Here is a 108,842-nt window from a genome sequence, read left to right as displayed (position 1 = left end):
CCTTGCGCAGGGCCTTGCGCCAGCGCGGCTCCATGCCGGCCTGGATGGCGTCGAGATCCTGGGTCAGGTCGAGTTCGAGGGTGTGGTCGGGCGCGCCGATCACCGGGGCGAAGCCGTGCATCAGCAGCGCCAGCGTCGCGTCGCGGGTCTCGAACTGCTCGTAGTCGACGGCGAGGACGTCGAGCCGGCCGAGCGCGAGGTGGTCGATGAACGCGGCGAACACCGCCTCCGCGCGGTGCGCGCCCGCGGCGGTCAGCAGCGGGCCGCCCTGGACGTGGATGAACCGCGCCGGCCCCTTCCGGCGCGTCTGCCACTGGACGAAGGCGAGGTCCGCGCCGTCGCCGGACACGACCGCCCGCCGCACCTCCAGGCCGCGCCGCGCCTTGTAGGTGCCCCAGGGGCTGCCGCAATAGATGTTGGCGCCCGGGCAGGCCCAGACCCGCCGGTCCCAGTCCAGGGCATCCGCGGTCTCCTGAACCGCGAGCTTGGCCGCCATGTCGCTCCTCGTCCTCGCGCCCCGTCCCGGCCGGGCAGGGGTTCCCGCGCCGCACGCCTCATCGGTCAGGCGCCACCGCATTGCATCCTCGCGCGGCCGATCGTCCACAGGGTGACGGTGGCCGCGCGGGTCGGTTTCCGCTGCGTCGCGAGCGGGGCTCCGGTGCCCGGGCGGCCGGGGCCGGTGAGGGGACGCGCCCGGGCCGGTCGTTGCGCGGCGCCGGCAGCAGGCCCGGCCGCGGCGCTTGGCCACGGACCGCGGGCGTGCAGGAGGTCGTCCCGGTAACGCCGAGGGCGCCCGCGCTCAGGGCGGACGCCCGTTCCGGACCGACGCCGGTCCTGCGGGAACGCGCGGGGATCCTAGGCGGCCGGTCGCGCCGGCGCGTCCGCGGCGCGGGACGGATCCGTCGCCGTCGGGCGGCGCAGCGTCGTCCGGACCATGGCCTCGATGCCCTCCGCCGCCGAGGCCTCCGAGAACAGGCTCAGGTAGCGCGACCGGGCCGCCCGGCCGAAGTCGCGCCAGCGCGCCGGGTCGGCGACCAGATCCGCCAGCACGGCAGCGATCGGCTCCGGGCCGCCCGGCGGGACGATCCAGCCGGTCTTCCCGTCCTCCACCACCTCGGGCAGGCCGCCGATCGCCGTGACGAGCGGCGGCACGCCGTAGGACATCGCCTCGATCGCCACGCGGCCGAGGGATTCGGGCCGCTGCGACGGCATCGTGACCACGTCGGCCCAGCGGTAGAGGGCGGCGGGATCGGCCACGAACGGCTCGAGCGTGACCTGCGCGGCGAGCCCCGCCTCGGCGATCCGCCCGACCAGGGCCCGCTCGCGGGCCTCGTCCTCGAAGGCGCTGCCGACGATGCGCAGCGCGATCCGCCGACGCACGGGCTCCGGCAGGGAGGCAAGGGCCTCCACGAGGACGTCCTGGCCCTTGATCCGGCTGATCCGGCCGAGCATCAGCACGCGGAGCGGGCGGGAGCCGTCGTAGGCGCAGCGATTCGGCTCGGCGGGACCCGCGATCCCGTTGTAGACGACCCGGGCGGTCGCCCCGCGGGGCAGGGCGTAGGCCCGCTCGGTGGCGCGCGAGTTGAACACCACGTTGGCGCCGCTCCAGCGGATCAGCCCGCGCAGGACCTTCAGCACGGCGCCTTCGGGGATCTCGTGGACGTGGACGATGCTCCGGCCGGGGACCAGCCGGGCGGCCAGCAGGTAGTCGGCCACCACGGTGGTGTTGATGTAGACGAGGTCGCTCGCGCGGATGCGGCGCCACGCACGGATCATCGCGATGGGCAGAGCCATCAGACCCAGGGTTACGAGGCGCGCCAGGTTCTTGCGCCGCAGGATCCAGAGCGGGGCGATCACGATCTCGCTGGCGAAGGGCTCCAGCGCGGCCACGATCGGCCCGCGTCGCGGCAGCACCACGTCGATCCGCGCACCCGGATGGGCGGCCCGGATCGTGCGGACGGTCTCGATGAAGCAGCGATCCGAGCCGTACAGCTCAAATCCCTGGTGGACGCACGTGATCCGAAGCTCCGCCGCGGCGTTGGCGACGGCCCGCAGCGCGGGGGCGGCAGCACGATCGCTGTCGCGCGCCGCTCTCAGTCCGAAATTGTCTACCATAAGATGATTTCTGTATTAAATAAACAACTAGCAGTTGTAGAGACCGGTCGTCGGGATTGTATCCTTCGGATCTACAATAGGGCCGACACATTGGAAAGGAAGTTTCATGCCTGACCGCGCACCGAAACTACTTATTCTCGGCACGCGCGGTATCCCGGCCGCCCACGGTGGTTTCGAGACTTTCGCGGAACGTCTCGCGCTCTACTTGGTCCAACGCGGCTGGCAGGTCGGCGTGTACTGCCAGAGGGATGTCGAGGCGGTGCGGGACCGCATCGTGCGGAGCACCTGGAACGGCGTCGAACTGATCACCGTGGAGATCGGCCTGCGCGGTCCGGTCGCGACGCTCGCCTTCGACGCCATCTGCGCCCACGACGCCGCGACCCGCGGCGGCGTCTGCCTCGTGCTCGGCTACAACGGCGCCGCGTTCCTGCCCTACTTGCGGGCGCGGGGCGGGCGTATCCTGACCAACATGGACGGGATCGAGTGGCGCCGTCCGAAATGGTCGCTGCCCGTGCGCGCCTTCTTCTACGTCAGCGAGTGGATCGCCGCGTGGTCCTCGCAGCGGCTGGTGGCGGACCATCCCGTCATCGCCGACCACCTCGCCCGTCGCAGGCCGCGCGGCGCCATCGCGACCATCCCGTACGGCGGCGATCCCCCGGCGGCCGATGTCGGACCGCCGCCCCTCGGCCTCGAGCCCGACCACTACCTCGTCTCGATCGCCCGCATCGAACCGGACAACAACATCCTGACGCTCGTCGAGGCCTTCTCGCGCCGTGCCCGCGGCGTGCGGCTGGTGGTGCTCGGCACGCTGAGGGTCGGCAATCCGTACCATCGCGCCGTGGAGGCAGCCGCTTCGCCGGAGGTGCTGTTTCCCGGCGCCATCTACGAGCCCGAGCAGGTCCAGGCCCTGCGGGTCCACGCGCGGGCCTATCTCCACGGCCACACCGTCGGCGGCACCAACCCGTCGCTGGTCGAGGCGCTCTGGGCGGGCAACGCCGTGGTCGCCCACGACAATCCGTTCAACCGGGGCACGGCTGGCGACGGTCAGTTCTACTTCTCGGATCCGGACAGCTGTGCCGCGGCGATCGAGCGTGTGCTCTCCGACGGGGCCGCGGTCGCGGCGGCCCGCGCGGCGGCGCGGGCGCGCGCCGAGCAGTTCCGCTGGGATGCCGTGCTGGCCTCGTACGAAGATGCGCTGCGCCGTGTCGGCGGCTACCCGCCGGCCCCGGACCGCGCGGCGCGCGCCACCGCGGCCGAGCCCGTCGCCGCTCCGGCCGGTCCGAGATGGTAGGCCCCAGCCGGCGGTCGGTGCTCGCCGGCGCCCTCGCGGCGGGTGCGGGTGTCCGGCCCGTCCAGGGTAGTCCCGCGCCGGTCGCCCTGCGCCGGGGCATCGCCCTCTGGCCCTGGTTCTCGCTGACCACCGAGTACCCGCCCCCGCGGACCGACTACGCGTGGCCGCCCTTCCAGGCCGGCCGGCCGGTGCCGACCCGCGACGACCTCGCCCGGATCGCCGGGTTCGGCTTCGACTTCGTGCGCCTGCCCCTCGATCCCGGGCCGTTCGTGGCCTTCACGGGGCCGCGGCGCGCCGAACTCCTCGGCATTTTGTCGGAGGCCGTCGACGCGGCGCTGGCGGCCGGGCTGCGCGTCCTGGTCAATGTCCAGGCGAACGCCGCGACCCACCACTACACGCCCGACGCGTTCTACGGCTCGGACCGGGCGCCGCTCTTCGCGGCCTATCGCGACCTCGTCGGAGACCTCGCGCGCCTGTGCGCACGGAAGGGCACGGACCGCGTGGCCCTGGAGCCGGTGAACGAGCCGCCGCAAGCCTGCGGCGCCGGTGCCTGGAACCGGGTGCAGGACGGGCTCCTGGCCGCGGCCCGCGCGGCCGCGCCGGCGCTCACCCTGGTGGCGACCGGCTCCTGCGGCAGCCTCGTCGCCGGCCTGACGGCTCTGGATCCGGCCGCGCTCGCGCGGTTCGCGCCGCTCCTCTACACCTTCCACTTCTACGAGCCGTACCTGTTCTCCCACCAGGGGGCGACCTGGCTCACCGAGGAGCCGTTCTACCGCTGGCTCACCGCCGTGCCCTGGCCCGGGAGCCGCGGCACGCTGCGCGAGACCCTCGAGGCGGTGCGGGCGCGCATGGAGACGGACCGCACGGTGCCGCAGGCCGAGAAGGCGCGCGACCGCGCGGTGATCGAGGCGAAACTGCACGCGTATTTCGAGGCCGCGCCCGGCCCGGCCTACATCGCCGACGCGATGGCGCCGGTCGCGACCTGGGCGGACCTCTACGGGATCCCGCGCGGGCAGGTGCTGATGGGCGAGTTCGGCGCCCTGCGCACCGACGCCCGTTTCACGGCGTCCCGGGCGCCGGACCGGGCCGCCTACATCCGGGACGTGCGGCTGGCGGCGGAGGCGAACGGGTTCGCGTGGTCGTTCTGGAACCTGTTGGACGGCCTCGGCCTCATGGACGACGCGCACGTCGCCGATCCCGCCCTGATCGCGGCGCTCGGGCTGCGGGCCCGGCCCTGAGGCGGCCCTCGACCGATCCGCGGCACTGCGCCCACTCAGCCGCGGCGCGGAAGGGGCGGGAACAGGACGATGAGCATCAGGGCGAACTTGGCGAGCAGGGTCGTCTTGCCGGCGAGTCCCTCGAACGTGTTGACGAGGATCACGAAGGCCAGGATCGGGAGCCAGACGCCGCGCCGGCAATCCCGCGCGATCTCCGCGAGGTAGAGCCCCACCGCGATCACCAGCACCCCCGTGACCAGGATGCCGTGGTAGAGCACGGCCGAGATGATCGAGTTCTCGATGCCCCATTCCAGGCCGTAGATCCGGCGCAGCGTGTTTACCTGCAGGAAGTCGGGGGCGAGCAGGAGCTGCCGGAACGGGATCGCGTCGAACACCGTGAGCATGTCGACCCGGGCCTGCGCGCTGCCGCCGTCCGAGACGAACCGGTCCAGCAGGGTGTCGAAGAACCCGGCCGAGGCGAGGACCGCGACCAGCACGGGCAGCAGCGTCAGGGCGAAGCACGCGCAGGCCGCCGCCGCCAGCGGGACGCGGCCGGTGCGCAGGGTGCGGTTCAGGGACACGAGCCCGACAGCGCCGCCGAGGATCAGCGTCGTGACGGTGGCCGAGCGGCCCCCGAACGTGACCAGGGCGACGAGCTGGAGGACGATCATGGCGGCGCGCGGCATCGGCGCCAGGCGGCCGCCGCCCTTGGCCAGCGCCAGGATGTAGCACGCCGTCATGGTCGCGTTGGCCAGCGGGTGGCCCTGGAGGGCCGCCGAGCGGGTGTCGGACTCGAACGCCACGCCGTCGAACCGGTAGGGGAAGAAGCGCTGGCCGCTCGCGAGCTCGAACAGGCCGAGCAGGGCGTTGGCGAGCATCACGAGGTGGAAGATCGTCTCCAGCCGCCCGAGCGTTTCGGCGTCCCGATCCATCAGGAGGATCGGGACGAGGCCGGCGAGCACGAAGGTGTCGATGGAGCCGGCGAGGCCCGCGCCGCCCCGGGCCGCGATCAGCGCGAGCAGCAGCACGCCGCAGGCGGCCAGGAGCACGCTGGCCGGCCGCCGGTTCAGCGCCCCGGCCACCGGGATCACCGGATTGCCCGCGCGCATCAGGGTCCAGCCGATCAGGACGACCGCCAGGTAGGTGGCGGGGTGGATCTTCGAGGCGGCCGAGCCGGTGATCCCCTCGTAATTGAGGCCGAGCACCCACAGGAGGCCGCCCGAGACCCCGACGAGGAGCAGGGCCCAGACCGACAGGGCCACCGATTCCGCCCGCAGGAGAGCGCGCAAAACCGGGCCCGTGCGCGCCGCCGGATCGTGGCGGCGCGCGAAGCCGGTCTGCCGGAGGGTCCTCATGCCTTGCGCCGGGTCAGGAGCAGGGAGCCGGAGATCGGCCGGCCCAGCGCCTCCGACGTGTCGACGAGGTCGATCAGGTCGCGCTGGCGCGTCGCGCCGTTGCAGGCGACGAGCAGCAGCCGGTCGGCGGCGGCCGCCAGGGGACCGAGCCGCAGGTTCTCGGTCAGCACGCCGCCGTCGACGAGCACGAGGTCGAAGCGTCCCTTCACGCCCGCGATGAAGCGCTCGACATTGGTGGGGGTCAGGGCATCGCGCAGGGGCTTCTCGGTGTCGCCGAGCCCGACCCGGCGGGCGCCGGAGGCCGGGTCCGTCCGGGTCACGGCGTTGAGGCTCTGCTCGCCGCGGAGCACGTCGAGGAGGCCGCCGGTGCCGGAGCCGTCCGCCCGCAGGTCGGCGTCGACGCGCAGGACGCGGTCGCCGCGCGCGACGGCGACCGCGGCGAGCAGCCCGATCACCGCCTGGCGCTCGGCCTCGTCGGATTCGCCCGAGGTGACGAGCAGCGCCAGCGCGTGGCCGCTCGCGCCGGAGGTCGCGGCCAGGTGGTCGAGGGTGAGGCTCGCGGCGCTCGCGCTCGCGCCCCGCGGCCGCAGGCCGGGCAGCACGGCCACCACCGGGGCGTTCGACAGCCGCTCCAGCTGCCGCGGTGAGAGCACGGTCGGCGCCAGGTATTCCCGCGTCAGCGCGAGGCCGGCGCCGAGGCCGAGGCCGCCCGCGAGGGCGGCGGCGACCAGGATCAGCCGCGGCGGCCAGCTCGGATCCTGCGGCGGCCGCGCCGCGGTGATGATCCGGGCATTCGAGCTGTCGATGCTGGTCTGCTCCTTGATCTCCCGGGCGCGCACCAGGAAGGCGTTGTAGACCGAGCGCGCCGCGTCGACCTCGCGCTCGAGCTCGCGCTGCTGCACCGACGACTGGGCGTTCACCGCCGACTGCCGCTGCAGGCGCTCCAGCTCCGCCGCGAGGGTCCGCTCGTTGGCCTGGGCGCGCTGGGCCTCGGTCTCCGCCGCGCCCGCGATGCGGTTCAGCTCGGCGTCGATCAGCCGGCGGACGTCCTGCATCTGGGCGCGCACCGCGGCGATGAACGGGTGGCGCTCGCCGAGATTGGTGCGCAGGTCCGCCTCCTTGGCGGCGAGCTCCGCGTACTGCCCGCGCAGGCGCTCGATCACCGAGGACTGGACCGCCTCCGGCATCGCCCCGGACCCGATCGCCTGCCCGCGCGCCTCCCGGATCCCCTGGAGCCGCGCTTTGGCGTCGGCGGTCCGCGCGCGCGCGGCGACCAGCCGCGCGTTCAGGTCGGTGAGCTGCTGCTCGTTGACGAGCCGGCCGCTCGACGCGATCAGGCCGTTGCGCGCCTTGTAATCCTCGAGCTTCTTGTCGGCGACGTTGACCGCGTTGCGCAGCTCGTCGAGGCGGCCGCGCAGCTCGCCCGCGGCGCGCTTGGCGGCGTCCGAGCGGGCGTCGGTCTGGTCCGTCAGGTAGGCGCTCGCGATGGCGTTGACGATCCGCGCCGAGAGGTCGGGGTCCGTCGTGGTGACCACGAGATCGATGACGAAGACCTTGTCGGCGCGCTTGACCGCGAGCCGCCGCCGCAGCTGGTCCAGCGCCCGGCCGCGGGCGTCGACCGGCCGCTCCGCCCTCGGCCCGGCCACCAGCGCGCGGAGTTCGCCGAGGACCCGCGTGACGACGCCGTCCTGCGGCGCGCCGAAACCCGGCGCGGTCGCGAGCCCGACCTGATCGACCGCCCGGCCCAGCACGGCGTCCGACTCGATCACCTTCACCTGGCTCTCGACCTGGGCGATGCCGCCGTCCGGCGACAGTCCGGCGGGGTTGACGTCGTTCGAGACGACCTGGCGGTCGCGGGGATCGATCAGGATCTGCGCGGTGGCGGTGTAGAGGGAGGGCGTGATCAGCGCGTAGGCGAGGGCGAGCAGCCCGAGCAGCAGCGCCGTCCCGAAGACCAGCCGCTTGCGCCGCCACAGGATCCGCCACAGGTCGCCCAGCTCGGCGGTGGTGTCGGGGCGGTTCGGGCCCGGACGCTCGGGATGGGCCGGCTGCACGGGGGTGAGCCACGTCGCGACAGCGATGTTATGGTCGATCTGTGCCACGATCGGTCACCGTCGTCTCAAACCTGGTCGGTCCCTCGCGGGTGCCTTCCCCACTGCAAGAGTCGCGCAGCCTCCTGACAATGGATCGGGACCGCGATCCGCGCCGGAGCGGCCCGGATGACTGGGAGCGTGGTAAATCAAATCCGCGCGGCGCGCTCCCGCGCCCGCCTCGTTCATCGCGGTCCCGGTGTTGCTGCAGCGTGTCGGCCGCGGCGTCGCATCGCGGCGGGCCGCCGAGGGACCGTCCGGATGTCCCGCACGCCGCGCTGCCGCAGCGCCCGCCGACCCAGACCCATGCGTTCAGACATCGGCGTGGATAACGCCTTCGGGCTGCTCTATTCCCCGATCGGATAAATTGTATTGGCTCTTCCGAGACGCAACAATCGCTTCAAGCTGCGATCTGTACTCTAATTCAGGTGCTCTTCCATGGAAGCGATCGGCGTCGAGGACCGGGGCGGCGGCCGGCGCGACGCCAGCGCCCGCCTGCGTCGGATCGCGGCCGCGACCGGCGTCCCGCTCGCCGCGTTCTTCGGGGCGCCGGCGCCGCGCCCGCTGGCCGAGCTCAGCGAGCTGATCGGCCTGTGGCAGTCGATCGCCGACCAGGAGGGCCGCAACGCGATCCTGGCGGTGGCCCGGGCGCGGGCCGCCGGGACGAAGGACGGGCCGGGCGGGCCGGCCTGACGGACCGGCCCGCGGATTTTGCGGCGCCCGGCCCTGGCGGGAACGCGCCGGGACCGCTACATGATGGGAGCGGGGCTGCAGAGTTCGTCAGGAGCACTATCCCCGGGGCCTTATCGACTCCCTCGGGAGCTGTCCCTGGCCTCGTCCCTGGACTTGGCCAACACGGCGCCCACCTACGCTGTAGGTTTCCCGGGATCGATCCTCCAACGGCTCACGTGGCTCCGCACCCGACCTCTCCCAGAACCGGCACCGAGGCTCCGGACGCCGCCCGCAAGGCGGAACTGCGCGCCGCGGCCCTCGCCGCCCGCGACGCCCTCGATCCCGCGACCCGGCAGGCGGCCTCGGCGGCGATCGGGAACGCGCTCCTCGCGCTGCCCGAGCTCGCCCAGGCCCGTCTCGTGGGCGCCTTCTGGCCGATCCGCAGCGAGGTCGATCCCCGGCCCGCCGCCGAGGGCCTGCGCGCCCGCGGGCAGGCCGTGGCCCTGCCGCACGTCACGCCGGACGGCCTGGTGTTCCGGGAATGGCGCGCCGGCGACGCCCTCGTCGCCGGCCGGTTCGGCCTCAGCGAGCCAGACCCGTCGCTGCCGCCGGTGGAGCCCGACGCGCTGATCGTGCCGCTCGCGGCCTTCGACCGGATCGGGCAGCGCATCGGGTACGGCCGCGGCTACTACGACGGCGCGATCGCGCGCCTGTCCCGGACGAACCCCGTCCTGACCGTCGGCATCGGCTTCGCCGCCCAGGAGGTGGCGCGGGTGCCGGCCGAGCCGCACGACCGCCCCCTCCAGTACGTGATCACCGAAGTCGGCGTGATCCGCTGCGACAGGACCGCCTGACCCATGCGCCTGCTCTTCCTCGGCGACGTCGTCGGGCGTTCGGGCCGCACCGTGGTGTGCGAGCACCTGCCGCGGCTCCGGGAGCGCTGGCGCCTCGACTGCGTGGTGGTCAACGGCGAGAACGCGGCCGGCGGCTTCGGCATCTCCGAGACGATCTGCGACGAGCTGATCCAGGCCGGCGCCGACGCGGTCACCCTCGGCAACCACAGTTTCGACCAGCGCGAGGCGATGGTGTTCATCGCCCGCCAGCCGCGCCTGGTGCGGCCGGCGAACTATCCGCCCGGCACGCCGGGACGCGGCGCCACGGTCGTGGAGACCCAGGGCGGCGCCCGCGTCCTCGTGGTCAACGTGATGGGCCGGGTCTTCCTCGACGCGATGGACGACCCCTTCGCGGCGGTGGAGCGCGAGCTCACCGCCTGCCCCCTCGGCGCGGCGGCGGACGCGGTGATCGTCGACGTCCACGCCGAGGCGACGAGCGAGAAGCAGGCCTTCGGCCACTACCTCGACGGCCGGGCGAGCCTCGTCGTCGGGACGCACACGCACACGCCCACGGCGGATCACCGGATCCTGCCCGGCGGCACGGCCTACATGTCGGATGCGGGCATGTGCGGCGATTACGATTCGGTGATCGGCATGCAGAAGGACGAGCCGATCCGCCGCATGATCCAGAAGACGCCCGGTTCCCGCTGGGAGGTCGCCGTCGGCGAGGGCACCCTGTGCGGCATCGCGGTAGAGACGGACGCGCGCGGCCTCGCCACGCGGGTCGCGGCCCTCCGCCTTGGGCCGAATCTCGAGGAGACCGCGCCGCATTTCTGGGATTAGCGCCCTGTCCGGCCCGGTGGATGCCGGTTTGGCGTAAGGCGGTCGCGGGCCGCTAAGCCTTTTGTGCGGGACTGGTCTCGATCGGCCTGGGCATAGCTCCGCGATGACCTTCCCGAGACTTGATCGCGTGCGGGCCTACCCCCACAGTGCCCCCCGAGGGGCGCCGATGGCCGGCTGCCGCGTGGTGAGATCAGGCTAGAGCGATCGATGGCCGCCCGAGAAACCGGCGACGACAAGAATGGGCCGCTGGCACAGCCCGGGATCTATCTCGGGCGGATGGTCATCTTCCTGATCCTTGTAGGCTTCCTGGCCTTCATTCTGTTCCGGCAGATCACACCGGCCTTCCTGGCCAATCCCGGGCTCAACGGGCTCATCCTCGGTGTGCTGCTGATCGCCGTCCTGATCGCCTTCGGGCAGGTCGTCCGGCTGTTCCGCGAGACCGCCTACGTCAACGCCGTCGCGGGCGGCGCGCAGGTCAAGAAGCCGCCCGCCCTGCTGGCGCCGATGGCGCCGATGATCGCCGCGCGGGCCGACGGAGCCACCCTGCCGGGGACGACCGGCTACCTCGACACGATCGCGGTGCGCCTCGACGAGGGCCGCGAGATCCTGCGCTACATCTCCGGCATCCTGATCCTGCTCGGCCTGCTCGGCACCTTCTGGGGCCTCATCGACACGCTGTCGGCGGTCGGCGGCGTCATCAAGGGCATGCGCGGCGGCGGCGATGCCGGCGTGATGTTCGACGAGCTGAAATCGGGCCTCGCGGTGCCGCTCTCCGGCATCGGTCTGGCCTTCTCGGCCTCGCTGTTCGGCCTCGCCTCGTCGCTGATCACCGGCTTCCTGGAGCTGCAGGCGGGCCAGGCCCATGCCCGGTTCCACAACGAGCTGCAGGACTGGCTGATGTCCGGCGCGGCAGCTCCGGAGTCGGCGCCGGTCGCGGCGGCAGCGACCGCGGCGCGGCCGGCCGTCGGCACGCAGGAGCTGAAGGAGGCGGTCGACCGCCTGAGCGCCCTGGTGGCCGAGGGCGGCGGCAGCCGCGCGGCGACCCAGGCGATGACCAACCTCGCCGAGGGCATCCAGGGCCTCGTCCAGCACATGCGCGCGGAGCAGCAGATGATCCGCGACTGGGTCGAGGCGCAGGCGAGCCGCGAGCGCGAGCTGAAGCAGGTGCTGGACCGGCTGGGCCGGGAGCGCGTCTAGTGGCCTCCACGGCGACCCGGACCCGGCGGACGCTCAACGTCTGGCCCGGCTACGTCGACGCGCTGGCCACGCTGCTGCTGTCGGTGGTCTTCCTGCTCACGGTCTTCGTGGTCGGGCAGTTCTTCCTGTCGCAGGAGCTGACCGGACGGGACGAGACCCTGGCCAGGCTCAACCGCCAGATCGCCGACCTCACCGACCTCCTCGCCCTGGAGCGGACGAACCGCCGCAACCAGGAAGAGGAGGCCCGCAATCTCCGCACGACGCTCGCCGGCGTCGAGGCCGAGCGCGACCGGGCCAAGGTGCAGGCCGAGGCCGCGACGGTCAGCCAGGGCGCGGCGGGCACCCTCGACAAGCAGCTGGAGACCGAGCGCGGCGCGACCCGGCGGGCGCAGTCCCAGATCGACCTGCTCAACGAGCAGATCAGCGCCATGCGCCGCCAGCTCGCCGCCCTGGAGGACGCCCTCGCGGCCTCCGAGAGCCGCGACAAGGAATCCCAGGCCCGGATCGCCGAGCTGGGCAGCCGGCTGAACGTCGCCCTCGCGCAGAAGGTCCAGGAGTTGGCCCGCTACCGGTCCGACTTCTTCGGCCGCCTGCGGCAGATCCTCGGCAACCGGCCCGACATCCGCGTGGTCGGCGACCGCTTCGTGCTGCAATCCGAGGTGCTGTTCCCGGCCGGCTCCGCGACCCTCAAGCCCGAGGCCGGGCCGGAGCTCGACCGCATCGCCGGCGCGGTCTCGGAACTCGCCAAGCAGATCCCGGCGGACCTGCCCTGGGTGCTCCGCGTCGACGGGCACACCGACGCGCGCCCGATCAGCACGTCGCAGTTCCCGTCGAACTGGTCGCTCTCGGCGGCGCGCGCCATCGCGGTGGTGCAGTTCCTCGCCGGCAAGGGGATACCGCCGCAGCACCTCCTGGCGGGCGCCTTCGGCGAGTTCCAGCCCCTCGAAGCCGGGGCGACCGAGGAAGCCTACGCCCGCAACCGCCGGATCGAGATGAAGCTCACCGAGCGCTAGCGCTGTCGGACCGCCGCGGCGCCGCAGGGGGTGTCGGCGCGCGGCCCGCGTCCGGTGACCAGTTTCGCGGCGATCTCGCTCCGCATTCCCAGGTGCATGTGCCGATCAAGCCAGCATCCGATCGTCTTACGAGAGCTTCGAACACCAGAAGCCGGAAGAGATAGGCGGTAATTGTTCCGGCGGGCGTTGATTTCTCCTGTGCGCGCCGCAGCTCTGCTGGATTAACGCATCGTTATCCTTGACGTCCCATGGTGCGGACGATCCAGGGAGACCGTATCGATGTCGAAGCTCAGCCTGTCCCTGAACGCGGTTCGGCCCGGAGCCGACGATCACCCCCGGCCGCACGTCGCCCTGCGGGACGAGGCCAGCGCGATCGCCGCGGCCGTGCGGGTCTTCGAGGACGGGCTGACGGACCTGCGCGCGGGCGTGCGGGCCGCGGACGACGCCGCGTCCGCCGCGGCGGCGGCCGACGCGGCGACCGGCCTCCTGGCCGGCATCGCCGGTCAGACCAGCCTGATGGCGCTCCGGGCCGCGATCGAGGCGGCCCGCGACGGCGGAGAGGGCCGGGGATTCGCGGCCGCGGCCGCGGAGGTCAGGGACCTGGCCGGGCAGATGGTGCGGGCGACCGACACGATCGTGGCCCAGGTCGGCCAGATCCAGGCCGCGGCGGAGCGGGCGCAGGATACCGCGACCCGGGGGCAGCGCCAGGCCGCGTCCGCGCACTGAGGCCGCACACCCCGCACCGGCGATCCGTCGCGCGGACGGGCGCCGGCCCGGGCGGCTCCGGGCGCGGCCCGGCTACTCGGCGACCGGCAGGCGCTCGCCCCGGCTGCGGGGCTCCTTGCCCCGCGCCGTCTCGTCCAGCGCGTCGGTGAACTGCAGGTTCGCGAGCTGGGCGTAGAGCGCGCCCTGAGCCAGCAGGCTCTCGTGGGTTCCGGTCTCGACGATGCGGCCGTCGTCGAGGACCAGGATGCGGTCCGCGGCGCGGATCGTGGCGAGCCGGTGGGCGATCACCAGCGTGGTCCGGCCCTGCATCAGCGTGGCGAGGGCGGCCTGGACGGCGCGCTCGGACTCGGCGTCCAGGGCCGAGGTGGCTTCGTCGAGGAGCAGGATCGGCGCGTCCTTGAGGATCGCCCGGGCGATGGCGATGCGCTGCCGCTGGCCGCCCGAGAGGGTCACGCCGCGCTCGCCCACCTGGGTCGCGTAGCCCTGCGGCAGGGCCGAGACGAAGCCGTGCGCGTTGGCGAGTTCGGCCGCGCGCCGGACCTCCGCCTCGCCGGCCTCCGGGCGGCCGTAGCGGATGTTCTCGGTGACGGTGCCGGAGAACACGACGGGGTCCTGGGGCACCAGGGCGATGCGGGCGCGCAGGCGCTCGGGATCGACCTGGGCGATGTCGGCACCGTCGACGAGGATCCGGCCGCCCTGCGGGTCGTAGAAGCGCAGCAGCAGCTGGAACACCGTCGATTTGCCTGCGCCGGAGGGGCCCACGATGGCGATGCGCTCGCCGGGCGCGGCCGCGAAGCTCAGCCCGCCGAGGGCGGCGTGTTCCGGGCGGGTGGGGTAGGCGAAGCGCACGTCCTCGAAGGCCACCGCGCCCCGGGCCGGCTCGGGCAGCGGCAGGGCCGGGGACGGCGCGCGGATCGCGGGCTCGGCGGCGAGGATCTCGGTGAGCCGCTCGGCCGCGCCGGCCGACATGGCGAGGTCGCCGTAGACCTCGGAGAGCTGCCCGAGGGCGCCGGCGCCGAACACGGCGTAGAGCACGAACTGCGAGAGCTCGCCGCCCGTCATCGTGTGGTTCAGGACGCCCTGGGCGCCGTACCACATCACCCCGACCACCGAGGCCGAGATCAGGAAGATCGCGACGCCGGTGAGCAGCGCGCGGGCCCGGATCGAGGCCTGGGCGGCGCCGTAGGCCTCCTCGGAGGCCGCCGCGAACCGGGCCGCCGTCGAGTCGGAGCGGCCGAAGGCCTGCATCGTCCGCACCGCCCCGACCGCCTCGGCGGCGTAGGCCGAGGCCTCGGCGAGCCGGTCCTGGGCCGCCCGGGAGCGCCGGCGCACGCCGCGGCCCGACACGATCAGCGGGAAGACGATGATCGGGATCGCGGCCAGCACCATCACCGACAGGCGCGGGCTCGTCACCACCATCATGGCGGTGGCGCCCACGAACAGGAACAGGTTGCGCAGCAGGATCGAGACCGAGACGCCGAAGGCCGACTTGATCTGCGTCGCGTCCGCGGTGAGCCGCGAGACGATCTCGCCGGACTGCGCCCGGTCGAAGAACGCCGGATCGAGCTGGGTCAGCCGGGCGAAGACGGCGCTGCGGAGGTCGGCGACGACCCGCTCGCCCAGCGTCACCACCGTGTAGACGCGGGCCGCGCTCGACAGCGCGAAGGCCGCGACGACGCCGAGCAAGGCGAGGAAATAGGCGTCGATCACGTTCGAGCCGTCGGCGGTGAAGCCGTGGTCGATGACCCGGCGCATGGCGATCGGGACGACCAGCGTCGAGGCCGACGCGCAGATGAGGGCGACGAGCCCCGCGGCGATCCGCGCGCGGTAGCGCAGGGCGAAGGGGAGGAGCGGCCGGAGGGCACTCAGCGGGGCTCTGGGTCGGCCGGCCGCGGCCGCCTTGGTCTTACGGGCCATCACGCCTCACGTGTTGTCGTTCTCCCGGTCCGCGGCGCTTGTGACCGGGGAGCGGCTGCGGTATAGGCCGCCGCTCATCCGATTGCGTGTGTTCAATGGCCGCGGGCCGCCACCACGGTCGGCTTGGACGTGCCGTTGCCACGAACCCATGGTTCGGTGCAACCGGTGACATCTTCCGCATTCCGGGCCGGGCGGCGCCTCCTGCGCTTCCCGCCGGCGTGCCAGACAGGGACCAAGGTCATGGCGAAGGACGCGGCCGCGAAGGCCAAGGGGACCGAGCACCCCGATTACCACTTCATCAAGGTCGTGATGACGGACGGTACCGAGTACCAGACCCGTTCGACCTACGGGAAGGAGGGCGACACCCTCAATCTCGACATCGATCCGCTGACCCATCCGGCCTGGACCGGCGGTGAGCAGAAGATGCTCGACCGCGGCGGCCGCGTGTCGCGCTTCAACTCGCGGTTCGGCAACCTCGGCAAGCGCTGAGCGCCGCAGCCGTCACGGCGACGCTGTTCGAGACGGGCGGTCCCTGCCGGGGCCGCCCGTTTTCGTGCGCGGCGTCGCGCGGCCGCGCGCGTTATCCACAGGACGGGTTTGCGAAGATCGCCCGGACCTTGGCGCGAACCGCGCGTCCGGATGCGTGGACGGGAACGCTTCTTCTCGGTCGGGGCGCACCCGCGGCCTCCGCGGCCGGACCCGGCCGCCGCCGGCGCATTCAAAGCGCGGCCGGGCCGTCGTATCCTTCCCCGGTCACCCGCGGTTCGCCGGAACTCCGCCGCGCGGGCGGCCCGCCTGTCCGGGGGCCGAGGCTCTCCGGACGCACTGCTAGGATCGAGATCCGATGAGACGTCTGCTGCTGCTGTTCCTCGCCCTGGTCGGTCTGGCCGCCGCGCCGGCCCTGGCCGCGGACAAGATCAAGGTCGGCATCATGGGCGGGGATGCCGAAGTCCTCTGGGCGAAGGCCAAGGAGATCGCGGCCCGCGACGGGCTCGACATCAACCTGGTGGTGTTCTCCGACTACCTGCTGCCGAACGAGGCGCTCCAGTCCGGCGACCTCGACGCCAACGCCTTCCAGCACAAGCCGTTTCTCGCCAACCAGATCAAGGCGCGGGGCTACAAGATCGTCCCCGTCGGCGAGACGATCGTGACGCCGATCGGCCTGTATTCGAAGCGAATCAAGGCTGTCGGCGACCTGAAGGACGGGGCGCAGATCGGCATCCCCAACGACCCGTCGAACGGCGGTCGGGCGCTCCTGCTGCTGCAGGCCGAGAAGCTGATCCGCCTGAAGGACGGGGTCGGCCTGCTGCCGACGGTCTTCGACGTCGTCGACAATCCCAAGCGCCTGAAGTTCCACGAGGTCGACGCCGCGCAGCTGCCCCGCAGCCTCGAGGATCTCGACGCCGCGGTAATCAACACCAACTACGCCGTCGATGCGGGCCTGATCCCCGGCAAGGACTCCATCGCGATCGAGTCCAAGGTCGACAACCCCTACAACAACGTCATCGTGGTCCGCGAGGCGGACACGGGGAAGCCCTGGGTGCCGAAGCTGGTCCGCGCCTTCCAGAACGACGCGATCCGCCAGATCCTGAAGGAGCAGTTCCCGGGCCAGTTCCCGGCGTTCTGAGCGTCGGGGCCGGAAGGCCGGCCACGCGCGGCGGCGGCGCTCCCCGGAGCGTCGCCCGGCCCCCGCTCAGCCCTCGCTCATGCGGAAGGCCATCCGCAGCAGGCCCTGCTGCGCGGCGACGGGGCTCTCCACCGGCTGGGGCGTCGGCCGGTCCTCGGCGATCAGCGCGTCGAGGTGCAGGATGCGGCTGTGCAGGCGCCGGGCCCGGAGGATCAGCTGCTGCAGGCGCATCGGCAGCAGGTTGAAATCCTGCTGCTTCGGCGGCTCGGCGGTGCCGAGCTTGACCCGGTGCTTCTCCAGGAGGGCCTCGGCCGGGGTCATCTCGCCCTCGGCGACGGCGCGCTGCACCAGGAGCCACGAGGCGATCTGCATCAGCAGCGTGGTCAGGCGCATGCTCTCGGCCGCGTAGCTGAGCGTCGCGTCCCGGGACACGAGGCGCGACTCGTCGCGGCCCTCGCCGTCGAGATAGGCGGCCGTCTCCTCGACCAGGGTCATCCCGTCGCGGAACAGCGCCTTGAAGGCTTCCGAGTTGACGTAGGACCTGCCGAAATCGACCCAGTCCTGATCGTCCCGGAACGTGACATCGAAGCCGTTCATCTGCCTCTCCTGTGCCGTCCGACGGCCCGGCTCGTTCCGATCCGGGACGCTCCGTCCGTGGCTTTCGGACGACGCCGCAATCCTAGCGCCGATTGGCCCGGACAGCAGGGTTCATGTTTTTTTAACCTTAACCCGCCGCCCGGGATCTGGAGAAGTGCCGCGGATGGCGGCACCCGCGCTCAGAACGAGGCGCGGATACCGCCGAAGACGCTGCGGCCGCTCCCGGGATAGAAGGCGGCCAGCGCGGCCGGGCCGCCCGCCGTCGCGGCGGCGTTCGCCACCACGGCGATGTCCGAGACGTAGCGGGCGTTCGTGAGGTTGCGGGCATCCACGAACAGGGCGACGCCGTCGGCGAGATCGAGGCCGGCCTCGACGCCGAGCAGGGCGTAGCCGGGCACCCGCAGGGTGTTGGCGTGATCGGCGAAGGCCCCCTGCGGCACCCAGTCGAGCGACGGCGCGACGTGGAAGCCGCGCGGGTGCCGGTAGCTCAGGACGGTGCGCAGCACGTCGGCCGGGATCCCGGCGATGCGGTTGTTGCCGAAGACCGGGTCGCCGACGAACCGGAAGTCGTTGTGGGTCCAGATCTGGGTCACGCTGAGCCCGTCGCCCGCCGCCGCGAGGTCGCGGGCGAGGTCCAGGGTGAGCGCCGCCTCGACGCCCTGGTGGACGGAGCGGGGGGTGTTGAAGGTGGCGGCCGGGATGTTGAGGCCGGGATTGGTCGCGAAGTTGATCAGCTCGTCGCGCAGGTCCGACCGGTAGAGCGTCACGTCGAAGGCGAGGCGGTCGAAGCGCCCGCGGGCGCCGGCCTCGTAGGTCCAGGCGCGCTGCGCCCGCAGGGGCACGAAGGTCGTGCTCAGCAGGTTCTGCTGCACGAGGTCGGAGAAGTCCGGCACGTCCCGGGACCGGACGACGTCGCCGAAGATCTGGATGTCGGGCCGCGGCTGCCACAGCAGGCCGACCTTCGGGTTGACGCCCGCGTAGGTCACGTCGGCGAAGCGCGGGTTCGGGTTGCCCGGCAGGCCGCCCTTGTCGCTGAAGGTCCGGTTCGACGAGAACGCCTTCGCGCCGGTCATCAGCGCCATGTCCGGCAGGAACCAGAAGCGGTTCTCGCCGTAGGCCTCGAGGCTCGAGGCGCTCTGGAGGGCGTTGAGCGTCTGCGCGCCCCGCTGCCCGCGGACGTTGACGAATTGCAGCGCGGAGTTCTGGCCCGCGAAGGCGCGCAGGCCCAGCACCACGTCGTCGCGGAAGCCGCCGAGATCGAAGGTCCCGGCCCAGTGCGGGCTGATCCCGTAGGTCCAGCCGTCCTGGTCGATCGCCTGGAAGATCGGGTGGTACAGGCTCTTGTGGATCGCCCAGGTGTCGACGTCGAGCTTGCCCACGTCGAGCAGGAACGAGGTGCGGTTCGCGATCCGCTCCGTTCCGACCTTGCGGGACTGGTTGCCGGTGATCGCCGTGGGGTTGGCCAGCGTCGGGGTCGAGAGGCTCTGGCCGAGGGTCAGGGTGCCCGGCAGCTTCTGATCGGTGAGGTAGGTGCCGAGATAGAAGCGGGTCTCGATGTCGGGCGCGATCCGGTAGCCGATATTGGCGTTGAAGTTCTTCGTGGCCTGGGCCTCGTGGGCGCGGAACCCGTCGGCATTGGTCAGCGTCGCGTTGACCAGCCCGTCGAGCGGCCCGTCGATGCGGGACATCTGCGCCTGCTCGCGGATCGTGCCGAAGCTGCCGCCGTCGACCCGCAGGATGTTGGGCGCCAGCGCGGTGTAGGCCGTGGGCGTGACGGCGTTGACGGCGCCGCCGAGCGTCGTCGCCCCGAAGGTGAGGGCGTTGCCGCCCTTGTAGACCTCCACCGAGCGCAGAGCGAGCGGGTCGACCTGATAGAAGTCGCCGCTCCCGTCCGCGAGGTTGAGCGGAATCCCGTCCTGCAGCAGCTCCAGCCCGCGCAGGTGGAAGGCGCGGGCGATGCCCGAGCCGCGGACCGACAGGCGCAGCTCTTGCCCGTAGCGCTCCTGCACGTAGACGCCGGGCACGTCCTTGAGCACGTCGCGGAGCGTGTTGGTGTAGCGGTCCTGGAGCGCCGCGGCGTCGACGAAGGCCACGGAGCCGACGGTCCCCGCGAGGGCGGCCCTCTGGCGGTCGACGCTCGGCACCGAGAGCGAGCCGCGGGTCTCGTCCGACGGCGCGTCCGTCGCGGCGGCGCCGACGACGCTGAGTTCGGACAGGGTGGCCGAGGCGGCGGACGGTGCCTGGGCCGCGGCCGGCGTCGCGCAGGTGAACAGCAGGAGCGCGGCACGTCGGCCGGCCCGGAACTGGCGGGGCATGGTGTGGGATCCGTGTCTGGCGATCGGGAAGGCGGGGCGATCGGTCAGACGACGGGCGGGGCGCGGGCTCCGAGGCCGGGACGCGGGGGCGCCCGCGGGAGGGCGACGCGCCGCGGCCGGGGGGCGGCGGCCGCGACGGGTCGGGCGACCGGGACGGCGGCGACGGCCGACGGCCCGGGCAGGGTGGCGGGGCCGGCCGCGTGGCAGGCGACGCAGCAATCCCCGCGATGAGGGGCCGGCAGCTGTTTGCCGGCCGGTGCCGGATCGGTCGGGCCGCCGTCGGCGAGGCAGAGGACGTGGTCCGGCCCCGCGGCGGCGGAGGCCAGGCCGCCGAGGACGCCCTGGAGCGCCAGGGCGTAGAGGGCGAGGAGCGCCACGATCCGGGCGAGCGCGCGCGCCGGCCGCGCGGGGGCGACCCGAAGGTCCGCGCCGCCGCGACGGCCGGGCGCCGCGGCGGCCCGGCCTCGTGGATCTGCTCGCGTCACGACTGTCGCCCGGCGGCCGAAGCTCCGTCCCGGGCGGCTAGTGCTGGTGCTGGTGCTGGCCGCCCGGTGCGCCCGCGCCGATCGGCGCCACCGTAAAGGTCACCGGCACGGCGCCGGCCCGCTGGAAGGTGAGCGTCCCCGCGACGGTCTCGCCCGCCTTCGGCGCGCCGGTCAGGTCCTCGAACATGAGGTGATAGCCGCCGGGCTTCAGCTCCACGGTCTCGCCGGGCTTGATGGTCAGGCCGTTCGTGACCGGCGCCATCTTCATGACGCCGCCCTCCATCGACATGGAGTGGATGTCGCTGCTCTTGGCGAACGGCACCGTGGCGCCCGTGAGCGTGTCCGGGGCGCTCCCCGTGTTGGTGATGCGCACGTACCCGCCGGCGACCTTGGCGCCGTTCGGCGTGGCGCGCAGCCACGGCGTCTCGATCGTCAGGTCACCGGCCTTCACGGTCGTCGCGGCCGCGGCCGTCCCCGCGGCCGGCGCGCCGCCCGCCTGGGCGACCTGGACGATCCGGAAGGACGGCGCGGCCGCCTTCAGGTCGTGGGCGTCCTGACCGGCCTTGGGGATCTCCGACCAGGAATAGCTGCCCTCCGCGCAATCCTGCTGGACCGGGACGTAGACGGTCGCGCCGGGCTCGAAGGTGCCGGCGACCTGCGCCAGGAAGGTGAACTCGTCGACCTGATCGTCCGGAAGGGAGCCGCCGCTCCACGTGATCGATGTCACGCCCTCCGCGGCCGTGCCGTGATGGGTCGCGTAGGTCTTGGCGTAGGGTCCGCGCGTCGTCGCGAGGGTCCAGCCGGGTTTCGGCATCGGCTTGGCGCCGATCAGGCCCTCCGGGATGGTGACGCTCACGCGGGTCGTCGGCTTGCCGTTGCAGCCGTGCATGATCTGGACGACGCCGCGATACGAGGCGCCGGGGGCTGCCTGCTTGCGTTCCAGCACCGCGTGGGCCTGCGCCGCGGAGGCGAGCAGTGCGAGGCCGAGGGCGGCCGAGACAAGGGTCTTCATGGGAATACATCCGTCCTGAGGGATCCGAGAGGTGGTGATCGCTCAGGCGGTCGGCGGCCCCCTCGGGGACGCGATGGTGCCGGGCGGCGCGCGGGCGCCGACGCTCCGGTTGAGGGGCCAGGCCGGCCGCAGGTCCGCGGTCGCGACCCATCGGAAGCCGACGGACGGGGGGCGCGGCGGGAGCGCCGGGCCGGTGGCCTGGGCCGCCGTGCAGCAATCGCCGTGGTCGTGGGGGACGGGCGCGCCCGATGGAGCGGACGCGTCGGCATGCTGCGCGCAGAGGCCGTCGGTCGCCGCCGGCATCGGCATCAGGCCGCCGAGAAAAGCCTGGAGCAGCAGGGCGTAGAGCGCCAGCAGGGCGACGACGGCCCGCAGGGCCGGCCCGACACGTCGATCCGAAAGGGCCTCGCCCGAATCCATGCTGCTCCCGCGCGCCGTCCGAACCGGACCGCTATGGCATCCCTGCCACACCGGCGCGATGATGGCTGTTGCCAGGGTGCCGCAGACGGACGCCGCGTGCGCTGCCGCACGGCGATGCCACATTCCGGCCCCTTCGATAGGGAGTCTTAACGCCATCCCGACACCGTGGCGCCCGAGACAATCCGCTCCCGTCACGACCTGACGAACCCCGGACCAGAGCCAGCGACCGATGCGCAAGAAGGCACAAAACCGGTTCCCCGCGATCCTCGGCGTCGCCGCCCTCGGCGCGCTCGGCATCGGCGGCGCCCAAGCCCGCGATCAGGGCAACTATGCCCAGGCCGAGTGGGCGCAGGACTACGCCTCACCCGCCGGCATGCAGGTGCAGCGCGAGACGGTGCCGATCCTCTCGCCCCAGACCGTGACGTCCACCGAGCAGATGGTGGAGCGCTACAAGGACATCGTCGCCCGCGGTGGCTGGCGGCAGGTGTCCGGCGCCGACCACCTGCGGATCGGCTCGCGCGGCCCGGCCGTGGCGGCCATCCGCCAGCGCCTGATCGTCACCGGCGACCTCGATCCGGCCGCGGGCGGCTCGGGCGTGTACGATTCATACGTCGCCGCGGGCGTGAAGCGGTTCCAGGCCCGGCACGGCCTCAGCCAGACCGGCGCGATGACGATGGCGACCCAGCAGGCCATGAACGTGCCCGCCGACGTGCGCCTGCGCCAGCTCGAGATCAACGTCGTGCGCCTGCGCTCCTACTCGGGCGATCTCGGCCGGCGCTTCGTGATCACCAACATCCCGGCCGCGCTCGTCGAGACGGTCGAGAACGGTCAGGTCGTCACACTCCACGCCGCCGGCGTGGGCAAGATCGACCGCCAGTCGCCGATCATGAACACCAAGGCGACGCAGATCAATTTCAACCCGACCTGGACGGTCCCGGCTTCCATCGTGAAGAAGGACCTGATCCCGAAGATGCAGAAGGATCCGAACTACCTCACGGACAACAAGATCCGGATCCTGTCGAACGGGTCCGAGGTCTCGCCGAAGTCGGTGAACTGGTTCTCGGACGAGGGCACCCGCTACACCTACCGGCAGGATTCGGGCGCCGACTTCAACTCGATGGGCATCGTCCGCATCAACATCCCGAATCCCTACGGCGTGTTCATGCACGACACGAACACCAAGGGCGTGTTCGGCGACGATTTCCGCTTCATCTCCTCGGGCTGCGTGCGCGTGCAGAACGTGCGCGAGTACATCACGTGGCTGCTGAAGGACACGCCCGGATGGGACCGTCAGAAGGTCGAGGAGGCGATCGAGAGCGGCAAGCGCATCGACGCCAACATCTCCCAGCCGGTGCCGGTCTACTGGACCTACATCACCGCCTGGTCGACCCCGGACGGCATCGTCCAGTTCCGCGACGACATCTACAAGCGTGACGGCGTGAACGTGCCCTCGACCATCGGCGCGCCGACCCCGGTCGCCAGCGCCGAGCCGATGCCGCAGACCTTCGAGCCCGGCGACGAGGAGTAGTCGGACCCGCGGGCGCCGGCCGCTCCCGGCGACGCCCGCCCGTCGAACCCGATCCGAGGCCCGCACCTCTGCCGAGGCGCGGGCCTCGCGCGTTCGGGGCCGCGCCTGTCATCTGGAGGTCAAACGCGTCTGATTGGCCGCGCAGGCAGCGTCCCGGATGCCGGTTGCCGGCCTCCCGCGGGACGCCGCGCCGCGAAGCCGTGCAGGAGCCATCGATGTCGCGCGACACCCAGCCCGGAGGCCTGACCCGCCGGAGCACCATGGCGGGCGCCGCCGCCCTCGGCCTCGTCGCGGGCCGGGCCGGCGCGCAGGAAGCCGCCGAGGCCACCGAGGCCGCCGAGGCCACCGGGATCGTCTCCGCGCGCGACGCGGCCGGCGGGGAGCCGGTCCCGCTGCCGGGCGTGCTGGTGTCCAACGGTCGCGAGATCGCGCGGACCGACGAGCGGGGTCGATACCGCCTGCCGATGCCGGGCGACGGCGCGGTCTTCGTCATCAAGCCGCCGGGCTACGCCCTGCCGCGCGACGCCGACAACGTGCCGCGCCACTCCTACATCCACCAGCCCGGGGGCACGCCCGCCGAGCTGGGCCTGCGCTATCGCGGCCTCGCGCCCACCGGGCCGCTCCCGGCCTCGATCGACTTCACCCTGACCCGGGCGGACGAGCCGGACGACTTCGACGTCGTGCTGTTCACCGATCCCCAGCCCGAGAGCCGGTTCGAACTCGACCACGTGCGCGACACCGCGGTCACCCGCGCCATGGCGATCCCGGCCGCCTTCGGCCTGACCACAGGCGACGTGCTGTTCGACGATCTCTCGCTCTACGGCCGGTCCAACCGGATCGTCGGGCGGATCGGCCTGCCCTGGTACAGCCTGCCGGGCAACCACGACCTCAACATGCAGGCGCCGGACGCGCGCTACAGCCGCGAGACCTGGAAGCGGGTGTTCGGCGCGCCGACCTACGCGTTCCGGCACGGCCGGGCGTGGTTCGTGATGCTCGACAACGTCGAGTGGCTCGGGCCGCCGGTGCCGGTGGGCGCCAACACCTACCGGGGCCGAATCGGCGACCGCGGCCTGGCCTTCCTGCGCAACCTCCTGGCCGAGATCCCGCGGGACGACCTGATCGTGCTGGCCATGCACATCCCCCTGCACACCGAGACCGGCCCCGAAGAGCCCCGCACCCACACCACGGACCGCGCCGCGCTCCTCGACCTGCTCGCCGGCCGCAAGGTGCTGAGCCTCGCCGGCCACACACACACGACCGAGCACCACTACCTCGCCGACGGCCACCACCATCACGTGCTCACCGCCGTCTCGGGCTCGTGGTGGAGCGGTCCCGACACCCGCACGGGCATCCCCTCGGCCGACAGCCGCGACGGCACGCCGAACGGGTTCCACGTCCTGTCGATCCGCGGCGCCGACTACACGACGCGCTACGTCGCCGCGCAGGGGCAGCCGGACGAGACCATGCGGATCCTGTTCGAGAGCGAGCTGCGGGCCGGCGCGCCCGAGGTGGTGCGCTGGACCCGGCCGGTTCAGGGGCTGCGGCCGCCGGTGCCGCAGGACGCGCTTGCCGACACGACCCTGGTGGTGAACGTGTTCGACGGCGGCCCGCGCACGCGCCTCGCGTTCCGGGTCGGGGACGCACCGCCCCGGCCGATGGCGCGCACCCGCCGCCCCGACCCGTTCGTCACCGAGCTCTACGAGCGCTACCCGGAGACGAAGAAGAGCTGGGTGAAGGCGGTGCCCTCGACCCATATCTGGACGGCGCGGCTCCCGGACGACCTCGCCCCCGGCGCCCACCGGGTGACCGTGGAGGGCGCGGACGAGTACGGCCGCCCGATCCGCGGCTGCACGGTGCTGGAAGTCACCGGCGAGCGCGGCCGCGGCTGAGCGGGGGCGCCGGTCGTCCGGCGCCCGCGCAGGTCACGCCGCCAGCTGGCGGGCGCCGTGGCCGCCCTCTTGGATCTCCTCGACGATCTTCGCGCAGAAGGCGTCGAGGTCGCCCGGGTTGCGGCTCGTGACGATGCCGTGGTCGGTCACGACGTCCTTGTCGTGCCAGCGGCCGCCGGCATTGATCACGTCGGTCCGGATCGAGCTGAACGAGGTCAGGTCGCGGCCCTTGGCCGCGCCGGTCTCGATCAGCAGCCACGGGGCGTGGCAGATCGCGGCCACGACCTTGCCGGAGGTCAGGAAGCTCCTGATCAGGGCGAGGGCCTGGGGCTCGAGCCGGAGCTTGTCCGGGTTGATCTGGCCGCCCGGGAGGACGAGGGCGTCGTAGGATGCCGGGTCGACCTGCTCCAGGTCGGTGTCGACCGCGACCTCCCGGCCCCAGTCGGTCTTGTCCCAGCCGCGGATCGTGCCCTTGCTCTGGCGCGATTGCGGGGCGGTGACGGTCACCGCGGCGCCGGCCTCGGCCAGCTTGGCCTGCGGGACGGTCAGCTCGCTCTCCTCGAAACCGTCGGTGGCGAGGATCAGGATCTTGGCGTGGCGGATGTCGGGCATGGCGGTCTCCGGTCGGGGGATCTGCCCGGCTAACGGAGGCTCGTGCCGCCCGTTCCCGCGGCCCTCCGCCGCCCGGCCGCGTCCGGGAGCGGACCCCGGACCGGTGATCGGAACCCCCGGGGAAGGCGGCCCGTTGGTCCCCATCCCAACCATCAGGAGTCGCGTCATGGCCAATCCCGGCCTTCCCGAGCCCACGCCCGGCGACCTGCCGCCGCCCCCGCCGACGCCCGAAGAGGAGCCCGATATCGGCCCGACCGGCCCGCGCACGCCCTATCCGGTGAACGATCCGGGGATCGGCGAACCCGGCGGTCCGGGCTCCGAGCCGGACATCTTCCCCGGCACGCCGACAGATCCCGGGACGCGCATGTGACGGCGCCCGCGACGGCGGTGCGCCCGGCCGTCAGTGACCGCCGTGCGAGGTCCGCACGTCGCGCGGGGCATTGAGGATCTCGGAGAGGCTCGTCACGACGTGGCGGGCCTCTTCGTCCGTCAGGCGGAGCTGGAACGGCGGCAGGGCGCCGGCCTGCAGGGCGACCACCGCCTGGCCCTCGTCGTCGGTACCGACCTCGATGGCCGACGACGTCACGTCGAGCATGGCGACCTCCTCGTCGCCCATCTCGTCGGCCATGTCGGGCTCGTCCGTATCGTCGATCGCCGTGAGGAGTTGCCCGACGGCGCGCACCAGCGCCCGGGCGGCGCGGGCATCCATCACCACCGCCGTCGCCTGATCGTCCTTCTGGAAGGAGAGCTGGATGTTCGCACCGTCCAGCGAGACCGAGATGCCTGCCATGTATCGTCCAGAGCCACGCGCCTTAACTGCTTGAGCGCATTCCGTATATGCATCGTGAATGCCCGGAATCACAGGGGGCGGTGCCGCTCGGCCCCCTCCCGATCCCGGCCTGCGACGCAGATGATACGCCGCCCATGCCTTGTTGCGGCCGCAGCCTACGCCTAAATACGTCCTCGGGGGGCTTATCCACCGAGGCTGACGCTGTTCAAGGTTCAGCGACTCGCGCCCCGCCGCACTGGCCAAATCCAGAAAGACCGTGGTGCATCACGCGGCCCTCGTGCCGCGCGGATGGCCTATGGACGAACGAGGTACACTACGTGAATACCGGCACTGTGAAGTGGTTCAATGAGACCAAGGGCTACGGTTTCATCCAGCCCGACGACGGCGGCAAGGACGTGTTCGTCCACATCTCGGCCGTCGAGCGCGCCGGGATGCGCAACCTGATCGAAGGCCAGCGGATCGCTTACGAGATCCTCACGGACAAGCGTAGCGGCAAGGACGCCGCCGGCAACCTGCAGGCGGCCTGACCGTCGCGGGTTCCGAGGCGCTTCCCGCGCCCTCAGTGCGCCGAAGTGTGCAACTGAGGATTGCGGGTGGCGCATGAAGCGGCCGCCAGACGCGGTTCCCCCTTCCGACGCTGCCTGCCCGGGCGAGACTGCCCGGGTTCCGGTCGCGTCGGAGGCAATATCCCAGAAACGACGCCGGGCGCAGCCAACGTCCGGTCCAGAAAAGAAAAGACAGTGATGTTATTCGAGTATACACGGCGCCGCGGCGTCCGTTCCCCCGTCACCGATGCCCCGACCTTCCGGGTCGGCAAGCTGGCGCGGGCCAAGACCGCGGACCAGACCGGGGCCGATCTCAGCGACCTGATCGACCGGTCCTACAACTACCACTCTCCGCGTGAACTGCACTGGCATCTCGCCGAGCGTCTCGGGCTCGCGCCCGCCGCGGTGAAGATCCGCGAGACCGCGACGGCCTGAGGCCGCTCGCCGCGGACACGCGGGGCCTCGGCCTCAGCGGTCCCAGGCGGCGAGCACCGGGTCGCGCAGACCCACCGGCGCGGCGAGCAACTCGCCGTGCACCGGGTCAGCGCGATTGTACGGCGTCGCAGCCCCGGAGAAATCGCAGACCACGCCGCCCGCCTCGCGCAGAACGAGGTCGGCGGCGGCCAGGTCCCAGTCGCGGGCATTCCCGGAAATCATCCCGATATCGACCGTCCCGTCCGCCACGCGGGCGAGCCTCAGGGCGAGGGACGGGATCCGCGCGATCACCTCGAAATCCGGGTCCGCTCCGGCGCCCCGGGCCAGGCGGTCGAGCATCGGCTTCGGGCCGGTGACGCGGGCGCCGGGCAGGCTCTGCCTGGTATCGACGCGGATCGCTTCACCGTTCCGCGTCGCGCCGCGCCCGCGCACGGCCTCGTAATCCGCGTCGCCCACCGGCGCGTGGACGAAGCCGATCAGCGGCTCGCCGCCCGACAGGAGCGCCACCGCGATCGACCAGTCCGGATGGCCTGACAGGAACGCCCGCGTCCCGTCGATCGGATCGACGATCCACACGAGGTCGTGGCCGAGGCGCGCCGGGTCGTCGGCGGTCTCCTCCGACAGCCATGCCGCCCGCGGCACGAGGGCGCTCAGACGCACCTTCAGGAAGGCATCGACCGCGACGTCCGCCTCGGTCACAGGCGAGCCGCCGGCCTTCGACCAGATGCGGGCCGAAGTCTGCCCGCCGAGCCTGAAGAACGGCCGCGCGATGTCGGCGGCCTCGCGCATCACGGCGCGCAACTCTGGCATCAGGGCGGATACGGCATCGTCGGTGAGAGGCTCTGGCATCGCGCTCCGCGTGGAATCCGTGCGGCCCGCGAGGGCCCCGCCGGCCCGCCCGTCCGACGGGCGGACGTCCGGGCCCGCTTGGGCTCACCCGGTCGGGCTGAGAAGACCCGGCGCGGAGGATCGCGCGCCCGGTCGCCCCGTTGTACGGCGGCGCCCGCAGCGCCACAAGGATGCTGGTTGATCGATCGATAACGACCGATCTGCGCAAGGAAATGTTGAGCATTCAAGGAAGCATTGAGCATTCCGCAAATGACAGCGCTGTCCAGATTCGCTTAACGACGGCTCTTAAGCGGTGCGGAGGAGTTCGGGTGCGATTTTGCTTGGCATAACGGACGGCCCGACAGGGGTCGCCACTTGCTCCAGGGACTCGGACCGATGAACACTTCCCCGGCCACGGACAAAAGCCACGCAGGACACCCGATGCACGGTGCCGACACCGCGCCCCGCTTCGTCGCTTCGCCGCTGCCGGTGATCGGCCGCACCCCCGGCGCGCGCCGGGCCGTCGGGATCGCGCTCGCCTACGCCACCGAGGACGCCGAGATCGTGGGCGCCGACCGGTTCAGCCTGATCCTCGTCGACGAAGAAGGCGACGTGCTGCAGCGCCTCGGCAGCTTCGAGGAGGACGATGTGGTCGCGTTGTGGCGCGACATCGCGGCGCGGGCGGGCCTCGTGCGGATGATCGTCCGGGAGGACGGCCTCCTCGTCCCGGTCTCCCAGCAGATCGGCCGGCTGATTCTCGGTCAGGTCCGCATCCGTCGCCGCCACGCTGGTCTCGGCCGCCGTCGCCCGCGCTTCCTGGCCCGCCGCAAGACCGGCCGGCTCCCCGCGCGCCCGCAGATCTTCCGCGGCGAGAACGAGATCATCGCCCGCACCTGAGGGCGCCGACGGCCCTTAGAACAAGTTGCGCAGCAGCGCGTCGGCGGTGAGGCCGACGAACAGGATCAGGCCCGCATCCCGGTTCGACCGGAACAGCGTGAGAGCCCCGCGCCCGTCGCGCTCGCGCAGCGACAGGACCTGCCAGGCGAGGTGCCCGGCGAAGGCGGCGACCCCCAGATACCCGACGAGCCCCGCTCCGGCCCCGCGCGCGGCCAGCACCACGAACAGAGCGGCCAGCGCGTAGCAGAGCCCGACGGCGAGCCGCACGTGCCGGCCGAACAGGCGGGCCGAGGAGCGGATCCCCGCGATCTCGTCGTCCTCGATATCCTGCACCGCGTAGATCGTGTCGTAGCCGATCACCCAGCACAGGGCGCCCGCGTAGAGCAGGAGCGCCGGCGGATCGAGGCGGGCGAACACCGCGGCCCAGCCCATCAGAGCCCCCCAGGCGAAGGCCAGTCCCAGGATCGCCTGCGGCAGAGGCATGACCCGTTTCATGAACGGGTAGATCGCCACCGGCAGCAGCGAGCAGAGACCGATGATCACCGCCTCCGCGTTGAACTGCAGCAGGACGGCCAGCCCGATCAGGGCCTGGATCACCAGGAACAGGGCGGCGTGGCGCGGCCGCACCTGGCCCGAGGGCAGGGGGCGCAGGCGCGTGCGCTCGACCTGCGCGTCGAGGTCGCGGTCGGCGATGTCGTTGTAGGTCGAGCCCGCCCCGCGCATCGCCACGGCGCCGATCAGGAAGAGCAGGCAGTGCCAGGGGTCGGGAAAGGCCTGGTCCGCGGCGATCGCCGCCAGGGCGGCCGACCACCAGCAGGGCAGGAGGAGGAGCCACCAGCCGATCGGCCGGTCGATCCGGGCCAGGCGCAGGTACGGGCGCCAGGGCCGGGGCGCCCGCCGGTCGACCCAGTGCCCGGAGACCGCGTCGGCCGGCCGCCCGTCGTCAAACACCGTGCCGTTCATCGGTCGGATCTCCGGTCGTCCCGCACGTGAGTCCCCCGCCGCTGCCGAGGGGGGACCCGCGCCGGATCCGCGATCCTCTCAGACGATCTCAGAGAGCGCCCTGCGGCAGCTTGAAGCTTCCGGTCAAGCCCGGGCCGCCGAGCAGCCCGCCGCCGCCGCCACCCGCCTGGGCCTGCGCCTGGGCGCGGGCCTGCGCCTCCATCTTGGTCGCCTGGGCGGCGACGCTGCAGATCTTGGTGCGGATGCCGCTGACCTTCACGTGGTCGGCCTTGAAGCCCTCGGCGAAGGAATCGGGGATCGAGCACCATTCCTTGTTGGCGGCGATCCACTTGATGCCCTCCGCGCCGTTGGACTGGAGCTTCCCGAACAGGGCGCAGGCCTCCTGCGGGGTCATCTTCTTCTTGGACTGCGATGCCGCATTGGCGCGGCCGACCAGAGCCTTGCGCTCGGCCAGGGTCTTCTGGATGGCACCGCATTCCGGTGCCGCGCTCTGCGCGAACGCCGCCGTCCCGAACAGGACGGTGCCGACCAGCACCGCCGCCCCCAGCTTCAGACTCCCCTTCGCCATTCCGCGACTCCCTCGACGCCCCTGCCGAATCCGCGAGCGGCCGGCTCTCTTCCGTTCCGTTGGGTTCGCCATAGGATTGTGGCGTCATTCGAGCGGCAAACCGGCTGCGCCATGCACCAGTGGACTGGCTGCCGAAAACCGGGGCTCGTAACCATTCGGCAACACTTTCGGTCGCGGTCCCCGCGTTGACAGGCCCGCCGGCCCGCGCGACCACGCCGCCATGCCGGCCTATGACTTCACCGCTCCGCGCCTCCACGTCGCGGCCGATCTCGCGGCGGGGGTGATTCTGCCCCTCGACCGGGCTCAGGCGAACTACCTGCTCAACGTGCTGCGCCGGGGACCGGACGATCCGGTCCTGGTCTTCAACGGCCGCCACGGCGAGTGGCGCGCCCATCTGGTCCAGACCGGGCGCAAGGGCGCCGACCTGCACGTCGCCGCGCAGACGCGTCCGCAGCCCGCGGGCGCCGACCTTCACTACCTGTTCGCCCCGCTGAAGAGCGCGCGCCTCGACTATCTCGCGCAGAAGGCGGTGGAGATGGGGGCCGGGACGATCCGACCGGTCATCACCCGGTTCACGCAGGGCGATCGCGTCAACATGGACCGGCTGCGGGCCAACGCGGTCGAGGCCGCCGAGCAGTGCGGGATCCTGGCGATTCCCGATTGTCCGGAGCCCGAGCGCCTGCCGGCCGCTCTCGCGGGCCTCGCGCCCGGGCGGCTCCTCGTGTTCTGCGACGAGGACGCGCCCGTGCGCGACCCGGTGGCGGCCCTGCGGGCGGCCGGCGACCCGCTGGCGCCCCCTCCGCTCGCCGTGCTGGTCGGTCCCGAAGGCGGCTTCTCCGAGGAGGAGCGGGCGCTGATCCGGGCGCGGCCGAACACCGTGGCGCTCTCCCTGGGGCCGCGCATCCTGCGGGCCGACACCGCCGCCGTCGCCGTGCTGACGCTGGTGCAGGCGGTGCTCGGCGACGCGCGCTGACGCGCGCTGCCCCGATCCATGTGTGCCCGCGCACATGGAAGGACCGCGCCGGTCGATTGTTTCCCCGGATCAGACGTGAAGCGGCGCGCCGGTCGAGACCGCCGCGTTGTGGGTTCACGGCGGCTCGATTATGTCCCGGATCGGACGCCGCCTGCGCCGCGTGCTCATCGGGGTCGGGGGCGGGTGTCCGCCCGGATCCCGCTCGCGAGAGCGGGTTTGTACCGGGTGGATCCGTCGGAGCAGTCCGGCGCGCCCGTTCCCAGGCACAAGTCAGACGCACGGGCAGGCAGCGCATGGCGCGCGACAGCAACGACACCACGCCGCTCACCACGCGCGCCGAACTGATCGAATGGTTCGCGGCGGGCGAGAAGCCGCGCGCGCGCTTCGCGATCGGCACCGAGCACGAGAAGATCCCGTTCTATCGGGAGACCCGGGCGCCGGTCCCCTACGAGGGGGACCGCGGCATCCGGGCGCTCCTGGATGGACTCGCCCGTGAGACCGGCTGGGAGCCGATCCTCGATCTCGGCAACATCATCGGCCTGTCGGCGGAGGCGGGCGGCGCGATCTCGATCGAGCCCGGCGGCCAGTTCGAGCTGTCCGGCGCGGCGCTCCCCGACGTGCACGCCACGGCGGCGGAACTCGCCACGCACCTCGCCGCCACGAAGCGGGTGGCCGATCCCCTGGGCATCGGCTTCCTGACGCTGGGCATGAGCCCGAAATGGCGCCGGGACGAGACCCCGGTCATGCCCAAGAGCCGCTACCGGATCATGGCCGGCTACATGCCGAAGGTCGGGTCCCTCGGTCTCGACATGATGCTGCGCACCGCCACCGTGCAGGTGAATCTCGACTTCGCCTCCGAGGCCGACATGGTGCGCAAGATGCGCGCGTCCCTGGCGCTGCAGCCGGTCGCGACCGCGCTCTTCGCCAACTCGCCCTTCACCGACGGCCGGCCGAACGGCTTCCTGTCGCGCCGGTCCGAGATCTGGCGCGACACGGACGCCCACCGGACCGGGATGCTGCCCTTCGCTTTCGACGCGGGGTTCGGCTACGAGGCCTACGTCGACTGGCTGCTCGACATGCCGATGTACTTCGTCAAGCGGGGCGACACCTACCACGACGTGTCGGGCGCCTCGTTCCGCGACCTGATGGCCGGCAAGCTCCCGCAGCTGCCGGGCGAGTTCGCCACGGTCTCGGACTGGGCCAACCACGCCTCCACGGCCTTCCCCGAGGTGCGGCTCAAGCGCTTCCTGGAGATGCGCGGCGCCGATGTCGGCGGCCCCGGCATGATCGCCGCCCAGGCCGCCTTCTGGACCGGTCTCCTCTACGACGACTCGGCCCTCGACGCGGCCCTCGACCTCGTGAAGGGGTGGAGCCTCGCCAACCGCGAGGCCGCGCGCGCCACGGCGCCGCGCCTGGGGCTCGCGACGCCGGTGGCCAATACCACGCTCGGGGCCGTCGCCGCCGAGGCCCTGGCGATCGCCCGCGCGGGCCTCCGGGCGCGGGGCCGCCGCGACGCCGAGGGCCGGGACGAGGTGATCTACCTGCAGCCGCTCGAGGCCGTCGTCGCGGCCGGGCGGACGCGGGCCGAGGATCTCCTCGCCGACTACGAGGGTCGCTGGGGCGCCTGCGTGCGTCCGGCCTTCACGGAATGCGTCTTCTAGCACCCGGCTGAACGGCTCACGCCGGCCGCGCGAATCGCCGTTGGAACGTGCTAATGGAACGTTTCGACAGGGCGCGACGCCCGGGGAGAGGCCGCATCATGATCCGCATCATCGCCGTCATCCTCGCCGGTATGGCTTCCGTTCCGGTGGCCTCGAGCACGGCGCGAGCGGCCGACCTGGCGCGGTCGGAAGGCGCTGGGCCGGCCCCGGGGCGCTGGCATCACGGGGCCGGCGGCCGGATCGCCGGCACCGTGGCGGCGCGGGGGCGGCCGCAGTACAGCTACTACGGCGAGTACGGCTATCCCGCGCCGTTCGGCTACGGTTACGCCTACGCGCCGGTCCCGAGCCGCGGCTTCGAGTACGGCTACAACGGTCCCCGCTATGTCTGGACGGCGCCGGACAGCTATTCCGGACCCGCCTTCGGCTATCACGTGTGGTGAGGACGCCGCTGGCGCCGGGCCGCCGCGGTGCCTAAGACCGCCGGGGCCGGCATCCGCGCCGGTTCGGGAGCTTCCGGCGTGCGGGATGAGGATCCGGACTGCGTCGACCTCGACCTGAGCGGCCTGAAATGCCCGCTCCCGGTCCTGCGCACCCGGAAGGCGCTGCGCGGCCTCGCCGCCGGCCGGACGCTGGTGGTGACCTGCACCGACCCCTTGGCCGCCCTCGACATCCCCAACCTCGTGCGCGAGGAGGGCGCCCGCCTCGACGCCGCCGAGCGTCTGGACGGGCCGCCCGCGGGGCGCCTGCGCTTCCGCATCACCGTGTCCGCAAGGCCGCCGCATTCCTGAACGATCCGTCGGGCTCCAGGAGCAGGGCGAGATCGGAATGGCACCACGGATCGGGGGCGTGCGCCTCGTACATGACGGTTGGGCGCGCTACCTCGTCGCCGAGGTGATGCAGGAGGACGGGAGCCGCATCACCCGGGAGATGGAGGATCACGGGCGGGCGGTCGCGGTGCTCCCCTACGATCCCGACCGGCGGGTCGCCACGCTCGTCTCGCAGTTCCGGGCGCCGGTCCTCTACTCGGGCGGGCCGCCGAGCCACATCGAGGTGCCGGCCGGCCTCCTCGACGAGGGCGCCTCCGAGGACGAGGCGCGGCGCGAGGCGATGGAGGAGACGGGCCTGCGCCTCAGCGCCCTCGACTTCGTCGCCAGTGCCTGGTCGATGCCGGGGATCTCCACGGAGCGGATGGACCTGTTCCTCGCCGCCTACGGCGAGGCCGACCGGACCGGCACCGGCGGCGGTCTCGCCGCCGAGGGCGAGGCCGTGGCGGTCCACGAGATCCCGCTGCCGGAACTGGCCGCCATGGGCCGCCGCGGCGCGATCACCGACATGAAGTCGCTGACGCTGCTCTTCGCGCTCCAATTGCGGCGGCCGGACCTGTTCGCGGAGCGGCGCTGAGTCAGCCGGCGCGCCGCCGGAACCGGTCGCGCGCGGCGAGGCCGATGAAGCGCCACGACTTGATGAAGTAGCGCCGGAACAGCCGGCGCGGCGCCTGCAGGAACCGGTAGATCCACTCGAGGCCGAGGCGCTGCATCAGCCGCGGGGCGCGCGGCAGGAACCCGGCGGCGACGTTGAGGGCGTCGCCGACGCAGAAGACCACCGGCTCGCCGAGCGTCTGGCCGTGGCGATCCACCCAGATCTCGGATTTGGGCGCGCCGACGCCCATCACCAGCAGCGTCGTCCCGTGGGCGCGGATCCGCTCCGCCAGGGCGCGGCTGTAGGCCGCGTCGTGCTCGAAGCCGAAGGGTGGCACGGCGCTCGCCACGGCGCCGGGCGGAAGGCCCGCCGCCTGCAGCCGGGTCGCCAGCGCGTCCGCCGCGTCCTGTCGGGCGGAGACGAAGAAGACCCGCCGCGCGAAGGCCGGCGGGTCGGCCAGGACGCAGCCCAGGAGGTCGTGGCCGGTGATCCGGTGAACGGGCTGGGCGCACGCCTTCCGGGCCAGCCAGACCAGCGGCATCCCGTCGAGGGTCCGGGCCGCGGCGCGCGCGTAGGCCTCGCGGAACGGCGCGTTCTCGCTGAGCTGGACGATGTGATCGACGTTCGCCGTCACGATCATGCGCGGGCGGCCGTCACGCCGGGCCGCGACGTCGGCTACGAGGGTCGCGGCGGGACCGGTGTGAAACCGGTAGCCGAAGAGTTCGACGGTCGCGCCCGTCTGCGGCGATCCGGACGCCGCGGGGGCCGGGGCGCTCACCGTGTGTGCCTCCCCGAGGACCGGATCCATAGCGCCCAGGTAGAGGCTGATCTCGCCGATGTCACGCATCGGCGGCCCGGAAGCTCGCGGCCGGCCGGGTGGCGGCGCGCAGGCTGCGGCGACGGTCGCTGTCGGCGCCGAGCAGCAGGGCGATGCCGCCGCCGAGCAGCAGGCCGAGGACCAGCGCCACCGGCAGGACGATCTTGGGGGAGGGCGGGAAGGTCCGCTGGCGCGCCGGGACCGCCGCCGAGATGATCCGGACGTTGGTGGTGTTGAGCCGCTCCTGCTCGCTCGCCTCGCGGGCGCGCTTCAGATAGGCCTCGTAGATGCCGCGGCGGGCGTCGAGGGTCCGCTCCAGCTCGCGCAGGCCGACATAGGCCCGGTCGCTGGACGCGGTCTCGTTCTTCACCCGGTCGAGATTGGCCCGGATCGCGGCCTCGCTCGCGGCGGCGCGGTCGTAATCCTTCTGGGTCGTCTCGATGATCCGCTCCTTCTCGCGCTGGATCAGGCGCTGCAGGTCACGCTGCTGGGCGTACTGCTCGGCCATGGCCGGGTGGCGCTCGCCGAGGCGGGTGGCGAGCTCCGCGGTGTTGCGGGACAGCGTGGCGTATTGCTGCCGCAGGGCCTGCATCTCCAGGCTCTGCAGCATTTCGGGCAGAGCGGTGCTGGGATCCGACGACCGCATCCGGCGTGCCTGATCGAGGCGCGACTTGGCCTCCGCGGTCTTGATGGAGGCGGTGACGAGCTGCTGGTTCAGGTCGCCGAGCTGCTGGTCGGTGAGCAGGCGGCCGCTGGCAGCCACGAGCTTGTGATCCTCGCGGTAGCGCACCACGGCGCTCTCGGCCTGCTCGACGTCGCGCTTGAGGCTGTTGAGCCGCCCCGCCAGGGCGTCGGAGGCGCGCCGCGCGGTCTCGGTCCGGGCCGCGGCCTCCTCGGCGAAGTAGGCGTCGCCGACGGCGTTGGCGATGCGGGCGGCCTTCTCGGGATCGCGCGACTGAACGGAGACGTCGATCACGAAGGTCCGCTCGGCCCGCCGGACAGTGAGCCGGTTCTGCAGCGTGTCGAGGGCCGTGAAGACCGGGTCGCGGCTCGCCGGCGGGGGCAGCATGCCCAGCGCGCCCTTGATCCAGGTGAGGGTCGGATTGTTGCCGTCCGGCAGCACGAACTCGTCGTCCTGGTCGAGGTGGAGCTTGGCGATCACCCGGCGCAGGACGCTGTCGGACTGGATCACCCGCACCTGGCTCTCGGCGATCGACACGCCGCTGTCGGCCTGGGGCTGGCGCGCGTTCACGTCGTTCTCGACGACGCGCAGGTCGCTCGGATCCACCAGGATCTGGATGCTCGACGTGTAGCGGGGCGGGATCAGGCCGAGGAGCGCCACCGCGACGGCGACCATGAACAGGCCGCCCAGCACGATGAAGCCGCTGCCGCGCCACAGCCGCCGCAGGATCACGCGGCCGTCCGTCGGCGGTGCGACCTGCGGCAGCACCATCCGCACGGGCCGTTCGCCGCTCATCCGCGTCGAGAAGTCGAACATACGCCTCGCTCCCTGACCTGCCTCGGCGGAGACCGCCGCCCGTCACCCGCCCCGTCGCCCGTTCCCTTTGTGACCAGCTCCGTGCCGATCTGGAACAGGTGCCCGCCCGAGGCGCTGCCTTCTTCGGGAGCCCAGCAATCAACATACCGGACCAGTAGTGTCGCCCCGATGCGGCACTTGCTTCAGGAAGCTGGCAGATATCGCTTACAGATGCAGTCCTGACTGTCACGACAATCGAGCATGAAAAGTTCCCGATTTGTTGGGGACTACGCAGGCCGCCTCAGGCGGTGCCCGCGTGTGCGACAATTGACTCCAGCGCATCGTAAGCCGCGGGATCGCCGGCCAGGAAGCGCCGGAAGCGCGCGCCGTCCTCGGCCGCGATCGCGTTCCAGCGCGCGACGTTGGCCCGACTCATTCCGGCGGCGCGGGGCAGGGCGCCGTCGCGGATCCAGCTGGCGAGGGCGCCCGCGGCCGCGTCGGGCTCCTCCGGCCGGATCAGCAGGGCCGACGCCCCCAGGACCTCCCGGAACACCGGGTCGTCCGGCGCCACCACCGGAAGGCCGCCGTGCTGGACCTCCAGCAGCGGCAGGCCGAGGCCCTCCGCCTTGGAGGTGGAGACCAGCAGGTGGCACGACCCCGCGAGGGCGCGCAGCTCGGCGTCGGCGAGGTACCCGTGGCGGTGCAGGAACGGCGGCGGTGCGTCCAGGAAGGCGTGCTGTCCCCAGCCGACCCGGCCGACGAGGTGGAGCTCCGCCGGGATACCGGCACGGATGAGCGCCGCCGTCAGCGCGAGGGTCGCCGGATAGTTCTTGCGCGGCTCGATGGTGCCGATGGCGAGGATGCGCAGCGGCCGGCCCGGCGCGTAGGCAGCCGGTCCCGGCAGGTGCGCGAGCCCGAAGGCGTCGCGGACGGGGGGGCGCAGCAGGGCGACGCGGGCGCGTCGGGCGCAGAGCACGCGCACGTCCGCCCCGGTGGTGCGGCTGTTAACGAACAGGTTCGGGCACCAGCGCAGGGCCAGGGCGAAGCTGGGGCTCATGTAGAGCCGGCTGCGCAGGCTCAGATCCTCCGTCCGCGTGAGCAGGAAGGTGTCGTGGACGTAGAGCAGGCAGCGCGACGCCGCGACGGCGCAGAGCGGCCCGGGCGGGAAGCCCGGGAACAGGAACAGGGCGTCCCGATCCATCAGCGCCCGCGCCGGCAGGCCGAGCTGCTGCGCGGCGACCATGCCGGGCAGGGAGCCCGCGGTCACCGGCCGCACCGCGTGCGGGGCGAGCCGGTCCGGGGCGAACAGGTCGAGGGTGACTCGCTCGATCCCCGTCACGTGGGCGCGCAGATGGGTCTGATCGAGGTAGATCCGTCGCCGAGTCGGCGCCGCCCGCGCGCCGCCCGCATTGTCGCCGGCCACGTCGCCGGCCACGTCGCCGGCCGCGTCGCCGGCCCTGTCGTCGCGGGCCGTCACGTCTGGCTCCGGCGCAGCGCGCCGGCGAGGTAGAGGCACCGGCGCACGAGGAGCGGCATCCGACGCCCGAAGACCATCTGCTTGGCCCGCCGCAGCCGGCGCACGAGCGGGCGCGAGACCGCCGGGACGGTGCCGGCCGCGCCCGCCCGCAGGTCCGCCGCGAAGGGGAAGTGCCCGAGCATCCCGGGGGCGAAGCGCGGGCCCGTCGGCGCGCTCGGCAGACCGTGACGCCGGAAGACCGCGTCCAGCGACAGCGCGGAGGCGGCCGGGCTGTAGCGGCTCTCCAGGGCGATGCGCGCGAAGGCGCCGAGCCGCGCGCGCGCCTCGCTGTCGCCGACCAGCGCCGCCAGCGCCTCGGCGAGGGCGCCTGGCCGCACCGGTACGAGGCGGCCCGACACGCCGTCGATCACGGCCGAGGTCAGGCCGGAGGTGCGGTAGGCGAGCGTCGGCACCCCGCACAGGCCGGCCTCGATCGGCGTCTGCCCGAGGGTCTCGTGACGGCTGGCGGTGACGTGGAGGTCGCAGGCCCCGTACCACGCGGCCAGGAGCGCCTCGTCGGCGATGAGGCCGGGCGCGTACAGGTTCGCGACGCCGAGCCGGGCCGGGTCGTCGAGCCGGCCGACCGCCACCACGCCAACGCCCGGGCCCGCTACGGCCTGGAGCGCGGCCCTGAGGTCGGCGAAGCCCTTGTCGGGCCCGTCGACGATGACCGAGGAGACGAGGATCAGGACGTCGTCGGCCGGCAGGCCGAGCGTGCCGCGCAGCGCCGCGCGATCGCCGGGCCGGAACACGGCGGTCGGGAAGGCCAGCCGCACGGGCTCGATCACGCTGCCGGGCGGGGCGAGTTCGCGCGCCCGCGCCAGCGTCCAGTCGGAATTGGCCAGCAGCCAGGGCGCGGAGGGTCGCGTCGGGGATCCGGGCGCGGCGCCGGCGAGCACCGCGCGCTTGCGCTCGTGCATCCCGGCGATCCGGCCGGGCGCCAGCTCCGGGTACTCGTCCGGGCCGGGGCAGGCGGCATCGCAGCCGGAGGCGGCGCGCCCGCAGTCGCGGGGGTGGGCGCACCGGCCCGTCAGGGGGAAGAGGTCGTGCAGCACGAGGCCGACCGGACCGCGCCGCGCCAGGCGGCCGACGACGTCGAGGCTGCGGGTGGCGCCGTGCAGGTTGCCGGCGAGGACGAGATCGGGGGCGGCCGCCGCGACCGCGGCCTCCGCCTGCGGGAAGTCGTCGCGCCACTCGGCGGCCTCCGGGCGTCCGCTCAGCGTCACCTCCGCGACCCGGTGGCCCGCGAGGGTCAGCGCCTCGGCGAGGCGGCGCTGGGCCACGCCCGCGCCCCCGCGGGTTCCGGTCCCGGTCAGCGACACGATCGACAGGCCGGCGGCGGGCGGGGGCGGCGGCGCGTCGAGCCTGTGGAGCATGATCGGGCGGCCGATCAGGCTCCGCCGATCGGCGGGGATCGCCGACCAGGCGGAGGCGGCGTCGAGCGTCCCGTCGGCGTCGATGATCGCGTGCGCGAGGGCGTCCCGCCGCCAGAGGATCCCGCCGTCCGCGGCCCCGGGGCCGTCGAGGCCGCGGACGGCGTCGTCGAACAGGACGCGCAGCCCCGCCACCGCGTCGGCGCCGGTGAGCGCGGCCTCCAGCGCCAGGGCGGTCAGCGCACCGGGCGCGAGCAGGTCGCCGGCGCGGAGCCAGAACAGGTGCTCCGGATCGGAAGCCGACAGGATGCGCGCCGCCGCGGCGCGGCCGGCCGCCGGGTCGAGCAGGTCGTGCCGCAGTTCCGGGTAGCCCTGGCGCAGGACCGACGCGACGGTCTCGGCGAGCGCGGCACCCGCGCCGGCCACCGTGACGACGCGGATCCGCGGCCACGGACGCCCGTCGGGGAGCGACGCGGGACGGGCCGGCGCGCCGGCGCTGCGCCCGAACGGCCAGCCGGCGACGCCGTGGGCGGGCGGTGACATGTCTGCGGCGTCGGTCACGGCGGCTCTGGCGGCGGCTCGGGTCTCGTGCGGGGCGGCAGAGTGGACGGGAAGGTTGAAGATTGCCTCTCGGGGCGGGCGGCCCGTCAGGCCGCCACGCGGATCCGCGCCGGGCCGGCCTCGATCCGGCCGATCCGGGCCGCCGCCGGGTAGCCGGCCGCCCGGATGCGCGCCAGGATCGCGTCGGCCCGGTCGGCCGAGCAGGTCACCAGCAGCCCGCCCGAGGTCTGCGGATCGGTCAGGAGATGGCGGCGCCACTCGGGGAAGTCGGCCGGCAGGTCCACGGCCTCGCCGAACGCCGCCCAGTTGCGGTGCGAGGCGCCGGTGACCGCGCCCGCGCGCGCCAGCGCCTCCGCCTGCGGCAGCAGGGGAAGGGCGTCGGCCTCGAGGGTGAGCGTGAGGCCGGCGCCGCGGGCGATCTCCAGGCCGTGCCCCAGGATGCCGAATCCGGTCACGTCGGTCAGGGCGTGCACGGCGGGCTCGGCGGCGAGATCGGTCCCGATCCGGTTAAGCAGCGTCGTGGTCGCGATGAAGTCGCGGTAGCCGGCCTCGTCGAGGGTCGCCCGCTTGATCGCCGCCGAGTAGACCCCGACCCCGAGGGCCTTGGTGAGCAGGACGGCGTCCCCGGCCACCGCGTCGGCGTTGCGCCGCACCGCCTCGCGGCGGCAGGTCCCGATCACCGCCAGACCGTAGATCGGCTCCGGCGCGTCGATCGAGTGGCCGCCCGCCACCGGGATGCCGGCCGCGGCGCATTGCTCCGCGCCCCCGCGCAGGATCCGCGCGACCACCTCGGGGTCGATCTTGCCGAGCGGCATCCCGAGGATCGCCAGCGCGAACAGCGGCCGGCCGCCCATGGCGTAGACGTCCGAGATGGCGTTCGTCGCGGCGATCCGGCCGAAATCGACGGGGTCGTCGACCATCGGGGTGAAGAAGTCCGTGGTGGCGATGAGGCAGGTGCCGTCCTCCAGCTCCCACACCGCCGCGTCGTCCGCGGTCTCGTTGCCGACGAGGAGCCGCTCGAACGGGCCCGCCGCCGGCTGCTGGGCGAGGAGCTGGCGCAGGGTGGCCGGGTCGAGCTTGCAGCCGCAGCCGCCTCCGTGGGCGAGACTGGTCAGGCGGGGGGCATCGCTCATGGCCGAACTCCGTTCCGGATAACCTGGGGGCCTCGCGCGGTCAGTAGCGCGTCGTCAGCGCGTTGAGCCAGTCCGGCGAGGCCGCGACGGCCGCGGCCTCGACCCGCTTGTCGAGCCCCGTTAGCACCAGCAGGCCGAGCACGACCATCACGGCGCCGAGCGCGGCCTTCGTGGCCCGGCCGGCCGCGGCGAGGCCGCCGCGCCAGCGCAGCAGCGCCTCGCGGGAGACGAGGCCCAGGAGCATCAGCGGGGCCGCGGCGCCGATCCCGAAGGCCAGCATGGTCAGGGCGACGCCCCCGAGATGCTCGCCCCGCGCCGCCATGAGCGAGGCCGCCCCCAGGGTCGGTCCCACGCAGGGGCTCCAGGCCGCGCCGAGCAGCAGGCCCACGGCGAACTGGCCGGGCAATCCCCCGGTGCCGACGCCGCCGAAGCGATCCTCCACCCAGGCGCCGACCGGGCCGGCCGCCGTCGCGACCCGGGCCTGGAGCCGCGGCAGCATCAGCACGACGCCCAGGAGCACCAGGAGCACCGCGCCGGTGCGCCGGAACACGTCGCCGTCGAGCCCGACGGTGAAGCCGATCGTCGCGACGAACAGCCCGATGGCCGTGAAGGCGATGGCGAGGCCGGCCGCCAGAGCCACCGGACCCAGGCGATGCTCGGCCGCCGCCGTGCCGAGCACGATGGGGATCAGCGGCAGCACGCAGGGCGAGAGCACCGAGAGCAGGCCGGCCAGGAAGGCGAACCCCACCGTTCCCAGCATGCCCTGTGCCCCTCCGCTCGCGCCTCGCCCGACGAGGCTTCGACCCTGGCGCGCGGGCCGTCAACGCGCCAGGCGGACGCGGGCCGGCGGGAACAACGCGGCCGCGTGCCGCTTTCGGCGGCAGTCCGGCGGCGTTGCCGGGCGAGGCGCCGAGGAAGGCGTCGAGGAAGGCGTCCAGGAAGGCGCTGAGGCGAGGCGGAGCGGACCGGTGACCATCTTCTTCACGGGCGACACGCATTTCGGCGATCCGCGGGCGCTGCGCTTCGACCACCGGCCCTACCCGGACCTCGAGGCCCACGATGCCGGCCTGATCGCGGCCTGGAACGCGACGGTCGCGCCCGGCGACACGGTCTGGCACCTCGGCGATTTCGCCCTCGGCCCGAGCGGTGACCGGATCCGCGCGATCCTCGCCGGACTGAACGGCGAGAAGCACCTGATCGCCGGCAACAACGACGGGCCGGACACGCTCACGGCGCCCGGCTGGGCGTCGGTCCGGCACTACGCGGAACTCGCCGTCGAGGGGCGGATGGTGGTGCTCTGCCACTACGCGTTCCGTACCTGGAACGGCATGAGCCGGGGCGCGCTGAACCTCCACGGCCACAGCCACGGGAAGCTCAAGCCGATGCCGAAGCAGTACGATGTCGGCGTCGATCCGATGGGTGCGGCCCCCGTGCCACTCTCCGCAATCCTGACCTCCCGACTGCGCCGGAAGCGGTGATTCGGGGCGGAACTTTCACGTCAGCTTCACTGTTTCAGCGGACAGAGAAGGAGTGGACCTGAGCCGCTCCGAGAAGCCCGGCAGGACCGCCCGCGGATCTGCCATCACAAACCGTGTGTGAGTGTTCCCGTGAGTGCCAAGTCGGTCACTCTGACCCGCTGCCTCGCCAGCCTCCTGGCAGGCCTCGCCCTGACTTCCGCCGCGTCGGCCCTGCCGTCCTGCATCGAAGCCCAGCGCAAGGTCGACGAGGCGAACGCCCTGCGCTTCCAGGCGCGTCAGGAAGCCCGCCTGGGCAACCATGACCGCGTCTGCGACACGCTCGACGAGGTGGGCGACCGCTACGACGATGCCCGCGACGCGTTCGAGCGATGCGGAGAGGGCGTCGTGGCCATCGACCTCCGCAGCGAGCTGCGGGGTCTGCGGATCGCCAAGAAAATCAACCGCTGCGACTGACCGGGTGCGCGATCGCACCTCGGCCGTCCCGTTCCTGAAGCATCACCCCGATACGCGCGACGCTGGTCGCCGAGAAGGTTCTGCGCCGATGACCCCCGCCACGCTCTCGAACGACATCGAGCCCACCGTCACCCGCACCGGTCCGTCCTTCGCGGCCGCCCTGTGCGGTTTCGTCAGCACCACCGTCGCCACGACGATGCTGCTCATGCTGATCGGCACGTTCTGATTATGGTGCGACCGACCAGAATCTCTGGCGGTTGAACAGCATCTCCTGGGAGCCGATCTTCGGGGTCGGCTCCGTCCTCCGGCCGCAATCGGGTTCGGCCGGTTTCGTGACCGCCGCCAGGGTCGCCGGCGCTACCGGCACAAGGCCCAGTCGGGACTGCACTTCGGGTTGCCGTGCCGCCGCGATGGTCAGCACGCAGGCGATCAGGCCGCCGGCAACAGTTCCGAGAACGAAATTCAACATCGGGGTTGGGGTCCGGGGGCCGGTTCCTTTCGGCCGCACAGCGTCGTCGATAACCAACCCGGCGGCATCATGGCGGATGCGGCGCTCACGCGCTTTTAACTCCTGATCTGCGACAGCTACGCGCTAGCTTGCCTCAGTGGCAGGCCCGACGACGGGGCTGGACCGCCGATGAACTACGCCGCCAACGCCTACGCCAAGACCTCCCACAGCGCGCTGTCGCCCCGCGAAGCCGAATCCGCCGTGCTGCTCAAGGCAGCGCAGAAGCTGATCGGCGCCAGCCAGGGGCTCACCAGCGGCGACGCCGGGCGCATCAACGAGGCCCTGTCGTTCAACCAGCGGGTCTGGACGCTGCTGACCTCCGAGGCGACGTCCGCGGAGAACCCGCTCCCCGCCGACGTGAAGCAGGGCGTCGGACGCCTGGGCGTGTTCGTGCTCCAGAGCTGCATCGACACGATGATCGCTCCCACGCCAGAGAAGATCGCCACGCTGGTGTCGATCAACAATCACATCGCCGCCGGCCTGCAGGGCAATCCCGGCTGAGGCCGCGTGCCGGTCAGCGAGCCGCCGCGGCGTCCGGCACCTCGGCCGGCGATTCGGCGCCGGCCGCCTCCCACTCGACGAGCTTGCGGCTCAGCTTGAGCGACCGGTAATACTCGCCGGCCTCGACGGCCTGGGCGATCGCGGCGATCTGCCCGGCGGCGGCCGGCGCGAGTCCCAGCAAGTCCGTGGCCTGCCGGAAGAACAGGTCGATGCCCTGCGTCGGGTCGTCGGCGAGGTAGATGACCGTCAGCGTCAGGTGGAGACGCTTACAGGCCGTGTCGGCCTCGCTCTCCGTGATGATCTCGCTCTCGCGCAGGAACTTGCACTGCGTCTCGATCAGGAAGGTCGAGCGACGGTCGCCGTTGCGGAGCAGCGCGCCGTTGATGATCAGCCGCTCGAACGGCTTGAGTTCCAGGCGCAGGGGCATCGGGTGTTCCTTTCTAGAAGACCCGGCGATCTCATTCGCGAACCGTTAACGTTTCGCGAATGTCGGACGGCCGCGCCGCCGTTGCCGCGGGTGGCCATCGTGATAAACTCGGACAAATTCCGGCCGGGCGAGCCACGTCGAGGAGGATCGATGACGGCGACGGGCGATCAGCGCGCGCGGTATCCCAGCCTCGCCGGCAAGCGCGTCCTCGTGACCGGCGGTGCCTCGGGCATCGGCGAGGGGCTGGTGGAGGCCTTCGTCGGGCAGGGCGCCCGCGTCCTGTTCTGCGATATCGCGGACGACGCGGCCCGCGCCGTGGTGGCGCGCCTCGCGCCCGGCGCCGCGCACGCCCCGCTCTACCGGCGCTGCGACCTGACCGATATCGAGGCGGTCCGCGCGCTGGTGGCCGAGGCCGACACGACCCTCGGCGGGCTCGACATCCTGATCAACAATGCCGGCAACGACGACCGCCACGCTCTCGCGGACGTGACGCCCGCCTACTGGGACGACCGGATGGCGGTGAACCTGCGCCACCTGTTCTTCGCGGCCCAGGCGGCGGTCCCACCCATGCGCCGCGCCGGCGGTGGCGTGATCCTCAATTTCGGATCGATCAGCTGGCATCTCGGGCTGACGGAGATGCCGCTCTACCAGACCGCCAAGGCGGCGATCGAGGGCATGACCCGGGCGCTCGCCCGCGACCTCGGCCGCGACAACATCCGGGTGGCGGCGATCGTGCCGGGCAACGTTCAGACGCCCCGCCAGGAGCGATGGTACTCGCCGGAGGGCGAGGCGGAGATCGTCGCCGCGCAGTGCCTGGACGGTCGGATCCAGCCGGCCGACGTCGCCGCGCTGGTCCTGTTCCTGGCCTCGGACGATGCCCGGATGTGTACGGCCCACGCGTACTTCATCGACGCGGGCTGGCGCTAGGACCGGCGCCGGGCAACCAAGCGGCCGGGCAAAGGATCGGCCGGGCGGAGGCGTCGACGGCGCTCCGGCCCGGCCCGCTTCCCTGCCTCAGTCGCAGGTCTCCTTCTTGACGGTCTTCGAGTCGCCCATGTCGTTCTCCTTGCGCACCGTCTTGGTGACGCAGCCGTCGCCGTGGTCGTGAACGGTCACGGACTTCGACTCGGAGGCCGGGCGGTCGACGACGACGGCCGGGCGGTCGCGCTCGATCACCGTGGTCTGGGCCTGCGCGGCGGCGCCGAGGCTCAACAGGGCGGCGGTCGCGAGCAAGGTCATGCGCATGCTGAAACTCCAATACCGATCTCGGTAGCGGATAACGGCAATGCCAGCTTGGGCGTTCCGCGGCGTGTCGCGTCCTGAGGCGGGCCGAACCCGTAGAGAACTTGGCTCGGCCCGCGCGCCGTTCGGCATGAGGTGCAGCCGGAGCGACGGCGCCAATGACCGCGGAAGCCGACCCGAAGCAACCCCGGCGAACTACGTGCGCGGCGCGGCCGGGTCTCAGCCGCCGGTCATCGGCGGGAAGAAGGCGATCTCGCGGGCCCCCGCGATCGGCGCGTCCGACTTGGCGTGGGCCCGGTCGATCGCGGCACGGACGACGCCGGGATCCTCGAAGGCGTAGGCGTATTCCTCGCCCCGGCCCCGGAGCCAACCGACGAGATCGGCGACGGTGGCGACCTCCGGCGGCGGCGCCAGCTCCTCCTCGGAGCGGCCGATCCGCTCGCGGACCCAGGCGAAATAGACGAGCTTCATCGCATCACCGTACCGGAGACAGGGCAGGGACCGCGCGTCCCGGAGACGGATCCCTCAGCGCGGATCGTCGATGACGTGCTTGATCCCGGCCCGCATGTAGTCCCACCCGGTCCAGAGCGTGAGCGCGGCGGCGAGCCACAGGAGCGTCAGGCCGATCGGCTCGGTTCCCGGGAGCACCGTCTCGCCCGCCGGACCGGCCACCAGGAAGCCGAGGGCCAGGAGCTGCACGGTGGTCTTCCACTTCGCGATCCGGCTGACCGGCACGCCGACCTTCAGCTCCGCCAGATACTCGCGCAGGCCGGAGACCAGCACCTCGCGGCACAGGATCACGATGGCCGCCCAGATATTCGAGCCGACGATGGTGTGGTCCGCCGCCAGCATCAGCAGGCACGCCGAGACCAGGAGCTTGTCGGCGATCGGATCGAGCATCCGGCCGAGCGCCGAGCTCTGGTGGTAGGTGCGGGCGACGTACCCGTCGAGGTAGTCGGTGATCGCGGCCGCGACGAACACCCCCAGCGCCGTCCACCGCGCCGTGTGGGATTCGGGCCAGAACAGCAGCGCGACCATCACCGGCACGGCAACGAGGCGCCCGTAGGTCAGGCAATTCGCGAGCGTCCAGGCCGGCGACCGTCGTCGGGGAAGGACGGCGTTCATCGGAGGGGTGAAATCAGAGCGGGGCCCGGGCGTCAACGCCTCAGACTCCGCCGCGGCCATCGCGGCCGGGTTCTCAGGCGCCGGCATGAAAGAAGTCGTAGACCGCCCGCGCGGTGGCGGCGTTCACGCCCGGGGTCTTGGCCAGATCCTCGAAGGCGGCGCGCTCGATCGCCTTCACGGTCCCGAAGTGGTGCAGCAGCGCGCGCTTGCGGCTCGGACCGATCCCGGCGATCTCGTCCAACGGATTCTTCACCATCTCACGCTTCCGCTTGGCCCGATGGCTGCCGATGGCGAAGCGGTGCGCCTCGTCGCGGAGCCGCTGCACGAAGTAGAGCGTCGGGTCGCGCGGCGGAAGCTTGAAGGGTGGCCGGCCGGGCACGAAAAACGTCTCCCGGCCCGCATCCCGGTCGCGGCCCTTGGCGACGCCGACGAGCGGCACGCCCGCCACGCCGACCTCCTCCAGCGCCGCCCGCGCGGCGTCGAGCTGGCCCTTGCCGCCGTCGATCAGCACGAGGTCCGGCCAGGCCGGGAACGCCTCGCTCTCCTCCGCCGGGGCTGGCACCGGCTCCGGCACGCCGCCCTCGGCGGCGGCCACGGCCGCCTCGCGCTCCGTGCGCGGCGCCTCCTTCACGAGCCGCTTGAAGCGCCGCTGCAGCACCTCGCGCATCATGCCGTAATCGTCCCCGGGGGTCAGGTCCTCGGACTTGATGTTGAACGTGCGGTAATGCGCCTTCATGAAGCCCGTCGGGCCGGCGACGATCATGCCGCCGACCGCGTTCGTGCCCATGATGTGCGAGTTGTCGTAGACCTCGATCCGCCGGGGCGCCCCGTCGAGGCCGAAGGCCTGGCCGAGGGCGGCGAGCAGCTTGCCCTGGGAGGCCGTGTCGGCGAGGCGCCGCGCCAGTGCCTCCTTGGCGTTGCGCTGGGCGTAGTCGACGAGGTTCTTCCGCTCGCCGCGGCTCGGCCTGTGAATCTCGACGCGGTACTCCACCCGGCTCGACAGGGCCGCCGCGACCAGCTCCGCGTCCTCGATCGCGTGGCTCGTCAGCACGGTCCGGGGGGCGGGCTTGTCGTCGTAGAACTGGCCGATGAACGAGCCCAGCACCTCGTCGGGCGTCATCGTCCGGTCGGCCTTCGGGAAATAGGCGCGGTTGCCCCAGTTCTGGAAGTTCCGGAAGAAGAACACCTCGATGCAGAACTGGCCGGCCTGCTCGTCCAGCGCGAACACGTCCGCCTCCTCGACGCCCTGGGTGTTGACCCCCTGCACGCCCTGGATCGCCGACAGGGCGGCGATGCGATCGCGGAACCGGGCGGCGCGCTCGAACTCCATCGCCTCGGACGCCTCCTGCATCTCGGCGCGCATCCGGTCCTTCACGGCGTTCGACTTGCCGGCGAGGAACGCCCGGGCGGAATCCGCCATGGCCGCGTAGTCGTTCGCGGCGATCTCACCGGTGCAGGGGCCGGAGCAGCGCTTGATCTGGTAGAGTAGGCAGGGCCGGGTGCGGTTCTCGTAGTAGCTGTCGGTGCAGGTGCGCAGCAGGAAGGCGCGCTGCAGGGCGTTCACCGTCCGGTTCACCGCCCACACGCTGGCGAACGGGCCGTAATAATTGCCCTTCCGGCGCCGGGCGCCCCGGTGCTTGACGATCTGCGGGGCGGGGCCGTCGTCGGTGACCAGGATGTAGGGGAACGACTTGTCGTCCCGCATCAGCACGTTGAAGCGGGGCTTCAGCTGCTTGATCAGGTTGGCCTCGAGGAGGAGCGCCTCGGTCTCGGTCGCCGTGGTGACGAACTCCATCGCCGCCGTCTGCGAGATCATCCGGGCGATGCGGTTCGAGTGCGCCTGGCCCCGCGCGTAGGAGCCGACCCGCGCCTTCAGGTTCTTGGCCTTGCCGACGTAGAGGACGTCGCCGCGATGGTCGAACATCCGGTAGACGCCGGGCGAGGACGGCAGTGTCGACCAGAACCGGCGGATCACCTCGGTTCCGGCCTGGACGGCGCCCGGCTCGAAGTCGAAATCGATCTCCGGCGCCTCCGTCTCGGGGAGGCCGGCTTCCGGCTCGTCGGCGGTCTCGTCCCGCTCGGCGTCGCGGCCGTCGTCGAAGGTGTCGGGGGGCAGGTCTGAGAGGGCTCTGCGGCTCATACCGCAGATCTAAGCGTTCCGGACCGCCAGGGGGACCGGGGCGGCGACAAAAATCGCGCGCCCGGTCGGCTCGATCAGTCGAACAGCGAGTCGATGTCGCTCTGGTCGACGTGGCCGATGTCGTGGTCGAGCTTGGGCCCGTTGAGCAGCGAGCTCTCGTCGTCCAGGGACGTCGGCACCGGCATGACGGTGATGAGCTCCTTGAAGCTGTCGAGTTCCGACCACGTGGCGATGAGCCGGTCGAGATGCTCCTCGATGAACTTCATCACGCTGACGATCTTGGTGATCCGCTGGCCGGTCAGGTCCTGGAAGTTGCAGGCCTCGTAGGCGGTGATCACGCGCTCGAGGATCACGTCGACGTGCTGCTTCGTGCCGGGCGGCAGCGTCGCGGCGTTGAGCATGCCGGCGTGGCTTTCGATCTCCTCGATCGCGCCGAGGAGCTGCGTGGTGGCGCGCTCCGTCGAGTCGACCACCGCGTCGAGCTCGTCGGCCGCCCGGCGCATGCCCTTGCCGGTGTTCTCGGTCCGGTGCAGCGTCGCCAGCTCCGACTTGGTGCGGGTGATCGCCTCCTTCATCACGTCGAGCTCGGTGCGCATCGCCAGCGCCTCGTGCAGCTCGCGGCGGCACGACTCGATGGTCTCGCTCGCGCTCATCTGCGTGACGCGGCGCAAGTCCTGGATGGCGTTGAAGATCTCCTCCAGGCGCTCGCTCGAGGCGGACGCCCCGGGTCCGGGAGGGGGAGCCGCGGGAAGCCCGAGACTGTCTTCGATGCGATAGCGCTTCTGGGTCATCGTCCGGGCGTGAGCGTTCGGGTTCCGTCGCCGCGACTGTCTACCATAACGGTTAGCGGACTGTGACTGCCGAGCTTCTTACCGCCGGCTCCCTGCGCCCGGGGACCCAGGGCCTCGTCGGGGCTTAACCGCCGATTCACGCTGGTCGCGACGGGCCGGGGACGGGCCGGGCCGCCCCGGCGATTCACCACGTTCGTTCACCGGATTCGGTAAAATTCGACGGGATCGTTCGCGGGCCGGGAGCACGGGCACCGGCTCGGGAGCATGCGACGATGCGGCGTTCAGTCCGTCTGGGAATGGGTGTGGCCGCGGCCGCGTTCGTGCTGTACGGCCCCGCCCGGGCGCAGCAGGCGCGCTACGCCGAGGGCGGCTACGGCGGCGGGCTGATCGAGTATCTCGTCACCGGCAGCGCCGGCGGCGCGCCTGGGCGCGGCTGGCCGCAGCGCGCGGCGCCGCAGCAGCGCGTCGCGGCCTATTCCGGCGAGCTGGTGCCGGTCGAGCCGGAGCCGGCGCAAGGTTACGGGCAGGCGTACGGGCAGGCTTACGGCCAGCCCTATGGCCAGGCCTCCGGCGCCCCTCAGCCCTACGGTGCGCCGCCCGCGGCCGCCTACGGTGCGCCCCAGGGAGATCCGGGCCGGATCGGCCGCGCGGTCTCGCCGGAGTACCAGCGCCAGGAAGTGGCCTTCACGGGGCGGCAGAAGCCCGGAACGATCGTGATCGACACCGCCGGAAAGCATCTCTACCTGGTGCAGGCCGGGCAGCGCGCCCTGCGCTACGGGATCGGCGTCGGCCGCCCCGGTTTCGCCTGGAGCGGGCTGAAGACGGTCAGCCGTAAGGCGGAGTGGCCGGACTGGACGCCGCCGGCCGAGATGCTGGCCCGCCGTCCCGACCTGCCGCGCCACATGGCCGGCGGCCCGGAGAACCCGCTGGGCGCCCGCGCCCTCTACCTGGGTTCGTCGCTCTACCGGATCCACGGGACGAACGAGCCCAACACGATCGGGCAGTCGGTCTCGTCGGGGTGCATCCGCATGATGAACGACGACGTCATCGATCTCTACGAGCGCGTGCCGGTGGGGACGCGGGTCGAGGTCCTCTGAGCGGCCGACGCGGCCCCGGTCGCGGATCGGACCTTCCGGATACGAGAAAGGCCCGGCCGCGCCTGACGCGACCGGGCCTTCCGCTGCGTCTCAGGGACGATCAGGTCCAGTCGCTGTCGTCGCCGCCGCCGAGGTCGCCGCCGAAATCACCGCCCGGATCACTGTAGCCGGCGTCCTGGAAGCTGCCCATGTCGCCGCCGCTGTTGTCGAGGGCCGAGCCGAGATCTTGGTTGCCGCCGCCATCGCCGTAGTAGTTGTTGACGACGGTCTCGCCCCCGCCGCCGAGACCGGCGGCCGCGGCGCTGCCGAGGCTCGAATGGCCGCCCGCGAAGGCGTTCGACAGGGCGCTGCCGAGGAGCATGCCGCCCGCAGCGCCGGCCGCCATGGGCAGGGCCGTCGCCATGAAGCCGCCGCCGCGCGCCGGGGCCTGGGGCTGGCCGCCCCACGGACCGCCCTGCTGCTGCGGGTAGCCGCCCTGCTGCGGGTAACCCTGCTGCGGGTAACCCTGCGGCGGGCCGCCCTGATTGCCCCAGGGCTGGCCGCCCGGACGCGGCTGCCCGTAGCCGGGCTGGGGCTCCTGGCGCTGCTGGCTGCCGCCGCCGAAGATGCTCGACAGGAAGCCGCCACCCCCGGAGGACTGGGCCGGGGCCGCCTGGCTGCGGGCCTGCTCCAGCTGCTGGTTCAGGCTCTTGATCGCCTCTTCCTGCACGTAGATCAGCTGCGCCATCGCGTAGGGCGCGTAGGGCTGCGCGCGGAGCTTGTCGGCGATGAAGCGCTCCGCCTCCGCGTCGCGAGGCTGGGTCTGCGCCTGCTCCAGCCGCTGGAAGATTCCCGAAATGACGTCGCGTTCTTCGCTGTTCATGGAGTCGTCCTCCTCGAATCTCACCCGCGGGCCCGAACGCGCCGCATGGCAGCTAGGACATGGGTGCGCGGCGACGCTTTGTCAGGGGGATTGCGAAAACTTCATCCGCCTATCCCGAAACGCGAGAAGCCCGACCTGCCGGCCGGGCTTCCTGCATGCCGAGTGTGGGGCGCGGCCGCGGCCGCGCCGACGCGATCCTAGAACGTGCCGAACTTGTAGTTCAGGCCGGCGCGGACGACGGCGAACTGGTCGTCGCGGCGGCCGACGCCGCTGTAGACGACCGGGAAGTTGTTGGCGGCGTTGATGACGAACGCGCCCTGGTTGCGGGTGCCGCGGTCGAGGTTGACGTACAGGCCTTCGACCTTGAGCGTCACGGCCGAGGAGCGGAAGAAGTTCAGGAACGAGTCGGTGGGCAGGGCGTACTCGATGCCGCCGCCGGCGGCCCAGCCGGTGCGGAAGCTGTCGTTGCCGGCGAAGCCACCGAAGGAGCGGTCGGCGCTGCCCGAGCCGTAGGCGAAGCCGCCGGTGCCGTACACGAGGGTGCGGTCGAAGGCGTAGCCGAGGCGGCCGCGGACGGTGCCGAAGAAGTCGAGGCTGGAGAGGCCGCGCGGGTCGGTGACGTAGTAGCCGGGGGCCAGCGCGCCGGAGATGAAGGCGTTGTTCCGGCTGCGGCCGAAGTCGAGGTACTGGGCGTCGGCCTCGAAGCCGATCACGACACCGGAGCCCGGGGTAAACTGGTAGTTGTAGCCGATCTGGCCACCGCCGGAGAAGCCGTCCTGGCTGCGGTTGCGGAAGGAGGCGACGGTGCCGGGGGCGGCGTAGGGGAAGGGGACGGCGAAGGTGTTGCCGGTGTTGCGGTCGCTGGCGTCGAAGGCGTAGCCGGCGTTGATACCGAAGTAGGCGCCGGTCCAGGTGAAGACCGGGACGGGGGTGAACACCGGCGGCGGGGCGGCGCGGCGCGGAAGGTCGGCGGCGAAGGCCGAACCCGCGAAGGCGACGCCCGCGAGGGCCGTGGTCACACGGAGCATGGATTTCATGATCTGGTCCTCACTGGTGGTCCGCGCCGTCCCACGGGCGGACGGTTGCGGAACCGGATCTGGCTGCGTTCCAGCGGTTCCAGGGTTGCTTTGCGCTCCGCGGTGTCGCCGACCGCTCTCGCGGCCCCTTGTGGCAACCCGCCGTTTTCCCCGGCACCTTGACCCCTAAACGCGGTCGAATGGCCAAGGTTCATTTAAGGCTACGCTTTTTTTCGGGCCGAGGATCGACAAAGTGTCGCAGCCCCTTTCCGAGGCCGCACTGGCTCGTTAGGGCACCAGCGTGATCGCGGAGATCAGGCGGCCGTAATCCGCCTCGCCGCGATGCGTGGTCCGCCGGTAGCTGTAGAACCGCTCCGGATCGGCGTAAGTGCAGAGATTGAGTGCGGTGGCCTCGCCGATCTCGGCCTCGCCGAGCCGGGCCAGGATGAAGCCCGGAAGATCGAACTGGGCGTGTCTCGGCCGCGTGCCGGGGCCGAGGAAGCGCTCCATGCCGGGGGCATCGCTCCCGAAGCGCGCGACGAAGTCCGGACCGACCTCGTAGGAGGCCTGACCGATCGTCGGTCCCAGGACGGCGACGATGCGGCTGCGCCGCGCCCCGAGCGCCTCCATCGCCGACACGGTCGCGCCGATCACGCCGGTGAGCGCGCCCTTCCAGCCGGCATGGGCGGCGCCGACGACGCCGTTCTCGGGATCCGCGAACAGGATCGGCCCGCAATCCGCGGTGGCGATGCCGAGCGCCAGGCCCGGGACCCGCGTCACCATGGCGTCGGCCTTCGGCCGCTCCGCCGCGAAGGGGGCCTCGACCGTGACCACGTCGGCCGAGTGGACCTGATACAGGCTCACGAGCCGGTCCCGCGGCAGGCCGAGCTGCGCGCACATCCGCGCCCGGTTCTCGGCGACGCGCTCCGGCGCGTCCTGGGAGCCGAGGCCGCCATTGAGCGACGCGTACAGGCCCTCGGAGACCCCGCCGACGCGGGTGAAGAAGGCGTGGCGCACGCCCGCATGGGCGGAGAGTTCCGGCGCCTCGATGAACATGCCTGCGGTCACGGTCGGCCTCGCGCTTGCCCCTGTCGCGCCCCGATAGCGCAAGGGCGGACCCTTGACGATGTCGTTCAACCGTCAGATTCTTGCTGCATTGCAGTACGGAGCCGATCCGGCCCCGCCTTGAGAAGGATCGCGATGTCACGAGGGATCGAGACCGACGCCCTGCCCGAGACGCCCGAGGCCGAAGAGCCCCGGATTCCGAGCGCGCCTGCCCACCCCGTCACGGGAGAGCCCGCCGCCTTCGACCCGACCGACCTCAACCCGCCCGCGCCGCCGACTCCGCGGCCCGCCAGCCAGACCGATTCCGGCTTCGGCTCCTTCGGCTGAGAGTAGCCGACCCGTACGGGGCCGCGCATCGTCCCGGCGGCTCAGAGCCCCGGAAATCCCGGGAGCGGCCCGACGGACGGGCCGCTCACCGCCAGCACCTTGAACAGGCTTCCCATCCCGCCCCGGCCCGGATCGGTCAGGCGCGCGGCCGCCGCGTCGATCGCGGCGGCCTGCGCGGGGCTCGCCCGTGCCTTCAGACGCTCGGCACGGGCCCCGAGTCCGAGGGCGGCCAGGAAGTCGCCCTGATCGACGGGGCCGTGGATCGCGGCGCCCTCGGCCCGCGCCGCCTGGGCGAGGGCGGCGAAATCGACGTGATGCGTCAGATCCGCCTCGCCGGGCTCCGCCAGCGGGTCGGCGAAGCGATGTCCCGCCAGCGCCTGGAGGGTGTCGCCGAAGCCCGGACGCACATGGCCGTAATCGATGGCCAGCAGGGCGCCGCCTTCGGAACACAGCCGCCGCGCCAGCGCGCGTATCAGCGCGAGGCCGGCCGCCGGCACGCTCATCAGCGCGCCGTCCGGGCCGTCCGCCGCGAGGCCCGGGACCGGCTCCGGCGACAGGCCGAAAGCGAGGCCGCCCGCCGGATCGAGACCGACCTGCCGCTCGTGCCAGCCCGACGGCCGGCGCTCGAACTGGCGCACCGGCAGGCAGTCGAAGAACTCGTTGGCCAGGATGATCGCCGGCCCCTCGGGCAGCGTGTCGACGCTGTCGTGCCACGCGGCACCGGTCCCGGCGAGGGCGCGCGCCTGCGCGGCCCGCAGCACCGGGCTCGTCTCGACGAGGTGCGGTGCCACGCGCACCCCCGGGAGCGCTGCCCGCAGCGCGCGCAGCGCGTCCGCCATCAGCGTGCCGCGGCCGGGCCCCAGCTCCACCAGGAGGAGCGGATCCGGCGACCCGATCGGGCCGCGGACGTAGGCTGTCCAGGCACCGAGCAGTTCTCCGAACATCTGGCTGATCTCGGGCGCGGTGGTGAAGTCGCCCTGGGCGCCCAGGGGATCGCGGGTGCGGTAGTAGCCGTGGACCGGGTGGCCGAGGCAGAGGGCCATGTAGCGGTCGACGCCGATCGGCCCGTTCTGCCGGATCAGCGCCGCGATCTCGGTTCCGAGGGGGGTCACGCCTCGACGGCCGCCTTGCGGGCGGCCTCGGCGGCCGGCGCTTCCACCGGATGGCGGGGCCGTGTCCGGCCGGTCGCGGCCAGCACGATGTAGGTCAGGCCGACGATCATCATCGGCACGCACAGCAGCATGCCCATGGTCACGCCGCCGCCCATCGGACCGAGATGGTCGCCGAACAGGAAGCCGAGCTGGCGATCCGGCTCGCGGAAGAACTCGCAGAAGGTCCGGGCCAGCGCGTAGCCGAGGACGAAGATGCCGCCGAGGAGCCCGGGCTTGCGGAAGCCGAACCGGCGGACGCTGACCGCCATCACGATGAACAGCAGCAGGCCCTCGGTGGCGGCCTCGTAGAGCTGGCTCGGGTGGCGCGGCAGCGGGCCGCCGCTCGGGAACACGATCGCGTAAGGGAAGTCCGGCGCCGCGCGGCCCCAGAGCTCGCCGTTCACGAAATTGGCGATCCGGCCGAAGAACAGGCCGATCGGCACCACCACGGCGCCGATATCGAGGAGCGTGTAGGCGTTGAGACCTTTCCCGCGGGCAAACAGCACGAAGGCCAGGATGGCCCCGATGAAGCCGCCGTGGAACGACATGCCGCCATTGCGGATCGCCAGGATCTCCCACGGATCGGCGATGTACATCGGCAGATTGTAGAACAGCACGTAGCCGATCCGCCCGCCGAGCACGACGCCGAGCGCCACCCAGACGACGAGGTCGTCGATGTCGACGACCTGCGGGCGCTTCACCACGCCCCAGAGGCTGTCGGCCATGACGAGGCGGCGCGCGTAATACCAGCCGCCGATCAGGCCGGCGATGTAGGCGAGCGCGTACCATTTGATCGTGATCGGCCCGATCGCGATCGCCACCGGATCGATGGCCGGAAAGGGCAGGGCGAGGAGCGGCATCTAACTCACCTCCGGGGCGGCCGGATTGGACGCCGGAGGGGCGACGCGTCAAGCCCGGGCGCACGCTCCCGGAACGGAGGCCTCAGCCGCGCACGAACAAGAAGCCGTGTCCGTCCGGGCCGGCGCAGTAGGCTGCCGCGCCGTCGGCGGAGGTCCGCGGCGTTCGCCCGCTCTCGCGCAGGCGCCGCGACAGGGCCCGCGGATCCGCTGCGGTGAACAGGTAGCGGGTGGCGGCCCGGTCGGCGGGCTCGACGACGAGCCGCCGCTCTGTCGCGGGCGTGCGGTAATGCAGGAGCTCCACGTGCGGCGCGGGGTCCGGCGGCGCCAGGGCGATCACGTCGACCTGCGGATCGTCGACGCCGTCGAGGCGCGCCTGCTCCGGCCCGCGGTTCAGGCCACGCTCCGACACCGCCAGCCCGAGGGGGCCGGTCAGGAAGGCCAGGGTGGCGTCGAGGTCGGTGACGGTGATCGCCGAGTGATCGATCCCCAGGAACAGGCCCGGCGCGTCGCGCCAGCGGGCGGCCGCGGGGCCGTCGGGGAAGAAGATCAGCTCCAGGGGATGCCCGTCGGGGTCGCGGAACTTGTAGGCGGTCACGCCCCCCGTGGAGGCCGGCAGGCGCTGCGGCCCGCCACGGCTGATCGGCGTCGGGGCGAGCCGCGCCAGCCGCGCGGCCGCGGCTTCCATGTCGCGGACCGGGATCGCGAGGTGCTGGAAGAACGGGTCGGTCGCCGCGGGATCGGTTGGGTAGGGCGCGCCGGGCGGATCGACCGCCAGGAAGGTCACGGTCTGCCCCCCGAGACGCATGCGCAGCTGGGTGGCGCGCCGGTCCGCGAGCCCCATCGCCTCCGCCTGCGCGGCGGGAACCGGCTCCGGCGGGGCGGCCCGCGCGAAGCCGAGCCCGTCCCGGTAGAAGGCCTCCGTGACGGCGAGGTCCGCGACCGTGCGGCCGAACCCCGCGAGGGCCCGCACGCCGCCCTCGGGAGCGGTGCCGCTCACAGGAGCGGCGCTCCCCGCACGTTCACGTAGATCGCGTAGAGCGCCTGCGAGGCGCACAGGAACAGGCGGCTGTCGTTGCGTCCGCCGAAGGTGAGGTTGGCGACCGTTGCGGGCACGAAAATCTTGCCGACCAGCTCGCCGCCGGGGTCGATGCAGTGGACCCCGTCCCCGGCGCTCGACCAGACATTGCCGTGCTCGTCGCACCGGATGCCGTCGGCGTTGCCCGGCGCGATCCGGCAGAACACGTCGCCGCCCGACAGGCTGCCGTCCTCGGCCACGTCGAAGACGCGCACGTGCTGGAGCGGATCGGTGTCGAACTGCAGCCCGGTCTCGACGATGTAGAGCCTGCGCTCGTCGGGCGAGAAGCAGAGCCCGTTCGGCCCCTGGAAGTCGTCGGCCACCACCCGCAGCGAGCCGTCGCGCGGATCGAAGCGGTAGACGGCGGCGGGCAGCTCGGATTCCTGCTTGCCGCCCTCGTAGTCGGTCTGGATGCCGTAGGGCGGGTCCGAGAACCAGATCGTCCCGTCCGACTTGCAGACGATGTCGTTGGGCGAGTTCAGGCGTCGCCCCCGGTAGTGCTCGACCAGGCCGGTGACCCGCCCGTCGAGCTCGGTCCGATGGATGCGCCGGCCGCGGTGCGAGCAGGACAGCATCCGCCCCTGGCGGTCGCGGGCGTGGCCGTTCTCGAAGTCGCTCGCCTCGCGGTAGACGCTCAGGCCGGCGGATTCCGACCAGCGCATCACCCGGTTGTTGGGGAGGTCCGAGAACAGGAGCTCGTCGCGGTCGCCGAACCAGACCGGGCCCTCGGTCCAGCGGAACCCGTCCGCGAGCTTCTGCAGCGGCGCGTTCGGCAGGATGTAGGCCTTGAAGCGCGGCTGCGTGAGTTCGAAGCCGTCCATGGAGCCGCCCCTACTTGAAGCGACCGGGCTGATTGACGGTCGGCTCGACCTGCAGCCCGGTCACGATCATCGTGCAGGGCTCGTCGCCCACCGTCCCGGACAGGTGGCCCTTCCGGCCGTCGCGCGCCTTCGTGTTCTGGTCCTCGCCCATCATCAGCTCGCCCGGGCCCATCTCGACCCGGTGGCCGTCCATCGTCTCGACGAACCAGCGGCCCGACAGGACGGCGATCCATTGCGGCCGCGGATTCTCGTGCCACTCGCCGACCCAGCCGACCGGCAGGACCGTGAAGGTCACGACCGACGGCGCCGGGTCCATCTTGTCGTTCCACTGCGGCGCGGTCTCGGGGTTGATCCCCTCGAACTTGAACCGCTCGAGGTGGAACAGCTCCTGGCGGCTCACACCCTCCGCATCGGTGTAGACGTGCCAGTACGGCATCTTCGGAGGGGTCGGCTCGCTCATCGTCGCTCCTGCCGCGGCGGGACACACCCTCCCACAACGGCCGGGCTTGGCGATGGTTCGCGGCTCCCGACGAAGGCCAGAACGACCGGGACATCGCTCCGAGTCCCGGTCAGCAAAGCTCCTCACCGTCCTTGCGAGCGCAGCGAAGCAACCCAGCCGGCGCCACACTCGGCGATCGCGCGCCGGCCCGGCTCGCCTCGCCGCGCTCGCGATGACGACGCGACGCTCACATCTGCTCGGGGATCCGGTCCGTCTGCGCGAGGTTCGAGAACCGGGTGATGTTCGCGTCGAACTGCAGCTCCACGGTGCCGGTGGGGCCGTGACGCTGCTTGCCGAGGATCACCTCGGCCTTGCCGTGGACGCGCTGCATCTCGGCCTCCCAGGCGAAGAACTCCTCGGTCCCTTCGCGGGGCTTCTTGTTCCCGACGTAGTACTCCTCGCGGAACACGAACATGACGACGTCGGCGTCCTGCTCGATCGATCCCGATTCGCGCAGGTCGGCGAGCTGCGGGCGCTTGTCGTCGCGGTTCTCCACCTGACGGGAGAGCTGCGACAGGCCGATGATCGGCACCGCCAGCTCCTTGGCGAGCGCCTTCATGCCCGTCGTGATCTCGGTCATCTCCTGCACGCGGTTGTCGCTGCGCTTGCCCGAGCCCGAGAGGAGCTGGAGGTAGTCGACGATCAGCAGGTCGAGGCCCTTCTGGCGCTTCAGGCGCCGGGCCCGGGCGGCGAGCTGGGCGATCGAGATGCCGCCGCTCTGGTCGATGTAGAACGGGATCGTCTGCATGTCCCGGGCCGCGTCGGTGATCTTGTAGAAATCCTCGGGCCTGATGTCGCCGCGGCGGATCTTGTAGGAGGGCACGCCCGACTGCTCGGCGATGATGCGGGTCGCGAGCTGCTCGGCCGACATTTCCAGCGAGAAGAAGCCCACGATGCCGCCGTTCACGGTCCGGGTCGTTCCGTCCGGCTGCTTCTCGCCGCGGTAGGCCTTGGCGATGTTGAAGGCGATGTTGGTCACCAGCGAGGTCTTGCCCATGGCCGGGCGGCCCGCGAGGATGATCAGATCGGAGGGCTGCAGGCCGCCCATCTTGGCGTCGAGGTCGGACAGACCCGTGGCGATGCCCGAGAGCTTGCCGTCGCGCTGGTAGGCCTTGGCGGCCATGTCGACCGCGGCGGTCAGCGCGTCCGAGAATTTCTGGAAGCCGCCGTCGTAGCGTCCGGCCTCCGCCAGCTCGTAGAGCCGGCGCTCGGTCTCCTCGATCTGGTCCCTGGGCGCCTGCTCCACCGGCGCCTCGTAGGCGCCGTTCACCAGATCCTCGCCGATGGTGATCAGCCGGCGACGGATGGCGAGGTCGTAGATCGTGCGGCCGTACTCGCCGGCGTTGATCACCGTCGTCGCGTCGGCGGCGAGGCGCGCGAGGTACTGCATCACCGTCTGGCCGCCGAAATCGGCGTCGCCCAGATAGGTCTTCATGGTGATGGGCGTGGCGAGCTTGCCGGCCTTGATCAGGGAGGCCGCCACCGTGAAGATCTGCTGGTGGGCATCCTCCATGAAGTGCTCGGCCAGCAGGAAGTCCGACACCCGGTAATAGGCGTCGTTGTTCACCAGGATCGCGCCCAGCAGCGCCTGCTCCGCGTCGATGTTGTGCGGGGCGACGCGGTACTCGGCCTGGACCGCTTCGAGCTTGGCCGTGAGCGCATTGGGCAAGGCCATCGGCGGACGACTCCGTATCAGGCGCCGCGGCGGGCGCGCCAGGATCACACCGCACGACCTTGGCGCCGGTATGGTTACCGAAGCCTAGCCGACGGCCGTTTCTCCCGGGCCGGGGCGCGGAAAAGCGGACGCCCGCCGACTCTCGCGAGGGGCGGGCGTCCATGCTGGAACAAAACTGGAACGTGTCAAGTCTCGGGGACCATCATCCCCAGTGTTCACCGGTATACACGGCGGGGTCGGCCTCGCTGCCCGGCCACGCCGCCGCAGGCCCGACCGGCCGGTTGGCCGGCCGGTCAAGCCTGCAAACGGGAATCAGCCGCGGTCGTCGGCGCCCTCGCCGGCATCGGCCAGCGCCTGACCGACCTCGAGGCCGAGGTCGTCGAGGTTGAACGCCTCGCGCTCGGTCACCGACTCGCCGCGGGCCTGACGCTCGGCCTCCTCGGGGCTGCGGGCGACGTTGACGGTGATCTCCACCTCGACCTCGGGGTGCAGCACCACCGGGACCGTGTGAAGGCCCAGCGTCTTGATCGGCTGGTTCAGGGTGAACTGACCGCGATCGACCGTGAAGCCCTCCTTCGCGACGACCTCGGCGAGGTCGCGGGTCGAGACCGAGCCGTAGAGGACGCCGGTCTCGCCGGACTGACGGATGAGGACGAAGCTCTGGCCGTTCAGCTTCTCGGCGACGACCTCGGCGTCCTTCTTGCGGTCGAGGTTGCGGGCCTCGAGCTGGGCGCGCTGGGCCTCGAAGTGCTTCTTGTTGGCTTCCGTCGCGCGCAGGGCCTTGCCGCGGGCGAGCAGGAAGTTGCGGGCGAAGCCCGGACGGACATTCACGGTCTCGCCCATCTGGCCCAGCTTGGCCACGCGCTCGAGCAGGATCACTTCCATGGTCTTTCTCCTTCAGGTGTTCGGCCACGCGGGCCGGGGTCTCACGGCGCCGGATCGCCCTTGGGGCGTCGGCGGTCGAGGGCTGTGTCGGCGAGGCCGAACAGGGTCAGGGCGACCAGGGCGATGCCCTGGGTCACGAACAGGATCAGGTACATTCCGAACAGCATGAGCCCGCGCCCCGGCCGGCCGCGGGAGCGGTCGTGGAAGGCGGCGAGCCCCTGGAGGGCGAAGGCGGCGCTGAACGCGCCGAGCAGCGCGACCCCGAACACGCCGACATAGCCGGGCGCGAAGCACATCCCGACGGCCGCCGCGACCGCCACGAGCGTGCTGCGCGGCATGGCGGTCGAGGGGATGTCGGGCCAGGGCCGCGGCAGGCGGCCGGAGATCTTCACGATCCGGGCCGACGCCCAGAGGTAGAAGGCCAGCAGCAGGGCGAGGCCGTTCGCCGCGAAGGCGGGCACGACGCGGGCGAGGGCGTCCGCCACCTCGGCCCGCGTGACGTCCGCCGGGTCGGCGTCGGCCTGCGGGGCCGGACCGGGCGTCGCCGCCCCGTCCTTGCCGCCCGCCTCGCCGCCGGTCGAGGGCGCGTCGGCGCGCGGGGCATCTGCGCGCGGGGTCTCGGGGGACGGGCGGGCGGAGGGCAGCCGCGTCTGGACCAGGGTCTGGGCGAGCCCGCGCAGCTGCGCGTCGAAGGCGGCGTGGTTCGGCGACGACAGGACCGCGATGGCGATGAAGGCGAGGGCGGCCGTGGCGGCAATCCAGCCGAGCAGGCGGCCGGTCGGGTACCATTCGAGGCCGGCGGGCGTCTCGCGCCCGAGGAGCGCGAGGTAGGCGAGCCACCAGGCGGGCAGGGCGATGTAAGCCGCGAAGGCCAGTCCCAGGAAGGGCGCGATCACCAGGACCAGCGCGAGGCTGCCGGCGGCGGCCGCGGCGAGCGCGGCCTTGTGGCTCCAGCCCAGGCCGACGATCAGGATCGGAAGCGGCGCCACGAGGTAGAGCAGGATCGCGAGCGGCGTCGCCTTCAGCAGCACCCCGAACAGGAGTGCGGAGACGAGGCCCGCGCCGATACCGATGCCGATGTGCTGTGCCATGAATTCCGCTGTCCCGCTGCCGGTACGGCAGGGTTAGAGGCGGCTACGCGCCCCAACGATCGGGCGGCGCGAGCCGCCCTCTGGGAGGGCCGGCCCGGGCAGATGCCGGGCCGGCGGGTTCTGATGGCCTACTTGATCACGTAGGGCAGCAGGCCGAGGAAGCGGGCGCGCTTGATCGCCTGGGCGAGCTCGCGCTGCTTCTTGGCCGAGACCGCGGTGATCCGCGACGGCACGATCTTGCCGCGCTCGGACACGTAGCGGGACAGGAGCTTGACGTCCTTGTAGTCGATCTTCGGCGCGTTCGCGCCGGAGAACGGGCAGGTCTTGCGACGACGGAAGAAGGGACGGCGTCCGCCGCCCGCACCAGCACCGAATGCCATGGGTTAGCCCTCCCCGCCGAAGCTGCGCTCGCCGCGGTCACCGCGATCGCCGCGGTCACCACGGTCGCCGCCGAAGCCGCCACCGCCGAAGCCCTCGTCATCGCGACGACGGCCGCGCTCGCGATCCTTGCGGTCGTCGCGGTCGCGCTTCTGCATCATGGCGGACGGCTCGGAATCGAGCTCCTCGACCCGGATGGTCATGAAGCGCAGCACGTCCTCGGAGATCTGCATCTGGCGCTCCATCTCGGCGATGGCGGCCGGCGGGGCGTCGATGTTGAGGAGGGCGAAGTGCGCCTTGCGGTTCTTCTTGATCCGGTAGGCGAGGGACTTCACGCCCCACATCTCGATCTTCTCGAGACGGCCACCGTTCTGCTCGATCACACCCTTGTAGGTGTCGATCATCGTCTCGACCTGCTGGGACGTCACGTCCTGGCGGGCCAAGAGCACATGCTCGTAGAGAGGCATTGTCGGGCCTTTCATCGTCAAAAGGAGCCCGGCCGCCGGAAGGCGGCTGATTCGGGCCGGTTCATCTCGCGCTACGCTCGGCGCCAAGCCCTTCGAGCCGATTTTCAGGCCCGAGCGGTTGATCGAAGGCGGAGACACCGGACGACGGGATCTGGGAGAGCCCTGTGCCGCGAGCGGCACCGTCCGTTCAGCCCCCGGCCGGAGCGAACGCGAGGGGCGGCGCATAGTCGGTTTTTCGCGACCTGGCAAGGTTGCGTCGTGGGTCGCGGCGTAGGCCGCGGGCCCGAACTCCCCGCGGCCGCGGGGATCGGGCCGCGCGTCCCGTGCCGGGCCCTGCCGGGACGGCCCCGCCTGTTGTGCGTAACACGCCCACGGGCGCGTGCCGCGCCGCGGCGCGACCCTGTCCGGCACCGCTCAAGCTTGCCGCTCGGGCGGTTCGATGACACAAGCGCGGCGCGGCTGGGGATCCCCGGCCGCACTGGTTTTCGGTAATCCTCCAGATCCGCGATGGCAGAGGCCCCAGCTTCCGGCCCGTCCGAGGTCGGTCCCGTGCTGATCACCGGCGCGAGCGGCTTCCTCGGCTCAGCCCTGGTCGACGTGTTCCGCCGGGCCGGCTTCCCGGTGCGCATCCTCGTGCGCGCGTCGAGCCCCCGCCGCAACCTCACCTGGACCGACGTGGAGATCGCCGAGGGCGACATGCGCGACCCGGCCGCCGTGGCGGCGGCGATGCGCGGCCAGCGCTACCTGATCCACGCCGCGGCCGATTACCGGCTCTGGGCGCCGGACATGGAGGAGATCGTCCGCACCAACCGCGACGGCACGCGCCTGATGATGCGCGCGGCGCTCGAGGCCGGCGTGGAGCGTGTCGTCTACACGTCGAGCGTCGCGACGATCAAACCGCCGGCCGACGGCGTCACGCCCTCCGACGAGACCATGCCGCTGACGCCCGAGACCGCGATCGGCGCCTACAAGCGCAGCAAGGTCGTGGCCGAGCGGGTGGTCGAGGAGATGGTCGCCCGGGACGGCCTGCGGGCGGTGATCGTCAACCCGTCGACGCCGATCGGTCCCCGCGACGTCAAGCCGACGCCGACCGGCCGGATCATCCAGGAGGCGGCGCTCGGCAAGATGCCGGCCTTCGTCGATACCGGGCTCAACCTCGCCCACGTGGACGACGTGGCCCAGGGACACCTCCTGGCGCTGCGCAAGGGCCGCATCGGCGAGCGCTACATCCTCGGCGGCGAGGACGTGTTCCTCTCGCAGATGCTCGCCGACATCGCCGGCATGGTCGGGCGCAAGCCGCCGACCGTGAATCTGCCCCGGGCCGCCGTCTATCCGGTGGCGTTCTTCGCGCAGCTCGCCGCGCGGGTCACCGGCAAGCAGCCCTTCGCGACGATCGACGGGATCCGCATGTCGCGCTACCGGATGTTCTTCTCGGACAGGAAGGCGCGCGCCGAACTCGGCTACACGGCCCGGCCGTACCGCGAGGGCCTGTCGGACGCGATCACGTGGTTCCGGGAGGCGGGCTACCTCGCATGAGCACCCTCGATTCCGCCACCGCGACGCGCTCCGGCAAGGGGCACCGCGACGAGAACTTCCCCGTCGCCTCGCACCTGATCCATCCCCGCCACCGGGGCGCGATCCTGGCGTTCTACAACTTCGTCCGCGCCGGCGACGACGTGGCCGATCACGCCGCCCTGTCGCCCGAGCGCAAGATCGAGCTGCTCGATCGCCTCGCCGACGCGCTCACCGGCGCCGGGCCGTCCGATCCCGAGGCCGAGCCGCTGAAGCGCGAGCTCGCGGCCCGCGGCCTGCCGCCCCGGCACGCCCTGGAACTCCTCGACGCGTTCCGCATGGACGCGCGCAAGAACCGCTACGCGGACTGGGACGAGCTGATCCACTACTGCCGCTACTCGGCGATGCCGGTGGGCCGCTACGTCCTCGACGTGCACGGCGAAGACCCGGCCCGGGTCTACCGGGCGTCCGACGCCATCTGCGCGGCGCTCCAGGTGATCAACCACCTCCAGGATTGCGGCAAGGACTTCGCGGCGCTCGACCGGGTCTACCTCCCACAGGATTGCCTCGACCGCCACGGTGCCACCGTGGGGATGCTCGGGGAGGAGAAGGCGCCGCCGCAGCTCCGGGCCGCGATCCGCGAGCTGGCGCAGCGCTGCCTCGACCTCCTCGACGAGGGCGCGGTCCTGCCGGACCTGATCGACGACCTGCGCCTGTCTCTGGAGATCGCCGCCATCCACCGGCTCGCCGTCGTGCTGAGCCGGGGCCTGCTGGAGCGCGACCCGCTCTCGGAGAAAGTCCATCACGGCAAGGCCGCCTTCGCGCTGACGGCGCTGGGCGGCGTCGCCGCCACCCTGGCGCGCCGGCCCTTCCGCGGCCGGACCGTCCGGGCCGCGGCTCAGGGAATCCGTTCGTGACCGCCACCGCCACGCCCGCCCAGGACCACGCGAGCGCCGCCCCGGCGCTGCCCGCCGCCGGCTCCTCCTTCTACACGGCGATGCGCCTGCTGCCGAAGGAGCGGCGGGAGGCGATGTACGCCGTCTACGCCTTCTGCCGCGCCGTCGACGACGTCGCCGACGACGGCGGCACCCGGGCCGTCCGGCAGGTCGAGCTCGACCGCTGGCGGGCCGATATCGACGCGCTCTACGCCGGCCGCCCGGCCCCGCGGGTGCGCGACCTCGTGGAGCCCGTGCGCCGATTCGGCCTGAAGCGCGAGGATTTCCAGGCGGTCATCGACGGCATGGCGATGGACGCCGTCGAGGACATCGTCGCCCCCGACGCCGAGACCCTCGACCTCTACTGCGACCGGGTCGCCAGCGCGGTCGGCCGGCTGTCGGTGCGGATCTTCGGCATGCCGGAGGCGGACGGCATCCGGCTGGCGTGGCACCAGGGCCGCGCGCTCCAGCTCACCAACATCCTGCGCGACATCGACGAGGATGCCGAGCGCGGCCGCCTCTACCTGCCGCGCGAGAAGCTCCGGGCGATCGGCCTCACCGACCCGACACCGGCAGAGGCGATCGGCCACCCCCGCATCGGCGAGGTCTGCATCTCCCTCGCCCGCGAGGCCGAGGACCATTACCAGGCGACCTGGGAGATCATCCGGCGCAGCCCCCGCAAGGCGACCAAGGCCGCCCGGCTGATGGCCGCCGCCTATCACCTCTACCTCAAGGCGGTGCTCGCGCGCGGCTGGGCGATGCCCCGCGCCCGGGTGAAGCCCGGCAAGCTCGCGCTGCTGGGCGTCGTCGTCCGGCACGGCCTGATCTGATGGGCACCGTCCACGTCGTCGGCGCCGGCCTCGCCGGCCTCGCCGCTTCCGTCGCGCTCGCCGAATCCGGCGCCCGGGTGGTCCTGCACGAGGCCGCCAAGCAGGCCGGCGGCCGCTGCCGCTCGTACTACGACCCGGCCCTCGGCCTGACCATCGACAACGGCAACCACCTGCTCCTGTCCGGCAACGCCGATTCCCTCGGGTTCCTCCGGACGATCGGCGCGCCGGCCGACGCCCTGGTGGGGCCGGACGTGGCGGAGTTCGACTTCGCCGACCTGAAGACCGGCGAGCGCTGGCGGCTGCGGCCCAACGCCGGGCGGCTGCCCTGGTGGGTGATGAGCCCGGCCCGCCGCGTCCCCGGCACCCGGGCGCGGGACTACCTCGCGCCCCTCGGGATCCTGCGCGCGGCCTCCGGCAAGGCGGAGGGCGCGGGCGGCACGATCGGCGCCCACATGGCCTGCGAGGGCACGCTCTACCGGCGCCTCTGGCACCCGGTGCTGCTCGCGGCCCTCAACACCGAGCCCCGCGACAGCGACGTCGGGCTGGCGGCGCGGATCCTGCGCGAGACCCTGGGGGCGGGCGGCAAGGCCTGCCGCCCGCTCGTGGCCGTCGAAGGGCTGTCCTACGCCTTCGTGGATCCGGCGATCCGCTACCTCACGGGCCGCGGCTGCGAGATCCGCCTCGGCCGTCGCCTGCGCGGCCTCGACCTCGCGGACGGCCGCGTCGGGCAGCTCGTGTTCTCCGACGGTGCCGAGACCCTCGGTCCGGAGGACGGCGTCGTGCTGGCGCTGCCGCCGTGGGTCGCCCGGGAGGTGTTGCCCGGTCTCCTCGCACCGGTGGAATTCCGCTCTATCGTGAACGCGCATTTCGCGCTGGTGCCGAAGCCCGGCAGCCCGCTCGTCCTCGGCGTGGTCAACAGCCTCACGGAGTGGCTTTTCGCCTATCCCGACCGGTATTCGGTCACGATCAGCGGTGCCGACCGGCTCCTCGACGTGCCCCGCGAAGACCTCGCGCGGCAGATCTGGGCCGAGATCGCACAGTTGTGCAACCTTGCACCCGACCTGCCCAGCTGGCAGATCGTAAAGGAGAAGCGTGCGACCTTTGCGGCGACGCCGGCGGAAGCCGCGCGGCGCCCCAAGGCCGAAACCGCCTACGACAATCTCGTCCTGGCAGGCGATTGGACCGCCACCGGCCTGCCGTCGACGATCGAGGGAGCGATCCGCTCTGGCCAGACGGCCGCACGTTCCTTGCGTGCGGGATCTGCCGCGCGTGCTGGAACCCAGGTGCGCGGCGCAGCTTGAGGCATGGCGTCCGCCGCGAGGCGGTCGTTCGAGGCGAGGACTATGAGAGAGGCCGTTAGCAAAGTCGAGGCGCTGCAGCGCTCGAAGACTCAGGGGATCTCGCTCGAGGACGTCGAGCGCGGCGTGGCGCAGGCGACGCGCGCGCTGACCGCCCTGGCGCACGACGACGGGCACATCTGCTTCGAGCTCGAGGCGGATGCCACGATCCCGTCCGAGTACATCCTGTTCCACCATTTCCGCGGCACGCGGGTCCCCGGCGACCTCGAGGCCAAGATCGGCAGCTACCTCCGCCGCACCCAGGGGCGGCACGGCGGATGGGCCCTCGTCCACGAGGGGCCGTTCGACATGAGCTGCACGGTCAAGGCGTATTTCGCCCTCAAGATGATCGGCGACGACATCGAGGCGCCGCACATGCGCCGGGCGCGCGAGGGCATCCTGTCCCGCGGCGGCGCGGCCAACGCCAACGTGTTCACCCGCTTCATGCTGGCCCTCTACGGCGAGGTGCCGTGGCGCGCCGTGCCGGTGATGCCCGTCGAGGTGATGTTCCTGCCGAAGTGGTTCCCGTTCCACCTCGACAAGATCAGCTACTGGGCCCGCACCACCGTGGTGCCGCTGTTCGTGCTGCAGGCGACCAAGCCCCGGGCGCGCAATCCCCGCGGCATCAGCGTGCAGGAGCTGTTCGTCACCCCGCCGGAGAGCGTCCGCTCCTGGCCGGGCTCGCCCCACGCCACGTGGCCCTGGACCCCGATCTTCGGCTTCATCGACCGGGTACTGCAGAGGGTCGAGAACCACCTGCCGCGCAAGAGCCGGCAGCGCGCCATGGAGATGGCGCGCGCCTGGGTGAGCGAGCGCCTCAACGGCGAGGACGGCCTGGGCGCCATCTTCCCCGCCATGGTCAACTCGGTGCTGATGTACGAGGTGATGGGCTACCGGCCCGATCACCCGCAGGTCCGCGTCGCCTGCGACGCCATCGAGAAGCTCGTCGTCGAGAAGGCCGACGAGGCCTACGTCCAGCCCTGCGTCTCGCCGGTCTGGGACACGGCGCTCGCGAGCCACGCGCTGCTCGAGGCCGGCGGCCCCGAGGCCGAGGCCCAGGCCCGCGCCGGTCTGGACTGGCTGAAGCCTCGGCAGGTGCTCGACATCGTCGGCGACTGGGCGGCGCGCAAGCCGAAGGTCCGGCCGGGCGGATGGGCCTTCCAGTACGCCAACGCGCATTATCCCGACCTCGACGACACCGCCGTGGTGGTGATGGCGATGGACCGGGCCATGCACCAGCACGGCCTCGTCGCCGGCATGCCGGACTACAAGGCCTCGATCGCCCGCGCCCGGGAATGGGTCGAGGGGCTGCAATCCGAGGACGGTGGCTGGGCGGCGTTCGACGCCGACAACAACCACATGTACCTTAACCACATCCCGTTCTCGGATCACGGCGCGCTGCTCGACCCGCCGACCGCGGACGTGACCGCGCGCGTGGTCGGGATGCTGTCCCAGCTCGGCGAGACCCGGGAGACCTCCCGCGCCCTCGACCGCGGCGTGAACTACCTCCTGAACGATCAGGAGGAGGACGGCTCGTGGTACGGCCGCTGGGGCATGAACTTCATCTACGGCACGTGGTCGGTGCTCTGCGCCCTCAACGCCGCCGGGGTCGACTCCGCCGATCCGCGCATCCAGAAGGCCGTGTCCTGGCTGATCCGGATCCAGAATCCGGATGGCGGCTGGGGCGAGGACGCCTCCTCGTACAAGATCGACCCGGCCTTCGAGCCCGGCTCGTCCACCGCCTCGCAGACCGCCTGGGCGCTGCTCGCCCTGATGGCGGCCGGCGCGGTCGATGACCCGGCCGTGACCCGGGGCATCAACTTCCTGACCCGCACGCAGGGCGCGGACGGGTTTTGGAAGGAGGAGCGCTACACCGCCACCGGCTTCCCGCGGGTGTTCTACCTGCGCTACCATGGATACCCGAAGTTCTTCCCGCTCTGGGCGATGGCGCGGTTCCGCAACCTCAAGCGTGGCAACAGCCGGCGCGTCCAGTTCGGCATGTGACGTCCAGCGACGTCCTTGGGCCGGCCCGACGGGCCGGTCCCGCTCCGCCGGATCGCAGCGCGCTCGACCCTCTCGACAGCCGATCCGCGAGCCCCGGTACCCGACACGTGGCCTCCTCAGACAGCGATCCCGCGGGACCGGACGAGCCGCCCCCCGCGCCGGATCCGGCCCGGACTCCGCCCCGGCGCTCGCGCCTGCTTGCGGACCTCGCCGGACTCGTCCACGAGCGCGCCATGATCGATCCCGCCGCACCCGTCCTAGCCGTCACCGGCCTCGCCCGCGAGCGCCGCATGGCGGCGGGGGAGGGGGTCGAAGCCGTCGGGGCCGGCGGCAACCCGCACCGGCTCCGCCAGCTGCTCGAGGCCCGCGGCCAGCCCGGCTGCCGAGCGGTTGTCAGCTTCGGCATCGCGGGCGGCCTCGATCCCTCGCTCCGGCCCGGCGACGTCGTGGTGGGCACCGGCGTGGTGAGCGAGGAGGGGCGGCGCGCCGCCGATCTCGACCTGTCGGCCACGCTGCTCAACCTCCTGTCCGGCGTCGGGCCGCGGGTGATCCCGGCGGACCTGGCGGGGGTCGACACCGCGGTTCTCGCGGTCGACGGCAAGACCGATCTGCGAACCACCACCGGCGCCGCGGCCGTCGACATGGAATCGCACGTGGCCGCGTCCTTCGCGGGCCGGCACGGCCTGCCCTTCGCGGCCGTGCGCGTAATCTGCGATCCGGCCGATCAGGCCCTGCCGGCCTTCGCGGCCTCGGCCCTCACGCCGGACGGCGAGCCCGACATTGCCGCGGTGTTCTTCGCCTTCGCGCGCGGCCGGGCACGCCTGGGGGACCTCATGCGCCTTGCCCGGGATTCGAACGCCGCCTTCGCGGCGCTGGGACGGTGCCGGACGCGGCTCGGGCCGGGACTGGGCATACCGGTCCCGGGGCGCTGAGACGCCCAGACGCTCAGTCGCGGTGAAGGGGCCACGAAAAAGCGCCGGCCTGTTCGGCCAGCGCGAGTCGGAGGTCACCACGAGACGGCGCGGGGCGGACCCCGCGCCGGGAGAAACCGGCCTCAGCCGGCCTTCTTGTTGAGCGAGACCGCCACGAACCGGGTCTGGCCCTTGCCGCTCTTCACCCGCATCAGCACGGCCTTGCGCCCGCTCGACTCGGCCGCCCGGATCTGCGTCGCCACGTCCGACGGACGGGCCACGCTCTGGCCGCCGACGTCGAGGATCACGTCGCCCGCCTCGATACCCTTGGCGGCCGCCGGGCCGTCGGGATCGACCTGGACCACCGCGACGCCCTGATCCGACAGGCCGACATCGCCGGCCGGGGCGAGCTGCAGGCCGAGCCGCGGCTGGCCGTTGCCCGAGTCGTCGTCGCGGCTCGCCATCTTGGTGCCGTCGGTCGGCATCGTGCCCAGCGTCACCGTGGCGGTGTCGGTCTTGCCGCCGCGCAGGTAGCTCAGCTCGACCTTGGCGCCCGGCTTCAGGCCGGCGATCTTGCGCGACAGCTCGCGGGCGCTGTCCACCGTGTCGCCGTTGACCTTCTCGATCACGTCGCCCGCCTTCAGGCCGGCCTTGGCCGCCGGGGTGCCGTTCTCGGCGTGGTCGACGAGGGCGCCCTTGGCCTTGTCGAGGCCCAGACCCTCGGCAATGTCCTGCGTCACGGGCTGGATCTGGACGCCCAGGTAGCCGCGGGCGACCTTGCCGTCGGTCCGGAGCTGGTCGACCACCGCCTGAACGGTCTCGGCGGGGATCGCGAAGGCGAGGCCGACGCTGCCGCCCGACGGGGACGCGATGGCGGTGTTCATGCCGACCACCTCGCCGTTGACGTTGAAGGTCGGGCCGCCCGAGTTGCCTTTGTTGATGGGCGCGTCGATCTGCAGGAAGTCGTCGTAGGGACCGGCGCCGATGTCGCGGCCGCGGGCCGAGACGATGCCGGCGGTCACGGTTCCGCCGAGGCCGAACGGGTTACCGATCGCCACCACCCAGTCGCCGACCTGCGGCGCGGCCTTGCCGAACTGGACGTACGGGAAGTTCGAGCCCTCGGTGATCTTCAGCAGGGCGACGTCCGTCTTGGAATCCTTGCCGATGACCTTGGCGTCGAGAGTGCGCCCGTCGTCCAGCGTCACCTGCACGGTCTTGGCATGGTCGACCACGTGGTTGTTGGTGACCACGTAGCCGTCGGCCGAGATGATGAAGCCGGATCCCACCGCGCCGCGCGGGCCCTGATGCTGGGGCTGCATGCCGCCGGGACCGTTCTGGCCGAATCGCTTGAAGAACTCGCGCAGCTGCGGCGGCACGTTCTGGAGGTTGCGCCCCTGGCTCGGGCCATCGTCGTCGTCGCTGCTCGCCGAGTCGTCGAGCTTCACCTTCACCGAGACCACGCCCGGCTTCACCTTGTTGACGATACCGGCGAACGAGCCCGGCGGATGCTCGGGCGCCTCGATCGGCGACTTGGGCAGAGCCTGCGCGTAGGCCGGGGTCGCGGCCGGCAGATAGCCGCTGCCGATGGCACCGCCGGCGATCAGCGCGGCGGCCGCCACGGAGGCGAGGGCGCGGCGCGAGGTGCGGCCAGTGGGACGGGTCTCGGTCATGGGGGGTCTCAACCTCTCGGGACTGATCGGGACGACGCCGGCGGTCGCGGCCGTCGATGGGATCTGTCTAAGGGGCGGCGCCTGACCCGGGCGTGGCGATCAAATTACCGTTTGGACAGGTAGCCGAGCGCTCGCGGAGCCCCAGCGCGATCGCGGCGCGTGACCGAGACCGGAGGTCCGACGACCCGGCGCGGGTTGGGCCGGATCCAGGCTCGTGCTGTCCGGCACCGCCGTTTCCGGGAGTCGATCTTGAATACCGCTCAGTTCGGCGGGCCGGCGCAATCTCGGTGCCGCCAGATCCGAGTGTGTAGGCAGAGGAATCGACAATGAAGGTGCTGTTGGCGGCCGCCATGGTCTTCGGGTCGACTGTCGGCGCGCTGGCGGTCGAGTCGTATGCGGATTACCGTGATTACTTCGGCGCGAAGCCCGTCGTCGCAAGTCGCGCGCCGCGCAGCGTTTCCGAGAGAACGTACAGCGTCGATACGCGCCGCCCCGGAGATGAGCGCGTTGCGAAATCGGCGGCCAACTTCCGGCCCGGCTACTGGAACCAGTCGGGCGGCTACGTTCCACCGGACTATTCCCTGCATCCGCGGGGCGCGTCGCAGGACGGCTTCTGGACCCCGAACGACGCGTCCGCCGCCAGTTGGGGCGGGCCGCGGGCGTTCACCGGAACCCTCGGCACCCGACGCTGACGGGCGAGCCTCCGGGGCCGGGTCACCCCCGGGGCGGGCCTGACACGTCGGAGCGCTCCCGGACGGGCGCTCAGTCGCCGCTGAGCCGGACCAGAGCTTCCTCGATCTTCGCCAGCCGCGCCGACTCGCTCTCGCGGCGCTCCCGGTTCTCCTCGATGATCTCCTCGGGCGCCCGGGCCACGAAGTCGGCGTTGCCGAGCTTCGCGTCGATCTTCTTGATCTCGCCCTGCGCCTTGCCCTGCTCCTTCTTCAGGCGCGCGACCTCGGCCGCGAGGTCGACCACGCCTTCCAGCGGCAGCGCGGCGACGCTGCCGCGCACCAGGAGCTGCACCGAGTTCTTCGGCGGCGTCTCGGAGAAGGTGATCTCCGACAGCCGAGCGAGACGCAGGAGCGTGTCGCGCCACGCCTCAACCCGCACTCTCACCTCCGGGGCGGCACCGACCATGACCAGCGGGATCTGCGCGCCGGCCGGGACATTGGTCTCGGACCGCGCCGAGCGGATCTGGCTGACGAGATCGACCACGAACCCGACCTCGGCCTCCGCGGCCGCGTCGGCGAGGCCGCCGAGGTCCGGCCAGGCGGCCAGGGTCAGCAGGCCGCGCTCCGGCAGGTCGGCGCCCTTGATCGCCCACAGCTCCTCCGTGAGGAACGGCATGAAGGGGTGCAGCAGCTTGGCGACCTGATCGATCAGGAACGCCACGCTCGCCTGCGTCTCGGCCCGGATCGCCGGATCGACGCTCTCGCCCTGGAGCACCGGCTTGGCGAGCTCGAGATACCAGTCGCAGAAGATGTTCCAGACGAAGCGGTAGGCCACCGCCGCCGCGTCGTTGAAGCGGAAGGCCTCGAGGGCGCCCGCGACCTCGTCGACCGCGCGGGCCGCCTCGGTGAGCGCCCAGCGGTTGATCGCGCCGGTGGCGGAGCGCGGGTCGAAGGCCGGGTCCAGGCGGCAGCCGTTCAGCTCGGCGAAGCGGGCGGCGTTCCAGAGCTTGGTCGCGAAGTTGCGGTAGCCCTGGACACGGTCGGTGGACAGCTTGATGTCGCGGCCCTGGACGGCCAGGGCGCAGAGGGTGAAGCGCAGGACGTCGGCGCCGACCTGATCGATCAGTTCCAGGGGATCGACGACGTTGCCCTTCGACTTCGACATCTTCGCGCCCGACGCGTCCCGCACAAGGGTGTGCAGGTAGACCGTGTCGAAGGGCGCCCGGTCGGTGAGGTGCAGGCCCATCATCATCATCCGGGCGACCCAGAAGAACAGGATGTCCTTGCCGGTCACCAGGGTGTTGGTCGGGTAGAAGCGCGCGAGTTCCGGGGTCGTGTCCGGCCAGCCCAGCGTCGAGAACGGCCAGAGCGCCGAGGAGAACCACGTGTCGAGGACGTCCGCGTCGCGGGTGAGCGCGACCGGCCGACCGTGCTGCGCCTCGGCCGCCGCCTGCGCCTCGGCCTCGCTCTCGGCGACGAAGATGCCGCCGGCGTCGTCGTACCAGACCGGGATCTGGTGGCCCCACCAGAGCTGGCGCGAGATGCACCACGGCTCGATGTTGGTGAGCCACTGGAAGAAGATCTTCTCGTAGTTCTCGGGCACGAACTTGGTCTGCCCGTCGCGCACCGCCTGGAGGGCGCGCTCCGCGAGCGGCTTGACGTTCACGTACCACTGGTCGGTCAGGTAGGGCTCGATGACCACGCCCGAGCGGTCGCCGTGCGGGACCGCGTGGGTGTTCGGCTCGATCGCGCGCAGCCGACCGCGCGCCTCCATCAGCGCGACGACCTCCTTGCGGGCCTGCGCCCGGTCGAGGCCGTGGAGCGCCAGGGCCTCCGGCTCGGGCGCGACGCCGTCGAGGAACTCGGCGTTGCCGTCGAGCAGCATCCGGCCCTCGGGGTCGAGGACGTTGATCAGGCCGAGCCCGTGGCGGCGGCCGACGTCGAAGTCGTTGAAGTCGTGGGCGGGCGTGATCTTGACCGCGCCCGTGCCCTTCTCGGGATCCGAGTAGGTGTCGGCCACGATCGGGATCAGCCGCCCGACCAGCGGCAGGCGCACGCGCTGGCCGACGAGCGCGGTGTAGCGCGCGTCCTCGGGATGGACCGCGATGCCGGTGTCGCCCAGCATCGTCTCGGGGCGGGTGGTGGCCACCGTGATGACGGCGCCGGTCTCGTTGCCGGCCTCGTCCACCACCGGGTAGTCGAAGTGCCAGAGATGGCCCCTGGTCTCGACCTGCTGGACCTCCAGGTCCGAGATCGCGGTCTGGAACTTCGGGTCCCAGTTCACCAGCCGCTTATCGCGATAGATCAGGCCCTGCCGGTGCAGGTCGACGAAGGTCTTGAGCACGGCCCGGCTCAGCCCCTCGTCCATGGTGAAACGCTCGCGGGACCAGTCGCAGGAGGCGCCGAGCCGCTTCAGCTGGTTGACGATCGCGCCGCCGGATTCCGCCTTCCAGGCCCAGACCTTCTCGACGAAGGCCGCGCGGCCGATCTCGCGGCGGCCGGGCTCCTGACGCTCCATCATCCGCCGCTCGACCACCATCTGGGTGGCGATGCCGGCATGGTCCGTCCCCGGCTGCCAGAGCACGTCCTTGCCGCGCATGCGCTCGAAGCGGCAGAGGATGTCCTGCAGCGTGTTGTTGAGGGCGTGGCCCATGTGCAGGGAGCCCGTCACGTTCGGCGGCGGGATCACGATGCAGTACGGCGGGGCCCCGGCGCGCTCGGGCCGGCCGGCACGGAAGGCGTCCGCCTCGGCCCAGGCGGCGGAGATCCGCGCCTCGACGGAGGTGGGCTCGAAGGTCTTGTCCATCATCGCGGGTACGGGCCGGCGCTTGTCCAAACGGGGGTGGCCCCGCTTTCGACCGTCACGCCGCTCCCGTCAACACGCGGACGGCGGCCCGCGGCCGCCGTACCCAGGCCGCCGGCTCAGCGGCCGCGCGACACCCGCTCGATCTCGGCGCGCACGAGGCGCTCGACCACGGCCGGGAGGTTGTCGTCGAGCCAGGATTTCAGCATCGGCCGGAGCATCTCCTTGACGAGATCCTCCAGGGTCCGGGCGTTCTGCGTCAGCACGGTGTGGGCCAGCAGGTTGAACGCGCCGCTGACGCTGGCATCCGTGGCCGGAGAGACCAGGGCCTCGGGCTCCGGCTCGGGCGCGCGGGCGGCCTGGAGCACGGGCTGCGGGGGCGGGGGCGGTGGGGGCGGCGGCTCCGGGGCCGGCTCGGGCTCGGGCTCGGGCTCCGGCTCGGGCGCGGCGGTCACCGGGTCCTCGAAGTCGATCGCGTCGAAGTCGAGCAGGTCCGGGGCCGGCTCGGGTTCCGGCTCCGGCTCGACGACGCGCGGGCGCATCACCGGCTCGGCGACCTCCGCGAGGTCGAGCACGTCGTCGGGCTCCGGAGCGGGCGCCGCGACCTCGGCCGGCTTGGCGGCCTGATCGTCGGCGATGATCCTCCGGATCGACGCGAGGATCTCTTCCATCGAAGGCTCGTGCGCCTTATCGGCAGCCTTGTCCTGGAATTTCGAGTCCGGGATCTTGGGGCTTGCTGCACTCATCGGCAGGCGCACTCGGGCATGGGAGACTGGAAAGCGACCCGAATGGATCGATGTTCAATCAGTATTCCATGCCGTTTCGTGACGGCAAGCGCGCCCACAACACACTCCCCGTGGAAAAGCCGTCAGCGACCGTCCGGGGTGCGCAGGCCGAACCAGAGATCCTTGACCTGATCGTAGTGAACCTTGGCGCTGTAGTATTCGACCGGGAGCGCCGTGAAGCGCGCGGTCAACTGTCCGATCGCCTGGACCACCCCGTAGGAGAAGATGACCCGGTCACGCTGGGCGACGATGAGGTTCACCCGGGAATTCAGCAGTTCCTGCTGCGCGTTGAGCACGTCGAGGGTCGTGCGCTGGCCGACGCGCGCTTCCTCGCGCACGCCGTTCAGCGCCACCTCGTTGGCCTGGACCTGGGCCTGGGCGGCGATGACCTGCGCCTTGGCGGCCTCGAGCCGGCCCCAGAAATCGACGATCTGGGCGCGGACCTGATCGCGGATCTGGTCGACCTGGATGCGGGCCTGGCCGACCGACTCCTTGGCCTGCCGGATCTGCGCGTAGGTCTGGCCGCCCTCGTAGATCGGGATCGAGAGCCGTCCGCCGACGAAGCCGACGAAGAAGCTCTGGTTCGGTCCGTTCTGGTCGTAGAGCTGGCTGAGCGAGCCCTGCAGGCTGAGCTGCGGGGCGAGCTGGCCTTCCAGGACTTTCACCTGGGCCTCGCTCGCGTCGACGTTGTGGATGGCCGAGACGACCTGCGGGTGCTCGCGCAGGCCGACGGCGATCGCCTGATCGAGGCTGCGCGGCACGAACCGGTCCAGCGGCCGACCCGGCGCGAGCTGGCGCGGCTCGACGCCGATGTTCTGCCGGTAGACGCCGATGCTCGTGCGGAGGGTCGATTCGGCCTGGGCGACCTGCGATCGCGCGCCGGCCAGTCGGGCCTCGGCCTGCGCGACGTCGGTCCGGGTCACCTCGCCGACGTTGAAGCGGTCCCGGGTCTGGCGGAGCTGCTCTTCCAGAACCTCGACGTTGTTCCGGTTCAGCTCCAGCGTCGCCGTGTTGCTGAGCACGTTCATGTACGCCTGGACGGCGCTGTACAGAACCGACAGCTCGGTGAAGCGCAGGCTCTCGCGCTGGCTGTAGACCTGCGACTCCGCGCGCCGGACCGTGTTGTCGGTCTGGAAGCCGTTGAAGATCGTCTGCGTGACGTTGAGGCTGGCGGAGCTCGGCAGGTAGGTGGTGCGCGTCGTCCGCCGGGAGGTGATGACCTGGCTCGCGATGTCGGAGGTCGCGCCGCCGGACAGGCCCTCGCCGCCGGTCGCGGATCCCGCCGCCCCGGCACCTGAGGTTCCGATGCCGGTGGTGCCGCCCGCGGTCCCGATCCCCGTCGTCCCGATCCCCGTGGTCGTTCCGGTCCCGGTCGTCCCGGCGCCCGCCGTTCCGCCCAGGCCGCCGCCCGTCGTCCCGAGGGCCGATCCGGCGGTGGTCGCGGCCGTGCCGCCGGTGGCCGCCGTCGCGACCGTGCTGGACGAGCGCGTCTGAAGGTACTGGACGCCGATCGCGGCGTTGACGTTGACGGTCGGCCGGTAGCCCGACTGCGCGATCGCCACGTTCTCGTCGATAGCGCGCACGCCCGCACGGCTGGCGTTCAGGCTCGGATTGCCCTGATAGGCCTTCGCGAGAGCGCTCTCCAGAGTCTCGGCCGATGCCGGCATGGCAGCCAGCATCGCGAGTCCGGACACCATCCCGGCCAGGCGGAACGTCGGGCAACTCGCTGGTGGACGTCGTGTCACGATGAACAAGCCCTTGCGGTCTCTTTCGGTCCGGAAGTCCGAGACGAAAACGGCCAAGGTACGGCGTTTCGCTCGTCTCCGATCAAGCCCGCCCCACCGTCACGCTTAGCGCAAACCGGGCGCTTTGGCTCGCCTCGGTGCGGGTCTGGCGGCGGAATGTGCGGCGTTGGGGCATTAAGGTGACACACCCGGCGCGGACAGCGCGGCACGCGAGCGAATTGAGTTGTTAAGTCGCATAAATACGCTCTTCCAAAGACTATTGCCGGCGTGCAGCCACGCGAGACTTGGGAGCCGACGCGTCGCCCCCGGCCGGGCAGGGTGGCCCGTTCCGCGGCTGGCCCTGCGGTCGACACCGGTCCGCGCCTAGTAGCGGTCCATCCCGCCGCCGCCGGCGTCGGGCTCCAGATCCAGCGGTCCCTCGGGCGCGGATTCCGGCTCGGGTGCGCGGCGCGCCCGCGCCGGCGGCCGCGGCTTCGGCGCCGGCCCTGCCAGCGCGGCCGACGGGTTCGGTTTCGGCGCGGCGCTCGGGGAAGCCGGCTGCCCGCGGGTGCCGCCGGGCGGCCCGGGCGGGCCGGGCGGGCCCATGGCACCCATCAGCCCCGGTGCGCCGGCCATGCCGATGGGGCCGCGCTCGCCCGGCGGGCCCGGCGGTCCGGCGACGCCCTCCGCGCCGGCTGGCCCCTGGGGTCCGGGCGGCCCGGGCGGTCCCATCGCGCCCCGCTCGCCGGGAGGCCCGGCCTCGCCCCGCGGACCCGTCTCGCCGCGCGGGCCGGCGAGCCCGGGCGCCTGCGGCCCCTGCTGGCCGCACTCGCCGACCACGATGCTGCGGGTCTGTTTCGGCGTCCGCAGCGTCGCGATGCAGGTGGCCGGATGATAGACGACGCGAAACTCGAAATAGCCGCGGCTGTCGGTCCGGTGGGGGAACTGGCCGTCGAGCGTGATCTCCACCCCCGGATCGTCGGCGTAACCGATGATCCAGAGATCACCGCCGGTGATCTTGGCGGCCTCGATGCGCATGTCCGCCGCCCGCGCCGGCAGCCCGCAGGCGGCCGACAGGGCCAGCATCGAACACAGCGCCCAGCGCTCGCGCCACAGGCGTTTGGCAGATCTCATGGCAGGTCACGCAGTCTTTTAGACGGTCAGAATGCCATAGCCCGCAAACTAAGCAATAAATTGCGGAGAAAGTTGGATGTGGAAAAGCGCGGCCGGTCGAAGGCCGTAGTCCGAAATGGGTATTCGAAGGGCGCGCGGCGGGGCCTGTAGCGTGACCGCGCTGGACCCGGTCAGGCGTGTGCGGACCGGGCCGGCAGAGGAGTGGCGCGGACCGATTCACCGGTCACCGCCGCGCGAGCGCCCCGGGCCGCATTCGGACCCGCGGTGGAGGGTTCTGCCGTGGACAACGACGATCCGCCCTGGGACACGGACCCGCTCTGGTACGACCGGACCGAGTCCGGAACGCCGCCGGGGCCCATCCTCGAGGCGCTGGCCTGGCTGTTCCTGTTGGCGATCGCCGGGTGCGCGGCGCTCGTGTGGCTCTACGGGATTCCGGACCGCCTGTGGCGCGCGGCGGCGCGCCGGCTGATGCGCCGCGATCCGGCGGATGCCGGGCGGTTCTGAGCCGCGCGCGCCGGCACCGGCTCAGGCCGCGGCGATGCGCGTGCTGAGCAGGGTGGCTTCCAGATCTTCCACCGGCATCGGGCGGCCGAGATGGTAGCCCTGCAGGAACGGGCAGCCCATCGCCTGCAGGATGTTCAGGTCCTCGGCCGACTCGACGCCTTCCGCCACCACGTCGAGCCCGAGCAGCCGGCCGAGGCCGAGGACGGCGAGGACGAGCCCGCGTTTGTCGTCGCTCGCCCCGAGGCCGGTCACGAAGCTCCGGTCGATCTTGATCCGGTCCGCCTTGAGCTGGCGCAGCGAGGAGAGCGACGAGTAGCCGATGCCGAAATCGTCCAGGGCGACCCGGATGCCGGCGCGGGACAGCGCCTGCAGCTTGCCCTGCACCGCGCCGATGTCGAGGGCCGTCTCCTCGGTGATCTCGATCTCCAGCATGGTGGGCGGCAGGCCGAGGAGGTTCAGGCGCCCGATGACGATCTCGTCCACGGGGACCTGCGCCATCTCCCGGGGTGAGACGTTCATCGCCACGCGCACGCCGCTCAGGCCGCGGCGATGCAAGATCTCCAGCATCGCGCAGACCTGCTCGAGGATGTAGCGGAGCAGCGATTCGGTCAGGCCGGCCATCGCGGCGGCGGCGATCAGGTCCGGGGGCGCGATCCAGCCGAGCCGCGGATGCTCCCAGCGGATCAGGGCTTCCAGCCCGACCAGGGTCCGGCCATCGGCCGCGTAGATCGGCTGGAACCAGACCTTCGGGGCGTTCTCGACCAGGGCCTGCGACAGGTCGCGCTCCAGGTCCCGCCGCATCTGCAGCCCCTCGCGCAGGCCCGAATCGAACACCCGGTAGCGGTTCCGCCCGGCGGCCTTCGCGGCGTAGAGCGCCTCGTCGGCGCAGCTCAGCATCTCGGTGAAGCTCGGCTCCGCGCTCGCGTGGACGCCGATGCTGACCCCGAGGCGGCCCGCGTCGAAGCCGTCGAACGGCTGGGACACCGCGGCGATGAGGTTCGCCGCCATGACGTCGTCGGGCACGCCCGACGTCACGGGATCGTACAGCACCGCGAACTCGTCGCCGCCCAGCCGGGCCGCGAGACCGTTCTCCGGCAGCGCGTCCTTCAGCCGGCGCGCCACCTCGACGAGCACCCGGTCGCCCGCCTTGTGGCCGTAGACGTCGTTGACGAACTTGAACCCGTCGAGGTCGAGCATCAGCAGGCTGAGGGTCCCGGTGCGGAGCCGGTTCTCCGTCGCCTGGAGGAAGCCCGCGCGGTTCAGCAGGCCGGTGAGATCGTCGTGCGTGGCGCGCCACCGCATCTCGTCCACGAGGGCGCTGGCGCTGGCATGGGCCTCGGCGCGGGACCGGGCGAGGGCGTGGGCCTCGTTCTTGAGCCGGCTCGCCTCACGAAATACGGATTCGCTGCGGAACGCCGTGTGCGTCAGGGCGAGGAAGTAGAGCAGCACGCAGGCCGCGAGGCAGTTCCGGTCGAAGTCGCCGGCATAGGCGAGGCAGGCCACGACGGACAGCAGCGGAAGGGCGATGAAGGCGAGGGGGATGCGCGCGTACGCGATCCCGTGCGTCACCGCCCCCGCGGTCACGCCGCAGGTGATCGTCAGGTAGAACAGGGTCTCGGCGGTCGTGTAGCCGTCGCACAGGAGCGGCTGGCAGGCCCAGACCAGTCCGGAGAGGAACGCCGCGACCGTGAAGACGCGCAGGTGCCGGTCGACGGAGCGCGCGGCGGCCGCGGCGAGGCTCGGCGTCATGTCGGCGGTCAGCGCTAGGCCGAGGCAGGGGATCCGGCAGAGGGCGATTCGCAGGAGGTTGACGCTGGTCGACGCCGCGAACCAGATGGCCCCCACGGTGCCGTGCCCGCTCCTGTAGGCGACGAGCATGCTCGCCACGCCGAGCAGCATGTTGACCGGGATGGCCGCCAGCACGCTCCCGCGCATGGCCTCCAGCTGATCCCGCCGGATCAGCGCGCCCCACCTCGGATCTGCAGGGTCGAGAGATTCACCGGAGCCGGGTGAGCCCGGCTCGGATCTCTCCTGGTCCCGAACGATCATCGCACGTCCACTCGAAGATGAGGGACTCATGGCACCGAATCGTAAGATATCGTTGAACGATCAACGCGCGCCGCGCCCGATCCCGAGCTTTTCGCGCGCCGCGCGAAGAGAGACTCCGGGTCGCAAGGCATTCCGGCCGCGTCGCCGCGCACCATATCGGGTCGCGGGCCGCTTCCGGGCCCCGGATCGTCCATGGCCCTGACCCGCGACCTGCTCGATATCCGGACGATCTATCACGAGCCAACTGTCGGCGACTTCCCGCTGGGCCGGGACATCCTGGCGCGCTTTCCCGACGCCGCGCGCATCGTCGTGCCGTCGCATTGGAACATCCCGGAACTCCACGGCAACGCCGGCTCGGTGGAGGATTGGGTGCGGATCAAGCGCTCGACGCTGGTCCTGGGCGTGAAGAAGGGCCTCGCGATGCGCCCCAACGGCCGCAGCGCCCACTTCATCGCGCCCTCGACGTCCAACGGCTGCGCCATGGCCTGCGCCTACTGTTACGTGCCGCGCCGCAAGGGCTTCTCCAACCCGATCTCGCTGTTCGTGAACCTCGAGCAGGCCTGCGCGGCGATCGCCCGCCACGCCGGCCGCCAGGGGCGCCTGCCGGAGCCGGACCCGATCGATCCGGAGCACTGGGTCTACGATATCGGCGAGAACGGCGACCTCTCGGTCGACGCAGCGGTCAGCGACGGCGTGCGCGCCCTGGTCGCGCTGTTCCGCACCCTGCCCAACGCCAAGGCTTCCTTCGCCACCAAGGCCGTCAACCGCGACCTCCTCGCCTACGATCCGCAGGGCAGGACGCGCGTCCGCTTCTCGCTGATGCCGGCGCGGATCGCCCGGATCGTGGACGTGCGCACCGCCCCGATCGCCGAGCGGATCGCCGCCATCGACGAGTTCGTGGCCGCCGGCTACGAGGTCCACGCCAACTTCTCGCCCGTGATCCTCTACGAGGGCTGGGAGGCCGACTGGCGGGCGCTGTTCGCCGAGATCGACGCGACGCTGTCCGACGCCGCCAAGGCGCAGCTCAAGTGCGAGATCATCATGCTGACCCACAACGCGGATCTGCACGCGGTCAATCTCGGCTGGCACCCGAAGGCCGAGGACCTGCTCTGGCGGCCGGACATCCAGGAGGCGAAGGTCTCGGAGGGCGGGGGCACCAACCTGCGCTACCGGGCCGGCTGGAAGGGCCGCTGGCTCACCCGCTTCAAGGCCCTGCTCGCCGAGACGATGCCCTACTGCACGGTGCGCTACGCGTTCTGAGCGCGGAGCGCTGAACTTCCGGCCGCGCGCGGCGTTGGCGCGCCAGCGGAGGAAAGCTCAGCCATGTCGAGCCCATCCATGTCGAGCCCATCCATGTCGACGCACGAGGACCATATCGGCGAGGCGGTGGCCCTCGCCGCCGCCAATGTCGAGGCGGGCGGTGCGCCCGACGGCGCGGTCATCGTGCGGGAGGGGGCCGTGCTGGTCCGCGCGGCCAACACCGTGCACGCGACCAACGACCCCAGCGCCCATGCCGAGATGGTGGCGCTGCGCGAGGCCAGCCGCCTCCTCGGCCGCCGCGACCTCGGCGACTGCGTGATGTACGCGAGCGGCCGCCCGTGCCCGATGTGCCACGCCGCGATGCGCCTGGCCGGCTTCAAGGAGGGCTACTTCGCCTTCTCGGCCGAGGAGGCCGAGACCTACGGCGCCGGCAGCGCGTCGATCTACGCCGAGCTCTGCCAGCCCCTCGACGCGCAGCCGATGCGCGTCACGCAGCTGCGTCCGCCGGGCGATTCGCCCTACCCGGCGTGGAAGGCGCGCCGCGAGGCCTGACGCGGCGGCGACGGCCTCAATGGGTCCAGGGCGCCGTGCGGTTGAACTTGAAATTGTCCGAGTAGGACAGGCCCTTGCGCTGGACGGGCTTGGCCGGCTGCTCGACGCGGTAGGCGATCCCCTCGCGCTTCGCGTAGGCCACGGCCTCCTCCTCGGTGTCGAATTCCAGGCGCACCTGCTGGAGCATGTCCGAGGACCCGTTCCACCCCATCAGCGGATCGATCTCGCGCGGGCTGGTCCGGTCGAACTCCAGGATCCACTGCTTGGTCCGGGCGAGGCCCGACTGCGTGGCGTCCCGAGACGGACGGAAGATGCGGGCGCTCGGCATCTGACTCGACAAGCTCCTGATCGAATGGTCGGGGCGATAGGATTCGAACCTACGACCCCCTGGTCCCAAACCAGGTGCGCTACCAGACTGCGCCACACCCCGACTGCCACACGGCCTCAATGCCGTAGCGGTTCCGCCGTTCCCCCGCAAGGCGCGGCGCGGTGCGCGCCGACGCTTCCGGGATCGGCCCTTCGCGGCGGCCTGGCCGTCGCGTACCACTTGTCAGACAAATCAGGGCGCGGTAGCGTTCGGGCTGGGACGAGGACCGGGCCGCCCCGCTGTCGAACCGGCGCCTGCCATCACTGGGGGGTGGAGGATGGTGCGCCCGGATCGACGTGCCGGGCGGTTCCGGCCCTCGTCGCCGCAGCGTCGCCGCGGTGCTGCGCCTGCGTCCGCGCGGCGGGCCTTGCCGGCCCGCGCCGGAACGGTGACGATCGCCGCGAGTGACAGGGACCTGCCCGTGTGGACACCGAGCCCGCGCTACCCGGACCCGGCGGTCGAGATTCTCGACGCCGCCTTCGCCCGCTACCGGGTGTTCAACGCGGCGGTCGAGCGCCTCGCGACCGGCTTCCGCTGGTGCGAGGGGCCGGTCTGGTTCGGCGACGGACGCTACCTGCTCTGGAGCGACATCCCCAACGACCGCATCCTGCGCTGGGACGAGGAGAGCGGGGCGGTCGGCCTCTACCGGCGGCCGTCGGGCTTCGCCAACGGCAACACCCGCGACCGGCAGGGGCGGCTCGTCACCTGCGAGCACGGCGGCCGTCGGGTCACCCGGACCGAGCATGACGGCGCGATCACCGTCCTGGCGGACGCGTTCGAGGGCCGCCGGCTCAACTCGCCCAACGACGTGGTGACCGCGGCCGACGGCGCGGTCTGGTTCACCGACCCACCCTTCGGGATCGGCGGGTTCTACGAAGGCGTGCGCGCCGAGCCCGAACTGCCGCAGAACGTCTACCGGCTCGACCCGGTCACCGGTGCGCTGGAGGCCGTGGCCACCGACCTCGCCGGCCCCAACGGCCTGTGCTTCTCCCCCGACGGCCGCGTGCTCTACCTCGTGGAATCGCGCGGGCAGCCGACCCGGCGGATCGTCGCCTACGACGTGGTCGCCGGCCGCACGCTCCGCGACCGGCGGGTCCTGATCGATGCCGGGCCGGGCACGCCGGACGGGCTGCGCTGCGACGTCGACGGCAATCTCTGGTGCGGGTGGGGCATGGGCGACGACGCCCTGGACGGCGTCATGGTGTTCAACCCCGACGGCCGGCCGATCGGCCGCATCCGGCTGCCGGAGCGCTGCGCCAATCTCTGCTTCGGCGGCCGGCACCGCAACCGCCTGTTCATGGCGGCGAGCCAGTCGCTCTACGCCGTCCACGTCGACGTCCAGGGCTGCGCCGGCGGGTGAGGCCCGGATGCCCAGCCCTGCATGCGCCGCCGGCGTCGTCGCCGGCACCATGCTTGACCGGAGCGGCGCGCCGACCCACTTCCCGTCCGCCGGGGGCATAGCGGGACACCAGCCGATGATCGAACTCCATTACTGGCCGACGCCGAACGGCCATAAGATCACGATGTTTCTCGAAGAAGCGGGCGTTCCTTACCGCATTCATCCCGTCAATATTGGCAAGGGTGAGCAGTTCAACCCGGATTTCCTCAAGATCGCGCCCAACAATAGGATGCCGGCGATCGTCGACGACGAGCCGGCGGGCGGCGGCGCGCCGGTCACGCTGTTCGAGTCGGGGGCGATCCTGCTCTACCTCGCCGAGAAGACCGGGCGCTTCATCCCGGGTGACCCGCGCGGCCGGGCCGAGGTGCTGCAATGGCTGTTCTGGCAGATGGGCGGCCTCGGCCCGATGCTCGGCCAGAACCACCACTTCTCGCAGTACGCGCCCGAGAAGATCGACTACGCGATCAAGCGCTACGTCAACGAGACCAACCGGCTCTACGGCGTCCTCGACCGGCGGCTGGCCGACCGCGCCTTCGTCGCCGGGCCGGACTACTCCATCGCCGACATGGCCTGCTATCCCTGGATCGTGCCGTGGGAGAAGCAGGGGCAGAACCTCGACGAGCACCCGAACCTCAAGCGCTGGTTCACGGCGATCGCCGAGCGGCCCGCCACCAAGGCGGCCTATGCCCGCGCCCCGGAGGTCAATCCCGATTTCGGCAAGACCATGAGCGAGGATGCCAAGAAGGTGATGTTCGGCCAGACCGCCGCCAGCACCAAGCGCTGACCGGATCATGGTCGAGATCCCGCCCGCCCTGCCGCTGCAGGTGATCCACCGCGGCTGGAACACCTTCGGCATCGCCACGCTGACGCTGCAGGACGGCAGCACCGTGCGGCGGGCGCTGGAGGACCACGGGCAGGCGGCCTGCGTGCTGCCCTACGATCCCGAGCGGCGCGTGGCGCTGCTCGTCCGTCAGGCGCGGGTCGGGCCCGCCTTCTGGGGTGAGTCGGCCGAGTTCGACGAAGCCCCGGCGGGCGGCCTCGACGGGGGCGCCCCCGAGGCGACGGCGATCCGGGAGGCGATGGAGGAGGCGGGCGTCCGGCTGACCCGGCTGGAGCCGGTCGCCCACGCCTACAGCATGCCGAGCGTGTCCTCGGAGCGCCTCTGGCTCTACCTGGCGCCCTACGCCGCGGCCGACCGGGTCGGCCCCGGCGGGGGCCTGCACGCGGAGGGCGAGCAGGTGGTGGCCGTGGAGATGCCGCTGGCCGCGCTGGCGGAACAGGCCCGGGCCGGCCGCCTGCCCGATCTCAAGACCCTGGTTCTCGTCCAGGCCCTGATGCTCCGAAGCCCCGAACTGTTCGCCGCATGACCCTCTCGCCCACCGCACCCGCGCCGGATGTCCTCGCGGCGATGCTCGCCTTCGCCGAGGAGGCGGCCCCGCTGGCCCTCGCCATGCGGGCGGGAGGCCTCGCGATGAGCAACAAGGGTCCGGATCTCGGCCAGGCGCTGACCGAGGCCGACCTCGCCGTCAGCCGGTTGATGCACGCGCGGTTCGGCCCCGACCTGATCGAGGAGGAGACCGCCGAGGATCTCGGACAGGCGGTGGCCCGGGCGCTGCTCGCCCGCGACGCCTGGACCTTCGTGGGCGACCCGATCGACGGGACCCGGCCCTTCGCGGGCGGCCTGTCGGGCTGGGGCGTGATGGTGGCGGCCTGCCGCGGTGGCTGGCCCCGGGCCTGCGTCATGAGCCTGCCGGCCTGGAACGAGGACCGCTCCGCACCGGCCGGGGGCGTACCGGCGGAAGCCACGGAGGGTCTCCTGCTGGCGGCGAGCGAGGGCCGCGCCTACTGGGCCCCGACCCGCGGCGGCCGCACGACGACGGCGCTGCGCCCGCTCGAGCGCCCGGAGCGCCGGACCGGCCATGTCGGCTGGCTGTCGGTGACGGCGCAGCGCTACACCCTGGATTACGGCCGCGGCTGGTTCCCCTGGAGCGAGGGCGGGGCGATCTCGGACGCCGCGCTCCTGGCCACCGGGCGCCTCGACGCGACCCTGAGCAACAACCGATTGTGGGACCTGGGCCCGATCCTCCCGCTGTTCGAGGCGCTGGGCTTCCGCCTGTTCCACTGGCCCGATCTCGGGGATCCGCCGGCAGACTTCGTGGACCTGTTCGACGCCGAGCTGTCGGCCCACGACGACCTCTGGCTGGTGTGCCGGGATCGCGCGCAGGCCGCCGATCTGGCGTCGGCCATCCGCCCCGCCTAGGACAGGGCCCTGCCGGGCCGCGTCCGGGTCGCGTCCGGGCCGGGATGGCCGTCGATCGGGCGGTCCCGGATCGCGCGGGGATCCGGGACCGCTCTCAGAGCGCCGCGATCAGCGACCGGATCCGCGCCTGCGACGCCCTGAGCCCGTCCTCGGCCTGGGTCCGGGCGGCATCGAGCTTCGCCAGCTCGTCCTCCTGGGCACCCATGCGGCTGAGATAGCGGCGCGCCAGCTCGCTGTCCTTCGGAACGGCGCCGAGATTGCTGCGGATGCGCTCCTGCTCCGCCTGCACCTTCGCCGCGCGCTCGCCGATCTCCTCGACGGTCCGGGTCGCCGCGGCGACCTCGGCGCGGGCCTGGGAGAGGGTCTTGAGCTTGCCGCCCAGCTCCGGGTCGGTCGCCAGGGAGGCCCACCGGACGAGCAGCGCCTCGTCGGCGTCGACGAGGTCGTAGGCGTCGATCCGGACGCGCTCGAGCACGGCCCGGGTCTCGGCCGTCCCGCCGGCGGGAACCGCGACCTTGAGGCGATAGGCCGTGGGGGTCTCGCTGTCGCGAGCGGACGCGGTGAGGGTCCAGCCATCCCGTCGGGGATGCTCGATGATCACGGAGCGGGCGGCGTCCGGCGCACCCTTGATCGTGTAGGTCGTGACCTCCCGGGCGATCACCGTCGCGCGCGCCACGCCGTCGACCACGGTGATCTTGGTCAGGGCGTCGCTCGGCGCGGTCTCCGCCTGGACGGCGACCTTGCGGTCGAGGGCGAAGCTGGCGAGCCGCTGCTCGCCGACGGGCGTCGCGGGCAGGCGGGCGTCCCCCAGGTAGCCGGCCTTGCGGTCGTAGAGGGTGATGAGGCCCGCCGGCAGGGTCGCGCCGGCGCTGTTGCGGATCCGGAGGGCCGCGATCGGGTGAACCCCCTGGCCTGGCTTCCAGAGGGCGACCCGCTCGGCCTCGATCTCGGTATCGAGGAACGGCACCGACAGCGTGCCGCCGGCGCGCAGATCGACCGGATGCGGCAGCGTGAAGTTCGCCGCGACATCCCCCTCGCTGGCGGCGGCGCCCGCGGTGGCGGCCGCGGCGTCGTAGCTCGGTTCCGCGGCCTCCATGCGGCTGTCGCGGGTGTCCATCCGCGCCATCGGGGCCGGAAGGGGCGCGGCGGCGGGGGCCGGGGCGCGCAGGCGCGCGACCGACTTCGACGCGACCGTGCCCGGGTCGAGGTCCGGCATGCCGACATCCTCGACCATTACCGGCGCCTCCGGTCTCTTGCGCCAGTAGCGCTTGTGCAGGCGCTGGAGGAGCGCCACCGGCGACCCGGACGAGAGGGTGACGTCGACGCCCGTCCAGTCGGCGCCCAGCGCGTTCTCGATGATGGCCCAGGCCTGCAGGTTCGCGCGGCCGCCGCCGCCATCGACGATGCGGTAGCTCGTCTTCCAGACGGGCGCGGCGACGACGTAGGTCAACCGGACCTCGCGCTGGCCCTGCCCGGAGACGGCGATCTCGACCCGGTGGGCGTCGCCGACCTTGGTCTTCCCGGCCGCCGCGATCGCCTCGGCGATCTTGGCCGCCATGGCCGGGTCGAGGATCGTCACGGAGGCGCCGTCCTCGATCGGCACGGATTCGAGCGTGCCGGTCGCGGTCAGGACGGTCAGGATCGAGACGTCGCCGGTCTCAGTCCCGGCATTCCGCTCGGACACGCCGAGCACCCGCCCTTCGAGCGTGCGCCCGCCGCTCTGGACCCGGATCGGGACGCCCTGCAGCTTGCCCACGAGGCGGGTCGGCGCGGACAGGTCGTCCGCGGTGAACGGCATCGTCCGCAGGGTCTCGTCGGCCTGATCCACCCCGTCCAGGCGCAGGGCGCCGACGGTTCCGACGGGATCGCGCACGACGAGGCTCTTGAGGATGTCGTCGACCTGCTCGGGCCGGACGCTGAGCCCGATCGTCCCGTCGCCGTCGACGGCATGGACCAGGGTCACTTCGGCCAGGCCACCGCTCGACAAGGTCACCGCGCGGATGCCGTCGGGCGCTGCCATCAGGGGCGATGCGGCTGCAATCATGGACACGAGGACTCCGGCTAAGGTCAGATGCGATCGGATCAATTCGTCTGGCTCCAGTCAGGGCGCGCCCGCCGCACGCGGTCCCACCCTGGCCGACCGGGCGCCGTCCGGCAAAGGCTTCGTGACGCGCGCGGGCGTGAACCGATCGCGGGGGCCCCTCCCGTGCTGTCCGCGCCGGGGCGCGGCGCCGATGCGGCGGGATGGGAACGGCGGCGCGATGGGGGAAGGCTGCGGTCCGCGGATGCACCCTACCGTGTCCGGCCGAATGTCCTGCCGTTCCAGACGGCGATCGCACCGCACGGATCCTGCCCGGATCGTCCGCACGTCGCCCCGGTCATATCGACGATGACCGCCGGGCGGCCTCCCACCGTGCGGAATCGGAGGTCGTGGGCGACGGCGTCGAAGGCGTCCACGAACCCGTCCGTCGTCGAGGCGAAGACCTGCATCTCGCAGCCCGCGGTGCCGCACGCGGCGGACTCGTCATCGCCGCATTGGACGGCCGCGAAATCCAGGATGAAGTCCGGTACAGCGTCGCCGTTCACGTCCTGGCGGGTGATGAAGCCCGGCTTGAGCGTGGCCGGCTCGGACCCGCAGGACGCCTCGGCCCGCGCGGCCGCCGCCGCGACCGGCGGCGGGAGATCGTCCGCCGCGGCGGTGAGCGGGACGGCGAGCGGGAGGGCGAGAGCCAGGGCGGCGAGGGCGCGACGCATGCGGCCAGGATCCTCAGGCCCGTCCGCCCTGTCCAGCGCACTAGCTCATCGCGGCCCCGATGGAGGCTACGCCCCGGGCCTTCCTTCGACCCAGGCGCGCAGCGCGTTCGCGCCGTCCGGACGGATGGTGACCGCGACGCTGTGGGCACGGTCGACAGCGGGAATGAGGGCGCCGCTCGACAGGGCGACGTCACCGGCGAGGGCGCCGAAGCCGTATCGGACATCCGCGCATCCAGCGAGGGTGGGCGACCGGTCCTGTGCTCTCCCGGCGCTTCCCCGAGCGTCGACCCGGGGAGCGACCGCCTGCCTGCGGCGCCGGAGAGCCAGACAACCTCTACTCGGCGCAGGCGAAGCGCGTCCCGTCCCACAGGAAGGTCGTGCGGCCCGGCCCCCTCCGGACCGAGCCGCAATTCCATCCCTCGTCGTTCGCCGAAGCCGCCGGCCGGCCATTCAGCGCGCGAAACCGGAGGTCGTGCGCGTAGATGTCCAGCACCAGGACGAAGCCGTTCTTCGAGGATGCGAGGACGATCTTCGGGCATCCCATGAGGCCGCACTGGGAGACTTCTTCGTCGCCGCATCGGAGGCCGCCGACGTTGAGGATGAAGTCCGGTACCCCGTCACCGTTCACGTCCTGCCGGTCGATGACGAACGGATCGATCCTCGCCGGCGCGGATCCGCAGGTGGCCTCGACTTCGGCGATGGCCGCGGCCACCGGCGGCGGGAGATCGTCCGCCGCTGCGGCGAGCGGCACGGCGACGAGAAGGGCGGCGACGGCAGGGCGCATGGCGCCAGGATTCGGGCGCCCGTCCGCCCTGTCCAGCGCACTAGCTCATCCCGGCCTCGACGGTCGGTGCCGCGCGCCCGTCCTCCCGCGGGGGCCGCCTCGTGAGGGCCCGTGTCCGAGAGGCGCGACGGACCGGGCGGCGCACCGAGTGCCGGTGCGCCGCCCCTCGACCGTCCGGCCGATCAGTTCAGCGTCGCGTTGACCGGGCGGCGCTCGGCCCCGACCGTCACGTCGCCGATCATCAGGCCCATCGGCCCGAGGCGGACCGGCACCGTCTCGCCGTCGTGGACCTTGCCGGAGAGCACCAGCTCGGCCAGCGGATCCTGGACGTTCTTCTGGATCACCCGCTTCAGCGGCCGCGCCCCGTAGGCCGGGTCGTACCCCTTGTCGGCGAGCCAGTTCTTGGCCTCCTCGTCGACCTCCAGGGTGATCTTGCGATCGTCCAAGAGCTTCTGCAGGCGCCCGAGCTGGATCTCGACGATCGCACCCATCTCCGACCGCGCGAGGCGGTGGAACAGGATGATCTCGTCGACCCGGTTCAGGAATTCCGGCCGGAAGTGCCCCCGCACCACGCCCATCACCTCCTCGCGGACCGCGTCGGTGTCCTGGCCCGCGGGCTGGTTCACCAGATACTCGGCCCCGAGATTCGAGGTCATGATCAGCAGCGTGTTGCGGAAGTCGACCGTCCGCCCCTGGCCGTCGGTGAGCCGCCCGTCGTCGAGAACCTGCAGCAGGACGTTGAACACGTCCGGGTGCGCCTTCTCGACCTCGTCGAACAGCACGACCTGGTAAGGCCGGCGCCGCACGGCCTCGGTGAGGGCGCCGCCCTCCTCGTAGCCGACATAGCCCGGAGGCGCGCCGATCAGCCGGGCGACCGCGTGCTTCTCCATGTACTCGGACATGTCGATGCGCACGAGCGCCGTGTCGTCGTCGAACAGGAAGCCGGCCAGAGCCTTGGTCAGCTCGGTCTTGCCGACGCCCGTCGGGCCCAGGAACATGAACGAGCCGATCGGCCGGTTCGGATCCTGAAGCCCGGCGCGGGCGCGCCGGACCGCGGTCGAGACCGCCTCCACCGCCTCGCGCTGGCCGACGACGCGCTTGGACAGCGCCTCCTCCATGGCCAGGAGCTTCTCCCGCTCGCCCTCCAGCATCTTGTCGACCGGCACGCCGGTCCAGCGGGAGACGACCCCGGCGACGTGGGCGGGCGTGACCGCCTCCTCCATCATCGCGTCGCGGCCGTTCTCGGCCTTCGCCTCGATCTCGGCGAGTTGCTTCTCCAGGCCCGGGATCACCCCGTAGGCGAGCTCGCCGGCGCGCTGGTACTGGCCCTGGCGCTGCGCAGCGGCCAGGTCGTTGCGGGCCTCGTCGAGCTTCTTCTTGAGGCCTGCGGCCGTGCCGAGCTTGTCCTTCTCGGCCTTCCACCGGGCGGTGATCGCCGCCGAGCGCTCCTCCAGGTCGCCGAGTTCCTTCTCCAGCCGGACCAGCCGGTCGCGGGAGGCGGAATCGGTCTCCTTCTTCAGCGCCTCGCCCTCGATCTTCAGCCGGACGATCTCGCGGTCGATGTTGTCGAGCTCCTCGGGCTTCGAATCGACCTGCATGCGCAGGCGCGAGCCGGCCTCGTCGACGAGGTCGATCGCCTTGTCGGGCAGGAACCGGTCGGTGATGTAGCGGTTCGACAGTGTCGCAGCCGCGACCAGGGCCGAATCCTGGATGCGCACGCCGTGGTGCTGCTCGTACTTCTCCTTCAGGCCGCGCAGGATCGAGACCGTGTCCTCCACGGTCGGCTCCGACACGAAGACCGGCTGGAAGCGCCGGGCGAGCGCCGCGTCCTTCTCGACGTGCTTGCGGTACTCGTCGAGCGTGGTCGCGCCGACGCAGTGCAGCTCGCCGCGGGCGAGGGCGGGCTTCAGGAGGTTGGAGGCGTCCATGGCCCCGTCCGCCTTCCCGGCGCCGACCAGCGTGTGCATCTCATCGATGAACAGGATGATGCCGCCCTCGGCCGCCGTGACCTCGGAGAGCACACCTTTAAGCCGCTCCTCGAACTCGCCGCGATACTTCGCGCCGGCGATCAGCGCGCCCATGTCGAGGGCGAGCAGGCTCTTGTCCCGCAGGGACTCGGGCACGTCGCCGTTGACGATGCGCAGGGCCAGCCCCTCGACGATCGCGGTCTTACCAACGCCGGGCTCGCCGATGAGGACCGGGTTGTTCTTGGTGCGCCGGGACAGGACCTGGATGGTCCGCCGGATCTCCTCGTCGCGGCCGATCACCGGGTCGAGCTTGCCATCCCGGGCGGCCTCGGTGAGGTCGCGGGCGTACTTCTTCAGCGCGTCGTAGGCGTTCTCGGCCGAGGCGTTGTCGGCGGTGCGACCCTTGCGCAGCGCGTTGATCGCGGCGTTGAGCGAGGCCGGGGTGACGCCCGCCGCCTGGAGCGCGCGGCCAGCCTCGGAATCCTTCTCCACCGCGAGGGCGAGGAGCAGCCTCTCCACCGTCACGTAGGAATCGCCCGCCTTCTCGGCGGCCTTCTCGGCGGTGTCGAACAGGCGCATCAGCTCGCGCGTCGCCTGCGGGGCGGCCGCGTTGCCGGAGACCTTCGGCTGCTTTGCGAGCCACTGCTCGGTCTGTGCGAGCGCCACGCGCGACTGGCCGCCCGCGCGGTCGATCAGGCCGGCGCAGAGGCCCTCCGGATCGTCGAGCAGCACCTTGAGCAGGTGGCCCGGCTGAAGCTGGGGATGTCCCTCGCGCATCGCGAGGTTCTGAGCCGCCTGCACGAAGCCGCGGGCGCGCTCGGTGTACTTCTCGAAGTTCATGCACAACCCTCCCGTACCGGCATCCGCCGCCCGATGAGAGGCGCGGCGCCACCGAAACGTCGCCCTCCGGCTATCCGCCGCGTGAGGGCCCCGGCGCCGTGGTGGCCGCCGGTAGACCCGATGTGGTGTTGCAATTGAGCACCACAAGGGGCGGCGAAGCCCTTGCGCGCCGGATCATTTCAGGGCCACGCTCCGCGCATGACCGCATTGATTCATGTCAGCGCCCTGTATCGCTACCCGGTGAAGGGCCTGAGCCCCGAACCCGTCGAGCGGGCGGAGCTCGAGACCAGCGGCCACTTCCCGGGCGACCGGCTCTACGCCATCGAGAACGGTCCGTCGGACTTCAACGCGGTTGCGCCCCGCCACCAGCCCAAGACCAAGTACCTGATGCTCATGCGCGACGAGGCGCTCGCCCGCCTGCGCACCCGCTACGACGATGCCACGGCGACGCTGACCGTGGAGGGGTACGGCGACCCGCAGGCCTTCCGGCTCGACACCGCGGCGGGTCGCGAGGGCCTCGCGGAGCTGATGCGGCGCTACGTCCCCGAGAGCCTCCGGGGCGAGCCGAAGGTCCTCGCCGCGCCGCCGCAGTACCGGTTCACCGACTCCCCAACCGGCTACGTGTCGCTCATCAACCGGGCGAGCGTGGCCGCGGTGGAGGACTACCTCGGCGCGCCCGTGGACCCGCTGCGCTTCCGCGGCAACCTGCTGGTCGAGGGGCTCGAACCCTTCGCCGAGCTCGAGATGGTCGGGCAGGTGGTCGAGGCGCCGAGCGGGCTGCGGCTCAAGATCACCAAGCGGACGGTGCGATGCGCGGCGACCAACGTCGACCCGGTCAGCGGCGTGCGCGACTGCGACATCCCCTGGACCCTCGACGCGCGCCTCGGGCACCGCGACCTCGGCGTCTACGCGGAGGTGATCGCCGGCGGGCCGCTGGCGCGGGGCGACGCGCTGCGCGTGGTGGGGTGACGCGCGACGGGTGATCCCAGCGCTGCCGTCGTTGCGAGAGCAGCGAAGCGAGCCAGGCAGCGCCACGCTGACAAGCCGCGCGCCGCCCTGGGTCACTTCGCTGCGCTCGTGATGACGGGTGGACGCGGTCCGATGGACGTCGTGTCAGAGCCGCGACACGTAGGCCGCGAGATCCTTGATGTCCGCCTCGCTCAGGCCCTGCGCGACCTCGTTCATGGCGGGATCGTAGCCGGGCCGGGCGTTCGACTTGTAGCCGGCGAGCGCCTTGGCGAGATACTCCTCCCGCTGCGCCCGGATCCGCGGGATCGCGTCCCGGCCCGCGAGGTCCGGCCCGTGGCAGGAATTGCACTGGTGCTTCGCCACTAGCGCCTGCGCGCGCTCCGTCAGGGCCGCGTCGGCCGGCGGCTCGGAGCGGTCGGGCGGCGGCAGCGTCGCCACCGCGTCGGCGTAGGCGCGCAGGTCGTCGTCGGAAAAGCCGGCCGCGACCTCGTTCATCGGCGGCGCCTCCCGCTGCTTCTCCCGGAACTGGAAGAGCTGCGTGACCACGTAGTCCGGGAGCTGACCGCCGAGCGAGGGCACACCCTCCGTCGCCGACGTGCCGGCCCCGTGGCAGCCGATGCAGGGGGCGAGGCGCTCCTGCATCGCCGCGTCCGGGGCGGCGAGCGCTGCGCCCGCCAGCAGCAGCCCGCCGAGGGCGGGGACCAGCCCGCCGGCTGCCCGGGTGGGGCGGCGCATCACCGGCCGTAGCTGACGCGGTAGATCGCGCCGTTGTAATCGTCGGAGACGAGCAGCGATCCGTCCTTGGCGACCAGCACGTCGACGGGCCGGCCGACATACTTGTTGTCCTGGAGGAAGCCGGTCAGGAACGGCTCAACCGCGGCGGTCTTGCCGTCCGGTCCGGGCTTGGCCACGACCACGTCGCCGCCGAGCTTGGTGGTGCGGTTCCACGAGCCGTGCCGGGCGACGAACATCGCGTCGCGGTAAGCCTCCGGGAACTGCGTGCCGGTGTAGAACCGCAAGCCGAGGGAGGCCGTGTGCGGGCCGAGGAGCGCCGCCGGCGCGGTGAATTCCGAGCAGGCATGGCCCCAGCCGTATTCCGGATCCGTGAACGTGCCCTGGTGGCAGTACGGATAGCCGAAATGCTGCTTGCCCGGCTCCGTGAGCACGTTCAGCTCGTCGTTCGGGATGTCCTCGGAGACCCAGTCGCGGCCGTTATCGGTGAACCAGAGCTGCTTGGTCTTCGGGTTCCAGTCGAACCCGACGGTGTTGCGCACGCCGCGGGCGACCACTTCGGCGTTCTTGCCGTCGAGGTCCATGCGCCGGATCTGCGCGTGCGTGTCCGGCGGCATCACGATGTTGCCCGGCGCGCCGACCGGGACGTAGAGCTTGTTGTCCGGGCCGATGGCGATGAACTTCCAGCCGTGGGCCTCGTCCTTCGGCAGGTCGTCGTAGACCAGGGTCGGCTTCGCCGCACCGTCGAGGTGGTTGGCGATGTCATCGTAGCGCCAGATCTTCGAGAGTTCGGCCACGTAGAGGGCACCGTCGTGGTACGCGACGCCGTTCGGCCGGTGCAGGCCCGTCGCGATGGTCTTCACCGCGCGCTTCCCGTCACCGTCCGGGTTCGGCAGCACCGCGTAGACCTTCCCCACCGTCCGGGTGCCCACGTACAGCGTGCCGTCCGGCGCCTGGGTCATCTCGCGGGCGTTGGCGAGGCCGCTGGCGTAGACCTCGATCTTGAAACCCTCCGGGACCTTCAGCTTGTCGAGCGGCAGCTTGGCGGCCGCGGTCGCCAGCGGCGGTCCGGCCACCGGCGCGAGCTTGGCCGCGGCGCCGCCCTCGGGCCGGCCGTAGAGCGCCGAGCCGCGATCGACCTGGACGCTGGGCGGCGGGGCGGCGGTCGCGGGCGTCTCCTGCGCGACGACCGGGCCGGATCCCATCAGGCCGAGACTGAGTCCGGCGAGGGCGGCGGCGAGGCCGCGGGTCAGGATCGGCTGGTTGATCGGCGTCATGATGTCTCCCGGTGGCGGCGGCCTCGCGGACCGCCCGCTCGCTCTGCACTCTTTATTCAACGGTCCGCCGGGGAGTGCGACCGGCCCGGGCGGCAGGGAGGCGACACTCCGCGGCCGCCGTAACGTCGGCCGGGATTCGGTGCGCCGCCGCGTCCTCCGGGGCCATCTTCGGCTGTCGCGTCGGCTCACCTTGCGTTTTGGGCAATGATCTCCGAAAACGCCCCCGTCCGGGAAGCTTAGGCTTGGCCGGGGCTGCCGGCCGTCCGCTGGAGCCCGGCCGACGCGGCGTTCCGATCCGGTTCGAGGACACGTATCGATGATCGATTACGCGCAGGCGCGGCGGATGATGGTCGACTGCCAGTTGCGGACCTTCGACGTGAACGACAACACGGTGCTCGACGCGTTCGACACCGTGCCGCGCGAGGCCTTCGTGCCGAAGGGCCGCGAGCCCTTCGCGTATATCGACCAGACCCTGAACCTCGGCGAGGCCGGCGGCGAAACTCGCTGCATGCCGGCCCCGATGGTCGTGGCCCGGATGATCCAGGCCCTGCGGGTCCGGCCGGGCGTCGCCGCCCTCGACGTCGCCACCGGTTACGGCTACGCCGCCGCCGTCATGGCGGAGCTCGGCGCGCGGATCACGGCGCTGGAATCGGTGCCCGATCTCGCCGCGGCGGCGCGCACCCGGCTCGGCGCCTCCGCCCAGGTGATCGAAGGCCCGATCGCCGACGGCGCGCCCAAGCAGGGCCCCTTCGACGTCATCCTGATCAACGGCCGGGTCGAGGTCCGGCCGCAGGCGCTGCTGAACCAGCTCAAGGACGACGGTCGCCTGGTCTGCGTGTTCGGTCCGCACCGCAACGCCAAGGTCACGCTCTTCGTGCGTGCCGGCGACGCGTTCGGCGCTCGGCCGCTGTTCGACGCGTCGCTGCCCGGTCTCGAGGCCTTCGCGGCGGAGGCGGGCTTCGCGTTCTGACAGCGCGCGCCGGATCGCGTCCGCACCCGTCGGCGCGGGCGGACCCGTGACGGCGCCGCAGGCCCCGATCAGCCGAGCCTGTAATCCCCCAGCCGGGCCCGGCGGGCGCTCCGGCGATAGGCCATCACCGAGTCGGGCCAGAGGGTGTTGTTGCGCCCGGTCGCGTCGAGGTACCAGCTGTGGCAACCGCCGGCCTGCCAGATGCTGTCGGCCATGCGGCTGTGGATCCGGTCCACGAACCGGGCCTGGGCCTCCGGCCGGACCTCGATGGTCTGCCTCCCGCGGCGCAGCGCCTTCAGGCAGTCGAGAACGTGCTGCACTTGGATCTCGATCATCGAGATGACCGAGTTGTGGCCCAGCCCGGTATTGGGCCCGAGCAGCATGAAGAAATTGGGGAATCCCGCGACCGTGATGCCCTGGTAGGCGCCCACGCCGCCGGACCAGGCCTCGGTCAGGCTCCGGCCGTCGCGGCCGACGAGGTGCATCCGCGCGAAGGTCGCGGCCACATCGAAGCCCGTGGCGTAGACGATCACGTCGAGGTCGTGATGCCGCCCGGCCTCGGTGATCACGCCGGTCTCGGTGATCCGGGCGATGCCGTCCGTCTCCAGGGTGACGTTCGGACGCTGGAGCGCGGGGTAGTACTCGTCGGAGATCAGCACCCGCTTGCAGCCGAGGCGGTAATTCGGCGTCAGCTTCGCCCGCAGGGCCTTGTCGGGGACCGCCTTGGCGAGATGGTGCCGCGCCAGGGACTCGGCTTGGCCGGTGAGCTTCGAGACCTTGGTGAAGCCGAGCAGCGCCCGCACTTCGTGCAGCCAGAACAGCCGCGCCCGCTCGAGCCGCCGGCTGAGCGGCAGGCGCCGGTAGCGCTCCCGGGCCCGCTCCGCGATGGCGTGGTCGTTCTTGGGCATGATCCAGGGCGGGGTGCGCTGGAACAGCGTCAGGTGCGACGCGACGGCGGCGAGTTCCGGCACCACCTGGATCGCGCTGGCGCCGGTGCCGATCACCCCGACTCGCTTGCCGGCCAGCGCCACGGAGTGGTCCCAGGCCGCCGTGTGGAAGGCGGGGCCGGCGAACCCGTCGCGGCCGGGGATATCCGGGTAGGCCGGATGGTGGAGCCCGCCCATGCCCGCGACGATCGCGCGCGCCGTGATCGGTCCCCGGTCGGTCTCCACGTGCCACAGGGCGCGCGCCGCGTCCCAGGTGGCGCCGGTGAAGCTCGTCCCGAGCTGGATCAGGGGCGTCAGGCCGTTCCGCTCGGCGGTGTCCCGGAGATAGGCCAGGATCTCCGGCTGCGGCGCGTACATCCGGCTCCAGTCGGCCTTCGGGGCGAAGGACAGCGAGTAGAGGTGCGAGGGGATATCGCAGGCCGCCCCCGGGTAGGTGTTGTCGTGCCACGTGCCGCCGATGCCGTCGGCCTTCTCGATCACCCGCAGCGGGGCGATGCCCGCCTGCCGGCAGCGGATCGCCATCGCGAGCCCCGAGAATCCGGCGCCGACGATCAGGACGGCCAGGGTCTCGTCCGCGGGCTCGGTCATCGCAGGGTGCTCCCGGACGGGGCGTGCGGCGCGTGCGCCGTCAGGAAGGCCGCGGCCTCGTCGAGGGAGGTCCGCGCCTCCGGCAGCATGCTGGCGGCGAACTGCCAGGCGTGGGACACGACCGGAAACAGCTTGAGCTCCGTCTCGACGCCGGCCCTGCGGGCCCGCTCCGCCATGCGCACGGAATCGTCGCGCAGGACCTCGCGGGCGCCGACATGGAACAGCAGCGGCGGGAAGCCGGTCGGGTCGCCGTAGAGTGGCGAGACCCGCGGATCGGCCGGATCGGCGGCGCCCAGATACATCGGCCGGATCGCCGCGAGCGCCTGCGGGTCGAACATGGCGTCGCGCCACGCATTGGTCACCCGTGATCCGTCCTCGGACATGAAGTCCGTGGCCGGCGAGAACAGGGCCGCCGCCCAGGGCATCGGCAGGCCGCGGGCGCGGGCCTCGCCCATCAGCACGAGGGCGAGATTGCCGCCGGCCGACTCGCCAGCCACGCAGGCGGCGCCCTCGGCGCTGAACGCCGCCCAGACGGCGGTCACGTCGTCGACCGCCGCGGGGAAAGGGTGCTCGGGGGCGAGGCGGTACTCGGGCGCGAAGATCGTGAAGCCCCGGTTCGCCAGCGCGCCGGTGACGGGACGGTGCGTACGGGGCGAGCAGGCGATGAAGCCGCCGCCGTGGATGTAGAGCATCCGCCGGCCGGGGCCCGCTTTCGGCCGGACCCACTCGCCCTTGACCCCGCCGACGATGCCCGGCTCGTAGGTGACGCCCTTGGGGTCGGGGAAGGTCGGCGCCTCGAAGATCCGGCGGAACGCGGCCGCGTCCCGCGCCCGGGACAGGGGCCCTCGGACCCGGCTGCGGACCATGTAGGCCCCGAGATACGCGCGCAGGCTCGCCATCTCAGAGCGTCCCGCCGGACAGGCGCACGATTGTCTTCCAGTAGCCCACCGGCATCAGCCGCTGGATCAGCGCGGCGTTCTTCGCGTCCTTGCCGATGACGATCCGGGGCGCCCGGGCCTCGATGCCGCGGATGATGGCGGCGGCCGCGTCGGCGGGCGCCAGGGTCAGGAGCTTGCCGAACGCCTCCCGCGCCTCCTCGTCCTCTACGGCTGCGCGCTTCGCAGCCTCCGGATCGCTCGGCGGCCGCCGGCCGCGGGCGTTGCGGGAGATGGCGGTGGCGACGCCGCCCGGGTGGACCACCGTCACCCCGAGGCCGGTGCCGGCGTACTCGTGCCGCAGGGCCTCCGAGAAGCCGCGCACCCCGAACTTGCTGGTGCAGTAGGCGACCTGGCCGGGCGGTGCGATCAGGCCGAACAGGCTCGACAGGTTGACGATCTGCGCCGCCGGTCGGGCCCGCAGCATCGGCAGGAAGGCGTGGCACATCCGCACGACGGCGCGCAGGTTGATGTCGAGCAGCCACTCGAAATCGTCGAGATGCGTCTCGTCGAACCGGCCGCCGAGGGCGACGCCGGCATTGTTGATGAGGAGGTCGAGATGCCCGGACCGCTCCGCGACCCAGGCGGGCAGCGCGCGGATCCCCTCGGCATCCGTGAGGTCGAGGACGCGCGTCTCCACCGTGACGCCGCGGATCTTCGCGGCGACGGCCGCGAGGCCGGTCTCGTCTCGGTCCACCAGGAGAAGGGTGCAGCCCTTCGCGGCGAGGCCCTCGGCCAGCGCCGCGCCGATGCCGCTCGCCGCTCCGGTGATCAGGGCCACCGCGCCCGCGAGTTGGAACCGCTGTGCCAAACCGCGCCCCCCGTGCCGCCGATCTGGATCGGATCGTCCACGGGGGATAGGCCCCGCCGGCTGGATTGTCTAGGGTGAACACCCTAGACGGGGACGGGATCATGTCGCGGGGCGAGGGTCGGAGGGTCGAGCGCGAGCGGGAGGTCGGCCGGGAGCCCGGTCCCGCGGCCGCGTCGCCCGACACGCGCACCCGGATCCTCGCCGTCAGCCTCGCGCTGTTCAATGCCCGCGGCCTCGGCCACGTCACGACGGCGGAGATCGCGGCCGCGGCGGGGATCCGCGAGGGCAATCTGCAGTACCATTTCCCGCGCAAGCGCGGCCTCGTCGAAGCCCTGTTCGCGGCCTTCGAGACCGAGGCCGTGGCGGTGGCGGGCCGGATGCCCGCCGACCCCGCGGCGCCGGAGGCGCTGCTCGCCTACCAGAGGGCGTGGTTCGACCTGATGTGGCGCTACCGCTGCGTCTACCGCGACGGTATCGCCATGGTGGAGATCGCGCCGGCCCTGCGCGCCCGGGTGCACGCGCTGCGGGCCGAGACCCAGGCGCTGGCCCGCGCCGTGTTCGAGGCGGCCGTGCGGGCGGGGCGGCTGCGCGTTTCCCCGGACGCGCTCGGGCGACTCATCGACAACGCCTGGATCGTGTCGAGCCACTGGATGAGCCACCGTCTCCAGGGCGGCACCGCCCTGACGGAAGCGGATCGGGACTGGGGCTTCGCGCAGGTCCGCGACCTCTTCGCGCCCTATCTCGCGCCCGAGAGCCCTACTTGACGGCCACTGGCCCGATCCTTCCATGCGCTCCGGCCAAGCTCGGACCCGAAGGACGCGATGCTCGACCGCCTGACCCATGCCGGCCTCAGCCTGCTCGTGCTGCTCGCGGTCGCGTTCCTGTTCTCGACCAACCGGCGGGCGATCAGTCCCCGCGTGGTCCTCACGGGACTGGCTTTGCAGGTCGGCCTCGGCGCGCTGGTCCTGTTCCTGCCCGCCGGGCAGGCCGCGCTGCGCGCCGCCGCGGACGCGGTCGTGACCGTGCTGTCCTACGGCGACCGCGGCACGGCCTTCCTGTTCGGCGGCCTCGTCGAGCCGAAGATGTTCGAGCTGTTCGGCGGCTCAGGCTTCATCCTGGCGCTGCGGGTCCTGCCGCAGATCCTCTACGTCTCCGCGCTGATCGGCGTGCTCTACCACCTCGGCGTGATGCAGGTGCTCGCCCGCGGGCTCGGCGCCGTGCTCCGGCGGATCCTCGGCACCTCGCCGATCGAGTCGTTCTCGGCGGTGATCACGATCGCCATCGGCCAGAGCGAGATCGCCGTCGCCCTGCGCCCGTTCCTCGCCCTGCTGACCGGCGCCGAGCTGTTCGCCGTCATGTCGAGCGGCGCCGCGTCGACGGCGGGCTCGATCCTAGCCGGCTACGCGGCGCTCGGCGTGCCCATGACCTACCTGCTCGCGGCCTCCGTGATGGCGATCCCGGGGGGCCTCGTCTACGCCAAGATCCTGATGCCCTCGACGGAGCCGACCCGGATCGCCACCACCCGGGTAGAGTTCGGCGAGACACGGGCGGCCAACATCATCGAGGCGGCGGCCGACGGCACTCAGAAGGGGCTCGCGGTGGCGGTCTCGGTGGGGGCCATGCTGATCGCCTTCGTCGGGCTGATCGCGCTGGCGGACGGCCTGTTCGGCACCCTCGGCGGCTGGATCGGCTACCCGTCCGCCTCGTTCGAGGGCGTGCTCGGCTGGGCGCTCGCCCCGCTGGCGTGGCTGCTCGGCGTGCCCTGGGACCAGGCGACCCTGGTCGGCGGGGCGATCGGCCAGAAGCTCGCCTTCAACGAGTTCCTGGCCTACGCCAACCTGTCGCCGGTCCTGAAAGCCGGAACCCTCGAGCCGCGGGCGCAGGCCATCGTCTGCTTCGCCCTGTGCGGCTTCGCGAATCTCGCGTCGATCGCGATCCAGCTCGCGAGCTTCTCCAGCCTGGTCCCGGAGCGGCGCTCGGAGGTCGCCCGGTACGGCCTGCGGGCCATCCTCGCGGGGACGCTGTCGAACCTCACGAGCGCGGCGATCGCGGGGCTGTTCGTGGCGTGACGGGTCAGGCCGCCTTGCGCGCCGCGAGCAGCAGCGCGTTCGGGCGGGTCCGCTTCGGCACCGGCAGGACGCGGTCGAGGACGGCGCCGACGCCGTACGCGAAGGCGAGCGCCGCCGCCCAGGACCATGTCCGCCGGAAGAAGCGGTCGCGGCAGCGGACGGGGCTGACCTTGGCCATCCAGTGGATCAGCGAATCGTGCCGGTCCATGCCGATGGCGTGGACGGCCTCGGGCGTGCAGCCGAGCGTCCCGGCCAGCGCCTCCAGGGCTCTGGGCGTCCACCACGTCAGGTGGTGGGGCGGCGCGTTGATGACGAAATTCGGGACCGTGGTGTTGGGCGAGGGCCAGAGCGGCGTGCCGATCAGGACCACGCCGCCCGGCTTGACGCAGGCCGCGAGCGCCCGGGCGAAACCCAGCGGGTCCGCCACGTGCTCGATCACCTGGAACGCGCAGGCGACGTCGTAGACTGGCCCGACGCGCGCCGCGTGCGCCTCCACGGTCTCGTCGAGGATCGCGCCGGTCGGGTCCTCGGCGGAGAAGTTCGGATCGAGGCCGGTATAGGTGGCGTCCGGCACGTAGGCGCGGAACCCGCCGTGGCCGCAGCCGACATCGAGCACCCGGGCTCCGGACGGGACGTGCGCGGCGGCCTGGCGGAATTCCAGGCGCTCCGTCTCCGGGCCGGCGAGCTTATCGTGCGCGGCGATCCGGCCGTAAAACGCCCGGTAGAAGGCCGCGTCGCCGGCCACCGGCGGATCGAAGAAGATCAGTCCCGTAGGAGATTCCCAGAGCCGGAACGTGCCGGCGGGGCGGAGCAGCGGCCCGACATCGACGCGGCCGGAATAGTGCCAGAGGAGCGTCAGGAAGCCGGCGTCCAAGCGCTCGACGCAGCGCAGAGCGGGGGCACCGGTGATCGGGCAGGGGGGATCGACCGATCGGCCGTGTGCGCGCTGTCCGCCAAACTGGTCCTCGCTCGCTCCGCAGGCCCGGCTGGTCCGGGGCGCCGCAGCGGCACAGGTTTGGTGCGGCCCGTCAAGCCGAGGCGCGGCTCGTGTCGAGCGCGCAAAGAAAAAGGCGCCGCTTCGGATGAAGCAGCGCCCGGAAACGTCAGAGCGACGTCTTAGTGGAAGGTGTCGATCTCAGCGGACTCGTAGCTGGTGACTTCCATGCCGACGCAGATCTCGGAGACGACGGGGGCGGACCAAGCCATGATTTCCTCCAGGTAAGTTGATGCGATGGATAGAGAGGCCACGAAGGCCGGAGCGAACCGCGCTCCGGACCGCGCGCGACTTAGTTGAACGTGTCGATCTCGGCGGACTCGTAGCTGGTGACTTCCATGCCGACGCAGATCTCGGACACGATCGGGGCAGACCAAGCCATGGCGTTTCTCCTCGCTGTTGCTGCGATCCATATAGGCAATATCTTGGACGCAATACAAGCGAGCACAACACTTATATTTCTCATAGGGAGCCTGGCCGTGGGCGGCGCGGGGTCGTTCCGTGGCCGCGCGGCCACCCGCCGGAGTCCTGTTCGGCATCGGCTGCGGATGGGCGCGGTTTCGGCTTGACGGGCCCCGCGCCCGGGCGCACGACGCACCCGCGCGACGGTGTCCTCGACGGTGTCGCGCTCCCATTCCAGCAGCGACCCGCGAAGCGACGTGCCCGACCGATCGTGCCTGCCGTGCCCGGCCCCGTGCCGTCGTTCCGCCTGAGCCGCTGAGAGGCCCGGCCGCGGGGTGACCGACGCGGCGGCCGGCCACGGCCCAGACCCAGGATGACCGGCGCCGCGTCGCCTCGTAACCCACGAGGCGAGGCCATGAACGAGATCGCCCCCTTCGATACGCGCGTCGATCCCTCCGTGCTGGCCGCCCGCCTGTCGGACGAACGGGCGCCCGACATCGTCGAGGCCCTGAACGACGAGGCACCCGAGGTCGCCGCCGCCATCCTGCTCGGCCTGCCGCTGGAGCGGGCGATCGAGGTGCTGGACCAGCCGGAACTCGACTGCGCCGCCGACATCATCGAGATGCTGCCGCGGGACCGGGTCGCGGGCTACCTGTCGGGCATGTCGGCCGACCGGGTCACAGACGTGTTCCGCGAGATCGAGGAGCCGGGCCGCTCCGACCTGCGTGCCCGCCTCGACGCCGAGACCCGCGGCGCCGTGGACCGGCTCTCAGCCTACGGCGAGGAGACGGTCGGCTCGCTGATGACCACTGAGTTCGTCACGGTTCCGGGCACCTGGACGGTCGGCCAGACGCTGGAGCACATCCGCCACGTGGAGAAGACCCGCGAGACGATCTACGCGATCTTCGTACTCGACCCGCGCACCCGCGCGCTCACCAAGGCGGTGCCCCTTCGCCGCCTGATCTCGGGGGATCCGGGTGACAACGTGCTCAGCGTCGCCCCGGGGCGCCGGCCGCTCGCCGTCTCGCCGACGGCCAGCCGCGAGGAAGCGGCCCGGCTGATCTCCAAGTACGACCTCCTGGCCCTGCCGGTGGTCGACGCCGTGGGGCACGTCATCGGCATCGTCACCGTCGACGACATGATCGACGCGATGATCGAGAAGCAGACGCAGGACGTGCAGCGCTTCGGCGGCATGGAGGCCCTGCCGGAGCCCTACATGGATATCGGCTTCTTCACGATGATCCGGAAGCGGGCCGGCTGGCTCTGCGCGCTGTTCCTGTCGGAGATGCTCACGGCCTCGGCCATGCAGGGCTTCGAGGGCGAGCTGGAGAAGGCGATCGTCCTGACGCTGTTCATCCCGTTGATCATGAGCTCGGGTGGCAATTCGGGTTCGCAGGCGACCTCGCTGCTGATCCGCGCCCTGGCGCTGCACCAGATCCGCCTGCGCGACTGGTGGCGGGTGGCGCTGCGGGAACTGCCGACCGGGATGCTGCTCGGCGCAATCCTCGGGGTGATCGCGGTGATCCGAATCGTCGCGTGGCAGAAACTCGGGCTCTACGATTACGGCGAACACTGGCCTCTGGTCGCCGCCACGGTGGGCGCGGCGCTCGTCGGGATCGTGACGTTCGGGTCGCTGTCGGGCTCGATGCTGCCGTTCCTGCTCCAGCGGATCGGCTTCGATCCGGCCACCGCCTCGGCGCCCTTCGTGGCGACGCTGGTCGATGTCACCGGCCTCGTCATCTACTTCTCGGTGGCGCTGCTCATCCTGCGCGGGACGCTGCTCTAGGCGCGCGGCCCGCACCTCAGGTCGCCACCGCCTCGGCGAGCCGCTTCCGCTGCACCTTGCCGTTGGCCGTCCGCGGCAGGGAGTCGAGGAAGCGGATCTCGCGCGGGCGCTTGTAGGCGGCGAGCCGCTCGGCGCACCACGCGAGCAGGGCCTCCGCGTCGGGCTCGGCGCCCGCCTGCAGCACCACGAAGCCGCAGATGACCGAGACGTCCGCCCGCACCGGCAGCTCGGCGACGCCCACTTCCGCCACGGACGGGTGGGTCGACAGCACCGTCTCCACCTCGTTCGGCGAGACCCGGTAGCCCATCGCCTTCATCAGGTCGTTGTTGCGGCCCTCGAACCAGAGGTAGCCGTCGGCGTCGAGGCGGGCGAGATCGCCGCCGACGAACCAGTCGCCGCGCATGACCTCCGCCTCTTCCTCCGGCCGGTTCCAGTAGCCGAGCATCAGCGCTGGCTCGGTCCGGTGGACGGCGAGGAGCCCGCTCTCTCCGGCCGGGAGCGGCACGGGCTCGCCCGCCACGGGCAGGATCGCCACCCGCCGGCCCGGCTGCGGCTTGCCGGGCGAGCCGGGGCGCACCGGGATGGTCGGGCCGCTGGAGATGTAGGTCGAGACCTCGCTCATCCCCAGCGCCTCGTAGAGGGGCTTGCCGGTGGCCTGACCCCAGGCCTCCAGCAGCTCCACCGCGAGGGGCTCGCCGGCCGTGCAGCCGTGGCGGAGGCTCGACAGGTCGTGGGCGCCGAGGTCGCCGTACTTGAGGATCTGGCGGTAGAGCGTCGGGACGGCGGCGAACAGGGTCGCGCCGTACGCCGCGATCAGGCGCGGCCAGACCCCGGGATCGCGCGGGCCATTGTAGAGCACCGCGGTCGCGCCCACCGACCAGGGATCGCTCAGGCCGACGCCCAGCGTGTAGGTCCAGTTCATGGTGCCGGCGTGGAGCATCACGTCGGATTCGGTGAGCCCGAGCCAGTGGTCCAGCATGGGGCGGCGGCCGTAGGCGGCGCGGTGGGCGTGCAGCACGCCCTTCGGCCGGCTCGTCGTGCCAGAGGTGTAGATCAGCATCGCCGGGTCGTCGGCGGCGGTGTCGGCGTAGTCGGGCAGGGGCGGGCCAGCCTTCAGGGCAGAGACCGCGGCGGCGTCGAGCAGGAGGCGCCCGCCCAGGGCCTCGGGCGCGACCGTGCAGCCGCTTCCGATCACCACGGCGGCGGCCCCGGAATTGTCCATGAGGAACGCCGCCTCGCTCTCGGTGAGCTGTGGCGAGGACGGCAGCGCCACGAGGCCGGCCGCCAGGGCGCCGAAGTAGACGAGGACGTAGTCGGCCTCGTTGCCCATCCGGATCATCACCCGGTCGCCGGGCCTCAGGCCGAGGCCGAGGAGACCCGCCGCGATGCCGCGCACCGCCCGCTCGACTTCGCCGAAGCTGAGGCGGTCCGCGGTGCCGTCGCCGACCATCACCAGGGCGGTCTTGTCGGGACGAAGGCGCGCGTTCTCGGCGAGGCAGTACCGCGCCGCGTTGAAGCGGGCCGGCGGACGGCGGTCATCGTGCTGGCTGTCGGACACCGGGCGCTCCCCGCGGGCGGCTTTTCGCCGGGTGTCCCGCCTGGGCGCGCTTGCGTCAACTGGGGCCGTCGCTCCGCCGGCGAGCGCGGCCCCCGGGCAGTCTGGCCC

General features: G+C 72.1%; 108 protein-coding genes, 1 tRNA gene and 1 other RNA gene (1 of these 110 running past the window's edge). 48 read left to right on the top strand and 62 right to left on the bottom strand.

What is annotated here, in order from left to right; genetic code table 11:
• Together ACX9MN_RS21300 and ACX9MN_RS21295 are read right to left on the bottom strand one after the other, a co-directional pair.
• Positions 1 to 496, bottom strand: partial view of a lipid II:glycine glycyltransferase FemX gene (locus tag ACX9MN_RS21300; protein WP_489725348.1) — the 5' end (the start) only. It extends 503 nt beyond the left edge of the window; the window shows 496 of its 999 coding nt (coding positions 1-496); the start codon lies at positions 494 to 496; its stop codon lies off the left edge, out of view.
• Between the two features lie 359 nt (positions 497 to 855).
• On the bottom strand, positions 856 to 2,115 hold the full coding sequence (locus ACX9MN_RS21295) for a glycosyltransferase family 4 protein (protein ID WP_489725347.1): 1,260 nt from the start codon (positions 2,113 to 2,115) through the stop codon (positions 856 to 858).
• A gap of 106 nt (positions 2,116 to 2,221) precedes the next feature.
• Here ACX9MN_RS21295 and ACX9MN_RS21290 point away from each other — a divergent pair, with 106 nt between their 5' ends.
• Entirely contained in the window at positions 2,222 to 3,406 is a 1,185-nt protein-coding gene (locus tag ACX9MN_RS21290; RefSeq protein WP_489725346.1) for a DUF1972 domain-containing protein, read from the top strand.
• Positions 3,400 to 4,644, top strand: a complete 1,245-nt coding sequence (locus ACX9MN_RS21285) for a glycoside hydrolase family 5 protein (RefSeq protein WP_489725345.1) — start codon at positions 3,400 to 3,402, stop codon at positions 4,642 to 4,644. The genes ACX9MN_RS21290 and ACX9MN_RS21285 overlap by 7 nt, the downstream gene beginning before the upstream one ends.
• 35 nt (positions 4,645 to 4,679) lie before the next feature.
• Here ACX9MN_RS21285 and ACX9MN_RS21280 read toward each other — a convergent pair whose 3' ends face one another.
• Together ACX9MN_RS21280 and ACX9MN_RS21275 are read right to left on the bottom strand one after the other, a co-directional pair.
• Positions 4,680 to 5,978: a VpsF family polysaccharide biosynthesis protein gene (locus ACX9MN_RS21280; RefSeq protein WP_056531666.1), complete on the bottom strand. Its 1,299-nt coding sequence runs from the start codon at positions 5,976 to 5,978 to the stop codon at positions 4,680 to 4,682.
• Positions 5,975 to 8,080: a GumC family protein gene (locus ACX9MN_RS21275; RefSeq protein WP_091679205.1), complete on the bottom strand. Its 2,106-nt coding sequence runs from the start codon at positions 8,078 to 8,080 to the stop codon at positions 5,975 to 5,977. The genes ACX9MN_RS21280 and ACX9MN_RS21275 overlap by 4 nt, the downstream gene beginning before the upstream one ends.
• Positions 8,081 to 8,506: 426 nt before the next feature.
• On the opposite strand from ACX9MN_RS21275, the gene ACX9MN_RS21270 reads away from it, so the two are divergent.
• From ACX9MN_RS21270 to ACX9MN_RS21240, 7 genes are all read left to right on the top strand, one after another.
• Positions 8,507 to 8,761, top strand: coding sequence for a hypothetical protein (locus ACX9MN_RS21270; RefSeq protein WP_020090689.1), 255 nt, complete (start codon positions 8,507 to 8,509; stop codon positions 8,759 to 8,761).
• Between the two features lie 69 nt (positions 8,762 to 8,830).
• A non-coding RNA gene (gene ssrS / locus ACX9MN_RS21265) (6S RNA) lies at positions 8,831 to 8,987 on the top strand.
• Positions 8,977 to 9,594, top strand: a complete 618-nt coding sequence (locus tag ACX9MN_RS21260; protein WP_489725344.1) for a 5-formyltetrahydrofolate cyclo-ligase — start codon at positions 8,977 to 8,979, stop codon at positions 9,592 to 9,594. Before ssrS ends, ACX9MN_RS21260 begins: the two co-directional genes overlap by 11 nt.
• Positions 9,595 to 9,597: 3 nt before the next feature.
• Entirely contained in the window at positions 9,598 to 10,416 is an 819-nt protein-coding gene (locus ACX9MN_RS21255) for a TIGR00282 family metallophosphoesterase (RefSeq protein ID WP_012322254.1), read from the top strand.
• A 207-nt stretch (positions 10,417 to 10,623) separates the two neighbouring features.
• Positions 10,624 to 11,613, top strand: coding sequence for a flagellar motor protein MotA (locus tag ACX9MN_RS21250; RefSeq protein WP_489725343.1), 990 nt, complete (start codon positions 10,624 to 10,626; stop codon positions 11,611 to 11,613).
• Positions 11,613 to 12,626: a peptidoglycan -binding protein gene (locus tag ACX9MN_RS21245; protein ID WP_020090686.1), complete on the top strand. Its 1,014-nt coding sequence runs from the start codon at positions 11,613 to 11,615 to the stop codon at positions 12,624 to 12,626. The genes ACX9MN_RS21250 and ACX9MN_RS21245 overlap by 1 nt, the downstream gene beginning before the upstream one ends.
• A 279-nt stretch (positions 12,627 to 12,905) precedes the next feature.
• Positions 12,906 to 13,352: a methyl-accepting chemotaxis protein gene (locus tag ACX9MN_RS21240; protein ID WP_267965782.1), complete on the top strand. Its 447-nt coding sequence runs from the start codon at positions 12,906 to 12,908 to the stop codon at positions 13,350 to 13,352.
• A gap of 72 nt (positions 13,353 to 13,424) precedes the next feature.
• Here ACX9MN_RS21240 and ACX9MN_RS21235 read toward each other — a convergent pair whose 3' ends face one another.
• Entirely contained in the window at positions 13,425 to 15,269 is a 1,845-nt protein-coding gene (locus ACX9MN_RS21235) for an ABC transporter transmembrane domain-containing protein (protein WP_020090684.1), read from the bottom strand.
• A gap of 240 nt (positions 15,270 to 15,509) precedes the next feature.
• Between ACX9MN_RS21235 and rpmE the strand changes: the two genes are divergently transcribed.
• Both rpmE and ACX9MN_RS21225 read left to right on the top strand, forming a co-directional pair.
• The gene (gene rpmE / locus ACX9MN_RS21230; protein WP_012322259.1) at positions 15,510 to 15,758 is read left to right on the top strand and encodes a 50S ribosomal protein L31; all 249 of its coding nucleotides are present in this window, start codon (positions 15,510 to 15,512) and stop codon (positions 15,756 to 15,758) included.
• A 355-nt stretch (positions 15,759 to 16,113) separates the two neighbouring features.
• The gene (locus tag ACX9MN_RS21225; protein WP_489725342.1) at positions 16,114 to 16,896 is read left to right on the top strand and encodes a MetQ/NlpA family ABC transporter substrate-binding protein; all 783 of its coding nucleotides are present in this window, start codon (positions 16,114 to 16,116) and stop codon (positions 16,894 to 16,896) included.
• A gap of 66 nt (positions 16,897 to 16,962) precedes the next feature.
• Here the strand turns inward: ACX9MN_RS21225 and rcdA are convergent, their stop codons facing one another.
• The 5 genes from rcdA to ACX9MN_RS21200 all read right to left on the bottom strand — a co-directional run bounded on the left by rcdA (position 16,963) and on the right by ACX9MN_RS21200 (position 21,725).
• Positions 16,963 to 17,493 (bottom strand): protease adaptor protein RcdA, encoded by a 531-nt coding sequence (rcdA, locus tag ACX9MN_RS21220; RefSeq protein WP_020090682.1) that lies wholly within the window; start codon positions 17,491 to 17,493, stop codon positions 16,963 to 16,965.
• 179 nt (positions 17,494 to 17,672) lie between these two features.
• Complete coding sequence (locus tag ACX9MN_RS21215; RefSeq protein WP_489725341.1) at positions 17,673 to 19,808, bottom strand: TonB-dependent receptor family protein; 2,136 nt, start codon at positions 19,806 to 19,808, stop codon at positions 17,673 to 17,675.
• A 44-nt stretch (positions 19,809 to 19,852) separates the two neighbouring features.
• Positions 19,853 to 20,293, bottom strand: coding sequence for a hypothetical protein (locus ACX9MN_RS21210; RefSeq protein WP_489725340.1), 441 nt, complete (start codon positions 20,291 to 20,293; stop codon positions 19,853 to 19,855).
• Positions 20,294 to 20,330: 37 nt separating this feature from the next.
• The gene (locus ACX9MN_RS21205) at positions 20,331 to 21,305 is read right to left on the bottom strand and encodes a copper chaperone PCu(A)C domain-containing protein (RefSeq protein WP_489725339.1); all 975 of its coding nucleotides are present in this window, start codon (positions 21,303 to 21,305) and stop codon (positions 20,331 to 20,333) included.
• Positions 21,306 to 21,347: 42 nt separating this feature from the next.
• Positions 21,348 to 21,725, bottom strand: a complete 378-nt coding sequence (locus ACX9MN_RS21200) for a hypothetical protein (RefSeq protein ID WP_489725338.1) — start codon at positions 21,723 to 21,725, stop codon at positions 21,348 to 21,350.
• A gap of 229 nt (positions 21,726 to 21,954) precedes the next feature.
• On the opposite strand from ACX9MN_RS21200, the gene ACX9MN_RS21195 reads away from it, so the two are divergent.
• Both ACX9MN_RS21195 and ACX9MN_RS21190 read left to right on the top strand, forming a co-directional pair.
• A complete protein-coding gene (locus ACX9MN_RS21195; protein WP_020090677.1) occupies positions 21,955 to 23,253 on the top strand; it encodes a L,D-transpeptidase family protein in 1,299 nt (432 codons plus the stop codon).
• Between the two features lie 215 nt (positions 23,254 to 23,468).
• On the top strand, positions 23,469 to 25,142 hold the full coding sequence (locus tag ACX9MN_RS21190) for a calcineurin-like phosphoesterase C-terminal domain-containing protein (RefSeq protein WP_489725337.1): 1,674 nt from the start codon (positions 23,469 to 23,471) through the stop codon (positions 25,140 to 25,142).
• A 33-nt stretch (positions 25,143 to 25,175) separates the two neighbouring features.
• Here ACX9MN_RS21190 and ACX9MN_RS21185 read toward each other — a convergent pair whose 3' ends face one another.
• Complete coding sequence (locus ACX9MN_RS21185) at positions 25,176 to 25,754, bottom strand: type 1 glutamine amidotransferase domain-containing protein (RefSeq protein ID WP_489725336.1); 579 nt, start codon at positions 25,752 to 25,754, stop codon at positions 25,176 to 25,178.
• Positions 25,755 to 25,920: 166 nt separating this feature from the next.
• Between ACX9MN_RS21185 and ACX9MN_RS21180 the strand changes: the two genes are divergently transcribed.
• Entirely contained in the window at positions 25,921 to 26,124 is a 204-nt protein-coding gene (locus ACX9MN_RS21180) for a hypothetical protein (RefSeq protein ID WP_012322267.1), read from the top strand.
• Positions 26,125 to 26,154: 30 nt separating this feature from the next.
• Here the strand turns inward: ACX9MN_RS21180 and ACX9MN_RS21175 are convergent, their stop codons facing one another.
• The gene (locus tag ACX9MN_RS21175) at positions 26,155 to 26,544 is read right to left on the bottom strand and encodes a hypothetical protein (protein WP_020090673.1); all 390 of its coding nucleotides are present in this window, start codon (positions 26,542 to 26,544) and stop codon (positions 26,155 to 26,157) included.
• Between the two features lie 317 nt (positions 26,545 to 26,861).
• Here ACX9MN_RS21175 and ACX9MN_RS21170 point away from each other — a divergent pair, with 317 nt between their 5' ends.
• Together ACX9MN_RS21170 and ACX9MN_RS21165 are read left to right on the top strand one after the other, a co-directional pair.
• Positions 26,862 to 27,071 carry a cold-shock protein gene (locus tag ACX9MN_RS21170; protein ID WP_012322269.1) on the top strand — a complete coding sequence of 70 codons (210 nt, stop codon included), beginning with the start codon at positions 26,862 to 26,864 and terminating at the stop codon, positions 27,069 to 27,071.
• A 216-nt stretch (positions 27,072 to 27,287) separates the two neighbouring features.
• Positions 27,288 to 27,524: an AsnC family transcriptional regulator gene (locus tag ACX9MN_RS21165; RefSeq protein WP_091679178.1), complete on the top strand. Its 237-nt coding sequence runs from the start codon at positions 27,288 to 27,290 to the stop codon at positions 27,522 to 27,524.
• Between the two features lie 33 nt (positions 27,525 to 27,557).
• Here the strand turns inward: ACX9MN_RS21165 and ACX9MN_RS21160 are convergent, their stop codons facing one another.
• Positions 27,558 to 28,373: an inositol monophosphatase family protein gene (locus tag ACX9MN_RS21160; RefSeq protein WP_489725335.1), complete on the bottom strand. Its 816-nt coding sequence runs from the start codon at positions 28,371 to 28,373 to the stop codon at positions 27,558 to 27,560.
• A gap of 420 nt (positions 28,374 to 28,793) precedes the next feature.
• Between ACX9MN_RS21160 and ACX9MN_RS21155 the strand changes: the two genes are divergently transcribed.
• Positions 28,794 to 29,249 carry a DUF6101 family protein gene (locus ACX9MN_RS21155; RefSeq protein ID WP_020090670.1) on the top strand — a complete coding sequence of 152 codons (456 nt, stop codon included), beginning with the start codon at positions 28,794 to 28,796 and terminating at the stop codon, positions 29,247 to 29,249.
• Positions 29,250 to 29,264: 15 nt separating this feature from the next.
• Here the strand turns inward: ACX9MN_RS21155 and ubiA are convergent, their stop codons facing one another.
• A complete protein-coding gene (gene ubiA / locus ACX9MN_RS21150; RefSeq protein WP_020090669.1) occupies positions 29,265 to 30,212 on the bottom strand; it encodes a 4-hydroxybenzoate octaprenyltransferase in 948 nt (315 codons plus the stop codon).
• An 88-nt stretch (positions 30,213 to 30,300) separates the two neighbouring features.
• A complete protein-coding gene (locus tag ACX9MN_RS21145) occupies positions 30,301 to 30,780 on the bottom strand; it encodes a hypothetical protein (RefSeq protein WP_020090668.1) in 480 nt (159 codons plus the stop codon).
• Between the two features lie 220 nt (positions 30,781 to 31,000).
• Between ACX9MN_RS21145 and ACX9MN_RS21140 the strand changes: the two genes are divergently transcribed.
• The 5 genes from ACX9MN_RS21140 to ACX9MN_RS21120 all read left to right on the top strand — a co-directional run bounded on the left by ACX9MN_RS21140 (position 31,001) and on the right by ACX9MN_RS21120 (position 34,815).
• Complete coding sequence (locus ACX9MN_RS21140; protein ID WP_056531698.1) at positions 31,001 to 31,753, top strand: 16S rRNA (uracil(1498)-N(3))-methyltransferase; 753 nt, start codon at positions 31,001 to 31,003, stop codon at positions 31,751 to 31,753.
• A 293-nt stretch (positions 31,754 to 32,046) separates the two neighbouring features.
• Positions 32,047 to 33,414, top strand: coding sequence for a glutamate--cysteine ligase (locus ACX9MN_RS21135; protein ID WP_447680925.1), 1,368 nt, complete (start codon positions 32,047 to 32,049; stop codon positions 33,412 to 33,414).
• Positions 33,415 to 33,512: 98 nt separating this feature from the next.
• Complete coding sequence (locus ACX9MN_RS21130) at positions 33,513 to 33,854, top strand: hypothetical protein (protein ID WP_489725334.1); 342 nt, start codon at positions 33,513 to 33,515, stop codon at positions 33,852 to 33,854.
• Between the two features lie 78 nt (positions 33,855 to 33,932).
• The gene (locus ACX9MN_RS21125; protein ID WP_489725333.1) at positions 33,933 to 34,202 is read left to right on the top strand and encodes a sulfurtransferase TusA family protein; all 270 of its coding nucleotides are present in this window, start codon (positions 33,933 to 33,935) and stop codon (positions 34,200 to 34,202) included.
• A 37-nt stretch (positions 34,203 to 34,239) separates the two neighbouring features.
• Positions 34,240 to 34,815 carry an NUDIX domain-containing protein gene (locus tag ACX9MN_RS21120; RefSeq protein WP_012322279.1) on the top strand — a complete coding sequence of 192 codons (576 nt, stop codon included), beginning with the start codon at positions 34,240 to 34,242 and terminating at the stop codon, positions 34,813 to 34,815.
• Position 34,816: 1 nt separating this feature from the next.
• On the opposite strand, the gene ACX9MN_RS21115 is transcribed toward ACX9MN_RS21120, so the two are convergent.
• The 6 genes from ACX9MN_RS21115 to ACX9MN_RS21090 all read right to left on the bottom strand — a co-directional run bounded on the left by ACX9MN_RS21115 (position 34,817) and on the right by ACX9MN_RS21090 (position 42,470).
• On the bottom strand, positions 34,817 to 35,680 hold the full coding sequence (locus ACX9MN_RS21115; protein ID WP_091925421.1) for a WecB/TagA/CpsF family glycosyltransferase: 864 nt from the start codon (positions 35,678 to 35,680) through the stop codon (positions 34,817 to 34,819).
• Positions 35,673 to 37,148 carry a GumC family protein gene (locus ACX9MN_RS21110; RefSeq protein ID WP_020090661.1) on the bottom strand — a complete coding sequence of 492 codons (1,476 nt, stop codon included), beginning with the start codon at positions 37,146 to 37,148 and terminating at the stop codon, positions 35,673 to 35,675. The genes ACX9MN_RS21115 and ACX9MN_RS21110 overlap by 8 nt, the downstream gene beginning before the upstream one ends.
• Before the next feature lie 280 nt (positions 37,149 to 37,428).
• Positions 37,429 to 38,604 carry a glycosyltransferase gene (locus ACX9MN_RS21105; protein WP_489725332.1) on the bottom strand — a complete coding sequence of 392 codons (1,176 nt, stop codon included), beginning with the start codon at positions 38,602 to 38,604 and terminating at the stop codon, positions 37,429 to 37,431.
• A complete protein-coding gene (locus tag ACX9MN_RS21100) occupies positions 38,601 to 40,577 on the bottom strand; it encodes a glycosyltransferase (RefSeq protein WP_489725331.1) in 1,977 nt (658 codons plus the stop codon). The genes ACX9MN_RS21105 and ACX9MN_RS21100 overlap by 4 nt, the downstream gene beginning before the upstream one ends.
• Before the next feature lie 86 nt (positions 40,578 to 40,663).
• On the bottom strand, positions 40,664 to 41,710 hold the full coding sequence (gene selD, locus ACX9MN_RS21095; protein ID WP_020090658.1) for a selenide, water dikinase SelD: 1,047 nt from the start codon (positions 41,708 to 41,710) through the stop codon (positions 40,664 to 40,666).
• 40 nt (positions 41,711 to 41,750) lie between these two features.
• Entirely contained in the window at positions 41,751 to 42,470 is a 720-nt protein-coding gene (locus ACX9MN_RS21090; protein ID WP_489725330.1) for a cytochrome c biogenesis CcdA family protein, read from the bottom strand.
• A gap of 208 nt (positions 42,471 to 42,678) precedes the next feature.
• On the opposite strand from ACX9MN_RS21090, the gene ACX9MN_RS21085 reads away from it, so the two are divergent.
• From ACX9MN_RS21085 to ACX9MN_RS21075, 3 genes are all read left to right on the top strand, one after another.
• Positions 42,679 to 43,188, top strand: coding sequence for a metallophosphoesterase (locus tag ACX9MN_RS21085; protein ID WP_056531711.1), 510 nt, complete (start codon positions 42,679 to 42,681; stop codon positions 43,186 to 43,188).
• A gap of 129 nt (positions 43,189 to 43,317) precedes the next feature.
• Complete coding sequence (locus tag ACX9MN_RS21080; RefSeq protein WP_012322287.1) at positions 43,318 to 43,641, top strand: hypothetical protein; 324 nt, start codon at positions 43,318 to 43,320, stop codon at positions 43,639 to 43,641.
• A gap of 88 nt (positions 43,642 to 43,729) precedes the next feature.
• Positions 43,730 to 43,867 carry a hypothetical protein gene (locus ACX9MN_RS21075; RefSeq protein ID WP_020090654.1) on the top strand — a complete coding sequence of 46 codons (138 nt, stop codon included), beginning with the start codon at positions 43,730 to 43,732 and terminating at the stop codon, positions 43,865 to 43,867.
• Here the strand turns inward: ACX9MN_RS21075 and ACX9MN_RS21070 are convergent, their stop codons facing one another.
• Entirely contained in the window at positions 43,868 to 44,110 is a 243-nt protein-coding gene (locus ACX9MN_RS21070; RefSeq protein ID WP_020090653.1) for a hypothetical protein, read from the bottom strand.
• Between the two features lie 168 nt (positions 44,111 to 44,278).
• Here ACX9MN_RS21070 and flaF point away from each other — a divergent pair, with 168 nt between their 5' ends.
• A complete protein-coding gene (flaF, locus tag ACX9MN_RS21065) occupies positions 44,279 to 44,650 on the top strand; it encodes a flagellar biosynthesis regulator FlaF (RefSeq protein ID WP_091679159.1) in 372 nt (123 codons plus the stop codon).
• A gap of 13 nt (positions 44,651 to 44,663) precedes the next feature.
• Here flaF and ACX9MN_RS21060 read toward each other — a convergent pair whose 3' ends face one another.
• Complete coding sequence (locus tag ACX9MN_RS21060; protein ID WP_056531717.1) at positions 44,664 to 45,077, bottom strand: flagellar biosynthesis repressor FlbT; 414 nt, start codon at positions 45,075 to 45,077, stop codon at positions 44,664 to 44,666.
• Positions 45,078 to 45,227: 150 nt separating this feature from the next.
• Between ACX9MN_RS21060 and xylB the strand changes: the two genes are divergently transcribed.
• Complete coding sequence (gene xylB, locus ACX9MN_RS21055; RefSeq protein WP_489725329.1) at positions 45,228 to 46,004, top strand: D-xylose 1-dehydrogenase; 777 nt, start codon at positions 45,228 to 45,230, stop codon at positions 46,002 to 46,004.
• A gap of 87 nt (positions 46,005 to 46,091) precedes the next feature.
• Here the strand turns inward: xylB and ACX9MN_RS21050 are convergent, their stop codons facing one another.
• The 5 genes from ACX9MN_RS21050 to ACX9MN_RS21030 form a co-directional block, all read right to left on the bottom strand.
• Entirely contained in the window at positions 46,092 to 46,322 is a 231-nt protein-coding gene (locus ACX9MN_RS21050; RefSeq protein ID WP_020090649.1) for a hypothetical protein, read from the bottom strand.
• Positions 46,323 to 46,538: 216 nt separating this feature from the next.
• Complete coding sequence (gene moaD / locus ACX9MN_RS21045) at positions 46,539 to 46,790, bottom strand: molybdopterin converting factor subunit 1 (RefSeq protein ID WP_091925415.1); 252 nt, start codon at positions 46,788 to 46,790, stop codon at positions 46,539 to 46,541.
• A gap of 54 nt (positions 46,791 to 46,844) precedes the next feature.
• Positions 46,845 to 47,444 carry a CDP-diacylglycerol--glycerol-3-phosphate 3-phosphatidyltransferase gene (gene pgsA, locus ACX9MN_RS21040; protein ID WP_020090647.1) on the bottom strand — a complete coding sequence of 200 codons (600 nt, stop codon included), beginning with the start codon at positions 47,442 to 47,444 and terminating at the stop codon, positions 46,845 to 46,847.
• Between the two features lie 73 nt (positions 47,445 to 47,517).
• Positions 47,518 to 49,584 carry an excinuclease ABC subunit UvrC gene (gene uvrC / locus ACX9MN_RS21035; protein ID WP_489725328.1) on the bottom strand — a complete coding sequence of 689 codons (2,067 nt, stop codon included), beginning with the start codon at positions 49,582 to 49,584 and terminating at the stop codon, positions 47,518 to 47,520.
• A 74-nt stretch (positions 49,585 to 49,658) separates the two neighbouring features.
• Positions 49,659 to 50,375, bottom strand: a complete 717-nt coding sequence (locus tag ACX9MN_RS21030) for a protein phosphatase CheZ (RefSeq protein WP_020090645.1) — start codon at positions 50,373 to 50,375, stop codon at positions 49,659 to 49,661.
• A gap of 272 nt (positions 50,376 to 50,647) precedes the next feature.
• Here ACX9MN_RS21030 and ACX9MN_RS21025 point away from each other — a divergent pair, with 272 nt between their 5' ends.
• A complete protein-coding gene (locus ACX9MN_RS21025; RefSeq protein ID WP_489725327.1) occupies positions 50,648 to 51,472 on the top strand; it encodes a L,D-transpeptidase in 825 nt (274 codons plus the stop codon).
• 100 nt (positions 51,473 to 51,572) lie between these two features.
• Here ACX9MN_RS21025 and ACX9MN_RS21020 read toward each other — a convergent pair whose 3' ends face one another.
• The 3 genes from ACX9MN_RS21020 to pgeF form a co-directional block, all read right to left on the bottom strand.
• Complete coding sequence (locus ACX9MN_RS21020; RefSeq protein ID WP_091679149.1) at positions 51,573 to 52,334, bottom strand: DUF2076 domain-containing protein; 762 nt, start codon at positions 52,332 to 52,334, stop codon at positions 51,573 to 51,575.
• A gap of 197 nt (positions 52,335 to 52,531) precedes the next feature.
• Positions 52,532 to 53,371 (bottom strand): outer membrane protein, encoded by an 840-nt coding sequence (locus ACX9MN_RS21015; RefSeq protein WP_103984927.1) that lies wholly within the window; start codon positions 53,369 to 53,371, stop codon positions 52,532 to 52,534.
• A gap of 267 nt (positions 53,372 to 53,638) precedes the next feature.
• The gene (gene pgeF, locus ACX9MN_RS21010) at positions 53,639 to 54,406 is read right to left on the bottom strand and encodes a peptidoglycan editing factor PgeF (RefSeq protein ID WP_489726341.1); all 768 of its coding nucleotides are present in this window, start codon (positions 54,404 to 54,406) and stop codon (positions 53,639 to 53,641) included.
• A gap of 144 nt (positions 54,407 to 54,550) precedes the next feature.
• Between pgeF and ACX9MN_RS21005 the strand changes: the two genes are divergently transcribed.
• Positions 54,551 to 54,742 carry a hypothetical protein gene (locus tag ACX9MN_RS21005; protein WP_012322302.1) on the top strand — a complete coding sequence of 64 codons (192 nt, stop codon included), beginning with the start codon at positions 54,551 to 54,553 and terminating at the stop codon, positions 54,740 to 54,742.
• Positions 54,743 to 54,783: 41 nt separating this feature from the next.
• Here ACX9MN_RS21005 and ACX9MN_RS21000 read toward each other — a convergent pair whose 3' ends face one another.
• From ACX9MN_RS21000 to rpsF, 10 genes are all read right to left on the bottom strand, one after another.
• Positions 54,784 to 55,854, bottom strand: coding sequence for a class I SAM-dependent methyltransferase (locus ACX9MN_RS21000; protein ID WP_489725326.1), 1,071 nt, complete (start codon positions 55,852 to 55,854; stop codon positions 54,784 to 54,786).
• Positions 55,851 to 56,753: a prolipoprotein diacylglyceryl transferase gene (lgt, locus tag ACX9MN_RS20995; protein ID WP_020090639.1), complete on the bottom strand. Its 903-nt coding sequence runs from the start codon at positions 56,751 to 56,753 to the stop codon at positions 55,851 to 55,853. Before lgt ends, ACX9MN_RS21000 begins: the two co-directional genes overlap by 4 nt.
• An 82-nt stretch (positions 56,754 to 56,835) precedes the next feature.
• A complete protein-coding gene (locus tag ACX9MN_RS20990; RefSeq protein ID WP_489725325.1) occupies positions 56,836 to 57,750 on the bottom strand; it encodes a VOC family protein in 915 nt (304 codons plus the stop codon).
• Positions 57,747 to 58,649, bottom strand: coding sequence for an SMP-30/gluconolactonase/LRE family protein (locus tag ACX9MN_RS20985; RefSeq protein ID WP_091977744.1), 903 nt, complete (start codon positions 58,647 to 58,649; stop codon positions 57,747 to 57,749). The genes ACX9MN_RS20990 and ACX9MN_RS20985 overlap by 4 nt, the downstream gene beginning before the upstream one ends.
• A 10-nt stretch (positions 58,650 to 58,659) precedes the next feature.
• On the bottom strand, positions 58,660 to 59,109 hold the full coding sequence (locus tag ACX9MN_RS20980; protein WP_020090636.1) for a cupin domain-containing protein: 450 nt from the start codon (positions 59,107 to 59,109) through the stop codon (positions 58,660 to 58,662).
• Positions 59,110 to 59,335: 226 nt separating this feature from the next.
• Complete coding sequence (locus tag ACX9MN_RS20975; RefSeq protein ID WP_020090635.1) at positions 59,336 to 60,823, bottom strand: replicative DNA helicase; 1,488 nt, start codon at positions 60,821 to 60,823, stop codon at positions 59,336 to 59,338.
• A 312-nt stretch (positions 60,824 to 61,135) separates the two neighbouring features.
• Complete coding sequence (gene rplI, locus ACX9MN_RS20970; protein WP_020090634.1) at positions 61,136 to 61,708, bottom strand: 50S ribosomal protein L9; 573 nt, start codon at positions 61,706 to 61,708, stop codon at positions 61,136 to 61,138.
• Between the two features lie 41 nt (positions 61,709 to 61,749).
• Entirely contained in the window at positions 61,750 to 62,799 is a 1,050-nt protein-coding gene (locus ACX9MN_RS20965) for a DUF2232 domain-containing protein (RefSeq protein ID WP_020090633.1), read from the bottom strand.
• A 128-nt stretch (positions 62,800 to 62,927) separates the two neighbouring features.
• Positions 62,928 to 63,179 carry a 30S ribosomal protein S18 gene (gene rpsR, locus ACX9MN_RS20960; protein ID WP_007561044.1) on the bottom strand — a complete coding sequence of 84 codons (252 nt, stop codon included), beginning with the start codon at positions 63,177 to 63,179 and terminating at the stop codon, positions 62,928 to 62,930.
• 3 nt (positions 63,180 to 63,182) lie between these two features.
• A complete protein-coding gene (gene rpsF, locus ACX9MN_RS20955; protein WP_020090632.1) occupies positions 63,183 to 63,644 on the bottom strand; it encodes a 30S ribosomal protein S6 in 462 nt (153 codons plus the stop codon).
• 507 nt (positions 63,645 to 64,151) lie between these two features.
• On the opposite strand from rpsF, the gene hpnA reads away from it, so the two are divergent.
• From hpnA to ACX9MN_RS20925, 6 genes are all read left to right on the top strand, one after another.
• A complete protein-coding gene (hpnA, locus tag ACX9MN_RS20950; RefSeq protein WP_489725324.1) occupies positions 64,152 to 65,180 on the top strand; it encodes a hopanoid-associated sugar epimerase in 1,029 nt (342 codons plus the stop codon).
• Positions 65,177 to 66,073, top strand: coding sequence for a squalene synthase HpnC (gene hpnC, locus ACX9MN_RS20945; protein ID WP_489725323.1), 897 nt, complete (start codon positions 65,177 to 65,179; stop codon positions 66,071 to 66,073). Before hpnA ends, hpnC begins: the two co-directional genes overlap by 4 nt.
• Positions 66,070 to 66,921 carry a presqualene diphosphate synthase HpnD gene (hpnD, locus tag ACX9MN_RS20940; RefSeq protein WP_020090629.1) on the top strand — a complete coding sequence of 284 codons (852 nt, stop codon included), beginning with the start codon at positions 66,070 to 66,072 and terminating at the stop codon, positions 66,919 to 66,921. The genes hpnC and hpnD overlap by 4 nt, the downstream gene beginning before the upstream one ends.
• On the top strand, positions 66,921 to 68,222 hold the full coding sequence (gene hpnE, locus ACX9MN_RS20935) for a hydroxysqualene dehydroxylase HpnE (protein WP_489725322.1): 1,302 nt from the start codon (positions 66,921 to 66,923) through the stop codon (positions 68,220 to 68,222). Before hpnD ends, hpnE begins: the two co-directional genes overlap by 1 nt.
• 42 nt (positions 68,223 to 68,264) lie before the next feature.
• Positions 68,265 to 70,262 carry a squalene--hopene cyclase gene (gene shc, locus ACX9MN_RS20930; RefSeq protein WP_056531748.1) on the top strand — a complete coding sequence of 666 codons (1,998 nt, stop codon included), beginning with the start codon at positions 68,265 to 68,267 and terminating at the stop codon, positions 70,260 to 70,262.
• A gap of 233 nt (positions 70,263 to 70,495) precedes the next feature.
• On the top strand, positions 70,496 to 71,194 hold the full coding sequence (locus tag ACX9MN_RS20925; protein WP_489725321.1) for a phosphorylase: 699 nt from the start codon (positions 70,496 to 70,498) through the stop codon (positions 71,192 to 71,194).
• 122 nt (positions 71,195 to 71,316) lie between these two features.
• On the opposite strand, the gene ACX9MN_RS20920 is transcribed toward ACX9MN_RS20925, so the two are convergent.
• Positions 71,317 to 72,843, bottom strand: a complete 1,527-nt coding sequence (locus ACX9MN_RS20920; RefSeq protein WP_020090625.1) for a Do family serine endopeptidase — start codon at positions 72,841 to 72,843, stop codon at positions 71,317 to 71,319.
• A 326-nt stretch (positions 72,844 to 73,169) separates the two neighbouring features.
• Here ACX9MN_RS20920 and ACX9MN_RS20915 point away from each other — a divergent pair, with 326 nt between their 5' ends.
• Positions 73,170 to 73,535, top strand: a complete 366-nt coding sequence (locus ACX9MN_RS20915; protein WP_489725320.1) for a hypothetical protein — start codon at positions 73,170 to 73,172, stop codon at positions 73,533 to 73,535.
• Between the two features lie 70 nt (positions 73,536 to 73,605).
• On the opposite strand, the gene ACX9MN_RS20910 is transcribed toward ACX9MN_RS20915, so the two are convergent.
• The 4 genes from ACX9MN_RS20910 to ACX9MN_RS20895 form a co-directional block, all read right to left on the bottom strand.
• Positions 73,606 to 76,323, bottom strand: a complete 2,718-nt coding sequence (locus ACX9MN_RS20910) for a valine--tRNA ligase (protein WP_489725319.1) — start codon at positions 76,321 to 76,323, stop codon at positions 73,606 to 73,608.
• A gap of 113 nt (positions 76,324 to 76,436) precedes the next feature.
• Positions 76,437 to 76,988 carry a PopZ family protein gene (locus tag ACX9MN_RS20905; RefSeq protein WP_020090622.1) on the bottom strand — a complete coding sequence of 184 codons (552 nt, stop codon included), beginning with the start codon at positions 76,986 to 76,988 and terminating at the stop codon, positions 76,437 to 76,439.
• Between the two features lie 197 nt (positions 76,989 to 77,185).
• Positions 77,186 to 78,799: a TolC family outer membrane protein gene (locus ACX9MN_RS20900; RefSeq protein WP_020090621.1), complete on the bottom strand. Its 1,614-nt coding sequence runs from the start codon at positions 78,797 to 78,799 to the stop codon at positions 77,186 to 77,188.
• A 411-nt stretch (positions 78,800 to 79,210) separates the two neighbouring features.
• On the bottom strand, positions 79,211 to 79,960 hold the full coding sequence (locus ACX9MN_RS20895) for a collagen-like domain-containing protein (protein ID WP_244492175.1): 750 nt from the start codon (positions 79,958 to 79,960) through the stop codon (positions 79,211 to 79,213).
• A 279-nt stretch (positions 79,961 to 80,239) separates the two neighbouring features.
• On the opposite strand from ACX9MN_RS20895, the gene ACX9MN_RS20890 reads away from it, so the two are divergent.
• Positions 80,240 to 80,464: a hypothetical protein gene (locus tag ACX9MN_RS20890; protein WP_020090619.1), complete on the top strand. Its 225-nt coding sequence runs from the start codon at positions 80,240 to 80,242 to the stop codon at positions 80,462 to 80,464.
• 21 nt (positions 80,465 to 80,485) lie between these two features.
• Here ACX9MN_RS20890 and ACX9MN_RS20885 read toward each other — a convergent pair whose 3' ends face one another.
• Positions 80,486 to 82,399, bottom strand: coding sequence for a putative bifunctional diguanylate cyclase/phosphodiesterase (locus ACX9MN_RS20885; RefSeq protein WP_175556273.1), 1,914 nt, complete (start codon positions 82,397 to 82,399; stop codon positions 80,486 to 80,488).
• A 306-nt stretch (positions 82,400 to 82,705) separates the two neighbouring features.
• Here ACX9MN_RS20885 and ACX9MN_RS20880 point away from each other — a divergent pair, with 306 nt between their 5' ends.
• Together ACX9MN_RS20880 and ACX9MN_RS20875 are read left to right on the top strand one after the other, a co-directional pair.
• Positions 82,706 to 83,773, top strand: a complete 1,068-nt coding sequence (locus tag ACX9MN_RS20880) for a spore photoproduct lyase family protein (RefSeq protein ID WP_489725318.1) — start codon at positions 82,706 to 82,708, stop codon at positions 83,771 to 83,773.
• Between the two features lie 93 nt (positions 83,774 to 83,866).
• A complete protein-coding gene (locus ACX9MN_RS20875) occupies positions 83,867 to 84,325 on the top strand; it encodes a nucleoside deaminase (protein ID WP_489725317.1) in 459 nt (152 codons plus the stop codon).
• A gap of 16 nt (positions 84,326 to 84,341) precedes the next feature.
• On the opposite strand, the gene ACX9MN_RS20870 is transcribed toward ACX9MN_RS20875, so the two are convergent.
• Together ACX9MN_RS20870 and ACX9MN_RS20865 are read right to left on the bottom strand one after the other, a co-directional pair.
• Positions 84,342 to 84,653, bottom strand: coding sequence for an ETC complex I subunit (locus ACX9MN_RS20870; RefSeq protein WP_020090615.1), 312 nt, complete (start codon positions 84,651 to 84,653; stop codon positions 84,342 to 84,344).
• 25 nt (positions 84,654 to 84,678) lie between these two features.
• Positions 84,679 to 84,755, bottom strand: a tRNA-Pro gene (locus ACX9MN_RS20865).
• A gap of 358 nt (positions 84,756 to 85,113) precedes the next feature.
• Between ACX9MN_RS20865 and ACX9MN_RS20860 the strand changes: the two genes are divergently transcribed.
• From ACX9MN_RS20860 to ACX9MN_RS20845, 4 genes are all read left to right on the top strand, one after another.
• Positions 85,114 to 86,052, top strand: a complete 939-nt coding sequence (locus ACX9MN_RS20860) for an SMP-30/gluconolactonase/LRE family protein (protein WP_056531771.1) — start codon at positions 85,114 to 85,116, stop codon at positions 86,050 to 86,052.
• 115 nt (positions 86,053 to 86,167) lie between these two features.
• Positions 86,168 to 86,875, top strand: a complete 708-nt coding sequence (locus ACX9MN_RS20855) for a glutathione S-transferase N-terminal domain-containing protein (protein WP_091925368.1) — start codon at positions 86,168 to 86,170, stop codon at positions 86,873 to 86,875.
• A 7-nt stretch (positions 86,876 to 86,882) separates the two neighbouring features.
• Positions 86,883 to 87,458: an NUDIX domain-containing protein gene (locus ACX9MN_RS20850; protein WP_082558041.1), complete on the top strand. Its 576-nt coding sequence runs from the start codon at positions 86,883 to 86,885 to the stop codon at positions 87,456 to 87,458.
• The gene (locus ACX9MN_RS20845) at positions 87,455 to 88,351 is read left to right on the top strand and encodes an inositol monophosphatase family protein (protein ID WP_447698420.1); all 897 of its coding nucleotides are present in this window, start codon (positions 87,455 to 87,457) and stop codon (positions 88,349 to 88,351) included. The genes ACX9MN_RS20850 and ACX9MN_RS20845 overlap by 4 nt, the downstream gene beginning before the upstream one ends.
• 94 nt (positions 88,352 to 88,445) lie before the next feature.
• Here the strand turns inward: ACX9MN_RS20845 and ACX9MN_RS20840 are convergent, their stop codons facing one another.
• The 4 genes from ACX9MN_RS20840 to clpB form a co-directional block, all read right to left on the bottom strand.
• Positions 88,446 to 90,395, bottom strand: coding sequence for a DUF4139 domain-containing protein (locus tag ACX9MN_RS20840; RefSeq protein ID WP_489725316.1), 1,950 nt, complete (start codon positions 90,393 to 90,395; stop codon positions 88,446 to 88,448).
• A gap of 248 nt (positions 90,396 to 90,643) precedes the next feature.
• Positions 90,644 to 91,105, bottom strand: a complete 462-nt coding sequence (locus ACX9MN_RS20835; RefSeq protein WP_482958446.1) for a hypothetical protein — start codon at positions 91,103 to 91,105, stop codon at positions 90,644 to 90,646.
• Positions 91,106 to 91,439: 334 nt separating this feature from the next.
• On the bottom strand, positions 91,440 to 91,889 hold the full coding sequence (locus ACX9MN_RS20830; protein ID WP_489725315.1) for a hypothetical protein: 450 nt from the start codon (positions 91,887 to 91,889) through the stop codon (positions 91,440 to 91,442).
• A gap of 182 nt (positions 91,890 to 92,071) precedes the next feature.
• A complete protein-coding gene (gene clpB, locus ACX9MN_RS20825) occupies positions 92,072 to 94,696 on the bottom strand; it encodes an ATP-dependent chaperone ClpB (RefSeq protein ID WP_056531783.1) in 2,625 nt (874 codons plus the stop codon).
• Between the two features lie 198 nt (positions 94,697 to 94,894).
• On the opposite strand from clpB, the gene ACX9MN_RS20820 reads away from it, so the two are divergent.
• Positions 94,895 to 95,665, top strand: coding sequence for an MOSC domain-containing protein (locus ACX9MN_RS20820; RefSeq protein WP_489725314.1), 771 nt, complete (start codon positions 94,895 to 94,897; stop codon positions 95,663 to 95,665).
• Positions 95,666 to 95,809: 144 nt separating this feature from the next.
• Here the strand turns inward: ACX9MN_RS20820 and ACX9MN_RS20815 are convergent, their stop codons facing one another.
• Both ACX9MN_RS20815 and ACX9MN_RS20810 read right to left on the bottom strand, forming a co-directional pair.
• Complete coding sequence (locus tag ACX9MN_RS20815) at positions 95,810 to 96,400, bottom strand: c-type cytochrome (protein WP_489725313.1); 591 nt, start codon at positions 96,398 to 96,400, stop codon at positions 95,810 to 95,812.
• Positions 96,400 to 97,674 (bottom strand): PQQ-dependent sugar dehydrogenase, encoded by a 1,275-nt coding sequence (locus ACX9MN_RS20810; protein WP_187299647.1) that lies wholly within the window; start codon positions 97,672 to 97,674, stop codon positions 96,400 to 96,402. The genes ACX9MN_RS20815 and ACX9MN_RS20810 overlap by 1 nt, the downstream gene beginning before the upstream one ends.
• A 316-nt stretch (positions 97,675 to 97,990) precedes the next feature.
• On the opposite strand from ACX9MN_RS20810, the gene ACX9MN_RS20805 reads away from it, so the two are divergent.
• Positions 97,991 to 98,644: a protein-L-isoaspartate O-methyltransferase family protein gene (locus tag ACX9MN_RS20805; RefSeq protein ID WP_489725312.1), complete on the top strand. Its 654-nt coding sequence runs from the start codon at positions 97,991 to 97,993 to the stop codon at positions 98,642 to 98,644.
• Positions 98,645 to 98,712: 68 nt separating this feature from the next.
• On the opposite strand, the gene ACX9MN_RS20800 is transcribed toward ACX9MN_RS20805, so the two are convergent.
• Genes ACX9MN_RS20800 through ACX9MN_RS20790 form a run of 3 tightly spaced genes read right to left on the bottom strand, consistent with a single transcriptional unit; the run spans position 98,713 to position 101,925 of the window.
• On the bottom strand, positions 98,713 to 100,179 hold the full coding sequence (locus tag ACX9MN_RS20800) for a flavin-containing monooxygenase (protein WP_489725311.1): 1,467 nt from the start codon (positions 100,177 to 100,179) through the stop codon (positions 98,713 to 98,715).
• Entirely contained in the window at positions 100,176 to 101,078 is a 903-nt protein-coding gene (locus ACX9MN_RS20795; RefSeq protein ID WP_489725310.1) for an alpha/beta hydrolase, read from the bottom strand. The genes ACX9MN_RS20800 and ACX9MN_RS20795 overlap by 4 nt, the downstream gene beginning before the upstream one ends.
• 1 nt (position 101,079) lies before the next feature.
• Positions 101,080 to 101,925 (bottom strand): SDR family NAD(P)-dependent oxidoreductase, encoded by an 846-nt coding sequence (locus ACX9MN_RS20790; protein WP_056531794.1) that lies wholly within the window; start codon positions 101,923 to 101,925, stop codon positions 101,080 to 101,082.
• A gap of 74 nt (positions 101,926 to 101,999) precedes the next feature.
• Between ACX9MN_RS20790 and ACX9MN_RS20785 the strand changes: the two genes are divergently transcribed.
• Entirely contained in the window at positions 102,000 to 102,689 is a 690-nt protein-coding gene (locus ACX9MN_RS20785) for a TetR/AcrR family transcriptional regulator (RefSeq protein WP_489725309.1), read from the top strand.
• A gap of 57 nt (positions 102,690 to 102,746) precedes the next feature.
• On the top strand, positions 102,747 to 103,994 hold the full coding sequence (locus ACX9MN_RS20780) for a NupC/NupG family nucleoside CNT transporter (protein ID WP_020090599.1): 1,248 nt from the start codon (positions 102,747 to 102,749) through the stop codon (positions 103,992 to 103,994).
• Positions 103,995 to 103,998: 4 nt separating this feature from the next.
• Here the strand turns inward: ACX9MN_RS20780 and ACX9MN_RS20775 are convergent, their stop codons facing one another.
• From ACX9MN_RS20775 to pqqA (ACX9MN_RS20765), 3 genes are all read right to left on the bottom strand, one after another.
• Positions 103,999 to 104,868, bottom strand: coding sequence for a class I SAM-dependent methyltransferase (locus ACX9MN_RS20775; protein ID WP_489725308.1), 870 nt, complete (start codon positions 104,866 to 104,868; stop codon positions 103,999 to 104,001).
• A gap of 242 nt (positions 104,869 to 105,110) precedes the next feature.
• On the bottom strand, positions 105,111 to 105,200 hold the full coding sequence (gene pqqA / locus ACX9MN_RS20770; RefSeq protein WP_020090597.1) for a pyrroloquinoline quinone precursor peptide PqqA: 90 nt from the start codon (positions 105,198 to 105,200) through the stop codon (positions 105,111 to 105,113).
• An 80-nt stretch (positions 105,201 to 105,280) separates the two neighbouring features.
• Positions 105,281 to 105,370, bottom strand: coding sequence for a pyrroloquinoline quinone precursor peptide PqqA (pqqA, locus tag ACX9MN_RS20765; RefSeq protein ID WP_007559223.1), 90 nt, complete (start codon positions 105,368 to 105,370; stop codon positions 105,281 to 105,283).
• A 393-nt stretch (positions 105,371 to 105,763) separates the two neighbouring features.
• Between pqqA (ACX9MN_RS20765) and mgtE the strand changes: the two genes are divergently transcribed.
• Positions 105,764 to 107,176 (top strand): magnesium transporter, encoded by a 1,413-nt coding sequence (gene mgtE, locus ACX9MN_RS20760; protein WP_447698429.1) that lies wholly within the window; start codon positions 105,764 to 105,766, stop codon positions 107,174 to 107,176.
• Between the two features lie 16 nt (positions 107,177 to 107,192).
• Here mgtE and ACX9MN_RS20755 read toward each other — a convergent pair whose 3' ends face one another.
• On the bottom strand, positions 107,193 to 108,734 hold the full coding sequence (locus ACX9MN_RS20755) for an acetate--CoA ligase (RefSeq protein WP_489725307.1): 1,542 nt from the start codon (positions 108,732 to 108,734) through the stop codon (positions 107,193 to 107,195).
• Between the last annotated feature and the right edge of the window lie 108 nt (positions 108,735 to 108,842).

The sequence above is a fragment of the Methylobacterium sp. 1A genome (assembly GCF_058072805.1).
This window is presented reverse-complemented; position numbering and strand designations above follow the sequence as displayed.

What these genes read in the sequence shown, in the direction of transcription:
- ACX9MN_RS21295 (WP_489725347.1), bottom strand. Translation starts at nt 2,115, where the DNA reads ATGGTAGACAATTTCGGACTGAGAGCGGCGCGCGACAGCGATCGTGCT.
- ACX9MN_RS21290 (WP_489725346.1), top strand. Translation starts at nt 2,222, where the DNA reads ATGCCTGACCGCGCACCGAAACTACTTATTCTCGGCACGCGCGGTATC.
- ACX9MN_RS21285 (WP_489725345.1), top strand. Translation starts at nt 3,400, where the DNA reads ATGGTAGGCCCCAGCCGGCGGTCGGTGCTCGCCGGCGCCCTCGCGGCG.
- ACX9MN_RS21280 (WP_056531666.1), bottom strand. Translation starts at nt 5,978, where the DNA reads ATGAGGACCCTCCGGCAGACCGGCTTCGCGCGCCGCCACGATCCGGCG.
- ACX9MN_RS21270 (WP_020090689.1), top strand. Translation starts at nt 8,507, where the DNA reads ATGGAAGCGATCGGCGTCGAGGACCGGGGCGGCGGCCGGCGCGACGCC.
- ACX9MN_RS21255 (WP_012322254.1), top strand. Translation starts at nt 9,598, where the DNA reads ATGCGCCTGCTCTTCCTCGGCGACGTCGTCGGGCGTTCGGGCCGCACC.
- ACX9MN_RS21250 (WP_489725343.1), top strand. Translation starts at nt 10,624, where the DNA reads ATGGCCGCCCGAGAAACCGGCGACGACAAGAATGGGCCGCTGGCACAG.
- ACX9MN_RS21240 (WP_267965782.1), top strand. Translation starts at nt 12,906, where the DNA reads ATGTCGAAGCTCAGCCTGTCCCTGAACGCGGTTCGGCCCGGAGCCGAC.
- ACX9MN_RS21235 (WP_020090684.1), bottom strand. Translation starts at nt 15,269, where the DNA reads ATGGCCCGTAAGACCAAGGCGGCCGCGGCCGGCCGACCCAGAGCCCCG.
- rpmE (WP_012322259.1), top strand. Translation starts at nt 15,510, where the DNA reads ATGGCGAAGGACGCGGCCGCGAAGGCCAAGGGGACCGAGCACCCCGAT.
- ACX9MN_RS21225 (WP_489725342.1), top strand. Translation starts at nt 16,114, where the DNA reads ATGAGACGTCTGCTGCTGCTGTTCCTCGCCCTGGTCGGTCTGGCCGCC.
- rcdA (WP_020090682.1), bottom strand. Translation starts at nt 17,493, where the DNA reads ATGAACGGCTTCGATGTCACGTTCCGGGACGATCAGGACTGGGTCGAT.
- ACX9MN_RS21215 (WP_489725341.1), bottom strand. Translation starts at nt 19,808, where the DNA reads ATGCCCCGCCAGTTCCGGGCCGGCCGACGTGCCGCGCTCCTGCTGTTC.
- ACX9MN_RS21205 (WP_489725339.1), bottom strand. Translation starts at nt 21,305, where the DNA reads ATGAAGACCCTTGTCTCGGCCGCCCTCGGCCTCGCACTGCTCGCCTCC.
- ACX9MN_RS21200 (WP_489725338.1), bottom strand. Translation starts at nt 21,725, where the DNA reads ATGGATTCGGGCGAGGCCCTTTCGGATCGACGTGTCGGGCCGGCCCTG.
- ACX9MN_RS21195 (WP_020090677.1), top strand. Translation starts at nt 21,955, where the DNA reads ATGCGCAAGAAGGCACAAAACCGGTTCCCCGCGATCCTCGGCGTCGCC.
- ACX9MN_RS21190 (WP_489725337.1), top strand. Translation starts at nt 23,469, where the DNA reads ATGTCGCGCGACACCCAGCCCGGAGGCCTGACCCGCCGGAGCACCATG.
- ACX9MN_RS21185 (WP_489725336.1), bottom strand. Translation starts at nt 25,754, where the DNA reads ATGCCCGACATCCGCCACGCCAAGATCCTGATCCTCGCCACCGACGGT.
- ACX9MN_RS21180 (WP_012322267.1), top strand. Translation starts at nt 25,921, where the DNA reads ATGGCCAATCCCGGCCTTCCCGAGCCCACGCCCGGCGACCTGCCGCCG.
- ACX9MN_RS21175 (WP_020090673.1), bottom strand. Translation starts at nt 26,544, where the DNA reads ATGGCAGGCATCTCGGTCTCGCTGGACGGTGCGAACATCCAGCTCTCC.
- ACX9MN_RS21165 (WP_091679178.1), top strand. Translation starts at nt 27,288, where the DNA reads ATGTTATTCGAGTATACACGGCGCCGCGGCGTCCGTTCCCCCGTCACC.
- ACX9MN_RS21160 (WP_489725335.1), bottom strand. Translation starts at nt 28,373, where the DNA reads ATGCCAGAGCCTCTCACCGACGATGCCGTATCCGCCCTGATGCCAGAG.
- ACX9MN_RS21155 (WP_020090670.1), top strand. Translation starts at nt 28,794, where the DNA reads ATGCACGGTGCCGACACCGCGCCCCGCTTCGTCGCTTCGCCGCTGCCG.
- ubiA (WP_020090669.1), bottom strand. Translation starts at nt 30,212, where the DNA reads ATGAACGGCACGGTGTTTGACGACGGGCGGCCGGCCGACGCGGTCTCC.
- ACX9MN_RS21145 (WP_020090668.1), bottom strand. Translation starts at nt 30,780, where the DNA reads ATGGCGAAGGGGAGTCTGAAGCTGGGGGCGGCGGTGCTGGTCGGCACC.
- ACX9MN_RS21140 (WP_056531698.1), top strand. Translation starts at nt 31,001, where the DNA reads ATGCCGGCCTATGACTTCACCGCTCCGCGCCTCCACGTCGCGGCCGAT.
- ACX9MN_RS21135 (WP_447680925.1), top strand. Translation starts at nt 32,047, where the DNA reads ATGGCGCGCGACAGCAACGACACCACGCCGCTCACCACGCGCGCCGAA.
- ACX9MN_RS21130 (WP_489725334.1), top strand. Translation starts at nt 33,513, where the DNA reads ATGATCCGCATCATCGCCGTCATCCTCGCCGGTATGGCTTCCGTTCCG.
- ACX9MN_RS21120 (WP_012322279.1), top strand. Translation starts at nt 34,240, where the DNA reads ATGGCACCACGGATCGGGGGCGTGCGCCTCGTACATGACGGTTGGGCG.
- ACX9MN_RS21115 (WP_091925421.1), bottom strand. Translation starts at nt 35,680, where the DNA reads ATGCGTGACATCGGCGAGATCAGCCTCTACCTGGGCGCTATGGATCCG.
- ACX9MN_RS21110 (WP_020090661.1), bottom strand. Translation starts at nt 37,148, where the DNA reads ATGTTCGACTTCTCGACGCGGATGAGCGGCGAACGGCCCGTGCGGATG.
- selD (WP_020090658.1), bottom strand. Translation starts at nt 41,710, where the DNA reads ATGAGCGATGCCCCCCGCCTGACCAGTCTCGCCCACGGAGGCGGCTGC.
- ACX9MN_RS21090 (WP_489725330.1), bottom strand. Translation starts at nt 42,470, where the DNA reads ATGCTGGGAACGGTGGGGTTCGCCTTCCTGGCCGGCCTGCTCTCGGTG.
- ACX9MN_RS21075 (WP_020090654.1), top strand. Translation starts at nt 43,730, where the DNA reads ATGACCCCCGCCACGCTCTCGAACGACATCGAGCCCACCGTCACCCGC.
- ACX9MN_RS21070 (WP_020090653.1), bottom strand. Translation starts at nt 44,110, where the DNA reads ATGTTGAATTTCGTTCTCGGAACTGTTGCCGGCGGCCTGATCGCCTGC.
- flaF (WP_091679159.1), top strand. Translation starts at nt 44,279, where the DNA reads ATGAACTACGCCGCCAACGCCTACGCCAAGACCTCCCACAGCGCGCTG.
- ACX9MN_RS21060 (WP_056531717.1), bottom strand. Translation starts at nt 45,077, where the DNA reads ATGCCCCTGCGCCTGGAACTCAAGCCGTTCGAGCGGCTGATCATCAAC.
- xylB (WP_489725329.1), top strand. Translation starts at nt 45,228, where the DNA reads ATGACGGCGACGGGCGATCAGCGCGCGCGGTATCCCAGCCTCGCCGGC.
- ACX9MN_RS21050 (WP_020090649.1), bottom strand. Translation starts at nt 46,322, where the DNA reads ATGCGCATGACCTTGCTCGCGACCGCCGCCCTGTTGAGCCTCGGCGCC.
- moaD (WP_091925415.1), bottom strand. Translation starts at nt 46,790, where the DNA reads ATGAAGCTCGTCTATTTCGCCTGGGTCCGCGAGCGGATCGGCCGCTCC.
- pgsA (WP_020090647.1), bottom strand. Translation starts at nt 47,444, where the DNA reads ATGAACGCCGTCCTTCCCCGACGACGGTCGCCGGCCTGGACGCTCGCG.
- uvrC (WP_489725328.1), bottom strand. Translation starts at nt 49,584, where the DNA reads ATGAGCCGCAGAGCCCTCTCAGACCTGCCCCCCGACACCTTCGACGAC.
- ACX9MN_RS21030 (WP_020090645.1), bottom strand. Translation starts at nt 50,375, where the DNA reads ATGACCCAGAAGCGCTATCGCATCGAAGACAGTCTCGGGCTTCCCGCG.
- ACX9MN_RS21025 (WP_489725327.1), top strand. Translation starts at nt 50,648, where the DNA reads ATGCGGCGTTCAGTCCGTCTGGGAATGGGTGTGGCCGCGGCCGCGTTC.
- ACX9MN_RS21020 (WP_091679149.1), bottom strand. Translation starts at nt 52,334, where the DNA reads ATGAACAGCGAAGAACGCGACGTCATTTCGGGAATCTTCCAGCGGCTG.
- ACX9MN_RS21015 (WP_103984927.1), bottom strand. Translation starts at nt 53,371, where the DNA reads ATGAAATCCATGCTCCGTGTGACCACGGCCCTCGCGGGCGTCGCCTTC.
- pgeF (WP_489726341.1), bottom strand. Translation starts at nt 54,406, where the DNA reads ATGTTCATCGAGGCGCCGGAACTCTCCGCCCATGCGGGCGTGCGCCAC.
- ACX9MN_RS21005 (WP_012322302.1), top strand. Translation starts at nt 54,551, where the DNA reads ATGTCACGAGGGATCGAGACCGACGCCCTGCCCGAGACGCCCGAGGCC.
- lgt (WP_020090639.1), bottom strand. Translation starts at nt 56,753, where the DNA reads ATGCCGCTCCTCGCCCTGCCCTTTCCGGCCATCGATCCGGTGGCGATC.
- ACX9MN_RS20985 (WP_091977744.1), bottom strand. Translation starts at nt 58,649, where the DNA reads ATGGACGGCTTCGAACTCACGCAGCCGCGCTTCAAGGCCTACATCCTG.
- ACX9MN_RS20980 (WP_020090636.1), bottom strand. Translation starts at nt 59,109, where the DNA reads ATGAGCGAGCCGACCCCTCCGAAGATGCCGTACTGGCACGTCTACACC.
- ACX9MN_RS20975 (WP_020090635.1), bottom strand. Translation starts at nt 60,823, where the DNA reads ATGGCCTTGCCCAATGCGCTCACGGCCAAGCTCGAAGCGGTCCAGGCC.
- rplI (WP_020090634.1), bottom strand. Translation starts at nt 61,708, where the DNA reads ATGGAAGTGATCCTGCTCGAGCGCGTGGCCAAGCTGGGCCAGATGGGC.
- ACX9MN_RS20965 (WP_020090633.1), bottom strand. Translation starts at nt 62,799, where the DNA reads ATGGCACAGCACATCGGCATCGGTATCGGCGCGGGCCTCGTCTCCGCA.
- rpsR (WP_007561044.1), bottom strand. Translation starts at nt 63,179, where the DNA reads ATGGCATTCGGTGCTGGTGCGGGCGGCGGACGCCGTCCCTTCTTCCGT.
- rpsF (WP_020090632.1), bottom strand. Translation starts at nt 63,644, where the DNA reads ATGCCTCTCTACGAGCATGTGCTCTTGGCCCGCCAGGACGTGACGTCC.
- hpnA (WP_489725324.1), top strand. Translation starts at nt 64,152, where the DNA reads ATGGCAGAGGCCCCAGCTTCCGGCCCGTCCGAGGTCGGTCCCGTGCTG.
- hpnC (WP_489725323.1), top strand. Translation starts at nt 65,177, where the DNA reads ATGAGCACCCTCGATTCCGCCACCGCGACGCGCTCCGGCAAGGGGCAC.
- hpnE (WP_489725322.1), top strand. Translation starts at nt 66,921, where the DNA reads ATGGGCACCGTCCACGTCGTCGGCGCCGGCCTCGCCGGCCTCGCCGCT.
- shc (WP_056531748.1), top strand. Translation starts at nt 68,265, where the DNA reads ATGAGAGAGGCCGTTAGCAAAGTCGAGGCGCTGCAGCGCTCGAAGACT.
- ACX9MN_RS20925 (WP_489725321.1), top strand. Translation starts at nt 70,496, where the DNA reads ATGATCGATCCCGCCGCACCCGTCCTAGCCGTCACCGGCCTCGCCCGC.
- ACX9MN_RS20920 (WP_020090625.1), bottom strand. Translation starts at nt 72,843, where the DNA reads ATGACCGAGACCCGTCCCACTGGCCGCACCTCGCGCCGCGCCCTCGCC.
- ACX9MN_RS20915 (WP_489725320.1), top strand. Translation starts at nt 73,170, where the DNA reads ATGAAGGTGCTGTTGGCGGCCGCCATGGTCTTCGGGTCGACTGTCGGC.
- ACX9MN_RS20910 (WP_489725319.1), bottom strand. Translation starts at nt 76,323, where the DNA reads ATGATGGACAAGACCTTCGAGCCCACCTCCGTCGAGGCGCGGATCTCC.
- ACX9MN_RS20905 (WP_020090622.1), bottom strand. Translation starts at nt 76,988, where the DNA reads ATGGAAGAGATCCTCGCGTCGATCCGGAGGATCATCGCCGACGATCAG.
- ACX9MN_RS20900 (WP_020090621.1), bottom strand. Translation starts at nt 78,799, where the DNA reads ATGGTGTCCGGACTCGCGATGCTGGCTGCCATGCCGGCATCGGCCGAG.
- ACX9MN_RS20895 (WP_244492175.1), bottom strand. Translation starts at nt 79,960, where the DNA reads ATGAGATCTGCCAAACGCCTGTGGCGCGAGCGCTGGGCGCTGTGTTCG.
- ACX9MN_RS20885 (WP_175556273.1), bottom strand. Translation starts at nt 82,399, where the DNA reads ATGCGCGGGAGCGTGCTGGCGGCCATCCCGGTCAACATGCTGCTCGGC.
- ACX9MN_RS20880 (WP_489725318.1), top strand. Translation starts at nt 82,706, where the DNA reads ATGGCCCTGACCCGCGACCTGCTCGATATCCGGACGATCTATCACGAG.
- ACX9MN_RS20875 (WP_489725317.1), top strand. Translation starts at nt 83,867, where the DNA reads ATGTCGACGCACGAGGACCATATCGGCGAGGCGGTGGCCCTCGCCGCC.
- ACX9MN_RS20870 (WP_020090615.1), bottom strand. Translation starts at nt 84,653, where the DNA reads ATGCCGAGCGCCCGCATCTTCCGTCCGTCTCGGGACGCCACGCAGTCG.
- ACX9MN_RS20855 (WP_091925368.1), top strand. Translation starts at nt 86,168, where the DNA reads ATGATCGAACTCCATTACTGGCCGACGCCGAACGGCCATAAGATCACG.
- ACX9MN_RS20850 (WP_082558041.1), top strand. Translation starts at nt 86,883, where the DNA reads ATGGTCGAGATCCCGCCCGCCCTGCCGCTGCAGGTGATCCACCGCGGC.
- ACX9MN_RS20845 (WP_447698420.1), top strand. Translation starts at nt 87,455, where the DNA reads ATGACCCTCTCGCCCACCGCACCCGCGCCGGATGTCCTCGCGGCGATG.
- ACX9MN_RS20840 (WP_489725316.1), bottom strand. Translation starts at nt 90,395, where the DNA reads ATGATTGCAGCCGCATCGCCCCTGATGGCAGCGCCCGACGGCATCCGC.
- ACX9MN_RS20835 (WP_482958446.1), bottom strand. Translation starts at nt 91,105, where the DNA reads ATGCGTCGCGCCCTCGCCGCCCTGGCTCTCGCCCTCCCGCTCGCCGTC.
- ACX9MN_RS20830 (WP_489725315.1), bottom strand. Translation starts at nt 91,889, where the DNA reads ATGCGCCCTGCCGTCGCCGCCCTTCTCGTCGCCGTGCCGCTCGCCGCA.
- clpB (WP_056531783.1), bottom strand. Translation starts at nt 94,696, where the DNA reads ATGAACTTCGAGAAGTACACCGAGCGCGCCCGCGGCTTCGTGCAGGCG.
- ACX9MN_RS20820 (WP_489725314.1), top strand. Translation starts at nt 94,895, where the DNA reads ATGACCGCATTGATTCATGTCAGCGCCCTGTATCGCTACCCGGTGAAG.
- ACX9MN_RS20815 (WP_489725313.1), bottom strand. Translation starts at nt 96,400, where the DNA reads ATGCGCCGCCCCACCCGGGCAGCCGGCGGGCTGGTCCCCGCCCTCGGC.
- ACX9MN_RS20810 (WP_187299647.1), bottom strand. Translation starts at nt 97,674, where the DNA reads ATGACGCCGATCAACCAGCCGATCCTGACCCGCGGCCTCGCCGCCGCC.
- ACX9MN_RS20805 (WP_489725312.1), top strand. Translation starts at nt 97,991, where the DNA reads ATGATCGATTACGCGCAGGCGCGGCGGATGATGGTCGACTGCCAGTTG.
- ACX9MN_RS20800 (WP_489725311.1), bottom strand. Translation starts at nt 100,179, where the DNA reads ATGACCGAGCCCGCGGACGAGACCCTGGCCGTCCTGATCGTCGGCGCC.
- ACX9MN_RS20795 (WP_489725310.1), bottom strand. Translation starts at nt 101,078, where the DNA reads ATGGCGAGCCTGCGCGCGTATCTCGGGGCCTACATGGTCCGCAGCCGG.
- ACX9MN_RS20780 (WP_020090599.1), top strand. Translation starts at nt 102,747, where the DNA reads ATGCTCGACCGCCTGACCCATGCCGGCCTCAGCCTGCTCGTGCTGCTC.
- pqqA (WP_020090597.1), bottom strand. Translation starts at nt 105,200, where the DNA reads ATGGCTTGGTCCGCCCCCGTCGTCTCCGAGATCTGCGTCGGCATGGAA.
- pqqA (WP_007559223.1), bottom strand. Translation starts at nt 105,370, where the DNA reads ATGGCTTGGTCTGCCCCGATCGTGTCCGAGATCTGCGTCGGCATGGAA.
- mgtE (WP_447698429.1), top strand. Translation starts at nt 105,764, where the DNA reads ATGACCGGCGCCGCGTCGCCTCGTAACCCACGAGGCGAGGCCATGAAC.